Consider the following 115343-nt stretch of genomic DNA (forward strand, 5'->3'; position numbering starts at 1 on the left):
AATCAGGCATGGCAGATGAGGCGACATTGGCTAAAATAGAAGCGTTAGTTAACTCCCCTTTCAGAAATGGTGAGCGTCATGAAGAATCCATAGCATTAAAGGAACAGTTAACTATTTTAGGTTACACGGACTTTACCAATCCCAACTCGTTCTATGGCTCAGGCACTGAACGAGGCGTTCGAGAATTTCAAAACGATCATGACTTACCAGAGTCCGGTATCGCAGATGAAAGAACACGGGCGCTGATCCAAGAAAAAGCAGAAGGCCCGTTACAAAACCCAATGTATCGAGAAGATGCAGTGCTATTAAAGGAAAAACTAGAAACAGCAGGGTTTGGTTCATTTGCTAAAACGAATTATTTTGGTCCGCAAACGGAGGCAACAGTAAAGGCATTTCAATCTTACTATGGCCTAACGGAAGATGGGATTGCAGGTGAATCTACTCTTGCGAAATTAGATGAAGTGGTAGAGTCGCCGTTTCAAAATGGCGAGACTCATGATGAATCTGTAGTATTAAAAGAACACTTGACTCGTCTTGGTTTTTCATCTTTCTCAAACCCTAATGGTTTTTATGGTTCTCGTACGACGCAGGCTGTCGAAGAATTTCAAGGTCATTTTGGCTTAGTTGTTAATGGTATTGCAGATTCGCCAACATGGAACAAAATAGAAGAGATTCTAAGTAGTCCATATCAAGAAGGCGAATCGAGCTCTGCGATTGCTGATTATAAAGACATGTTAATTGATCTTGGTTTTGATGAAGGTATCAGTAAAGGGAATTCTAACTTCGGGAGTAATACGACAAAAAATGTTAGAAACTTCCAAGAAGAAATGGGCTTACCTGTTAGTGGTATTCTGGATGAAATTACAATTCATTTACTTGAGCAAGCTGACGATAGAAGACCTGTTTATAGAGAAACAGAATATAGCGTAAGCTTATCGGAACAATTGGATATTCAGGCGGCTTTGCGAATTGGTTCTGCAGGTTTGAGAAGAGGTCCACAGACAGATCAATACTCTAGAAATAATGCGTATGTGAATAACTCTGATATTAATGTGTTTGAAGGTGGATCGATTACGGGATCAGGGGTTAGGTTAAGAACTGAGCCTGATACATCGAGCGACAATATCAAAAGAAGTGTGAGTAATGGCACCGTTTTTGAATATATTAAAAGTGTAAATGGATCTTCAGTGAGTGGCAATACAACTTGGTATGAGATTAAACAAGAGGGTGACACATTGTATGTTCATAGTTCATTAGCAACGACTAATGGAAAAGTTGCAGAAATGAAAGGAACAACTGAAGTATATGAATCTCAAAGCCGTAATAGTCATGTGTATTATCGCTTATCAACTGGCACATTAGTAGGTGTTGAAAACGAAGGTTCTTCTTGGACACGTATTGCGGGGCGTAATTGGCGAGATGCTAAGCGTGAAGACTTCAAAGAATACGTGGATCCACAGAAACAGGATGAATTCCAACATCTTGTCTTATCAGCAAGTGTTAACGTTCCAGCTCAGCAATTAGATAATATTTTAGATGGACGTGGCGCTTTAGATGGTATGGGACAAGCCTTTATTGATGGTGCTAATCAACATAATGTTAATGAGGCGTATTTAATTTCTCATGCCATATTAGAATCAGGACATGGTAATTCGCAACTATCAAGAGGTATTGAGGTTGGTACGAATAGTAGTGGCAACCCTGTACTCGTAACGAGCAGTAATCGTAGTAGTTTATCAAACATAAAAGAAGTACACAATATGTTTGGTATAGGTGCTAACGATGGCGTTGCACATGAAGCAGGTGCAATTCGTGCTTACCGCGAAGGTTGGGATACACGAGAGAAAGCGATTATTGGTGGAGCTAAGTTTATTGGTGAACGATATATCCATAATCAGTATCAACAAAATACGCTTTATAAAATGCGTTGGAATCCTGCTAATCCAGGATATCCTCAATATGCAACGGATATGGGATGGGCAGCTAAACAAGTATCAAATATCAAATCGATTTATGATGATTTAGTTAACCCTGTAATGATCTTTGATATCCCTGTTTACCGTTAATCTTTGATTCTATTAATGATGATAAATAGAAAGAGTCTGGATAACATATCCAGACTCTTTCTTTGCTATTTTACTCTTCCTTCGCTTGTTCAACAACGGCTTTACCCATCCATTTTCGACTGATCCAGCGTGTCCACATAATGATTGCCCTGATCCATTCATCTGCAGCCATCCCCATCCATACACCGATGAGGCCCCATTCAAAGACGATGCCGAATAGGTAAGCGAGTGGAATGGCAACACCCCACATAATGGCCATACCGATTAAGACTGGGAACCTAGCATCACCAGAAGCTCTGAGTGAACTAATAATCACGAGGTTAGATGTACGGCCAGGCTCAAGAACGAAGCCAACGATTAAAACAGCTGCACCAAGTGATATAACATCTGGATCACTTGAGAAGAAACTAAAGACTTGTTCACCGAATAGTGCAAGGAGTCCACCGATTGATAGAGCAACGGTCATCGCATAACGCACGCCAATAAACATGTTGTGATATGCTTCTTCTTCTTTTCCGGCCCCGACAAGTTGACCAATAAAGATTTGCATCCCTTTAGAAATTGACATTGAGAAAACGGTCATAAACGCCATGAAGTTCTGTGCATAAACACGCGTCGCTAGCGCCGTTGCCCCAAGTGATGTGATGAAGATGGTAATGACAATTTGACTTATATTATAAGACAATTGTTCACCAGCAGCAGGCACCCCGATATTTAAGATTTTGGTCAAATACTCTTTTTCAAAGGTTAAAAAGGCCTTAAATGGGAGTTTGATCGGCATACGATAGACGAGTAAGCTAAATATACCAATCATCGCTAAAATACGCATCGTTGCCGTGGCAATTCCAACACCCATCACGCCAAGCTCAGGAAATCCTAAAGCACCAAAGATAAAGAGATAATTACCGAAAATGTTTAATAGATTCATAATTAAGACGACATACATGACATCTTTCGTATGTCCCATCGCTTGTAGAATCGCGGATACTGTTAGGACAATCGCTTGCGCAAATAACGCACCACCAACAATGATCATATAAATTTCGGCGAATTCATATAGTTCTGCTTCAAGTGAGAATAAATCTAAAAAGACACGCCTGAAGCCGACGACGGTTCCACTGACGAGGAGTCCAAATGTTAAATTAACCGTGATCGCGTGCGCGATGGTTTTCCTCACACCTTCTGGGTTATTCGCACCGACGTATTGGCTCACCACAACACCTGAGCCCATTGCGGTAAAGTTGAATAAAACAAAGGTGAACATCATAATTTGATTGACGACACCTATGGCGGCTACGGCATCATCTGAAATAAAACTAAGCATAAAGACGTCAGAAAAGCGCATTAATGTTTGTAAAAAGACTTCAATAAAAATCGGCCATGTAATTAAAAAGAGTTGTTTCTTTGCTGAAAGTGTTTCTGTGTTTGTCAAACGTTCCATAAAATTCGTCACCAGTTTCCTATTATGTATGTAACCGCTATTATATCACTTCTCGTAAAAAAATAAATAGCTATTGTTCGAGTTTCGAAAGATAAATTAAATGTCAAAAAATTGATCTCATAAAACACAAAAATTGTCTTAAAATCATGTTTAAATTTTAAAAAAGGTGGTAAAAAAATCTATGAAAGACATACATTAAAATCAGGAGGGATGTAAGATGAGTAACTTGTTTCCACGTAAGCGCGATGTGTTTGATTGGTTGCCAAGTTTCTTTGATCGTGAGCAGTCTCTGTTTGATTTTGATGCACCAAAAGTCGATGTAAAAGACAAAAATGATCACTACGAAATTGACGCAGAACTACCAGGTTTTGAAAAAGATGACGTCGTTGTAGAGTACAAGGATCAGTATTTGACGATTGAAGGTAGACGTGAAGAGAGCGTTGAAAAAGAAGATGATGATTTTGTTAGAAGAGAACGTTCTTTTGGCTCCTTCAAACGGTCATTCTATGTCGGTGATATTGATGAATCTGACATTAAAGGATCATTCAAAAATGGGCTTTTAACCTTAAAGGTACCCAAATCGAATGATAGGTTAGATGATTCGTCAGCTCATCGAATCAAACTCGATTAAACGAATCAGCCTTTTCGTCATTGTTGGCGAAAAGGCTTTGTTTTTAACCAATTAATCATATCAGATATCACTTCATCACGGTTCGTTTCAAATAATAGTTCGTGTCTGGCACCAGGATAAAGATGACTCGTCACATCTTTAAAATGTGCATCTTTGTAATGCTGAATGACTTTCTTAACGCCGTCACCATTTCCACCGACAGGATCTTCGTCCCCACTGATGATCAGTAAAGGTATAGCCACATTCATGGCATCGTTTTGATGCTGTTTGTGAACTTTCTCAATCCCACTTAATAAATCCACATAAAACTGAGCAGTCGATAAATAACCACAAAGTGGATCCTGCTTATAAGCGTCAGTTTCTGTTTCGTCACGGCTTAACCAACTGCCTCGATCTTTAAATGCCCGCTGATAGCTTCCAAATGTTAAAGCGTTCATCAGTTTTGATTTGTGTCGTTTTCCAAACAGTTTAGCTTCAGATTTAGCTAAGGCCTGTCCAACTTTTCCAATGGTACCTTGTCCAGCTCCCGTTCCGGATAACATCACCCCATCAACTGATTTTGGAAACTTCTGAATATAGCGTCGCACCAAAAAGGATCCCATACTATGACCGAATAAAACAATCGGTACACCAGGAAAGTCTTTATGAATCTGTTGATGAACGCGTGCGATATCGCCCACAGCTTTCTCAAATCCATCGTCGTCACTAAAGTGGCCGAGCAACCCTTCGGCCTCTCCAGACTTCCCGTGTCCTCTGTGATCATGCGCATAAACAAATATGCCTGCTTGGAGGAGCTGTTCTGCAAAGGTTTGATAGCGCCCGCTATGCTCACTCATACCATGATTTATGTGGACGATGAGTGTGGGTGTTTGATTCGGTTCAGTAAAACGATGAAGAAATAGATTATGCTCGTCAGTCGTTTTTAACCACTCTGTGTTTTTCAATCGTGTTCACTCCTTATTGCTTACCAATTAGGTGCATTTGTTGGTTCTTGCAAGTAGTTAGCCCAATCGGCCTCTATTAGTTTTAATAAAGATAGTGAAATACCAGCCATATTATAAGAACTCATATGCGTCCCTACTTTGAAAAAGTCAATTTTTAATCCTTCTATTTCCATCAAACGCTTCACATCATGACTGAAAATGTATTGTTCCATTAACGGTGTAGAACCGAGTCCGTTAATTAAGCAAGCAAAACGTTCACCAGGTTTCCACATATAAATACTTTTCAATTTATTGATTAACTCAACGGCCAGTTGTTCGCTTGATTCAAATGGCTCTTTGCGGTAGCCTTTCTCACCGTGAATCCCCACGCCATAATACACCTCAGACTCATCCAGCGTGAAAGTCGATTGATTTTCAACCGGTAAATGTGCAGGTGAAAGAGCAACGCCAAGTGTATGAAGCTGTTCGGTGATATGATCGCCCACCTTTTTCAACGTATCAAGTGAAGCGCCGTTTCGTGCATAGGCGCCTAACAGTTTATAAACGAAAATAGTCCCCGCAACGCCTCGTTTTCTTTTTTTATAATGTGTTTGGTCTTCGATCGATACATCATCATCGACAATGACAGTCTCAACTGAATGACCTTGTGTTACCGCTTGTTCTTTCGCTTTTTGGAACATTTCAACATCACTTGCGAAGTTTTTAACGATTAAAAGAACCCCATCACCGACATCACTCATTTGTATCGCCTTTAAAATTTGTTCAACAGATGGTGGGGTGAACAGTCGACCGGATACAGACGTAGTCAGCATCCCATCTGCTACATAGCCAAAATGAGCGGGTTCATGTCCACTCCCGCCTCCGCTAATTAAAGCGACTTGGTTTGTTTTTAAAGCTTCTGAGATAATTTGATGATCCTGATCATAAGTTAATCGATGTTGATGTTCAAAATAAAATCCGTTTAGCATATCTGAAACGACGTTGTCCGTCTGATTAATGATCGCTTTCATTTGATTTCACACCTTTCGTTTTAAACTGATCAATGACGTGTTGTTTAATTAAAAAAGCCATTCGATCAGGGTCTTCTTCGCAATCTTGTTCGATCCATTCTTTGATAAGGCCGACAAAGCCGTGCGCATAAAAAGAAGCGAGAATATCAATGTCTGTTTTCTTAGCTTCTGGATCTTCATGGATAAACGCATGTCGGTATAATTCTGAAATGTTTTGATACAAGTAATCAATAAAAGCATTTTGATCGTTAATTGATAAAGCATTTCTATAGAACGCTTTGTTTGAATAAAAATAATGAAATAAAAGATCAATAATCCGGTCCCAGCGTTCATAATGAATAAAGTCTGTAATGTTTTCTTTTGTTTCGGATTGATAGATCCATTCGAGCAACTCAAATTTATCTTGAAAATGATAATAAAACGTTTGGCGTCTTAAATCGGCCAATTTCATAATATCGCTAACTGAAATTTTATCAAATGATCGCTTGTCCATCAGTCGCTTAAAGGCATTTGCGATAATTTTCTTTGTAATAATAGACGTTGACATAGGCACCACCTCTAGCTTTAGTGTAGCTTGATTCAATCGCATTGAAAAGTTTTAACCGTTTGGATTTTGACAGATGGAATGAATTGTCCGTGTTCATTTAAGCGCTTTCATTTTATCATACATATATAACGATTTTTTGTTAATCAGACAAAAATATTTCAGGAGGTCATCAAATGGATCAAATATTCGTAAGTCCAAGTCGTTACATTCAAGGAAAAGGGTTAATGAATCATGCCGCGCAATATATGGAGCATTTAGGCAAAAGGGTTCTCGTTTTAGCTGATGAATTTGTTCAAGAACTGGCGGCGAATCAATTGATGGAGAACTTAGCAAACGATTTTGATGTGACAAAGGTGACGTTTAATGGTGAATGTTCACTGAAAGAGATCGAACGTGTTGGCCAGATTGCAAAGGAAAGTCAAGTTGATTTTGTTTTAGGTATGGGGGCAGGAAAAGCACTCGATACAACAAAAGCCGTTGCAAACGAGATCGGTGTCCCGGTTGTTATCTTCCCAACACTTGCTTCGACTGATGCACCGACTTCTGGTTTGTCTGTTGTTTACACTGAAGAAGGCGCGTTTAGCCAATATTTATTTTATAAGAAAAACCCGGATCTTGTATTAATGGATACAGAAATTATTGCAGGGGCGCCTGCTCGAATGATGGCATCTGGTATATCCGATGCGTTAGCGACACTCGTTGAAGCGCGTGCGGTTAAGCAAAAAAATGGGGATACGATGAGCGGCGGTAAAGCAACGATCGCAGGCTTTGCAATCGCTGAAAAATGTGAAGAAGTATTATTTGATTATGGCCTCTTGGCGTATGAAGCGAATAAACAAAAGGTTGTGACACCTGCACTTGAAGCGATTGTTGAGGCAAATACGTTATTATCTGGATTAGGGTTCGAAGATTCAGGACTTGCTGCTGCACATGCGATTCACAATGGTTTTACAGCTGTTGAAGGTGATATTCACCATTTATCACATGGTGAAAAAGTGGCTTACGGGACGATGGCACAGCTCGTCTTAGAAAATTATCCACTTCATGAGCTTGAACGTTACATTGATTTATATTTAAAACTCGATTTACCAATTACTTTAGAAGAAATTCACTTGGATCAAGTGTCAGAAGAAGAATTGTACCAAATTGGCAAGTCAGCTTCAGATCCAGAAGAGACGATGAAAAACATGCCATTTAATGTGACAGCAGATGATGTCGTTCAAGCGATTAAAGCGGTCGATGTTTATGTGAAGGATTATAAACGACGCCATCATATTGAATAAATTGTTAAAAATGAGGGTATAGGTCAAGTAAGGATCATCATACAAGGAGGCTAAGCAATGAAAAAAATCATCAATCAACCTTCTCAAGTGGTTGACGAGATGTTGAAAGGGTTCGTTTACGCCAACGATGAACGCGTTGAACGTGTACCAGAAACATCTGTTATTGTGAGAAAAGATAAGAAAAAAGGTGAAGTGGCACTTGTCAGCGGTGGCGGAAGTGGCCATGAGCCAGCGCATGCTGGATTTGTCGGTGATGGCATGTTGACGGCTGCTGTAAGTGGTGAAGTCTTCACATCCCCTTCACCAGATCAAGTGTTAGAAGGGATTAAAGCAGCAGACCAAGGCGCTGGTGTTCTTCTTATTATTAAGAACTACACAGGTGACGTGATGAATTTTGAAATGGCGAAAGAATTAGCCGAAGCAGAAGGCATCGAAGTGGAACAGTTAGTCGTTGATGATGATATCGCGGTTGAAGATAGTACCCACACAGCAGGACGTCGAGGGGTGGCTGGAACGGTCATCGTCCACAAAATGTTAGGCGCTGCTGCCAAACGTGGTTTAAGTTTAAAAGAAGTCAAAGAACTCGGTGACAAATTGGTTCCGAACATTAAATCGATCGGTGTAGCGATGACAGCTGCGACGGTACCAGAAGTCGGAAAACCAGGGTTTACGTTAGAAGAGAATGAAATGGAATATGGGGTTGGCATTCATAGTGAGCCAGGTTATCACCGGACATCGATCAAGTCATCTAGTGAGATTGCCACTGAACTTGTCGGCAAGCTAAAAGACGCATTTGAATTTGGTGACAACGAGCACTATGGTTTACTCGTAAACGGGCTAGGTGCAACTCCATTAATGGAACAATATATTTTCGCACATGACGTTGAAAAACAGCTTGAACATGAACCGATCAAGATTGAATTTAAAAAGGTCGGTAATCTTATGACATCACTTGATATGAACGGTGTGTCACTAACGCTCGTTAAACTACAAGATGATTGGGCTGATCTTTGGTATGACCCAGTCCACGTGACGGATTGGTAAAGGAGGACTTTAAATGTTGACGGTTGAGAATACAAAGGCTTGGCTTTTACGTTTTGCAGAAAAAGTCGAAGCGAACAAGGCTCATTTAAGTGATTTAGATAGTGTGATTGGCGATGGTGACCACGGCAATAATATGGCTCGAGGGATTAAAGCGATGCAAGAAGCACTCGAATCAAAAGAAGCAAGTGATCCTGCAGATGTATTGAAAAATGCTTCGATGGCACTGCTTTCTAAAATCGGTGGTGCATCAGGTCCGTTATACGGTAGTGCATTTTTAGATATGTCTAAACAAGCCAAAGAAGATGCAAGTGACGTGTCGGCCATTTTCCGAGCAGGCCTTAGCGGCATTCAAAAAAGAGGGAAAGCTGAACCAGGTGAAAAAACGATGGTTGATGTTTGGCACCCTGTTATTAAGGCACTTGAGTCAGGCGAGCTTACGACTGATACGATTACTGACGCCGTTGAAGCAACAAAACCTTTAAAAGCAACTAAAGGTCGTGCTTCTTATCTTGGTGAACGGTCAATCGGTGAATTGGACCCAGGTGCGGTATCGAGTAGCTATCTATTCGAAGCTTGGTTAGAAGGAGAGGATTAAATGAGTGAGATCGGCATTGTTTTATCATCTCACGTATCAGAGTTAGCTGAAGGTGTGTATAAGTTATTAAGCGAAACCGCACCTAAAGTTTCGATTACGTATGCAGGTGGAACAGATGATGGAGATATTGGCTCAAGCTTTGATGCGATTACACAAGCGATTGAAGAGAATGAAGCGGATCACATTTTAAGCTTTTATGATTTAGGGAGCGCCAAGATGACGATGGAAATGGCAATCGAATACTCAGATAAAACCGTAGAGTTATTCGATGTTTCATTTGTTGAAGGTGCGTATACAGCGGCTTCGTTACTCTCAGGCGGTGCCGACTATGATCGCGTGATAGAACAATTAAAACCATTAATAATTAAGTAGTGTATTCAAGAGAAGAGTCCGATCATTGTATCGGATTTTTCTTATGTTCAGGAAATTCTACGTCGTTTTTTGCTCATTAGCATGATATAGTATAGTCACAAACGAATACGAAAGGTATTATCTTGTTGTTTGGGGGGATGAATGAATGACAAACTTGATTAACGTGTTGGTCGTTGATGATGAACTATTAATCAGGCAAGGGATCATGCATTATTTGAATTGGGAAGAACATGGATTTCAAGTCGTTGGAGAAGCTTCAAACGGTGAAGAGGCACTACAGCTGATGGAAGAAACATCCGTTGATATCGTGATCACAGACATCGTGATGCCGGTTATGAGTGGTACGGATTTTATTCATGAAGTCCGATCACGTTACCCGGATATATTTGTCATTGTTCTAAGTAGTCATGGTGATTATGATTACGTCAGGGAGACCTTTCAAAGTGGCGTTACCGACTATATTTTAAAACCAAACTTAAATGAAACGAACCTTTTAACTGCATTAAATCGTGCGATTGGAAAACAAGATCAAACTAAAACGAGATCAAAACCTCAAAATAAAGATTATCAAGCACAACTTAAGAAAATAATAACCGGTTATGCACTGCCTATTGAAGAAAAAGAAGCTTTATCTAAGCAATTTATATATCCGGCATTTGCACTCGTGCATATTGATCACGATTCTACTATTGAAAAGACAATGGTCGAACAACTTGCTTATGAATATAATGATTTAACGTGGTTTCAAATCAATTTAACCGATCATTCACGTGAATTATTAATCAATACCACTGAAGAAGCATTTGTTGATTTTCTGGATCAGTTAAAGCAAGTAAATGAAAATAAAGACGAGACGAGATATTTGTTCAGTCGTTTATTTTATTCCATTGATGATTTGAAAGAGATCAATCAAACAGACATTCATAATTTAAAGAATCACGCTTTTTATTTAGCAAATCAAAATTATCTATATGCGGGAGATTTTGTAGAAAATGATGAGATGGAAGCTTTTGACCTAAATTATTTTACAGAAGCGCTTAAACATAAAAAATTCGAATCCGCCTTTTATGTGCTGGATAAATATATGAAACAAGTAGAGATGCATCATTCGATGGATCCGAATGAATTAAAAGGCTTTTTAGGCAATATTATTTTTAATGTAACGGTTATATTGGATATGTTAGACTATGAGGTCGAAGCGTTCGAGCAAGATAAATACCGATATTTTAACTTGATTAATCATGCAACAAACTTTCAAGAAGCAACCACTTACTTAAATCAATTTATCGATGCGATAAAAGAATTAATTGAAACGGAATTAAGTAGTCTTAAAAACAGTAACATTGATCAACTATTAGCTTATATTGACAATCACTACCACGAGTCATTAAGTTTAACAGCGCTCAGTGAGCATTTTCATTTCAACCCGTCGTATTTGTCGAGTTATTTTCGTCAGCATAAAGAAGTCGGGTTTAGTGATTATTTGACACAAGTACGGATTGCTAAAGCCAAGGAATTATTAAAAGATGATACATTTACGATCGCTGAAGTGGGAAGTATGGTTGGGTATAGTGATCATAGTTATTTTTGTAAAGTGTTTAAAAAACAAACCAATCAATCTCCAAGTCGGTATAGAAAGCATGTTAACTTATGAAACGATTTGAAAAAGTAAAACAATTATTCATTCGTAATGGCTTATTTATTAAGTTATTTAGTGTGACGTTATTCAGTATTTTACTCGTGTCGATCTTTATTACATTTAGTACGATTCGTGTATCAACGGATCTATTTATGGAAACGTTTAGTATCACGAATTCTAAAATCATTCAACAGATCACGACACAATTTAATAGTTATAGCGCGACAGTAGCCTCAACAATTAATGAAATTGAGAATAATGGTGTTATTAAACGGGTTTTAAGTGAAGAAGAGATGGATTCAGTCACGTTATCCCGTTCTTATTTTCAAATTAATCAAGAATTGGATCGAATTTATACGAGCCTTCAAGCATTTGATGCCAATTTAATTGTGACAGGACAAGAGGATCGTTTATATAATCTAAGCTATATTTATTGGCCCGTCACTAAATATTATCTCGATTCATTAGAAATGACAGAACGTACCTTTGAAGAACCACGTGCGATTAATTACCACGCGCTAGATACAGCCGTAATTGAAGATGAGGTGATCGTTGCAACTAAAGCATTAACTGAACGACTATCAGACGATATTTACGGTGCAGTTTACGTTTCGATTCGAGAATCACAATTAAGAGACTTTTATGAAGGGTATACGAGCGAGGGTAATGATGTTGTCTTGATCGATCAGGACGGTCAAATCATCTCAAGTAGTCAGAGCGATTTAATGGGGACAGTTGATACGAATTTACGATCTATTGCGGAATCAACGTATTTATCGAATCAAGAACATACATCAGTCGATATAGAAGGCCGAGAACACTTGTTAATCAGTGAGTATTTGCCTGGATTTGATATGTATTTAATCAACTTAATTGACCGGCAACAAATCGTCAGTAGTTTGATTAATACACGTGAGATTTTAATGATTAGTGGAGGGATTATTTTACTGGCACTTGTGATGGTGTGGTTTGTCACAAGACGTATAACGAAATCACTCACCCGTTTAGTTCGACAGATATCGAAGATCGCTCAGCATAACTTCAGTGAACGGATCAATGAAACAGGGGGGTATGAATCAAGGCAAATCGCACAAGCCTTTAATCATACGCTAGATGAACTCCAAACGTATGTCGGCATCGTTGTTGAATCGCAAAAGCGTCAGCAACGATCGGAGTTAAAATCACTCCAACATCAAATTAATCCACACTTTCTATATAATACGCTGACGACTGTTAAGTTTATGGTAAAACAAGGCGATCCAGAAGAAGCGATGTCAACCATTCATGCCTTGATTACATTATTACAAAGCACACTTGGTGAGTTTGGTGAAACAATTACTGTGTCAAAAGAGATCGAAAACACGAAAAACTACGTGACGATTAATCAAGCGCGTTATGGGGATCGTATTAAAGTGAATTATTTTATTGCTCCAGATTGTGAAAGTATTCAAGTACCTAAATTAATTTTACAACCGTTTATAGAAAATGCGTTTTTCCATGCCTTTAATCAAAAGAAAAGTGGCTTTATTCAGATTTTAATCAGAAAACAAGAAAGTCGCTTATTAGCTGAAGTCGTTGATGATGGGGATGGAATGACTCTAAAAACAGAAGAATTACCACATGATAATAAGAAAAAAAGACAGTTATTCAGTGGGATCGGGATGCGAAATGTTCATGAGCGTATCCAATTGATGTACGGTAAAGATTATGGTGTGAGTGTTTCAAGTGAGATTGGAAAAGGGACACGGATAACGATTGAGCTGCCTATTATTGACGAGGATCAGCATACAGATATCTAAAAAAAGTACAAATTCTAAAGATATTCCAAAAATATTATACTATTACCTAAATTATTTATAGAAAAATGACAAATGCTTTTCTAAAGATCGTTCTAACGGTCTTTTTTTTTTCGAGTTATACTGTGTATACAGCGTTAGAAAACGCTTACATTCAAGGAGGGGTAAGGATGAAAAAATTATGGATGATGTTATTTGCCGTACTGATGGTCGTAACACTTGCGGCATGTGGTAATGGAGAAGATGAAGGAGACGAGACAGGAGCAGACGATCCAACTGAAGGCGATATTGAAGAAGCGCCAGAGGGTGATGAAGACGATATCACAGCTTGGGCTTGGGATCCAAACTTCAATATTCGCGCACTAGAGCTTGCAGATGACGCTTATGATGGCGATGCTGATGTAGAATTAGAAATTATTGAAAATGCACAAGATGATATTGTTCAACGATTAAACACAAGTTTAAGCTCAGGTGCTATGCAAGGGATGCCTAACATTGTACTTATAGAAGATTACCGTGCACAAAGCTTTTTACAGGCTTATCCAGATGCATTTTATCCAATAACAGATTATATTAATGTCGATGATTTTGCTGATTACAAAATCGAACCGACAAGTTTAGATGGAGAGCAATATGGTTTGCCATTTGACTCAGGTGTAGCAGGTCTTTATATTCGAACAGATTATTTAGAAGAAGCAGGCTACAGCGTGGAAGACGTTCAAGATATTACGTGGTCAGAATATGTTGAAATCGGAAAAGATATTAAAGAAGCAACAGGCAATAACATGTTAACGCAAGACCCAGGTGATTTAGGGTTAATTCGTATAATGCTTCAATCAGCGGGATCATGGTACTTTGAAGACGATGGATCAACACCAAATTTAGATAACAACCCTGCTTTAGAAGCAACAGCAGAAGCGTATCGTGAAATTATGGAAGCAGATATTGTCAGCATGGTCTCAGACTGGAGTCAATTTGTAGGCGCATTTAATGATGGCGCTGTTGCAAGTGTTCCAACAGGTAACTGGATTACAGCGAGTGTAACAGCAGAAGAATCTCAATCAGGCGATTGGGCGGTTGTACCAATGCCAAAACTCGAAGTTGATGGTGCTACAAACTATTCAAACTTAGGTGGTAGTTCATGGTATGTATTAAATTCTGATGGAAAAGAAAAAGCGGCTGAATTTCTAGGTAATACATTCGGTTCAAATGAAGCGTTCTATCAAGATTTAATTGAAGAGATCGGTGCAATTGGAACGTATTTACCAGGCTTACAAGGTGACGCGTTTGAAATGGAGCACGAATTCTTCGGTGGACAGCAAATTATTGCTGACTTCTCTGAGTGGACAGACAATATTCCAGCTGTTAACTACGGCATGCACACGTACGCGATAGACGATATTATGGCTGTTGAATTACAAGAATATTTAAATGATAAACCGCTAGAAGATGTGCTGAATGATGCACAATCTCAAGCAGAAACACAGCTAAGATAAATCATTAAACCACAAGCACAATCTTAGATTTGGTTGTGACTTGTGGTTTTAAAAATTTTCAGGGGGCATGCAGTATGAGGCGTTTATTTAGAAAAAACAATATTGGTTGGCTTTTTGTCCTTATATCCGTCATTGGGGTTTCAATCTTTTACTTTTACCCGATGGTTGATGCGTTACTTTTATCGTTTCAATCCGGAATGGGTTCAAATCTAGACTACACGGGACTTGACAACTGGGCTCGACTTTTCAATGACCCAACGTTTATTAGTGCATTGACGAATACATTCACTTACTTAATTATTCAAGTACCGATGATGATTATATTTGCACTTATATTCTCTGTTTTATTAAATGATCCGACTTTAAAATTCCGTGGGTTATTCAGAACAGCGATCTTTTTACCAGCTGTAACCTCGCTCGTTGCTTACTCTGTTATTTTCAAATATATGTTTAGTGGCAACGGTATTGTGAATCAATTTTTAATGAATCTAGCAATTATTTCAGAACCGATTAACTTTTTAACCGATTCCTTTTGGGCGAAAATTGTTATTATACTTGCCATTACGTGGAGATGGACAGGTTATAATATGATTTTCTATCTATCGGCACTACAAAATATTGATAATTCAATTTATGAAGCAGCACGGATTGATGGGGCTTCAATATTCCAGCAATTTACGAAAATTACAATTCCAATGTTAAAACCCATTATTTTGTTTACTACGATTACATCAACGATTGGTACGCTTCAATTGTTTGATGAAGTCGTTAACATAACAGGTGGCGGACCTGGTAATGCAACGATCACAATTTCTCAGTATATTTATAATTTATCATTTGAATACACGCCGAACTTCGGTTATGCGGCGACAGTATCCTATGTAATTGTGATTCTAGTTGTGATCCTTTCAGCAATTCAATTTAAAGTGGCAGGTGATAAAGAATGAAAAAATTCAAACGTATTCTCACATATGTATTCTTGTCCGTTGCAGCGATTATTTCGATCTACCCATTCTTTTGGATGGTCGTTAGTAGCACGAACGCATCCGTTGATGTGACAAGAGGACGTCAGTTACCTGGAACGCACCTGATTGAAAACTTAACCAATTTATTTGACCAAGTTAATATCGTAACAGCACTATCCAACTCGTTCATTATCGCGATATTATCAACGTTTTTTACACTATTAACCGCGTCACTCGCAGGTTACGGGTTTGAAATGTTCCGAAGTAAATGGAAAGACAGAACGTTTAATCTATTATTACTATCGATGATGATTCCATTTGCGTCAATTATGGTTCCTTTATATCGTTTGTTTGGTCGTATTACGCCAACAGCGCCACTTATTGGAATTGATTCATTAACAGCGGCTTTTTTACCGACAGTGACAACCGCGTTCTTTATTTTCTTCTTCAGACAAAATACGAAAATGTTTGCTAAAGATTTAATTGAAGCGGGTCGAATTGATGGTTTATCTGAACTCGGTATATTCTTTAGAATTTACATGCCGACGATGAAAACAACATATGCTGCTGCAGCGATTATTGCGTTTATGAACAGCTGGAATAACTTCTTATGGCCGTTAGTCATTTTGCAATCACCATCGCAACAAACGATGCCACTTTTAATTTCCAATTTAGGCTCAAGTTATGCACCTGATTTCGGAATGATTATGTCAGCGATTACGATCTCGACCATTCCGACAGCCGTTGTATTCTTCGTCATGCAGAAACATTTCGTCGCTGGTATGATGGGATCGGTCAAAGGATAGATGTAAACGCGGGATATTTTTTATAAGTGGAGGAGATCGAGTTGCCGATTTATGTTAATGAGAACGAACAAGTATTTCACTTACAGTCGAGTAAAGTGAGTTATATCTTTACTGTTTTAGAAAACAATCAATTAGGTCATCTTTATTTCGGGAAGCGCCTTATCAATCGAGAGCATTTTGATGAGCTCTATTACATTGAGGAAACGCCCCACACATGCTTTGTGGAAGGGTGTGATCATACTTTTTCACTTGATTTAATTAAACAAGAATATCCGTCTTATGGAACGACAGATTTTCGTGATCCGGCTCATCAGATCACTCAAGCAAATGGTAGTCGCATCACTGATTTCAAATTTGTAGATTATAAGATATACAAAGGTAAGAAAGGATTAGAAGGTTTACCTGCAACATATGTAGAAAATGACAATGAAGCAACAACGACCGATGTTCGTTTGTTTGATCGTGTGATGAAGACAGAGCTTGTTCTTAGCTATACTGTTTTTGAAAACTTAGGTGTGATTACGAGATCGGCAAGGTTTGTTAATCAATCAGATCAGACGATTCAGTTAGACCGGGTGATGAGTGCGAGCTTTGATTTGCCTGATGCTGATTTTGATCTATTACATCTTAGTGGCTCGTGGGCTCGGGAACGTCATGTTAAAGAGCGTCCTCTAACTGAAGGGATTCAAAGCATTTCAAGCGCGAGAGGGATTAGTAGTACACAACACAACCCATTTATCGCACTTAAAAGGGAAAACACAACCGAAACCTCAGGGGATGTATATGGACTTAGCTTTGTCTACAGCGGTAATTTCCTCGCACAAGTTGAAGTTGATCATTATGAAAAACCTCGCGTCATGATGGGGATCAATCCGTTTGATTTCAGCTGGCAATTAAAACCGGACGCAAGCTTTCAAACACCTGAAGTGGTTATGGTGTTCTCTGAAAATGGTTTAAACGGCATGAGTCAAGATTATCATACGTTGTATCGAACGCGATTAGCAAAGGGTCAGTGGCGTGATCAATTACGCCCAGTCTTAATGAACAATTGGGAAGGAACGTATTTTGATTTTACCGAGGAAAAGATTTTAGATATGGCTAAAGAAGCGAAGTCAATGGGCGTTGAATTATTCGTTTTAGATGATGGTTGGTTTGGAAAACGAGATGACGATACCTCGTCACTCGGTGATTGGTTTGTTGATAAGCGCAAGCTACCGAATGGTATGAAACATTTAGCTCAATCGGTTAAAGATCTCGGGCTGTTATTTGGTCTCTGGTTTGAACCGGAAATGGTTTCACCCGTTAGCAAGTTATTCGAGACACATCCGGATTGGGTGATACGTGTTGATGATCGCCCCATGTCACATGGACGCAATCAGTATATTCTTGATTTTTCAAGACAAGAAGTTGTGGATTACCTTTATGAAAGAATGGCTGAGATGTTACAAGAAGCGCCGATTGATTATGTGAAGTGGGATATGAATCGTTATATGACGGAGATTGGATCATTGAATTTAACAGCCGCCTCACAACAAGAATTGCCTCACCGCTATCTATTAGGTGTTTATCAACTGTATGACCGTTTAACAACTGCATTTCCACATGTCTTATTTGAATCATGTGCGAGTGGAGGTGCACGATTTGATCCAGGTATGCTTTATTATGCACCTCAAGCTTGGACAAGTGATGATACAGACGCTGTTGAACGACTAAACATTCAATATGGAACGTCTTTTGTTTACCCATTATCGATAATGGGCGCACACGTTTCAGATGTGCCGAATCATCAAACAGGACGTGTCACATCCTTAGATATGCGAGCAACAGTTGCTTACTTTGGCATGCTAGGGTATGAATTAGATCCAACACGATTATCAAGTGAAGACAAAGAGACGATGGCAAAACAAATTGAGTTTTACAAAGCTAATCAAGCGCTGATTCAAAAAGGTGTATTTACACGTTTGTTGAGCCCATTTGAAAAAAATCAAAATCAAGTCGCGTGGCAGGTGACTTCACAAGATCATGATCAGCTGCTCGTTGGATTTTATCAAATTTTATCAAAGCCGAATCAAAAATTGAGACGTTTGAAACTGGTTGGGTTAGATCCTGATGCTGTTTATCGATTAAATGGTGCTAATCGCACGTTTTATGGTGATCAATTAATGCAAGTCGGTTTAGAAATAGACCGTTACACAATACACGATCACCCAGCTGATTTCCAGCATGAATTGTTTAAGTTTTATAAAGTAAAGGAGTGAAGGTGCTTGATGAAAAATCTGAAAAAATATACGTATACACCGCCTGAAAATGGCTATCCAGAATGGAACAATAATCCTGACTTATTTCAATTAAATCGAAGAGAAGCACATGCGACGTTAATGCCATATCCTACTATTGATATGGCGCTTAATCATCAACGTGAAGTCTCACCTTATTATTTTTCGTTAAATGGTGCTTGGGCATTTAATTGGGTCAGTGAGCCGACAAAACGAAATCGCTCATTTTATGAACAAAACTACTCGACTCAAAACTGGGACCAAATAGAGGTCCCGAGTCATTGGCAATTAAAAGGTTATGATTACCCGCAGTATACGAATACGGTGTACCCGTGGGTTGAAAAAGAATCGATTGAACCGCCATTTGCGCCGACGAATTATAACCCTGTCGGTCAGTACGTGAAGCACTTTAATGTATCGAACGAGTGGTTGAATCAACCGGTTTACTTGCACTTTGCCGGTGTTGAAGCCGCTTTTTATGTTTGGTTAAATGGTGAGTTTGTTGGCTATAGCGAGGATACATTTACACCAGCTGAATTCGATTTAACCCCATACTTAAATGAGGGTGACAATAAATTAGCCGTTGAAGTTTATCGGTGGTGCGATGCAAGTTGGTTAGAGGATCAAGACTTCTGGCGTTTAAGCGGTATTTTTAGAGATGTTTATTTATATAAGACGCCAGTGGTGCACGTTGATGATTTCTTCGTTAAGCCTGAGTTAGATGATGAGATGCGTCATGGTCAATTGAAAGTTGACGTTCGCTTGCGGGACTATGAACAAACAGGGTCTCAAGTTGTCGTAGGTGCGATGCTCTATGATAAAGAGCAAACGCCGGTATGGGCAACACCCGTTCAAGCGGTGATTGATACAGATGGTGAGTTAGATACAAAATTCACACTTCAAGCACCAGTTGAAGATCCACAAAAATGGAGTGCAGAAGACCCAAACCTCTACTCTCTTGTTTTAACTGTGGATACAAAAGAAGGGGAGTTAATTGAAGCTCAAAGTAGTAAAGTCGGATTTAGGCGCTTTGAATTGAAAGATGGTTTAATGAAGATTAATGGTGAGCGCATTGTATTTAAAGGTGTGAACCGTCATGAGTTCGCTGCTGATAAGGGACGTGCTGTCACTCGCGAGGATATGATTAAAGACATTGAGATTATGAAACAATTCAATATTAATTCAGTTCGTACATCGCATTATCCGAATGACCCTGTTTGGTATGAATTGTGTGATGAATATGGATTATATGTGATTGATGAAGTGAATTTAGAAACACATGGTACTTGGGAATATGGCCAAGTTGGACTCGGTGAAACCGTTCCAGGTAGTCGTCCTGAATGGACTGATAATGTATTAGACAGATGTCAATCTATGTTCGAACGTGATAAAAACCATCCATCAATTGTCATTTGGTCGCTCGGTAATGAATCATTTGGTGGTGACAACTTTTTGAAGATGCACGATTTCTTCAGTGAACGGGATCCTTCTCGACTTGTGCATTACGAAGGCATTTTCCATTATCGTGATTCAGAACGCGCATCTGATATTGAAAGTACGATGTATATTTCACCTTCAGGTATTGAAACGTATGCAAAAGAGGCCACTAAAGACTCAAAACCTTATATATTATGTGAGTTCAGTCATGCGATGGGTAACTCTTTAGGTAACTTCTATAAATATACGGATTTATTTGATCAATACCCGATTTTACAAGGTGGCTTCATTTGGGACTTTAAAGATCAGTCACTGTTAACAGAAACAGAAGATGGAAGACCTTTCTTAGCTTATGGTGGTGACTTTGGTGAGTCGCCACATACCGGAAATTTCTCAGGTAATGGGCTTGTCTTTGGAGATGGTGCATTATCACCAAAACTTTATGAAGTGAAGCGATGCTACCAAAACATTGAGTTCCGACTCGTGAGTCACAAACAAGCTCAAGTTGAAGTAAAAAACAAATTTTTATTCACGAATTTAGATCGCTATGAATTCGTATGGGAACTGCATCAAGAAGGTGAGAAGGTCGATGGAGGTAAGCAGAGTGTCTCTTTAGCACCAGGTGAATCAACCATCGTTCAATTAGACCGATCAAACAATGAATTAAATCCGGATAAAGAACATATTTTAACGGTTTCGTTTGTTGAATCAGAGAATCAATTATGGTGCGTGGCAGGTCATGAAGTCGCATTTGAACAATTTACATGGCCGATTAGTCAGCATGAGGTAACGAAAAAGCTAGATAAGAAGAATGCACCTGAAGTTGAAGAGACAGGTGATGAGTTAATCATTCAAGGCGCGTCTCACAAAGTGACATTTGATTTAGCGAGTGGTTTACTCACTTCTTACAAAGTATCAGACGTCGAATGGCTAAAAGAGGCGCTTCGTCCTAATTTCTGGCGAGCAATGACAGATAATGACCGTGGAAGTGAGCTTGATCAGAGAAGTCATGTTTGGAAATTAGCGAGTCATTCAAGACAATTAGCAGATTTTACGTATGAAGTGACAGATACACATGTCTCAGTTCAAACTGTGCTTTACTTTAAAGAAGCGAATGACACAAAATTAATTGTTGATTACACATGTGATGCGAGTGGTGAAGTGGTCGTGGATTATCACCTCAGCCCAGGTGAGGATTTACCTGAAATTCCTGAAGTTGGTATGTTTATGCAACTGAGTGAAGGGTTTGACCGGATTAAATGGTATGGTAAAGGGCCTCATGAGTCCTATTGGGATAAGCAAAAAGGGGCTAAAGTGGGTCTGTATGAAGGATTGATTAAAGATCAATTTGTACCATACTTAAAACCTCAGGAGTGTGGTAACAAAGTAGGCGTGAGATATGGTATTTTAACTAATGAAACGGGTAAAGGTCTTCGAATAGAAGGGTCGCCACAAATCGAGTTAAATGCTCTACCTTATACGACTGAACAGTTAGAGCAAGCAACACATGCTCACAAACTTCCAGAAGATTTGCAAACTGTTGTGCGAATCAATCACTTACAAATGGGTGTTGGTGGTGATGATAGCTGGGGTCAGAAGACACATCCTGATTTCACATTATATGCAAACCGTGATTATCATTACCAATTCACACTAAAAAGTATGACTGAATAAGATAGAAATCCCCCTAAACACGCTGTTTAGGGGGATTTTCTTTAGGCTTTTTTCTTATGTTGGATGATCCAAATAATACCTCCGCTAACTAATAGTACAAGTCCAGCTAGCAGACCATTAAATAGGTTTGTTGCTGTGTCTGGTAATATTTCGTCGGAATCTTCTTCATCTTCTGTTGTTTCTTCTCTCGTTTCATCTGTAGAGTCTTCATCTACATCGTCATCATCAGAATCAGGTGAAGTTGTGCTATCACTAGACTCATCATCTTCACTTTCATCATCTTGACTAACTTCCATAACCGTGTAATAACTGAAATGATCAATCGATGCAGTCACAAAACCGTTTTCTAAATCTGACTCCGTTAATTCAATGATTTCTAGAATCTCTCCGTCCTCATTTAAATAAACGACGCGTAAATCATCTTCATTTGATACATCACTTGCTTCAATCTCAAATGTGATATCAATCGTTTCATTCAATTCAGCTCCTGATAATTCAAAGCGATAAACAGGGCTTAATGTTGAAATATCCGATAAATATGCTTCTGTTACTGATAATTCAACATCCCCATCTCCTTTTAAGATAGAAGCGGGTAAATCTAAGGTGACATGTTCATATTTAATCGTTAACACATCATCATCCGATAGACTATCCAATAATTCTTTTGTAAACGTAAGTTTTTCATCTTGCATGTCGTATGAGAATCCATAATTCGTTGTCGTTAATTGATCTTTTGAAGAAATAACCCCATCATCTGATTCTTCCTCGTCTGGAAGGTCTTCTTCATCTAGATCCCCTGTCCGGTACAGATAAAAGTCATCCAGTGTTCCCCAAGATTCTGGATTTGAGGCGATTTCTGCACCAATAGTTAAGGTGCCGTCAGTGACTTGTATGTCGTTAATTTCTATTTGAATCCAGTTGCTCCAACCGCCTACAAACGTATCTTCTGTTAATCGTTCATGAGTTGTTTCGGCAAATAAATGCATATCAGAATCTTCTTCATTTGAGTCACCGCCTTGGTTATACATCTCTAATGTATAATAACCAGGCTCAAGATCTATTAATGTCTGTTCTAAGCGAAAATCAACAGGTTCTTCATGATAATAGTGGACGTGGTGTGATCCCGTTCGTGAATCACCTGAACCCTCACCAAATGTTGCATGTTCAGAAACGCTGTCTGGGAAGATAATTGACCACATCGAACGATCATCGTCTTCGAAACTTGGATTTTCAATAAAGTTTTCTGCTAAAATATTCAAAGTAGCAGTAATCGTGTCACCATTTTCTATTTCTCCATCAATGGAGTAGCTGCCTTGTCCTGATTCGATAGCATCCTCAATGACTTCTTGATTCCATTCAACTTCAAATTCTTCTTCCGTCCGATCATTCATAACAGCTGTTACTATCGTTGGAAGCTCAACAGGTGAACCAGGTATTGCCTCAATTTCAACATCTCGATAATAATCGACGGCCACTTCAGCTACAGCTCCTGTATCAACGTAGTTAAATAGATTAAGTGTTGGAAGGGGGTTTCCATCAAAATCAAATAACGCTTGGTTATCGACTGCACTTCCGCCATACCATTCACCTGCGTCATCTGGGTCATAGCTTGCTGAATAGCTGGATGCCCAACCTGATCCATGCTCTTCCCAAAGTTCCTGATTGGCTTCAAATTCTTCTGGTGGTCCTACTGGTAACCAAGCGGGTTCCCAGTAGAAGACACCAATCCCCGCTTCTCCTACATTCGTGACAGCTTCAAATACATCACGAAATGCATCAGCCTGTCCTTGAACCGTATAGGGATAAGGAGGATTGCTTTCGTTTCCTGTAATAGTGTTCTCGTGACCATCACCTTCTTCAGGTGTGTACGCATAAGAAGTTTCAGCAACCATCACTTTTTTATTATACGTATCGGCAATATGTGATAATTCATTTGTTAAGTTTTCAAGTGAACCGTGCCAGAAAGAGTAGTAGGAGCTTGCGAATACATCGTAATCAACGTCATGCTCATGCAAAATCTCACCTAATTCACGGTAACGTCCTTCTGTTTCTGGATTTGTAAAATGAAGCGCTACGAGTAAGTCATCATCAAAGTCTCTGACAGCTTCTGCTCCTGCGTTAAAGAGACGTGTAATGTTAGGCCACTCGGTTTCACCAGACATGGCACTATTCGTTTCATTTCCGACTTGGACCATGCCAATATTAGCACCACCGGCTTCAATTTCTTGTAATGATTTGATCGTAAAATCATATAGTGCTTCTTCTTTTTCTGATATACTCATGCCCTCCCAAGATTTGGGGACTTGTTGTTTCCCTGGGTCTGCCCAGAAGTCTGAGTAATGGAAGTTAACGAATAATTCAAGACCGGCATCAGCTGCTCGTTGTCCAATTTCGACAGCTGTTTCGACATCATTATTACCACCGCCGTATCCATTCCCATTTTCATCGTACGGATCATTCCATACTTTCACACGTACGTAGTTAGCTCCAGCATCAGCAAACAGTTGAAAGACATCAGCCTCTTCGCCATTGTTATCATAGAAAGTGACGCCACTTTCTTCTAAAGCAATGACACTTGATATGTCGACACCTTTCATGAAATCATCATCTATCCCATCGACTCGTTCAACAAAAATGTCCGATTCTACAGGGTGAGCCTCCTCATTATCACCAGTATCTTCATGGTAGGTGAGGGATAATGCATCGAGATAACCCCATCCTTCAGGCTGTGATTCAACTGTAACGGTAAACGTAACATCATTGATGTCTTCTTCCAATGTGAATGATTCAGTACTTTCTTCAAAGTCTTCTGATTCATACGTTATTTCAACACTCGTGTTCCAGCTATCTTCTATTGATAGATTTACAAGAGAATCTTCACCTTGCTGCTGCATTGAGAATGAATAATCACCTGCAGGCAGTGAGTCGATTGTTTGACTGATCGTAAAGGCTGCTGATTGATCAGTTTTCTCAGGATCTAACCAAAAATTCAGAGAGTAGTCTCCGCTGTATGAAGCATCACCGACATGGTTAATCCCTTCATCCCATGCATCCCAATTATCTGTTGTTACTTCCCATACATCATCATCCCAAAAATCTTCATCAAATTGACCGTTTGCAAGCAAGTTGGGTGCAGTTGCTTGAACGGGTTGATCCGGATTAGGTATCGCTAGGATACCAATAACTAATGTTGCCATCATAAATAATGCTAAATTTCTAACTCTTTTTTTCATTATCCCACTCCTTAATTAAGTTAATTTATTTATATTTTTATTATAAAACGCTTACAAACAATTTGATATATCATAATCGAACACTTTAGTTTCATATTTTTAAACGCTTTAAAAATAATTAGAAAATTAAGAAATTTTTTATAAATTTAAAAGGAAATGTTTCATGAGTATAAGGAAATCAAGGTGAAAACGTTCACTCTGTGGTACAATGTTTCATAACTATTGAGTTTCGTTGACACTTAGTTTTACGAGGCATAAAATTAACCTATAGCAAGAAGGAGTTTTGACAATGAAAATTGCGACGATTCGTTTAAGAGAGTACTACGATCAAGCAAGTACGACAGAGCAAGCGATTATTGATTTTGTGCTTCGGCATCCGGATGAGACGTCAAAAATGACGATCTATAAATTAGCCGAAGTGACTTATTCATCTCCATCATCGATTATTAGGCTTTGTAAAAACAATGGCTATTCTGGTTATAAGGAATTTGCAAAAGCACTCATTTATGAGCAAGCTGTTCGCAAAAATTATAAGAAAAAGGATATTGCTGATGTAACAAAAGCCAACTCGATTGGAGAAGTCGTTGAGAAAGTAACTAATAAGAATATTATATCGTTAGAAGAGACGATGAGCTTACTAGATTACGATGTACTTGAAACGTGTGTAGAGAAGATTGATCGCTGTAAGAAACTGGTTTTGTTTGGTATCGGTGCTTCATTAATAGTTGCTAAAGATGCACAACTAAAATTCACACGAATGAACAAGATGGCTTATGTTAGCGAAGATTGGCACACACAACTATTAATGGCTCGAAATATGGATGAGAATGATGTAGGGATCATTATCTCCTATTCTGGGCAAACGAAAGAAATGATTGAATGTGCCAAAACCGTTAAACAAAATCAAGCTGAATTGATTTCGATTACTAAATACGGTCAATCACCCGTAACGGATCTTTCACATCATCATTTATTTGTTGCAGCGAATGAATATGCCTTCAGAAGTGGTGCCATGTCGAGTCGTATTTCACAATTGAATCTTGTTGATATCCTTTATACTGCTTACGTCAATCGTCAATATGAGAAATCACTTGAAATATTAGAAAAAACACAAATACGAAAGGAGTCGGATGCGGATGATTAATTTAAGTAGCATGTCAACTGAGAAACAAAATCCGAATACGATGAACCTTGATCAAATGACATATTTGGAAGCATTGTCTGTTATGAATCAGGAGGATGGAAATGTTTCGCAAGCCATTGAGTTGGTTTTACCGAAGATAGAAGAAGCAGTCAAAGCGATTGTATCGGCTTTTGAACAAGGAGGCCGATTGATCTATATAGGAGCTGGAACAAGTGGTCGTTTAGGTGTATTAGATGCAGCTGAGTGTCCACCTACTTTTGGAACACCAAAAGAGATGGTAGTTGGTTTAATTGCAGGGGGTGAGAGAGCGTTTACGGAGGCAGTTGAAGGTGCAGAAGATTCTAAAGAGATGGGAGTCAGTGATTTAAAGTCGATTGATTTAAATCAAAAAGATGTTGTTGTCGGTTTAGCTGCAAGTGGAAGAACACCTTATGTGATTGGTGCACTTGAGTATGCTAATGAGAAAGGGGCAGTTACTGTAGCTGTTAGTTGCAACAAGAATTCTGCTATTGGTGCTGTTAGTCAAATAGCGATTGAAGTGGCAGCTGGTCCTGAGGTACTTACAGGTTCAACGCGATTAAAAGCAGGGACCGCTCAAAAAATGGTATTGAATATGCTATCAACGATGTCGATGGTCGGTATTGGTAAGGTTTATCAAAATTTAATGGTAGATGTCCAACCGACGAACCAAAAGCTATTGAAAAGAGCAGAGCACATCGTCATTAAAGCAACTGATGCTAGTTTAGAAGAAGCACAAGTTGCATTAGAAGAGAGTAATGGAAACGTCAAGTTAGCGATCACCATGATTTTATTAGGATGTGACATTGAAACAGCCGAGTCAAAACTTGAGAGTGCAAAAGGTCACATTAGACAAACATTAACTAACTAAAGAGAGGTGTTGTAAATGGCTAATCAAAATGAGCAATTACTCGACAAAATTGTAGAACTTGTAGGTGGAAAAGATAATATTCGTTCTGCAACGAATTGTATGACAAGACTTCGCATTCGTATTAAGGATCACGATTTAATTGAAATTGATAAATTAAAAAATACTGAAGGGGTTATGGGTGTTGTAGAAGAAGAAACCCTTCAAATTGTTGTCGGTCCTGGTAAAGCTAAAAAAGTAGCTGATTTATTGAAAGAAAAATATCAAGTGTCACAAGCTGCTAGTGTGACAGAAGACTGGCAAGAAAATAAAGATGCGATTAAACAAAATCAAAATAAAGGTAAAGTGAAGCAAACGTTAGAAACAATTTCTGGTATCTTCATCCCGATGATTCCTGCAATTATTGCGGCTGGTATTTTTAATGGCTTTAGTAGTTTAATTGGTACAATGCAAGGTGAAGGTATCATAGATGGCCAGTTTTGGGAAACGGTTCGCCTTCTATTTGCTTTAATTGGGACAGGTTTCCTTGGTTACTTTGCCATTTTTACGGGTATTAATGCTGCCAAGCGATTTGGCGCAACCGAGGCACTTGGTGGTATGATCGGTGCCATTTCAATTGCTGCTCCGATCGACGATATTTCCCAGTTATACGGTTTATTCGATGCTGATGAACCGTTAAATTCAATTTTAACAACAGGTAAAGGTGGTATCATCGGGGTCATCTTCGGTGTTTTCATCTTAGCAAAAATTGAAAAAGCTGTCCGTAAGCGAGTACCTGATGTGTTGGATTTAATTGTGACCCCGCTTGTCACACTTTTAGCTACAACACTATTATTCGTATTCGTTGTTATGCCGGTTTCAGGGTTCCTATCTGATTGGTTAGTCGATGCATTAAGTATTATTATCGGTTCAGAAAATGCGGTTGTAAGTGTGATATCTGGTTATATATTAGCAGCTGTCTTCTTACCAATGGTTCTACTAGGTCTTCATCACGGTTTAATACCGATCTATGCGATTCAATTAGAAGCACTTGGTGGCGTTACGTTGTTCCCAGTACTTGCAATGGCAGGTGGAGGTCAAGTCGGTGCAGCAATTGCGATTTACTTGATTTCTAAAAAAGTTGGTAACGATCGAATGAAACAAGTGATTGCAGGTGCTCTTCCAGCTGGTATTCTAGGTATCGGTGAACCACTTATTTACGGTGTTACACTTCCACTCGGTAAACCATTTATTACAGCTGGTTTAGGTGCTGGTTTTGGTGGTGCATACGTAATGATGATGAACGTAATGGCAAACGCTTGGGGACCTTCAGGTTTAGTGGCTGTTCCACTTATGCATGCAGATAAGATGGTTCACTTTGTGATTGGTATTTTCATCTCTTACATCGGTGGTTTTGTCATGACATATTTATTCATAAAACGAAATGATGTTCGAAATGGTTAAACGTTTAGGGCTATCTGTTTATATTTCCACCTTTTCTAAACAAAAGGAGATGTTAACTAATTTTATAGGAAGTGAAAGTTTCATTTTCACTTCCTTTCACATTGCAGAAGAAGTTGATGAACATTACATCGCAAAAGCTAAAGAAATGTGTGATTGGTTAAATCAACATGATTTTAAAATTTTAGCTGACGTGTCCCCTAAAACATTGGAACTTTTTGAGTATGAATCATTAGTTGCCTTTGCATCGGATTTTGGGCTGGATCAATTGCGACTTGATTATGGCTTTAATACTGAAACGATTAAAGACTTATCAAGCCGTTATCCGCTCATGGTCAATGCTTCGACCTTAGATTTCCCTGATGAATTGGTGAGTGATTCATCATGTAAGATCGATGCAATGCACAATTTTTATCCACGTCCAGAAACAGGGTTAGATCGTGAACTCTTTCGATCTATAAATCAACAGATTACGAACCAAAACATGGATGTATTAGCGTTTATTCCTGGTGATACAGTGATGAGAGGGCCGATTTATGAAGGACTTCCAACCCTCGAAGATCACAGGAATCAACCCCCATATGTTAGTTTTTTAGATCTTGTAAAAAACGAGGGGATTGAGACCGTTTGTGTTGGAGATGTCGCCTTATCTACTCGTCAGATTGATTTGATTTTGGCTTATCTGGATACAGGTATCATCCAAGTTCCTGTTGAATTGGATGAACCATATACGTATTTATACGGCAAATCGTTTACAATCAGAATGGATTCGCCGAGTGGACTAAAACGATTCCAAGAATCTAGACAAATTGCGAGTTTAGGTCAAGCGGTACCAAAACGACGTACTATTGACCGTAAACGCGGGGTGCTAACGATGGATAATGAGAAGTATTTACGCTATTCAGGAGAGATTCAATGGCTCAGTCAAGATTATCCTCAAGATGATAGGGTTAATGTTATTGGTGAAGTAGATGATGAGTATTTAGCTCTCCTTGATCTCGTGAAAAATGGTGATGTGATTCAGTTAGTAAAAGCTAAATAATGATAAAGTTTTGTTGGGAAAAAGATAATAATCAAGAAAAGACCGATCCAAACGATAGATGGATCGGTCTTTTTTTATAGTCTGAAAAGATGTATAAACACTGATATAAAGGCGTTTTTAAGTGTTGGGAAATTTCCCGCCTTTTAAGAAAAGTACCTAAACTTAAACCGCGTTCCCTAAAGGCTTTCATTATATTGCAACCGCTTACTTTCGATGTTTGAATGTAGGTATCAAAGAAACAATAAAACATTTTTCAGGAGGCTACGCTATGTTAAATTCACTGAAAGAAAAAGTTCAGCGTTTTGGTGGGGCGATGTTCTTCCCAGCATTACTCTTACCGTTCGCTGGTATTTTACTCGGTTTAAGTGTTATTTTGCAAAATGATCAATTATTTCCTTTTGCAACGGAAGGCTCAACGTACACACAAATTATTGGCATTTTAGAGCAAACATCTCTCGTTATATTTAATAATCTACCGATGATTTTCGTATTAGGTATTCCAATTACACTTGCAACAAAAGAATCGGGGCGAGCGACATTAACTGCGTTTATCACTTATCTAACGTACAACTACTTTATGGGTGCAACATTAAGTGCATTTGGTCCAACGTTCGGTGTTGATAATTTTGAACCAGGTGAACTTGGGCTAACTGAAATTGCGGGTGTTTTAACGCTCGATACGAACTTAATTGGCGCTATTTTGGCTGCGTCATTGGCTGTTTGGATCCATAACAAATATTATGATTTCGAAGTACCTAACATGTTACAAAGCTTTAAAGGTACACCACTTGTTGTGATTATCCTTTTCCCAATTACTATTTTGGCAGGTATTGTAACATTAATTGTTTGGCCAACCATCCAGTCAGGTATTTTCAATATGCAGAGCTTCATGGTTGAATCAGGCGTGTTTGGTGTTTGGACATTTACATTTTTAGAACGTATTTTGATTCCGACTGGTTTACACCACTTTATTTACGGCCCGGTTTTTTATGGTCCAATTGCGATCGATGGTGGAACAGTGAATTATTGGATTCAAAATTTATCTGATTTTGCGAATTCTACTGATAGTTTAACATCACTATTCCCACAAGGTGGCTTAATGCTTACAGGTATGGGTAAGACGTTTGGAACAACAGGTGCTGCGATTGCCATGTATTTAACAGCTAAACCTGAGAATAAGAAAAAAGTACTCGGTTTACTTATTCCAGCTGTTGTTACAGCAATCTTAACAGGTATTACAGAACCGATTGAATTTACGTTCTTATTTATTGCACCATTACTATTCGCTGTACACGCATTTCTTTCAGCAACGATGGCGAGTGTCCTTTATGTATTAGGGCTTTCAGGTAACTTCCAGACAGGCTTTATTGATTTCATTTTCCAGAACTGGTTACCGCTAGGTGGCAACCATTACATGATTTATATTATTCAGTTTCTAGTTGGTCTTGGTTTCATGGCACTTTATGTCGTGATTTTCAGTGCCTTGATCAAGAAGTTTGACTTCAAAACGCCTGGTCGATCGGATGATTTATCTTTGAAAACGAAGAAAGATTACAAAGCGAGCAAAAAAGATGGTGAATCAACGGGTAGCGTCGATCAAGATTTAGCATCAGCGTATCTTGAAGCACTTGGTTCTAAAGACAATATCGAAAGCGTGACAAATTGCGCAACACGACTCCGTGTAAAAGTAAAAGACCCTGAACAAGTTGAATCTGATGCAGTGTTTATGGATATCGGTGCAGCAGGTGTTGTTCGCTCAGGGCAAAACTTACAAGTTATTGTCGGTTTACGTGTTCCTCAAGTAAGAGGGTATATTGAAGAGTTAATAAAATAAAACATAAAATATAGAACAAAAAGGAGACGATCTAATTATGAAAAAACATTCAATTGTAATCGCAGGCGGAGGTAGTACATTTACACCGGGAATTATTATGATGCTTCTTGATAACCTAGATAAATTCCCAATTAAAGAGATTAAGTTTTATGATAATGATGAAGAGCGTCAAAATACGGTTGCGGATGCTTGCCGTGTCATCATTAAAGAAAAAGCACCTGAGATTAAATTTTTAGCAACTGTTGATCCTGAAGAAGCATTCTCAAATATTGATTTTGTGATGGCGCATATCCGTGTAGGGAAATATGCAATGCGTGAAAAAGATGAGAAGATTCCACTTGAACACGGTGTCGTTGGTCAGGAAACATGTGGACCAGGTGGTATTGCTTACGGGATGCGTTCAATTGGTGGGGTTCTTGAGTTGATTGAACATATGGAAACTTTCTCACCGAATGCATGGATGCTTAACTACTCAAATCCAGCAGCCATTGTAGCAGAAGCAACGCGTCGCCTGAAGCCGAATGCAAAGGTGCTGAATATTTGTGATATGCCAATTTCAATTGAGAATTTAATGGCATCAATTCTAGAACTTAACTCTAGAAAAGAAATGATTGTGAAATATTACGGCCTTAACCACTTTGGTTGGTGGACGGATATTCGCGACCGAGAAGGCAATGACTTAATGCCGAAGTTGAAAAATCATGTTAAAGATAAAGGGTATGCGATCGAATTTTCTGAATCAGGTCAACATGTTGATGACAGCTGGAAGTCAACTTTTACTAAGGTGAAAGATGTTTACGCACTTGACCCAGAAACAATGCCGAACACATACTTGAAATACTATTTCTACCCTCAAGATGAAGTAGAAAAAGCAAATGCTGAGTATACACGTGCGAATGAAGTGATGGACGGGCGTGAAAAACATGTCTTTGGTGAATGTAATCGAATTGCTCAGGCAAATACGAGCGAAGGGTCAACACTTGAGATCGATGAGCACGCATCTTACATTGTTGATTTAGCAAGAGCGATTGCTTATAACACACAAGAAAGAATGTTACTCATTGTGGAAAATAACGGTGCGATTGAAAACTTTGATCCAACAGCAATGGTTGAAGTGCCATGTATTGTTGGTTCACAAGGACCAGAACCGTTAACGCAAGGTCAGATCCCACGCTTCCAAAAGAGTTTAATGGAACAACAAGTGGGCGTTGAAAAACTCGTTGTTGAAGCTTGGGAAGAAGGGTCTTACCAAAAACTATGGCAAGCACTGACATTATCAAAAACGGTACCAAATGCAAGAGTTGCAAAAGAATTGTTAGATGATTTAATTGAAGCAAATCAAGAGTACTGGCCAACGTTAAAATAGGTTCCAAGTCAATTGTTGGGATGAGCTCATACACGCTTATTATCTCAAATAGCTTTTAGAGATGACGGTGTTCACGATGAAATTTGAGCAACACTTTTCTAGCGTTCGGGTATTATTAGTGGCTTGTGTGAAGACAACGAGACGCCTGCGGGAAGAGCACGAGCTGAAGATCCACTTAGGAAAGTGAACTTCTTTCCTAAGTTAGCTGAAGCCGTGCCCGCGGCAAGCGAGTGGTCGAACACACAGCGCACCCAATTGCGTCTTTATCCCAACATATAGTTTAGGGCCTTATAAGTTAATGTTCACGTAAAAAGGGAATCCAACCAGTTTTGGATTCCTTTTTTCTTGTCACAAAAGACGAAATGATGTATTCGCGTTATAATAGGTTTTGGAGGTGTTGAAAAATGCTTGAAGATCGAATTAATAATCACTATGATACGTTATCTGAAAATGATTTTTATGTGTTAGACTATGTTCAATCCAACATTAAAGCATGCCAAGACATGACGATTAATGAGTTGTCGAAAAAGAGTGCGACATCACGATCATCGATTTTGCGCTTAACACAAAAGTTAGGTTTTTCTGGATTTAGCGAATTTAAGTACAGTTTGAAACATGAGCGGACAGAATCAGAATCTGAGCTCTGCTACTTTGAACAGACGAAACAAGATCTAGACATGACGGATAAGTTGTTCCACTCAATTGAAAAAGAACCGATCTATAGAACGATTAAACAAGCACGGTTTATCTATGGATTTGCGACAGGATGGGGGCAACGTAATGCGTTAGAAGAATTAAAGCGCTACTTTCTTTCAATGAACGTGCCGATTTATTTGATTCCTGCGACCACAGAATTAAATATGGTATTAGACCATTTGACTGAAGATGATCTCGTTATATTCATCTCATTAAGTGGCGATGTTGATTACATAACAAAAGAACTAAAAACATTATCAGTGCGTCATATTCCCACATTATCGATCACAAGTTTAAAAAACAACCATCTTCAAGAACAGTCTGCTCATCATTTGTATTATCAGTCTACGGACTTAGGATATCGATTTGGTGCAGAACATAAATCATTTATTGGTTTGCAACTCTTGATCGATTTGTTATATAGAGGGTATCTGAATTATTTAGGACAAGATTAACGTGACGAAACAGTTCTATCGACATAAAAGGCTTTATTTCCTGGGAAATAAAACAATCATTCTAAATAGTTTTGGCGAATATTAATTTATCTTTGGCTCGAATGCCGTGTTCATAAATAGGCTTAGGATAATTTGTGAAAAAATCAAATTCTAATTCAACAAGTCTAAATCCACATTTTTGATAAAAGGCGATATTGTCTATACTAGAATTAGCGGTTGCGACAATCAGCTTCTGGTAGCCTTTGGAATGATAGTAGGTTTCAGCTTGATCAATGACTTTCTTTCCATAACCGTGATTGCGCAATCCAGGTTGCAAGGCAATGTTTTTTAATTCGACTGTTCCTGGTTCATTGAACGTAAATAGTGCGACACCGATTGACTTATGATCTCTTTGAATACTAAATAGTTCTCCGTCAAATAGATACGTTCTAACAATCGATTCATTTTCATCCGCCAGCAACAATTCATCTAAATAGTTTTCTCTTTTCTCATCAGGAATGGACGTAAGTTTAATTGAGCTCATCAAAACACCTCACTATTAGACTAGGGTCCTTTAATTGTATCATTATTTCGAGTCAAAATATGATAAAATGTGAAAAGCATCAAAAAATAGTGACATATTTGAGAGGTCGATTACATGAAAAAAGCAAGTCGCATTATTTTACAAGTCGCACTGATTCATGTGTTTTTATATGCAGCGATTGGCATTGAGCTTATTATTCCAGTCCCGCTTCCAACGACGATCATCGGTTTATTTTTACTGTTTTTCTCACTTTTATTTGGATGGATAAAGTTAGAGTGGGTAGAAGAGGGCGGTCGTTGGTTACTCGCTGAGTTATTATTGTTCTTCATTCCCTCGGCAGTTGGCATCATTGATTATGAGGAAGTGTTCGGACTTCAGGGGTTAGGTGCTATAGTAGTTATCTTACTTAGTACAGCTGTTGTACTCGCGACGATGGGGCTTATTGTTGAACGATTTGGGGTGAGTGAGTCATGATGATTGTATTTGTGACAGTATTAACCTATGTGCTGTATCGGTTGGCGAAGTGGTTAGGAAATAAATATCCAATTCTTTTGTTTCACCCGTTAATTTTCACACCAGGATTGATTATTTTGGTTGTCTATTTATCTGGAATGTCGTTTCAGGAATATCAAGAAGGATCTGTCTTTTTAACGCATTTGTTGGGGCCTGCGACTATTTCATTTGCAATACCAGTTTATAAACATCGAGCATTTTTGAAGAAATATTTTCTCTTAATTGTGACAAGTGTTTTAATTGGATCAGTTGTCGCGATTCTTTCGACTTTGGGGTTTGCCTTACTATTTGGATTAGAAGATATGATGGTTATTAGTTTATTACCACGATCGATCACAACACCGCTTGCGATTGAGGTAGCGAATGAAATTGGAGGCGTTCCTGCACTTGCGATCGTCTTTGTTATTATTACGGGGATTTTAGGTGCGCTAATGGCACCCAGTATATTTAAGTGGTTAAATATAAAATCTCAAATGGCTAAAGGGTTAGCTTTAGGAATGAGCGCGCACGCAGTAGGAACGAACCGTGCATTTGAATATGGTGAAGAAGCGGTCACCTTCTCCACACTTGCGATGATTTTTGCGGGTGTGATAACGATTTTATTAAGCTTAACTGTGTTACCATTTATTGTGGCGGTTATTTAACAAAAGGGGGAAGTCATATGTCTAAACTTACACATAAACTGTATTATGCTATTATTGTCGTATCATTTTTAATCCCAGCATTCTTTTTTATGTATTTATTTATGGTAGCACGCGTTTCAGGTGCTGAGTTATCAACTGTATTAGCTGAGGAGCCGTTACTTGTAATGATGATGCTTGTAACAGGGATTACAGTGCTTTGGGGTTATTTACTTTATTACGTCAAAGATGAAGAGCGTTTTAAAAATGGTCGAGCAGGTCATTTGTTGTTCTTTATGATTGTCTCGCAAATCTTTATGGGTAATATTTTTCTTGTTGTGCTGGCAATGATCACACGCATGAAATTACCGTACGCAAAAGAAACAACATACTTAAAAAAATCAGATATTTTTATATCGATGCTTCTGATTGTGTTGTCCGGTTTTTCTGGATACGTCTTACTTCGAACGGCTCTTTAAATACACATATTAAAATGAATGTGCTCAGTCAATTGATGAGCGCATTCATTTTATTCGTTATCGTTTTATAATCATATTAACGTGTTCTTCTCGCTCTTTTGGGTCGAGTGCTTGCGTATAGATATGCGCCTTTTTATTGCGTGCTTTTTTAGCTTGATTTAAAAAATATATGCCTTCTTGGATATGGTGTTTGTATTGTAAAGTGAGTGATTGAATCGATTCACGGTGTCGTTCATCGGTTCCTTCTTCAATTGTCATTTGGTATAGGTCGATGATTTGATCGTTATGCTTTTCAGGTTCATGTTCATGAGGTGCTGTACTATCAAAGATGGCTATGCTTAATTCAGGGATGATCACCATGTCAAAACTCGATGGGTCAAAGCCGCAGTGATACACTTGAGTCGAAAACCCACGTATGGTCGCCTCTTTTAATATCTTTTTCATTAAGGTCGATTTTCCTGATCCGGCACGCCCCTTTATAAGCAATCGTTTTTTGATATTCTGTGTTAGATTTGGGATGAAATCAATAACCCCATCCCCAGTCGATGCGCCTAAAAAACGATGCTTCGACGTAGTTGTATTCGTCTTGGTCGTTTCGTTGCTGAATAAAGTATGGATTAAATCCTCTGCTAATTGGTTCGCTTTTTCAAAGTCGAGTGCCTCTATATAAACTTCTTCCAATTGATCATGGATTTTTAAACCATCATTGAAGGATTGATGAGCTAAAGACAAGAAGTGATTGGTTTCTTTCTCGAGTTGTAAAATGGCTTCTTTTTGCTCAGATAAAAGTTCTTGATTAAACAGTGTCGATAGATCGATCGTTTGCTCAACGACACCAGGCGCGCTTATGTGTTGATTGGTGTGCACGACACCGTTAATGATTGCCATGTTGTCTGTTGTGTTAATGATGCCAGAAATGGACTCTGTAGAGAGGGGATCGATCCATACTTCAATTGAATCGCTAAAACAGATCCATTTATCACGAATCTCTTCTAAAATCGAAGCGATCACAAAAGACGTAGCCCCTGTTAAATAAATAATGCGACCCAAATCATCCAGTTGGTTATGACTAAAATCAGTGTACCCTTCTGCCGTATGAGCGCCAGCGAAATAATAGTAAGTCATACACGTGCTCCTTTCTTAAAGCTAACGTTTTAGTCTATTCTTTTTGGAATGAGTTTATGCAAGAAGTTGGTCGACAAATCATTGTAAACGCTTTATCATAGAAGAAAGGAGGAATGATTGTATGGCTTTTACATTAGAAATTGGCGAGAAGGCACCGGAATTTGAATTACCCGCAACAAATGGGAATACGTATCGTTTATCTGATTTCACAGAGGATGTTTTAGTTGTTTTTTTCACATGTAATCATTGTCCATTTGTTGTCGGTTCGGAGGAACTAACACGTCGTACAGCTGAACGGTTCCAAGAAAGAGGGGTTCGGTTTGTCGCGATCAATTCAAATAGCGCAAAGACACACCCTGATGATTCCTTTGAGCATATGGTCGAACGTATGGATGAGAAGCGATTCCCTTGGCTTTATTTACATGATGAAACGCAAGATGTGGCCATGAGATACGGCGCACTAAGAACGCCGCACTTCTTCGTTTTTGACCAAGAGCGTAAACTCGTCTACACTGGACGAGGCGTTGACTCACCTCGTGAGGCAGAAAAGGTGACAACATATGATTTAGATCAAGCTCTAGATGAGTTACTTGCTAATCAACCCATTACGACACCATTGACAAATCCAATTGGTTGTAACGTAAAATGGGAAGGTAAAGATGCGCATTGGATGCCAGAAGAGGCATGTGATCTTGTATAATACAGAGCTCCTGCTTAATATAAGGGCAGGAGTTTTTTTATAGTGATGGGGGATGAACGTTTATGAATGATCGGCAAAAAGAAATCGTTCAGTATTTGTTGCAACAAAAAGAGGATTATCACACGATTGATGACTTAACGAAGGTGTTTGATTGCTCGGAAAAGACGATTCGAACAGACTTTAAGAAAATCGATCAGATATTAAGTGAACAATTTAATGCGACATTAATAAGGCGACCAGGTGTTGGCGTGACTTTATCTGTATCTGAAAATGAGATCGATCAATTAAATCAATTTAGTCAAACAGATAAAAAAGTAAGCACCTTAACAGAAGAAGATTCTATAAAAATCTGTTATCAGCTACTAATGGCAACAAAACCATTAACCATTCAAGATTTAGCAAATGACTATTTTGTTTCAAAAGGTCAAATAAAAAAAGTATTAGATGAACTGGAAGACTTCTTGTCACACTATCAACTAAAGGTAGTATCTAAACAAAAAGTAGGAATCATTATCGAAGGAAAAGAAAGTCAAAAGCGTACGGCTCTTGTTATGATCGATCAGTTAAGACAAGATAAGTCTATAAATCAGCCATATTTACTGCACTTTTTTTATGCGTATGAACTGGATCTAGTCAGGAAAGCTTTGCAGCAATTCCAAGATAGCCAAATGTTAATCTTTACAGATGAAAGCTTTGAGGGCATTGTGTTACATATTCTTTTGATGGTTCGACGCATTAAATTAAATCAAATGATTCAAGTATCTAAAGATGATCAAGACTTTATTTCCACAAAGCATGAGTACGAGGGTACAAAAGCTTTAGTAAGCGATATTGAAACCTCTTTTAAAGTGAGGATTCCAGAACCGGAGATCGTATATTTAACGATGCACATATTGGGCGCAAAGCGAACCAATGAACCAGATAGTTTCTTTGATGTTGAAATGGAAAAACGAGCAGAAGCGATGACTCAAGAGTTGACGAGACGTTTATCAATTTTGACATTAATTCCATTTGAACAAGATCCTGTTTTGAAAGAAGGATTAGTGGTTCATTTATATTCAACACTAAATCGATTGACATTTGATTTACACGTTGAAAATCCGTTAGTCCAAGACATCAAAAAAATGTATCCTTATTTGTTTGATATGATTCTTTTGAGTATACAGGAGATGAATACAATCTTTCCTGAAGATGAAGTGGCGTATTTGACGCTTCATTATCAAGCCTCGTATGAACGTATCATGAAAACACGTCAAACGAAAACAACAATCGGTATTATTTGTCATATGGGGATTGGAACATCAGAGATCTTAAGGTCTAAATTGGAACGATACTTTACGAGTATTGAAGTGGTCTCAATCGGGAGTAAACGAGAAGTTAAGGCAATTATTAAAGACAATGACCCTGACTTGTTTGTTTCGACGGTACCGCTAGAAATTGAACAACCTCCACATATAGTCGTTAGCCCCTTGTTAAATGAGGATGAACGCAGGAGATTGTCTAGCTTTTTAACAAAAGCAAGCAGATCAGCTATTTCGCATTCTTCAGCTGAGCTCGCCTTTTATATTGACGAGGCTCATCTGTTTTTGAATATCACAATTGACCATCGATATAAATTAATTGAAAAAATGGCGGAACGACTGCATATGGATGGTTTCGTTGACAAAGAATATATTCATCAAGCATTACGACGTGAACGAACGGCGTCGACGGTCATCGGAGGGGGCATTGCGATTCCTCATGGTGATCCTAAATATGTGAAGCACTCAGCGATTGCGGTTGCGACATTAAATCAACCTCTGGATTGGGATGGTGAGAAAGTGTCGCTCGTCTTTTTACTCGCGATCAAGCATGAAAAAGATGTGAGTCGAAAAGAATTGTACCAACGTTTAACCGTCCTAGCTGAACAGCCATCCCATGTGCAAGCACTTATAAACTTAAATGATAAACAAGCCTTTATTGAAAAAATCTAAATTACCGGAAGTTCCGGAAGTAATTAAAGCCTTTTCATTACGAGAATGATTATATACTGTAGATAGATCAAATTGATGAGGAGGCTTTAAAATGAAATTAGTCGCAATTACGTCTTGTCCGAATGGAATTGCTCATACGTATATGGCAGCTGAAAATTTAGAGAAAGCTGCTGAAAAATTAGACGTCGATATTAGCGTTGAAACACAAGGCGGTGTCGGGGTAGAAAATGAGTTATCACAAGAAGCGATCGACCAAGCAGATGGTGTGATTATTGCTGCTGATAAGACGGTCAACAAAGAACGTTTCATTGGTAAAAAATTAATCTCAACAGGTGTTCAAGAGGGAATCAGAAATCCTGAGTCATTAATTAAACAATTTGAAACGGGAAATGTTAAGGAATATCGTGGAACGGATGATGGTGATCAAATGCCAACACGATCAAGTGGAGATAAGCAAAACCCAATTTACCGTCACTTGATGAATGGTGTTTCGTTCATGGTTCCATTTATCGTTGTTGGTGGTCTATTGATTGCGATCTCACTAACATTAGGTGGGGTACCTGGGGAAGAAGGAATTGCGATACCTGACGATTCGTTCTGGGCAACAATTGAAGCAATTGGTGGCGCAGCCTTTAGCTTTATGGTGCCGATTTTAGCAGGTTACATTGCTTACAGTATTGCGGATAAACCAGGACTTGCACCAGGTATGATTGGTGGTTATATTGCTGCAAACGGTGCATTATACGGTTCACCGGAAGCTGAAGCGGGCTTTTTAGGCGGTATTATTGCTGGTTTCTTAGCGGGTTATGTCGCACTTTTAATCAAACGAATTAAAGTGCATAAAATGATACAACCGATTATGCCGATTATTATTATTCCAGTTGCTACTACGTTAATTGTTAGTTTACTGTTTGTCTTATTTATCGGAAATCCAGTTGCTTCTATATTTGCTGGCTTAACGGATTGGTTAGAAGGCATGCAAGGAACAAGCTCAGTTGTACTTGCTTTAATATTAGGTGCAATGATTGCATTTGATATGGGTGGTCCTGTTAATAAGGTAGCCTTCATGTTCGGTTCTGCTATGATTGTAGAAGGTAATTACGGTATCATGGGACCGATTGGTGCTGCGATTGCGATTCCACCTATTGGTATGGGACTTGCGACATTTATGTTCAAGCAGAAATTCCTACCTGAACAACGTGAAACAGGTAAAGCATCGATCACAATGGGCTTTTTCGGTATTACAGAGGGTGCCATTCCATTTGCTGCTCAAGACCCATTGCGCGTCATTCCAAGTATCATCGTTGGTTCGATGGCAGGATCGGTTGTAGCTATGCTATCAGGTGTTGGTAACCAGGTGGCACACGGTGGACCGATTGTTGGCCTTCTAGGTGCTGTGGATAATGTCTTGATGTTCTTTGTTGCGATTGCGATTGGTTCAGTTGTTGTTGCATTCATGATTAAGGTGCTTAAAAAAGATGTGGATGTTGAACCTGTATCTGCAAATGAAACGCCAGTAAAAGCAACACCTGCATCAGCGGATCGTCATGAAACAGAAGAAACAGGATTTCAAAAATTAACGGATATTACAAATCTCGGACTCATTGAACCTCAATTAAAAGAGACAACTCGTGATGATGTCATTGATACGATGATTGATCGTTTAGTTGAAGATGGAGCTGTGACAGAAAAAGATGCATTTAAGTCTGTCATATTAGAACGCGAACAAGAAGGCACGACCGGTATTGGCATGAATGTTGCTATACCTCATGGTAAATCTGATGTCGTTAAAGAACCAAAAGTTGTGTTTGGTATTCAAAATGAGGGTGTCGATTGGCATTCAACAGATGGATCGTTGTCAAAATTGATCTTTATGATTGCTGTTCCAAAAGATAGAGAAGGTGATGATCACTTAAAAATCCTTCAAATGTTATCACGTAAATTAATGGATGATGACTTTCGTCAGCAATTACTGTCAGTGAAATCCAAAGAAGAAGCTTATCAATTGTTAGATGAAATTTAAAAGAAATCAGCGAGCGGACATGTGATCATACGTGTCCGCTCGTTCTTTTGTTTTAACTAGGTGAATTTGATGTCTAGTTGGTTCTTTTTTAGGGAATGGTATAATAGATTTCAGTATCGAGGGAGTTTTTTATATGGAGTTGCAGTTAATAGAAGTTTACATACCGAATGATAAAGTGGATAATTTTAATGACCGTTTAGATTCTTTTGATATTGTATCGGAATGGGCGAGTCGAGCAACGGATCAAATGCATTTATACAAGCTATTGATTGAAAAACAACATACGGAAGAGATTTTGGATTTTTTAGAAACAGAAGCGAACTATGATGATAAAATGCAAGCCATTCTTTATGATATTTCTACATACTTGCCACGTGAAAAAATAGAAGAAAAAGAAGAAGAAGCGAAGCTGACAGAAGAAGAAAAAAAAGCAGAGGTAACAAGAGCAAGCAGGCAAGAATTATATCATGTCGTGGATTCGGCAAGTCATTTCACGACCAATTTTAGGTGGATGCTTATTCTGTCGGCAATTGTTGCGACAGTTGGTATTGTGAAAGATAGTGCAGCGGTTGTGATTGGTGCGATGGTTATTGCTCCACTCATTGGTCCTTTTACATCACTGGCATTTTCAGCTGTACTCGGTGATCGTAAAGTGATGTTACGCTCATCAGCGACAGCGTCCGTTGGTATTTTATTACCCCTGTCCATTGCGATTGTATTTGGATTTTTATTTGATATTCCCGTCGATAGTGATGAATTCTCAGCACGGCTTAACGTTGAGTTTATGGATATTATTTTAGCCCTAGCAGCGGGTGCAGCGGGTGCGTTATCGTTTGTAAAACGTGTGTCTGAAGCGTTGGTTGGCGTGATGGTATCTGTTGCGCTTTTGCCACCAACTGTTGTTTTGGGTATGATGCTTGGGTCATTTGAGTGGGTTGAAGCCGTTACGCCATTGTTACTGCTCTTAGTTAATGTGAATTCAATTTTATTGTCTGCTATTGTTGTCTTTTGGGTGACAGGCATAAAACCGATCAACTGGCGAGAGATACAAGTGGCCAATACGTCTAGAATGATTGCATTAATCTTTGTCAGTGTTGTTATTTTAGTTCTGAGCATTTTTATATATATTATTGCAAGTTAAAAGATCTAGGATTGTCTGAGGTAATTCTGTATAATGGGAATGTAAGATTTAATTATAAAGGGAGGTGTCAGAGTATGCACATACATTTAAAACACCCTTCGGGACTCGTTAAAGAAACGAAAGTTGGTTTCAGCTGGACTGTTTTCTTTTTTGGTTTTTTCCCACCATTTTTTAGAGGTGATTGGAAATGGGGACTTATCATATTAATCTTAAGTTCATTTACGTTTGGTCTATCTAACATTGTATTTTGGTTTATTTACAACAAATTGTACATAAAAGACTTGTTAGAAGCGGGATACTCACCAGCTGATGAGCATAGCCGTAGTGTACTTGTGATGAAAGGGTACATTGCTGATGATCCGAGGTAAAACGACTGAAGCGATACATTTTGATATGTGTCGCTTTATTAATATTAAATAAATAGATTAACACGCGATTAAATAATATTAAATAAGGGAATGACAATACAGAAGGTGGTGTAAGTATGACAAAAATTGCTGTATTAACTTCAGGTGGCGATTCGCAAGGGATGAATAGTGCGATTCGTTCTGTCGTTAGAACCGGACTTTCAAATGGTTACGAGATGGTAGGTATTAAACGTGGATTTAAAGGATTAATTACAGGAGATGTCATTCCACTCGGAACAAAAGAAGTAAGTGATATTCTTTATCGGGGTGGAACATTTCTGCAGTCTGCTCGTTCAGAAGAATTTAAAACAAAAGAAGGGCAAGAAAAAGCACTCAAAACGATTAATGAACATGCGATTGATTATGTAGTCGTAATAGGCGGTGACGGAAGTTATAAAGGTGCCCAAGCGTTGAAAAAATTAGGCGTGAAGACGTATGGCCTTCCGGGTACGATTGATAATGATATTCCGCTTACCGATTATACGATTGGATTTGATACAACGCTTAATGTTGTGACAGATGCCATTGGCAACTTACGTGATACGATGAGTAGTCACGAACGTGTAAGTGTCATCGAAGCCATGGGTCGAAATTGTGGTGACATAGCACTTCAAGCTGGTATAGCGAGCGGTGTAGATGCGATTTTAATTCCTGAGATCGAACCTGATTTAGAAAAGATAGCTAAGGAATTAAAAGAAGGATTTGAGCGTGGGAAATCACATAGTATTGTTGTCGTTGCAGAAGGTGCAGGTAAGGCAAGTGACATATCAGAACAGCTGGCTTCACTTTCTGGTCTTGATACACGTCCAACCGTTTTAGGACATATTCAAAGAGGTGGAACACCAAGTGCTTTTGATCGAGTGTTTACAAGTCGATTAGGCCATCGGGTTATTGAGCTTGTTCAAGCTGATACTCACGGTGTGGCGATCGGGATGGAGCAAAATACCATTACCCATCATACGTTTGAAGAGATATTCAATAGTCAAAATACAATTGATGATAAACTGTACAAAATCTTTCATGATTTAGTCTAGTTCATATTAAGAGCTGGGCTTTTTTCATGGCTAATACATAATCATGAGCAAACTGTTATTGGTATTGGAATTAATGTTGTATAATTTTTGTATAGATAATGTTAAGGAGGACTAAAGATGGAGACAATTTATGATTATGAAGTGATGCAAACAAGTGGAGATCCACTATCTTTAAGTACATATGAAGGAGACGTATTGTTAATTGTGAATACAGCTAGTAAATGTGATTTCACTCCTCAATTTGATGATTTACAAAGGTTGTATGACAAATATAAAGATCAAGGATTTAAAATTCTAGGTTTTCCTTGCAATCAATTCCATGCACAAGAGCCTGGTACAGATGAAGAAGCAAAAGCATTTTGTCAAATGAATTATGGTGTTCAGTTTCCTATATTTAGTAAAATCTACGTAAACGGTAAACGTTCGCATCCTTTATTTCAGTATTTAAAAGAAGCTCAGCCATTTCAAGGTTTTGATGATTCCACAATGAATGCAAAATTAATTAAAAAAATCATTGAAGATCGTTATCCAGAGTGGTTAACCGGTGATGAAATTAAATGGAACTTCACGAAGTTTTTAGTGAATCGTGATGGTGAAGTGATTGAGCGCTTTGAGTCACATGAAGAGCCTCTTGATTTTGAAGCAAAAATTAAAGAATTATTATAATCAAAAAATCCTTATCCCATCTAAGTAATGGAATAAGGATTTTTTATTTTAGTATTATTGGTCTAGGTAAACATCATCTAGCATTAGGATGCCAGTTGGGTGTTGCCATAAACCTTGTACTTCATCACTTACAGCAAGTAAGAACTCTTGGTGGTGAATGTAAAGCATTGGTGCTTCTTCAACTAAGATTTCTTGTGCTTCACTGTAAATTTCTTGACGTTCTTCAGGATCAGGATTTTGACGTCCTTCTTCTAGAAGTGCATCTAATTCTTCGTTTTCTAAGAATGTACGGTTACCTGGCTCACCGAAGTTGTCAGAGTGGAACAATGGATACATACCATAGTCAGCATCACCTGTTACAGTAGACCAACCAAGAACGAACATATCGTGTTCTCCAGCTGCTGTGTTTTCTAGGTAAGCACCCCACTCAACAATTTCAATTTCAACATCGATGCCAAGATCAGCTAATTCATCTTGAACAACTGTTGCAGCATCAATACGCTCACGAGAGTCGTTCGTCCAAATTGTTGTTTCAAATCCGTCTTCATAACCAGCATCTGCTAGTAATTCACGAGCTTGATCAACATCATATTCTAGACCTGATACATTTTCATCATAACCGAATACTTCTGGTGCAAGTGGGCCAATTGCTGGTACACCAGCGCCACCGTATAGATCTTCGATGATGGCATCTTTATTAATTGCCATTGAGATTGCTTGACGAACTTGTGGATCATCAAATGGTTCTTTTTGTGCGTTAAAACCAATGTAAGAAAGACTTACAGATGGTGTTTCGTTTACATGGATACCTTCAGTGTTTTCAATACGAGAAACATCTGATGGGCTTAGTGGGTCACCAATGTGTGCTTGACCTGTTTCAATATCAGCAATACGTGTACCATCTTCTGGTACGACTCGGAAGACAATTGAATCTAAGTAAGCATTGTCGCCCCAATAGTCTTCATTACGAACTAAACGAATTTCATCGCCTGAGTTCCAGTAATCAAATTCAAATGGCCCAGTACCAACTGGTGATTCGTTAATGACTGAACCAGGTTCTTCGCCATCATCCATAGCTGCATAATCTTCTTCAATTAATTCTTGAGAGATCATACCGCCACCATTGTGTGCTAAGTGCGCAGGTAGTGGTGCGAACGAATACTCAGTTTCAAATTGTACTGTGTAATCATCTACAACAATAACATCAGTGATCATGTCGTAAAGGAAGGCTCTTGGTGAAGCAACAGCATCGTCTAGGATACGATTAATATTCGCTTCAACAACCTCAGCGTTAAATTCAGAACCGTCATGGAATGTGACGCCTTCTTCTAAATGAAACTCCCATAAAGTATCTTCAACCATTTCCCAATCATGTGCTAGGCCTGGTTGTACTTCCATGTCTTCATCTTGAACAACTAACGCCTCATAAATATTGTATGCAACGTTACTTGATGGTGTATCGTTTGAACCGTGTGGATTAAGAGCGACTGCGTCTGAAAGGTTTGCAATGACTAATTCGCCACCTTCTTGTGCTTCCTCAGTTGCTTCTTCTGTTGTTTCTTCCCCATTCTCATCGTCGACTGGGTCTTGGTCTTCTTCTGTATCTGTTCCACAAGCTGCAAACACAAGTAATGTCGCAACAAGCATAACTAGAAACAGAAATGATTTTTTCATTGATTTCACTTTTGTACACTCCCCTTTTAATTTTTCTGTTTTGTGAAAACTGACTATAATATACAACAGATTGAAAAATAAAACAAGTCAAAATTATCTAAAAACTTAATAAATTTTAAAACTTTAATCGATTTGGTCTATTGTTCGTGTTTCTTCATTAATGTAATCTATTTAATCGATTAAATAAGGTTTATTTATTTTAATTTTCTGATATTTTCGCATTTTATTGCAAATCTAGCTTAATTGTGGCAAAATTATTCATCGTAGCTATAAAAGTTTAATGATTGAACTTTTATAATAATTGTAGACGTAGTATCATAGAGAGAAGTCGATGATATTTGTTCTACAATTCAAAAAGTTTAGTTTATAAGCAGTCGTTGTTTTAACTATAGTAAGAATCCGTTTATAGATTAAATTTTTTGAAATTTCATATTTTCGACACTTTTAGATCTTAAAAAGAAAGGAAACTACATTATGAGGGAAGAAATTAATGAAAGTGCTGCACAAGCAAAAGCAGCTCCAAACCCAAGAATTGTTAAGATCAAGAATTTTTGGAAGAAATTAACATCCAGCAAATCCGCTGTCATCGGTGGTATTTTAATCATTCTCTTCGTTTTAATCGCATTTATCGGTCCTTATTTCACTCCTTATAGCCCCTTCGATACAGACACAAGTAATCGTCTTGTAGGTCCTTCAATGGAGCATTGGTTTGGCACTGATAATTATGGTCGTGATATTTTTAGTCGAATTATACACGGCATGAGCATTACATTGTATGTTGGCTTTTTCTCAGTATTCATAGGGATGACAGTCGGTGTACTATTTGGAATTGTCTCAGGTTATTATGGTGGTAAAGTTGATACAGTGATCATGCGTTTCATGGATATTTTACTCGCTTTTCCAGGTATTTTATTAGCGCTTGCAATTGTTGCTGTGTTAGGAAGTAGTTTGGAAAATGTTATTATCGCTGTAGGGATTTTCTCAGTTCCTGTGTTTGCTAGAATTGTGCGCGGTTCAACACTAGCAGTGAAAAAACTTGAATATATTGATGCTGTTAAGGCTTTAGGTGCGACAGATGGTCGTATTATTTTTAAACATATATTACCAAACGTTGCATCACCTATTATTGTTCAAGCAACGTTAAGTATTGCGACATCTATTTTATCTGCGAGTGGCCTATCATTTATTGGTATGGGGGCTCAACCTCCGATTCCAGAGTGGGGTGCGATGTTAAGTGATGGCCGAAACTATATGTATGATGCCACACACATTGCGACAATTCCTGGTTTAGCAATTGTTGTTGTTGTACTGGCCTTCAACTTATTTGGTGATGGTTTAAGAGATGCATTAGATCCAAAAATGAAAAACTAGAAAAGAGGTAACTATTGTGTTTACATTTATCGTACGACGTTTACTACAGACGATACCCGTTTTAATTGGTGTAACGATTTTAACGTTCGGTATGATGCGCCTCATTCCTGGTGATCCTGCACAGATCATGGCTGGAGAAAGTGCATCTCCTGAACAAATTGAATTGACGCGTGAGCGATTAGGATTAAATGATCCATTACCTGTACAATATATGGATTATGTTACTGGAATTGTAACAGGTGACTTAGGAACTTCTGTCCGAAATGGACGCCCTGTATCGGGTGAAATTGCGCCAAGATTAAGACCGACAATCGAGCTTGCTTTTTATAGTACGTTATTGTCAGTGTTGATCGGTGTTACAGCAGGTGTGATTGCTGCTGTAAGGCGAGGGAAACTTTCAGATTCATTAATTATGTTGTTTGCTTTATTTGGTTTATCGATGCCTAACTTTTGGTTAGGGTTAATGTTAATTCAATATTTTGCAATTGGTTTTGATGTTGGCGGTATTAATACAGGTTGGTTCTTAGCCTCAGGTTGGGGAACCTGGCAACAAATGGTTTTACCTGTTATTACTTTAGGTACAGCTGGCGCAGCGATCATTGCACGTATGACGCGTTCAAGTATGCTTGAAGTTATTGATCAAGATTATATTCGAACGGCTAGAGCAAAAGGTGTCAAAGAACGTGTTGTCGTTTACCGTCACGCACTTAAAAATGCATTAATTCCAGTTGTAACAGTTGTTGGTTTACAATTTGGTGCACTTTTAGGTGGAGCTGTTTTAACAGAAACAGTTTTTGCGATCAATGGACTTGGTCGACTGATGGTAGATTCCATTAATGCGCGTGATTTTCCAATCGTTCAAAGTGGTGTGTTAGTCTTTGCGTTTTTATTCGTTCTCGTTAATATTATTGTTGATATTTTATATGGATTCTTAAACAAACGAATTGATCTCAATTAATTATTTTTAAGGAAAAGGTGTGAAACCTATGGTTAAAGCAACAGATATTCTAGATGAACAACCGATTCTAGAAGTAAAAGATTTGCAAACCTCATTCTTCACCGAAAAGTTCGAGGTAAAAGCAGTCGATGGTGTGAACTTTGCTGTACCTAAAGGTAAAACCTTAGGTATTGTAGGAGAATCCGGTTCTGGTAAAAGTATTACCTCACTATCAGTTTTAAGATTAATTCAAGACCCTGGTAAAATCAAAGGAGGAGAAATCCTCTTTAAGGGTGAGAATTTATTAGATAAATCAGAGGCTCAGATGCGTAAAATTCGAGGAAATGAAATCTCAATGATTTTCCAAGAACCGATGACGTCACTGAACCCTGTTTATACAGTCGGACAACAAATTAGTGAAGCGTATATGATTCATCAAAATATGTCCAAAAAAGAGGCAATGTTACGATCAACCGAAATGTTAGAGTTAGTCGGTATTCCGTCTCCAAAACAGCGTGTTAAACAATACCCGCACGAATTATCTGGTGGTATGAGACAACGTGTTATGATTGCGATGGCTTTAGCTTGTGATCCAGAGCTCTTAATTGCAGACGAGCCGACAACAGCACTTGATGTGACTATTCAGGCACAGATTTTAGAATTAATGAAAGATTTACAAGATCGTTTAGGCATGTCGATCATTATGATCACACATGACTTAGGTGTTGTAGCAGAGACTTGTGATTATGTCGCTGTTATGTACATGGGTAAAGTGGTTGAATATGCGAGTGTGACGGATTTATTTAAAAATCCTAAACACCCATATACGGTTGGTTTATTAAACTCATTACCACGTCATGATGTCGATTTAGGCGATGTAGAGTTAAACGTAATTAAAGGGTCTGTTCCAAGTCCTGATAATATTCCAACGGGCTGTCGCTTTGCACCAAGATGTCCGTTTGCAAGCGATATTTGCCATGAGAAACTTCCTCACCTTGAACAAAGTGAAGAAGGAAATCAAATTCGTTGTTGGATTTATACTGATGAATGGGATGGCGATCCGGAGGTGAATGTCAATGACCAAAGATCTACTTAAAGTTACAGATCTTAAGCAATACTTCCCGATTAAAGGGGGGATGCTAGGACGTACAGTTAATCATGTTAAAGCCGTTGATGGTGTGAGCTTCACAGTTAAAGAAGGTGAAACGGTAAGTATCGTTGGTGAGTCTGGTTGTGGTAAATCAACAACAGGGCGTGCGATTTTACGCTTAGATGACCCGACAAGTGGTGAAGTGGAGTTTGATGGAGAAGATTTACTTGGCTTAAGTAAAAAAGAAATGCGTAAAAGACGTAAAGACTTACAGATTATATTCCAAGATCCATATGCTTCAATTAACCCTCGCCAAACGGTTCGCCAAATTTTAGAAGAAGCACTTGAAATTCAAAATACAGTGCCTAAAAAAGATCGTCCTGATAAAATTGCTGAATTAATGGAAACTGTTGGCTTAGGTGCACACCAAGCTGACCGATTCCCTCACGAATTCAGCGGTGGTCAACGTCAACGTATTGGTATTGCACGTGCATTATCTGTTGATCCTAAATTGATTGTTGCAGATGAAGCTGTGTCGGCACTTGACGTTTCGATTCAAGCGCAAGTTATCAATTTAATGAAAAGATTGCAAAGAGAATTTAGTTTAACATATCTATTTATAGCTCACGACTTAGGGGTTGTGCGACACATATCTGATCGTGTGATTGTGATGTATTTAGGTAAGATTGTGGAAATGGGGGATAAGAAATCGATCTTCGATAATCCACATCATCCTTATACAAAAGCACTTCTTTCAGCGATCCCAGTCCCAGATCCGGCTCCTGAGAAAAAGGAAGAACGTGTTTTCTTAAAAGGTGATGTGCCTTCACCAATTGATCCACCTCAGGGGTGCCGTTTCCATACACGTTGTCCATTTGCGACAGAGAAATGTAAAGTTGAAACACCTGAGTTAAGACCAGAAGATACAATGGAAGAAGGGCATGTGGCTGCGTGTCACTATATGAAAGAAATCATTGACGGTACGCACAAACCACAACAATAATTTCACACATTAATAAAGTACACATGAGTTATCGCTCATGTGTACTTTTTTTAAATGGTTTCCCGATTGCCACTTTGAACGGAACGTAAACAAGCATCGATTGTGCGCATATTATGATACGTATCGTCAAAGGTAATGATCGGTTCTTGGTTCGTTAAGATTGAGAGAGAAATGTGTTCAATTTCATCTCTATATAAATCATTAATAAATGTTTCAACTTGCGTTTGATTATCTTTTTCTAAAATGACTTTTCCTTCACCTCGAGTGTCAGGTCTAAAGGCACGTGGAACTGTTATTCTACCCTTTGTTCCAATGACTTCATACTGATCAAATCCAGCCATATCAAAACTACTCTCAACCACAGCTGTTACGTCTTGATTGAATTCAAAGTGAGAAACTGCTGTTGTGTCGACTTGATGTGAAGAATCGATGATCGCTTCTGTTCTAACGGTATTCGGCTCTTCTCCTAGTATGTTTCGCATTGCGTGAATAGTATAGCAGCCTAAATCATATAAACTACCGCCTCCGAGTGAGGCGTCCATTCGAATGTTTTGTTCCCTGTCTTCTAATAGAAATGAGAAATGTGATTTAAATTGCTTGACTTGTCCGATTTCACCAGATTGGATAAGTTCTTTAACACGTTGATGTTGTGGGTGTAAATAATACATAAATGCTTCCATAAAGATTACATTATGTCGATGACAGGCTTCCTTCATTTCATTCACATCATCTGCTGTTAAAGAAGCTGGTTTTTCACATAACACGTGTTTTCCGTGCTGTGCAGCTTTTATGACCCAATCCCTATGCAAATGATTTGGAAGTGGGATATAGACAGCATCGATTTCATCATCTTGTAAAATATCCATATAGCTATCGTATGCTTTTTTTATATTTAATTGTTCACTGACTTCATGTGCACGACCGCTTAAACTAGAAATAGCAACCACTTCTGCATTTTCAGCTCGTTTAAAAGCGGGTATTAGTTCAAATTGGGCAATACCTGCTGTGCTCAAAATCCCCCATTTTACTACGTCTTGCATAAAACCCCTCCTAATTCATCGTTAGATAACGCTTTCATTCTACATGATATTTTCATATTTGTCATGAGATAGATAGGTGGAGAATCTACTACAAAACAAAATGATTATCTTAAAACACAAACGATTCGATCCAAAGGTCTCAGCAATCTGAAACAGGCTTCTATTAAGCATTTTGTTTCCGCTTAGTACTTTGCAGTGAACCGACCACTCACTTGCCGCGGGCGTCTAGTTGTCATCACAAACACGCATTGAAATATAAGAACCACCCTTTTCTCGCAAGAGTCTCGTTAAATATAGATTGCTATCAGATAATCAAACAAATAGCCGGACAAAATAGATAACATACTATTTTTGTCCGGCTATTACATTGACTTATTTGCTTTTGTCTCAAACCCGTACGCTAAATTTTAAATTGACTAATTTGCTTTTCAAGTTTAGTCGCTAAATCGTTTAGATGATCGGCACTTGATGAAACTTCTTCCATTGAACTATTGGTTTCTTCTGCTGAAGCAGCTGTTTCTTGTACAGCAGCGGCTGACTCTTCTGAAACAGAAGCAATGTCTTCAACGGCACCATTCATCTTATCTGTTTCTTGATGTATGGACGATAAATCTTGGACAATGTCTTGAACATTTTCAACCATGCTCGTAATCGATTGATCTATTTGATTAAAGGCCTGACCGGTTTGTTTAATTTGGTTTGAGCCTTCATCCACTTCTTGATAGCCCGATTCCAGAGATTTCGCCACATCGGTTGACTCATTTTGAATATCTGTGACGATACCAGAAATGTCTGTGACCGATTGACTGACCTGCTCAGCAAGCTTTCTTACTTCATCTGCTACGACTGCAAAACCTTTTCCTTCTTCACCTGCACGTGCTGCTTCAATAGCTGCGTTTAGGGCTAGTAGATTTGTTTGTTCAGCGATTTCTTGAATAACGGTGACAATATTTCCAATTTCTTGTGATTTTTGATCGAGTCCTTTTACTTTTGTAAAGGCATCCTTCACGCGGTTGTGAATGCGTTCCATTTGCTCAACGGATTGATTAATTTCTGTTTGTCCGTTTTGACTATAAGACAAGACTTCATCTGATGATGATTGAACTTTTGATGACCGATTCGATGCGTTTTGAATCGTTGTATTGAAGTTTTCCATCATCATAGCTAAATCAGATGCTCGATTGGCTTGGGACTCACTACCAGAAGATAACTCTTCCATTGTTGCAGCAATTTGTTCGCTACCTTCTTTAACTTGATCGGAAGCAGTTGATAATACATCTGATTGTTGATTTACTTTATTAGAAGATGATTTCACTTGACGGATCATACCTTTCAAGTTGCCTTCCATTCGATTAATTGCTTCAGCTAATTGATTAAATTCATTGTTTCCTTTTGTTTTTATCTCATCACCTGTCAAATCCCCATGACTGATTCGATTCATCTCACTACGAACTGTATTTAAGTTAAATAGTAGACTTTTAACAAAATAGATGACAATTACGAGACCAATGACTAATGAAATGGCAGTCACAATTAATGTATCTCTAAGAATATTTCGGCGCACCATGCCAGCTAAATGGCCCATATCAAAGTCTAACCCGGCTACACCAATCACAGCACCTGAATCGTCTGTAATTTCTCTTGCAGCGGTAATAACAGGTTCACCTGTTGCCGTATCGATGTATGGATCAGTCCAATGTACGTCATTTTCAGCCTCTGTTGCTCCTATATACCAATCGGTCTCTCTCGGATCGTATCCTGATAAACTAACATCGGGTAAGTTATCAATATAAAGAGCTCCATCTCTTGCACCGATAAAAAGGTTTAAAATGTAAGGATCCTCTTCAGCAATTTCACCTAGTCTATTAATATAAAAACGGGTTAGTCTTGGATCATTTGCGGTCGGCATACTAGACATATCTAAATTACCCATCGCTTCTACTTCCACAGTTGTGAACTGGAAGTCTTCACTCGTACTTAATGACTCAATTAATTCTTCGTACTCATTGAAAGCATCTTGATAGTCAGTATCAAGCGCCTCTAATTCTTCTTTTGAAATCGTTGCCCGCTCAATGATTTCGGTGTTCTGATAAGTGATAAATCCTATAATCACGACTGGAACAACGAGTAGCACAATCATAAAGAACGGTAATAAAAATTTAATCTGTCTAAACTTTTTCATTTACACGTATCCTTTCTCTTTTTTTCTACATACCCTTCCTATTTATTTTCGACAAGAAAAGAGAAAAGTAAAGTATTTGTCGAAAATAGTCAACAAGCTATATGCGTGTGTCATTTCGTGATAGTATGATAGAAGAAGTGATCGGAGGGTAAGAGAATGGATGCGTGGTTAATTTATAATAGTAGTTTAAAGTCGAAGAAGTTTAGTGATATTCATAAATGGTATGTCAAAACTGCAAAAGAAATGGGGATAACCCTTCATTTAGTTGCCAATAGTACATTAAATATAGGCGTAGTAAATAATCAATTAAGCCTCAAACATTCGTATCCTGAACCAGCATTTGTATTATTTTTGGATAAAGATATTCACTTAGCTTATCAGCTAGAAGCACTTGGCTTTCGGTTGTACAATAATGCTCAAGCGATTGAATTATGTGATGATAAAGTATTGATGCATCAAGCAATAGCTAGAAAGGGACTGAAGCAGCCTGATACCAGGTTTGCACCTAAATTTTTTCACAATGACGTTGATGTTGATGATTATCGACTGATTGAATTAGAGAAGACCTTAGGGTATCCGATGATTGTAAAGAATAGCTTCGGTTCGTTTGGACAACAAGTCTATTTAGTGAAAAATCATGCTGAGCTAAAAACTCGAGTGAAGCAGTTGTTAGATAAACCGCATTTGTATCAACGTTATTTACCATCGTCTCGAGGCGTAGATATCCGTCTTCAAGTTGTAGGGGAAGAAGTCATTACATCTGTTAAGCGTTTTAATCCTCATGATTTTAGAGCAAATGTAACAAATGGTGGGAAAATGGAAGGGGTGGACGTGTCAGATGATTACAAAGCTTTAGCAATCCAAGCATCTTTAGCAGTAGGCGCTGATTTTTCTGGTGTGGATCTTTTAATTGGTGAAGGTGGTGAGCCACTCGTTTGTGAAGTAAACTCTAACGCTCATATAAAAAATATATACGAATGCACGGGTGTAGACGTTAGTATTGATATTTTTCGCTATATTTTAGAGAACAATAAGAAAGAGGCTACTAGTTAAGTAGCCTCTTTAAGTCTAGTTATTCAACAACTTCTTCCTCAGCTGCAGGGTCTTCAACTGGTTCATCCATATCATCGATCTCCCCATTACAAGCGGCAAGGATACCGATTGAAAGGAATGATGCTGCTAAGAACTTAAGTGAGCGTTTCACAATTTAGCCTCCTTTTGTACTTAGAATGTTAAACTATTCAACAACTTCTTCTTCAACAGCAGGGTCTTCAACTGGTTCGTCCATGTCGTCGATTTCACCATTACAAGCAGCGAGGATTCCTACTGACACAAACGATAAAGCTAAAATTTTTAACTTTTTCATACTTTGTAAAACCTCCTTTTGAAAGGGTTACAGTATTTAAATACCACGTGTTTTGATTCTTAATCATTATTTGAATCTATTTAACTGAATTGTAATGTTCATGTAAAACTTAGTAAACTATATAAATTAACTTTAAGTAATCGTTTACTCTTTGAACGTGTGGTAAAATAAACCTATATTCTGCTGTTTTGATGGGGGATTCTATGTCTGAACACTCACCTTTTTCACATACATACAAAGTAGCTGGTTTCATTATAATCAGTATTTTATTACGCTATTTAACCCTTTCAACAGGTTTTGGAATGGTTTTGTCACTTCTTCCAATCGGCTTAATGGCGATGGTTCGATTACTGTCTTATAAACAAGCTGTTATTTCAAGTATCGTGACACTTGGAATATTGTTTTTCTTAGGTGATTCATTACAATTTATTTTATTTCACATTATCTCTGTGATGGTTGTAAGTTGGTTTTACCATAAGAAGGATCAAGATCTATTTTCTGGTGCATTTATATATTCATTAATGTCACTTTTAATTATTTATCTATCACTATTCTTCACTGGTGGAGAAACGACTCTAACCATATTAATTTATGTGCAAATGTACATAGCTTTAATTATGAGTGCATTATTAATTGATATGATCACTTTATATGTTCCTTATTTACCTTATCTACGAAAATTCAATCAACATAAAAAACCGGTCTTTTTCGGCCAAATTATTTTCAATGCTGTTGTTGTGGTTGCTATCCTTCCTTTAATAACGCTTACTTTAGTTAATGGTTTATTAATGGAAAATCAAGTTATTAATTATTACCAAGAAGAAGTAGATGAATTAAAATATATGATCAATGATCGTGTCGAACAATTTGATGATGATGAATTAAGAGCGCTTCGCTTAGGATCAGGATTATCTCAAGGTTATTTAATTGAAGCAATGGATCAATTTATCGGCGAAAAAGAAGCACACATTTATTTTTTTGATCGGGATCATGTGTTATTTTCTAATACCCATTCATCACCTTATCATGAAATGAATCAAAGACTTTTAAGTGGTCACATTGTTGAGGTTGCGCCACATCAAATGATTTGGTTTGAAAAGAGAGTGGATTATGCGCCGTTATGGTTTAATGCGCATTTTATTGAACGGACTTCTTTTATTGATTATCAGGTTGAATTTATTTTTCCCATGCAGGATCAAATTCAAATTGCTATAAATCAACTGTTTATCTATTATAGCTTAATCATGATTATTTTCTTCATTACGTTTTTAACAGGTTTATTTGCGAGAAAGATGATGACTAAACAGTTAAAACAGCTTAATCATATGGCCAGTCAATTACCGATTGCGATGACTACTCAAACGGATATAAAGGTGCCTGATTCTAGAATTTATGAGTTTCAAGAACTCGGTGATCATCTAGCAAAAGTAGGACAAAGATTAAAACAAATGTTTGTCGAGTTAAATCAAAAAAATTGTGATTTGGAACAAGCAACAAAAGAATTAAAAGTATCACAAGAAAATTTATTTCAAGAAGCGTATTTTGATAATTTAACTCAACTACCTAATCGGCGTTCTTTTTATGAAAATGTTCCTCGATTAATTGATGAAGAAAACCAACCCTTTGCGATGTTCTTTATTGATTTAGATGATTTCAAACGCATTAATGATCAATATGGACATAGTGGTGGCGATCAATTGTTGAAAATTATGGCCGATCGTTTTAGTCGTTTTGTTTCTATGAATGATGGTATTCAACTTTACCGGTTGGCAGGAGATGAATTTGTCATGATAATGTTAAGTAAATCAAAAGATGAAGTTATGACATGTGGTGAAGAATTAATAGGTAATATTACCTCGCCGATTCAGATTGATCAATTTGAAGAAACCATTACAGCAAGTATTGGTGTGAGTTTTTATCCGGAACATGGTTCATCACTTGATCAACTTTTAAATGTTGCTGATCAAGCGATGTATAATCTGAAATATGAAGATAAAAATGGGTTGAGATTGGCACCATTATCAGGAGATGATGGTTTATGAAGGCTCTCATCAATGTCATGATCGTATTATTTGCCTTCCTATTAACGGCATGTGCAAGTCCAGAAGTTGAAAGCTATCAAAGTGAATGGACAGAAGCAATAGATGACTCAGAGATTCAATCTGAAACAGTGATCACGATTTGGACGCCTGATGATGTCGTTAACCAATCGATTGATCGCTTCAAAGAAAGATATCCGGCGCATGAGTTTGTTGTGACAGAAATTGAAGAACATGAGTTAGTTGAGCACTACCATGAAGCTATTTTGACTGATCAAGCACCAGATCTATTTATCATTCCAGAAGCAAAAGCAGGTGAATTTGCAGGTATTGATGGGTTGTTTGATTTAAATGAGGAACCTTTTTTCAATCAAGCATTTCTTGATCGCCGACCTGACGAGTTGATTGACCGATATATAAATGATGATGGAGAGATGTATGCCTCCCCTATTCATTTCTTTCCATATGTCAGTTACTATCGTGCAGATTTATTTGAGGAAGCGGGGCTACCGAGTGAACCTGAGGACGTTGCCAACTTAATTCAATCAGAAGAAGGTTGGATTAAATTGGTTGAAACAATGAGAGAAGAAGGTCGGTATGTGTTTGAATCAACACAGAGTCTATTAGATTCAGCCTTAAGCATAACAAATGCTTTTGATGAGACGTACCAATATGTATACAATACAGATCCATTTCAAAAGTTGCTCAATCGATTAATGTGGATCCAAGCTGAAGGTATGAACCCAAACGTGTCTGTTTGGAATGAGAACGGTCAACAAGCTTTAAGCGATGATAAACTCGTCATGTTTCAATTGCCTACTTATGGACATGATCATTTAGCTCGGTGGGTACCCGAACAAGAGGGGAAGTGGCGAATCACTGATTTTCCGTTAGGTATTCAAGGGTTTGATCGAGATACAGCACTTATTGGAGCTATACCAGAGGCAAGTCGAAATAAAACAATTGCTTCAGAGATGCTTCAGCTGATTGCTGATGATCTGTTTTCAATGCATACTCATCAGTATACACACCCATTTTTAGATCAGGATGGAATAAATCGGCTAAGTCAACGATTATTAGATAGTGACATGAATGGAAAGCCGACTATATTAGATTCTATAGCTAGGCTGCATTGGGAAAACACGATATACCGAATTACATCTGGTCATACGATGGATGAGACTATGGTGCAGGGTGTCCATAATCAATTGTTAGACACTGTTCGGAATCATCAACGAATCTTAATCAATCGTTAACAAAAAGGTTGTACATTTACCTAATTTTGCTATACTAATCAGTAGTGAACGTATAATAAATAGAGATTGGACGATCAAACATGAGTCGAATGGATCAACACAATAAACCGAAGAAAAAAAGAAATTGGTGGATATGGGGACCCATCATTGCGATATTAGTATTGATTTTGTCAGTTGGTGTTTACGCTGCTTATATTTTTTACGGTGTTCGTAATAACATTGATGGAAAAATGTACGAGTCGACTTCAGCAATTGATTCAAATTTAACCCAAAGAAAATTAGATGAACGAGAGAATTTAAATATTTTGTTATTAGGTATTGATGCGGAATCTGAAGAAGCAGGACGTTCAGATGCGATGATGGTTATGACGCTTAAGCCAGAAACAGATGAGATGAAGTTAATCAGTATCCCACGTGATACCAGAACAACGATTGCAGGCCGTGGTACAGAAGATAAGATTAACCATGCATTTGCTTTTGGTGGCGCTGATATGGCGATTGAAACGGTTGAGAACTTTTTAGATATCGGACTTGATTACTTTGTTCGTATCAATATGGATGGTTTGGAAGAATTGGTTGATGAGCTAGGAACGATTACAGTCGATAACCAGTTTAGTTTTGATCAAGGAGGTTATCATTTCCCTGAAGGTCCTGTTGAGATGGATGGGGATAAGACGATGAGTTATGTTCGGATGAGAAAACATGACCCAGATGGTGACTTTGGCCGTGCTGAGCGTCAACGAATGGTGATAGAAGCAATGATTAATGAAGGTGCAACGATGGCAAACGCTGCACGTATTGTTGAGCTAACAGACATTTTAGGTAACAATATGGGAACGAATATGGAGTTTAATGATATGATCACGTTAATGCAACATTACCGTAACACAAGACGAAATATGGAAAGTTATCAAGTCCAAGGATCTGGTACAACAATTAATGGCATCTATTATTATATCGTTGATGATGAAGAACGTGAGAACGTTAGAGAAATGATTGAGTCATAAATAAAGAGTCTGAGACAAAAGTAAATAAGTCAATGTAATAGCCGGACAAAAATAGTATTTTAACTATTTTTTGTCCGGCTATTTGTTTACATATTTCACAGCAATCTGGAATGGACGAGACTCTTGCGGGAAAAGCACGAGCTGAAGATCCACTTTAGAAGCGATTTTTGCTTCTAAAGTTAGCTGAGTCCGCGTGAGCAGAAAGGGAGTCCATTTCAGATTGCGGTGAACTTTTGATCGGATTGTTCGTGTTTTAAGATATTCATTTTTGTTTTGTCCCAGACTCTTTTTTGATTTAGTTCGGAATGATTAATTCAACTTCTACTCCATAATGGTCTGAGATGACGGGTTTATTTTGACCGTTGAAAATAGCAAATGATGAATCAACATTAATCGTTTGGTTAGTAAAAATATAATCAATTCGTTTGTCTTTTGCACTATCTTTCCAACCATCAATTGCACCTGGTACGGTTATACCATTATCTTTTTCTTTAGCCAGTGTGTATGTATCTAGCCAGTTATGATTTAGCATGAACCTATAACCTTCACTTTGATGGGTTGATTCTGTGTTGAAATCCCCCATTAAAAAGGTGAGTCTCTCAAGATTTGTTGCATCTAAAAGACGCTTGAATTGTTTTGCGGCAGGTTCATCTTTATCTTCCCAAAACCCTAAATGGACGCTAAATACATCGATTAATTTTTGATTAGATTCAATCGTTAATTTTAAAGCGACCCTCGTTTTCCAATCATTCACGTCTTGACTATCGCTAAGGAAAATCACGTCTTCATCTATAATGGGTAATCGTGTAATCAGAGCGACACCTTCCTCGTAAATATCATAGCCGATATGGGCTTGAGCCCAGCGCATATGATATGTGGATGCACTCTTTTTGTTTAATTGATCCACTAATAATTGTCCATAATGATCGTCATGAATTAAAGAATCATTTAAAGGAAGTGAGTCAATTAATTGACTCACTTCTTGTAATGCAATCACGTCGTACCCTTTTTGAACAATTTCATCAGCCAGTATTGTGATCTTATCGAGTTGATGTGTTTCTTGCCAACTGTGGGCATTTAAAGTTAAAAGTTTCATTTCCTTTTCACCTATCCTAAGTAATCTTGTACTTCTGATTTTAACACATCAGCTTTAGGGCCATAAATTGCTTGAACACCTTTATCTTTAAAGACAAGACCTAGAGCGCCGTTTTGTTTCCAATCTTTTTCTCCACTAACGAGATTACGATCTTTTACGGTCACACGTAAGCGTGTCATACACGCATCGACATCTTCAATGTTATCTGCACCACCTAATAGTTGAACAATTTGGTGTGCTTGTGTACCTGATTTACCTTCGGTGCTATCTGGTTTCTCATCAGATGATGCATCTTCATCTGTATAATTCCCCGCACGTCCTGGTGTTGGCATGTTGAAACGACGAATTAAGAAGTTAAATATGAAGTAAGTTGCAAATAAGAAAATAATATTGACGATAATAAAGTTAACTAAGTCCATAATGAGTCCAGCATTAATCGTCATAGGTAATCGTGTTAAAAATTCAATGTTACCGAAAGTATGAATACGTAGGTTGACAATATCAGCCATCGCAAACGCAACACCTGCTAAAATGGCATACACACCATATAGAAGTGGGGCAGCAAACATAAACATAAATTCAATTGGTTCTGTAACACCCGTTAAAAAGACAGCAAGTCCAGCAGATAAAAACATCGATTTATATTTTGTCTTTTTATCTGCATCGACATTTTTATACATTGCATAGGCAGCACCGATTAAAGTGGACGTACTTAAAATCATTTGCCCGACTTTAAAACGAGCAGGTGTGACATCACTTAAAAGGGCTTCATAAGCTGCGGTATCTCCTGCAGCACGTAAATTATTTAAATCTGAAACCCAAGCAAGCCATAATGGATCTTGACCTGCGACAACATTACCAGCGTTTGAGCCTGTTAAAATTGTGTACATACCACCGAGCTCAGTATAGTTCAACGGCACCGTTAACATATGATGAAGACCGAATGGAAGTAGGAGACGTTCCAACGTACCGAATACAAATGGTGCGACAATCGGTGCTGAATCACGTGATCCTGCAATCCATTCACCAAAATCATTTAATAATCCTTGGATAAATGGCCAAAAGAGAGAAAGTACAATCGCAACAATGACTGACCATAGTAAGACAACAAATGGAACGAAGCGTTTACCGTTAAAGAAGGCAAGTGCTTCTGGTAATTTTGAAAAGTTATAATATTTATTGAACACCATCGCGCCGATAAAACCAGAAATAATACCGACGAATACACCCATATTTAATGCAGGCGCTTCCAGAATCGTCGTAAAATAATCGCTTACAATTAATTCACTACCAAAAAGTGAAGTCGTAACGGCTTCTGGGTCGTTAACCATATCTGGACTGACATTGAAAATAGCGCCGGTAATACGGTTAATTAAGATGAAAGCGAGTAATGCGGCAAAAGCACCACCAGCACGTTCTTTCGCCCAAGAACCACCGATTGCAACAGCGAAGAGAATGTGAAGGTTTCCGATTATCGCCCAACCCATTTCTTCCATAACACGACCGATTGCGATAATGAATTCAAGATCACCACCAGCCATTTCGACGACTTTACCTAGCGAAATCATAATACCAGCGACTGGCATGACAGCCACGACAACAAGCAGAACTTTACCTAGTTTCTGCCAAAAATCAAACGAGCCAAACTTTTTCATTTTTAGTTCCCCCTCAGTGTTATTGTGCATACGGTTGCACAATTTCTATCTAAGAGCATTTTAATTTAAAAAATAGAAACATGCAAGGGTTTTCTTAAAACAAATTTTGGAATAAGAAAAAGTAATCTGTGATAATGGGTATTTTTCCACATATGTCGACTTTATTTATCTGAAAATTTAAATTACATTAGAATTTTATCTTGAAACAACATAGAAAGAAAACGATTGCACTAATATTGTGAATTGATCTCTGTATAGAATATATAAGTCCCGCCATCAAACGGTTGTTTTACTAACAATCAAGCGATTTTATTGATATAATGAAAAAAAAGACATAAAGGGGAAAGATTGTGGATACATTAAAAGAAACATTCTTCGAAGTACTCGGCTCGATGATGCCACTAACCGTGGCCATTATTGTACTGCAATTTACCATGATTTCAATGCCAACAGATTTATTTATCCAATTTATATTAGGTGCGGTTATGGCAACAGTAGGTATTTATCTCTTTTTACTCGGTGTACAAGTAGGGCTGTCGCCTGTAGGTGAGATGATTGGTTCTGCGCTATCCAAAACGCGTAATATTTATTTGATTGTCATTTTTGGATTTCTGCTCGGTTTTGTTGTGACAGTGGCAGAACCAGGTGTGCAAGTGTTGAGTCAACAAGTTGATATTGTATCAGATGGTGATGTGTCATCATTTATTTTAATTTTATTCGTATCGATCGGTGTGGGCTTTTCTGTCGCTTTTGCACTTTTACGAATTGTATTTAATATTTCATTGCTACTATTACTATCGATTGGCTACACGATCATTTTTATTTTAGCGTTATGGGCACCCGCGAATTTTGTGCCGATCTCTTTAGATGCGGGTGGTGCGACAACAGGTGCAATGGCTGTTCCTTTTATACTCGCACTTGGTGTCGGTTTAACGTCCGTTTTAAGAGGAAAAGCAAGTTCTGGTGATAGCTTTGGATTAATTGCATTAGCATCGATTGGCCCTGTTATTTCGGTTCTACTGTTAGGGGTGATGTATGGATGATAGTTGAATTGTTTACTGGTTTTGACCAAACGTTAATCGATGTTTTTTTCGCTCTTTTTCCATTACTCGTTTTGTTCTTTGTCTTTCAAATTTTCTTTCTGCGTTTAAAAATGCGTAAAGTGATCGATACATTAGTCGGGTTTTTGCTAGCATATGTAGGGCTGGCGTTATTTTTACAAGGCGTTAATCGCGGGTTTTTACCTGTCGGTGAAACAGTGGGAAAAATATTTGGTAATATGGAAGCGACTTGGCTCACGGTTGTTATTGGCTTTATTTTAGGTTTTATGGCAGCGTATGCCGAACCGGCTGTTAAAGTACATATTAAACAAGTCGAAAAAGTAACAGGTGGTTCGATACCCTCTCGTCTGTTGCTCTACACCATTTCAATTGGTGTCGGCTTGTCGATCGCAATGTCGATGATTAAGATTGTGTTTGGTTTTTCGATTTGGTATTACGTCTTACCGGGTTATATCATTGCGTTTTTATTAGCACGTCGAACATCTAAGTTGTTTACAGCGATTGCATTTGATTCAGGCGGCATTGTGACCGGACCGATGATCGCAACGTTTATGTTGGCATTATTTGTCGGGCTGGCCACTGCAACACCAGGTCGGGATGCTGTACTAGATGGTTTTGGTATGATTGCCTTAGTTGCGCTCTCACCTATTCTTTCTGTTTTAATATTAGGCCACTTATTTCAATCAAGTAAGGAGACACGGTCATGATTGAACGTATTCAAGATCATAAATTAATTATTTCTATCGTCAAAAAGAACCAAGCAAAAAAGGTTGTCCATGCAACGAGACTTCAAGGTGCTCAAGGTGGTACGACTGTCCAGGCATCTGGGTTTAGACTGAATGAAAAAAAACGTATTCTCGGTGTCCCTGTTACAAGAGAACGTGAAGTCGTATTTACGGTCGTATCAGAAAGTATCTATGTTGATGTATTAACAGCGATTGAGACATCGGCAAAGATTGATAAAAAAACACCAGGGATTGTCGCGGTTATCGATATAAAGAAAGTGATGGGCATTTCTCACTTAACAGGTCATGAGATTAAGGATTGCAGTAAGGAGGGCGAACTGATGGAAACAGAGAAAAAGCAGATTCAACACGATTTAATTGTGACGATCGTCAATAATGGTGATGCTGAAGAAGTGATTGATGCTGCAAGAAAAGCAGGAGCTGATGGTGGGACGATTATTCACGGACGAGGCACTGGGATTCACGAGAAAGCTAAATTATTTAATATTATGATTGAACCCGAGAAAGATATGGTGTTAACATTGGTCGATCGAAATAGTACGACTGAAGTACTAGATGTGATTAATCGTGATGTCGGACTGAGTGAACCGGGTAAGGGAATCGCTTTTGTGTTAGAAGTAGAGAAAACGATCGGGATCAATCATTTATTTAATGAAAAATTAGCGCAAGTTTACAACGAAGATTAACGAAAAGGAGTTTGACATGACATTAGAACGGGTTGCACCAACATTCACACAACAATGGACAGAACAAGGATTTACAGATTTAACGACGATTCAACAAAAAGTCATGCCACAATTATCACGTGGCGAAGATGTCTTATATACAGCACCAACAGGAAGTGGCAAGACACTTGCTTATTTACTACCGGCCTTAGAGAAAATTGATATAAGTCAAAAACAGATGCAAGTCTTAATCTTGGCCTCATCACATGAATTGGTCATGCAAATTCAGGAAGTGATCCGTGATTTCACGAACAATTCCGATATGGTGTCACAAGCATTAATTGGTGGTGCGAACATTAAACGCCAAATTGAAAAATTGAAGAAAAAGCCGCATATTGTGGTTGGAACACCAGGACGCATTTTGGAGTTAATCGACCGAAAAAAATTAAAAGTTCATCAAGTGAACACGATGATTTTAGATGAAGCGGATCAGCTTTTTGTCCCAGAACATGAGCCTACGATTGAAATGATTATTAAGCATACACCAAAACAAAAACAGTTTGTCATGACAACAGCAACTTATTCTGACGTTTTGTCTGAAAAAGCGAAAGAATTTATGACAGCGCCTCAAGAAATAACGGTTGATCGTCATGATGAAGTGCTGCCAGATTTAGCACATGGCTACATCGTTACCCCATCTAGAGAGAAAGTGGATCGCTTACGTCAAGTGATTAGACACGAAGCGAGTCAGCCACTTGTCTTTTTTAATGATATTGGGTCGTTAAACGTCGCTGAGGAAAAACTTTTATATCATAACTTAACTGTTAAATCATTGCATGGTGATGTGGATAAGCAAAAGCGTGAACAGGCCATTCGTGAATTTAGGCAAGGAAAGCTTGATGCTCTACTTGCGACTGATGTGGCTGCACGAGGACTTGATATTAAGGGGTTAACATTAGTTATTGCGATGGATGTACCTAAACAAGTTGATCAGTACTTAAACCGATCTGGACGTACCGGTCGATTAGGATCAGACGGTGGAGAGGTGTTATCCATCCTCAATCAATCTGAACGTGATGAATTGAAGAAGAAATTAAAATCGCAAGACTTTATATTGACAGAATATACTTTGGAACGTGGGAAACGAAAACAAGTATAAAGAAATGAAACGGGCGCGCTACTCTAATTTAGAGTAACACGCCCGTTTTTATTGTTAGTGCGGAAGTAAATAGATGATCACACAGAAGAAATGGGTGATCGTTGCTGCTAAAACGAAAAGGTGCCAAATCATATGGTGGAATTTAAAGCCACGCCAAACATAAAAGACAGCGCCAAACGTGTAAAGAATACCACCAACGACTAGCATAATAATGCCTTCTCTTGCTAAATTGGCAACGAGTGTTGGCCACGTGAAAATAATGAGCCAACCCATAATGATGTACAGGATTGTAGAGATAAAAACAAAGTCACGAACGAAAAATACTTTAAAGATCGTACCACCGATCGCTAATGCCCAAACGATGCCAAAAAGCGTCCAGCCAACTGGTCCTCTGACGACTGTTAATAGAAAAGGGGTGTATGAGCCTGCGATGAAGAAATAAATAGATGAATGATCTAATATTTCAAAGATCGATTTTCCTTTTCCTTCAGGCAAACTATGTAAAAGGGTCGATGAAGTATATAAAAAAAACATTGTAATGCCATAGATTGTAAAACTGACAATGTGCCAAGCATTCCCGTGTAGTGAAGAAAATACGATTAAAAACACTAAAGCAACAACACTAAACAACATCCCCACGCCATGCGTGATGGCATTGGCAATTTCTTCTCCTAATGTAAAACGGTGTGTCTTTCCCATGATTATTCCCTCACTTTAAACTCTATACTATCGTTTATTATGCAGTCAATCTAAAAACGATGCAAGTCATATAAAAGATTAAGAAATTGTAAACTTTGATATAAGTAATTGATTATATAAGTAAAATGTTATATGATTTTTTTAGACGATTGATTAAGGAGGATGAAGAGATGGAGAAAACGATCATTTCGATTGAAGAAACGACGGCACTTCTGAAGTTGTTAAGTGATAAAACACGGTTAACGATGTTAAAGCTTTTGGAATCCGATGAATGCTGCGTTTGTGAATTTGTTGAACTGTTTCAAATGTCACAACCGGCGATTAGTCAACATTTAAAAAAACTCCGTTCAGCTAGTGTCGTTAATGAAACAAGAAGAGGGCAATGGGTGTTTTACTCATTGAACGATCAACATCCGATGTATCCATTAATTCAATCGATTTTGTCTGAAGTCGAAAGTCAAGATGATAAGGTGCAACATTTAATCGAGTCCGGCACGCGTGTGACGTGTTGTGTGGATCCAAAATAAGGGGGAGCAAAAATGGAGAAAAAATTGATTTATTTTTTATGTACAGGTAATTCTTGTCGCAGTCAGATGGCAGAGGGATTTGCGAAAAAGCACTTGTCTGATGAATGGGAAGTAAAAAGTGCAGGAATTGAAGCACATGGCCTTAATCCAAAAGCTGTTGAGGCGATGAAAGAAGTCGATATTGATATTAGTAACCAAGAATCGTCAATGATCGATATGGATTTGTTAAATCAAGCAACACTTGCTGTGACATTATGTGGTGATGCAAAAGATAAATGTCCAATGACGCCTCCTGAGGTCAAGCGTGATCATTGGGGATTTGATGATCCAGCACGCGCTACAGGTACAGAGCAAGAGCAGTGGGCAGTGTTTAGACGTGTGCGTGATGAAATTGAAGCACGCATTTTAAGATTTAAAGAAACGGGCGAATAACCAAAAAGAAGGGGTGCAAGTATGAGCGAAACAAAAAATACAGGGATTAGCTTTTTTGAACGCTATTTAACCGTTTGGGTTTTATTATGTATGGTCGGTGGCGTTTTTATTTCTCAAGTATTTCCGGGTGTTGCTGAATTTTTATCTCAATTTGAATATGCAGAAATTTCAATCCCGATTGCGATCTTAATTTGGGTGATGATTTATCCAATGATGATGAAGGTTGATTTTCAAAGTGTGAAGCATGTGAGTCGTGATCGAAAAGGGTTATATGTGACATGGGTTGTTAACTGGCTCATTAAGCCATTTACAATGTATGGCATTGCTTATTTCTTTTTCTATGTTGTGTTTAGTCCATTTATTTCTGAATCTTTAGCACAAGATTATGTGGCTGGAGCGGTCATTTTAGGGGCTGCACCTTGTACAGCGATGGTCTTTGTTTGGAGTCATTTAACAAAAGGAAATCCAGCGTATACGGTTGTTCAAGTTGCGACAAACGACTTAATCGTTTTATTTGCGTATACACCTATTGTTGCTTTTTTATTAGGGGTCACAGGAATTACCGTGCCATGGGATACACTTATTTTATCGATCGTATTATTTGTGGTGGTTCCACTTGTTGCTGGTTTACTTACGCGTATGCACCTTGTTAATAAGAAGGGGACTGAGTATTTCGAAAAGCAATTTTTACCTAAATTTGATAATACGACAACATCTGGACTATTATTGACGTTACTCATTATCTTTATTTTCCAAGGCAATACGATTATGGATAATACGGCGCATATCGCGTTAATAGGTGTACCATTAATTATTCAAACGTTTTTCATTTTCTTTATTGCATATTTTGCCTCGAAAAAAATGCGTTTAAGTCACGATGTAGCAGCACCGGCTGCTATGATCGGTGCGTCCAACTTTTTCGAGTTGTCCGTTGCCGTTGCCATTGCGTTATTTGGAGTCGCATCTCCTGTTGCACTGGCAGTAACAGTCGGTATTATCGTCGAAGTACCGGTTATGCTCGGGCTTGTAAAAATCGCAAACGAGACCAAGAGTTGGTTTCCTAAAAAGTCTATGAACTGATACAGAAAAAGGGTCGCAAAGAGCGATCCTTTTTTGGTGCAAAAGTATGAAAATTTTTAATTATTCGTCTATTTGCATTTCCCTTTAAATTTGGATGAGTAGTACTTATAATGGTTGAGATTCTAACTTGATTTAGGTGGAATTATCAGAAAAATAAAATTTTTATATGTGAAGGGGAGTTTTTTTATGTCTGAAAAAAGAAAGGGTTTTTTTCAACGCTTTCTCGATATAGTTGAAAGAGGTGGAAACCGTCTACCTCATCCCGTGACGCTATTTGCGATTTTGTCATTGCTTGTCATTGTCGCCTCAGCCATTGTCGCAGCAACGGGTCTTGAGGTTGAGCATCCGGGTGAAGCGGGTGAAATGATCTCTGCAAATAGTTTGTTAACTCGTGATGGTGTTCAGTATTTATTCACATCAATGGTTGATAATTTTATTAACTTCGCACCACTTGGTGTTGTACTAGCTAGTATGTTAGGGATTGGACTAGCAGAGCGTACTGGCCTAATTAGTGCCTTGTTGCGTGGCTTTGTTATGTCTGTTCCAAAACCATTGATTACGGGTGGTCTTGTATTTGCAGGTATTATGTCCAGTTTGGCATCTGATGCTGGATATGTTGTTTTACCGCCACTTGGTGCTGTCATCTTTATTGCGATTGGACGACATCCCGTAGCAGGTATTGCGGCTGCTTTTGCGGGTGTGTCTGCAGGATTTAGTGCGAATTTGTTATTGTCATCACTTGATCCGATGCTTGGTAATATTACGATGGATGCAGCGAGCATTATTAATCCAGCATATGCTGATCAGATGAATATTGCGATGAACTATTACTTTGTTTTTGCATCTGTGTTCCTTTTAACACTTGTCGGTGCTTTTGTCACAGAAAGAATTGTTGAGCCTCGTTTAGGTGAGTATAAGGGAGGATCTACTGAAGATGTTACGGGTCTTACGACAATGGAGAAGAAAGGTTTATTGTATGCAGGACTCGCAACACTTGTAACGCTTGTTGCGATTGGTTTACTCGTTGTGCCATCTAATGGTCTCTTAAGAGCAGATGACGGTGGTGTTGTAGATTCACCATTTATGGCGTCACTTGTTCCGGTCATTATGATTGTCTTTTTCATCCCAGGTCTTGTTTACGGTAAAGTAATGGGTGTTATTAATAGTGACCGAGATATGGCGAATCAGTTGTCAGATACGATGGCATCAATGGGGATGTTTATCGTCTTAGCCTTCACAGCAGGTCAGTTTGTCGCTTATTTTGCTGAGTCAAATTTAGGTTTATTAATTGGCGTTTTAGGCGCTGAATTTTTAGATTCAATTAATATGGGTGGCATTCCGCTGATTGTAACATTTATTCTAGTATCGGGTGTGATCAATTTATTTATCGGTAGTGCATCAGCGAAGTGGGCCATGATGGCGCCAGTCTTTGTTCCGATTATGATGCAACAAGGATATTCACCGGAACTAACGCAAATGGCATATCGTATTGCGGACTCAACGACGAATATTATTTCACCTTTAATGCCTTATTTTGCGATGATTATTGTGTTTGTTCAGAAATATGATAAGAAAATGGGAATTGGAACGTTGATCTCAACGATGTTCCCGTACACCGTGTTCTTTACGATTACGTGGATTTTGATGTTGGTTGTCTGGATGTTAACGGGACTTGATCTTGGACCAGGTTCACCAATTGAATATATGATGTAATTCGTGTGAAAAGCACACAAATTCGAAATTTCGAACACAAATTCCGAAAAAAGCACACAAATTAAAATTTTCGAACACAAATCAAGAAAATAACACACAAATTTTAAAAATTTAACACAAATCCAATCAAAAGCAGACCCTAAAAGCAAAGAGGCGTCTGCTTTTTTGATCATTTCGTGGTATACTCGCGATAAGTCTAAACTAGAAACGGAGCTCAACTATGACATTATTTAAAGACTACGCACTCTCACCGAAGATTATCCGGGCTTTGGATGATTTAAATTTAATTATTCCAACTGATGTTCAGCACGAAACATTACCACATCTTTTAAACCATCAAGACGTACTGGTCAAATCTCAAACAGGAAGCGGGAAAACAGCTGCCTTTTTGATTCCAGTGATCGAGCACCTCGAATGGGAAGAAAAGAAACCTCAAAGTCTTATTTTAGCCCCAACCCGTGAATTAGCGCATCAAATTGCAGAAGAAGCGAGTCTCATCGGTCGTCATAAGCGGATTAAAGCGATTGAAATTGTCGGAAAGCAACCGTTTAAAAAACAAAAGGTTGCCCTATCTCAAAAACAACACATCATCGTCGCGACACCCGGTCGACTTTTGGATCATATTCAAAAAGAAACGATAGATTTAAGTGCGATCAATTGCTTGATCATTGATGAAGCAGATCGTCTGTTTGATATGGGCTTTTTTGATCAAGTGTATGATATTTTAGAACACATTCCGAAAACGAGAGTGACGGGTCTATTTTCAGCGACGTTATCACACGAGATTAATGAGTTAGCAAGTGCACATATGAAAGAGCCAACTCAGATTGAGATGACACCTGATACGCTCGTGGCTGACCGAGTTGATCATTTCTTAGTGTCTGTTGATGAGAAGGATCGAACTGAGCAATTAATCAATACGTTAATTGTTGAAAATCCGACATCAGCACTCGTTTTCTGTCAGACAAAACGACGAGTCGATCAAGTGTATACTGAGCTAAAACGTGAAGGGTATCCGGTGGGAAAGATTCACGGTGATTTAACACAAGAAGAGCGTTTTTCCATTATGGATCAATTTAAAAACCATCAAGTTCGCTATCTAATTGCAACAGACGTGGCAGCTAGAGGCATTGATGTCGATGAATTGTCGTTAATTGTGAATCTAGATATACCGGAAGAGGTGGCAAGTTATGTCCACCGAATAGGTAGAACGGGACGAAAAGATCAAAAGGGACGTGCCATCACATTTGTCAGTGAGAAAGACCGCGGTCAAATTGCACAGATTGAAGTGTATATTTCACAATCCATTGAACAAAGACGTTTACCTTCAGAAAAAGAGGTTAACAAGCACCGAGCTGCACATATGGAAAAATTAAATCAGTCTGTCGATACACAACCCGATCGAACTGAAAAAATGGATGCCTCGATTACCAAATTATATTTTAATGGCGGCAAACAGAAAAAACTGAGAGCAGGCGATTTCGTTGGTGCCATTACATCCATTCCATCAGTGTCAGCGGATGATATTGGTGTCATTTCAATCATGGATCGTCACACGTTTGTTGATATTTTAAACGATAAAGGTGATCACGTGATGGAAGCAATGAAATCAATACCAGTTAAGGGCAAGCAATTGAAAGTATATGTTGCAAATGATTAAGCTAAAAGGTTGAAAATATATACCCCCAGTGGTACAATAATTGTTGTGAAATCAATCACGTAGATAAAGACAATTATTCAGGGGGCAATCAATATGAGTAAACGTATTTTAGTTGTTGGTGGTGTCGCAGGTGGTGCATCTGTTGCCGCTCGTGTTCGCCGATTAGATGAAGATGCAGAAGTGGTGATGTTTGAGCGTGGTCCGCACGTTTCATTTTCCAACTGTGCATTACCTTATCATTTAAGTGGCCAAATTGAACAAAGTGACGATTTAGTTTTGATGAATCCAACGATTTTTCAGACGCAATATAATATCGATGCACGTGTTCATTCAGAAGTCGTTAAGATCGATCCTGAAAAGAAACAGATTGATGTTAAACACGTCCAAACAGGAGAAATCACGCAAGAAGCTTATGATAAATTAGTGTTATCACCGGGTGCAAGTCCAATCGTGCCACCACTTCCAGGTGTTGATCACAATCATGTCTTCACCGTTCGAAATGTGGTTGATATTGATCGGTTAAACAAGTTTGTTCAAAACGATACGGTTGAAGAAGTTACCGTTGTTGGTGGTGGATTCATCGGGCTTGAAGTAGCTGAAAATCTAGTCCATGCGGGTAAGAAAGTCACCTTAGTCGAAGCACAAAATCAAGTGATGGCACCATTTGATTATGATATGGTTCAAATTTTACACAAAGAAATGTCGGATAAAGGGATTCGTCTTATTTTAGATGACGGTCTTGCTTCAATTGAAGAAGATAAACTCACCTTACAATCTGGAACAGAAATTCCATCGCAAGCTGTCGTGATGTCAATTGGTGTTCGTCCTGAGACAAATTTAGCAAAAGATGCCGGTCTTGAAATTGGAAAAACAGGCAGTATTAAAGTCGATCATCATTACTTGACGAGTGACCCGCACATTTATGCTGTTGGGGATGCGATTGAAGTCCACCATAAATTGACGCACCAAAAGACACGCCTCGCACTAGCAGGCCCAGCACAACGTCAGGCTCGTGCAGCGGCTGGTCATATTTATGGTCTGCCATCACGAAACACAGGTGTCATTGGTTCATCTGTCGTGAAAATATTTGATATGAATGCGGCCTCGACGGGTTTGAATGAACGTATGCTCAAATCGCTCGACTATGATTACGATGTGGCGTACGTGATTCCATCTGATAAAGTCGGGATTATGCCAGGTGCGAATCAACTTCATTTTAAATTGTTGTTTGAAGTGCCAAGTGGCCGAATTTTAGGTGCTCAAGCGATTGGTAAAGGAAATGTTGATAAAAGGATTGATGTGATCGCAACGATGATCACGATGAATGGTACGCTAGAAGATTTACAAGAAACAGAGTTAACTTACTCGCCAGTATTTGGGACAGCGAAAGATGTTGTTAACTTCGCAGCATTAGTTGGATTAAATTTATTAAATGGTCGATACAAACAGGTTAAAGTTGATCAAGTTCGAGAATTGGTCGAAAATGATGCGTTTATTATTGATGCGAGGGAAAAAGGTGCATACCGAATGGGGCACTTGAAAAACGCACATCACATTCCGTTAAGCGAGTTCCGTGAGCGTCTTGATGAAATTCCAGAAGATCGACCTGTTTATATTTATTGCCGAAGCGGGCAAACAAGTTATAATATGACACAAGCGCTAACCAATATGGGTTATGAAAATGTCTTTAACATATCAGGTTCATTCTTAGGTGTTAGCTACTATGAGTACTTTAATGACCAAGAACAAAACCGTGAACCGATTGTGACGCGTTATAACTTTAATTAAATCAAATGAAATTACAAAAATAAGCGAATGAAGCCTCCATTTGGGGCATCATTCGCTTATTTACTTATTATTTAATTAAAATCACGAGGGATCTCTTTTTTCCATGTTTTACTTGTTACTTCTTTATCATTTAAAAAAGCTGTGATTTGGCTTGTTAGATAAAATGTGTCGTGATCTGAAGTCATCTCACTAAACGTCTCAACGCGGGTTTGCCAATCACCGCGTCCGACTGTTAGGGCCCACTCACATTGAGCTTTGGCACTTAATGGGTCATTCTCTTTAATGGTATACGTATTTTTATTAATACTACCGTGTTCAATGCCGTTCGACGGGAGGCGACGATTTCCTTCATCGGAATAATCGACAACTTTCCATGTCGAATCAATTGGTTGATGGATAATATCGTACGTTCTTGTTTCGCCTCTTAGGATTTCACGATCCATAATCGGAGCCGTTTCAGGTGCATCAAACGTTCTCACCTGTTGATCAAGACCATTTTCAGTCCGAACAGGCATATCTAAGTGTGTCTGTTCACCTGTTATTAAAGTTAAGGTCACTGGCTTTGGTGATGGCCATGCCTTTGTCCAATACGTCGGTGAAATAGCGACTTCAAGCTGGTGGCCTTTTGGTATTTGCTGACCAAGTGCATCTAATTTCACCTTAACATCATACGTTTTCCCTGTACTTAACGCCTCTGGATGCTCGTGTGAACGATAATGATTTAAGTTTAACATCCCCCAGCTAATTAGCGTTGATTCGCCTGTTGGTGCTTTGTCCATTAACCGAACAGCAATCATAGCATTCTCCTCGTCACTTTGCAGTTGACAAGAAAAGACAGGTTCGCCTAGAAAATCGGTCGTTTCTTCAAGTGGTTCAGAAAGGAACGTGATCGCTTTACCATTTTCCAATCGTTGATCAGCAGGCAAGTCACCCGGTTGACCAAATGGACAAAATGTTCCGGCATAAAAACCATGTTCTTGAACACTAGGAATCGTAATTGCCTCTGAGACTTGATGGTCTTCGGTTAAACGATCTGTTTTAAAATAATACGACTTGTTTTCAACGGTTTCGCTTGGCCAGCTTGCTTCACCAACCCAACGGCCGGGGCGCTTATCGTAACTAACAGCAGGTTTTTCACTATCTTGAATCCATGCGGTTAATTTCGGTTCAGACATAATGCCTGTATCAATATCTTTTAACCAATAATCCCACCATCTTAGCGCTTCTTGAAGAAAACCAATCGCAGGATCAGGCGTTGCCACTTCAGGGTATTCATGTGCCCAAGGCCCGATTAATCCTTTACTATTTGGCAAGTGCTCAAGCATTCTAAAAATAGGATCGGTGTAAGCATCCTGCCAGCCTCCAACAGCAAAAACAGGAATATCAACTTTCTGATAATCTTCATTGATTGATCCGTGTTTCCAATACGCATCACGTCTTTGATGCGATAACCATTCTTCAACAAATGGTGGTGTATTCTCCACACGATCAATCCAATTTTCATACCAACTCTCACCAACTACTGCGGGATCTTGTGGTCTAGCGTTATACGTAAACATGGTCGATGCCCACCATAGCATATCTGAAGCGAGGATATTCCCGCCACGGTAGTGAACGTCATCGTGATAACGATCATCCGTTGAGCAAAGTGTGATCACCGTTTTAAGTGCAGGGTGTTGTCTACTTGCAACTTGCAGGCTATTAAAGCCTCCCCAAGACTTTCCGAACATGCCCACTTTACCAGTTGAGAATGGTTGTTTAATAATCCAATCGATCACTTCAAGGGCATCATCTTGTTCTTCTTTTAAATATTCATCAAATAAAATGCCGTCCGAGTCACCAGTCCCTCTAATATCAACGCGAATACTGGCATAACCATGTCCTGCAAAATATGGGTGGCGAGCTGAATCGCGGATCGCCGTAAAATCATTTTTACGGTAAGGCAAGTATTCTAAAAGGGCTGGAACGGGGTGTTCTTCAGCATCTTTTGGTAACCAAATCGTTGCCGCTAATTTTAAACCGTTTGAGAGCGGGATCATCACATGCTCTCTTTTTTCTACCTCACGTGGGAAATCGGTTTTCACACGTCGTTGCTCTGAATCTTGAATGTTAAATACCATAGATGGTACCTCCTCTTAAGCTAAATTAGGTGAACGGTACTGAATGTGTTCACGCATATGTGCATGGGTAAATTGCAGTACGAGTTCACGGACGCTTTTTAATGTATGGTTTGTTGCGTCATATTTGGTCCAGTTGCGTCTGTTGTTAATAAAGGTCATCATCGTACCTGTCCAGACCATAAAGGTAAGATCAGCTAATTTTTGAATGTCACGTGCTTCGACAAATCCTTCATCAACTGCAGGTTCAATGAATTGTTCACTTCGTTTTGCGAAACTTTCCTCTGTTAATAATGACCTAATTTCATCTGGTACATTGCTGAGGTCATTTGGGAAAATCGTGTAGTATTGATCGAGCAGTGTTTGAGCAGAACCGCCAATGTTATCGATAAATAGTGTTGCGTAAATATGAGGGGATTGAAAACTATGTTTACAAAAACATTCCCATGCATAAAGCCACTTTTCGAGTGTGTTTTGCCCTTTTTTTAAATAGATCGGGAGTTCATCACTATAGGGCTTGGTAAATCGAAGAGCCGCGTAGAATTTCAATTGAGACAAGTCATTGAAATAGTTATAGGCTGTTGAACTCGTATATCCCGCTAAATCAGCTACTTTTCGAATCGTCATCTGTTCAATTCCTTGTTCTAATACAACATCTGTTGCTGCATCGATAAAATATTCCCACATGCGCGTTCGTTGTCGTTCTTTGTTCGACTGAGCCATGTTTGAACCTCCTTATATTATGAACAAATTCATTTTATGAACATGTTCATCAACATGAGATTAGTCTAATTGATTGGTTTACACTTGTCAAATTGACGTTAAAAAACCCCTGATGATTTAAGTCATCAGGGGTTGAGTAGCCTAATAATTAAACAATGTACTAACAGGCTCTTCACGGTGTACGCGTGTAATCGCATCACCAAATAATGGTGCTGTAGATAAAATCGTCATTTTATCTAATTTATCTTCTTCTGGTACGACAATTGTATTGGTGACAACCATTTCTTTAATCGGTGATTCATCAATATACTTGGTTGAGATCCCCGATAGGACAGGGTGTGTACACGTTGCATACACTTCTTTCGCGCCGTTTTTAATTAAAGCTTCTGCACCAGTGGATACGCGTCTTCCAGTATCGACAATGTCATCAATTAAAATCGCCGTTTTACCTTCGATATCCCCTACGACAGAAAGTTGAGGGTTATCATGTTCTCTTGGCCCACGACGATCTAAAATAGCAATCGGTGCATGAATTTCATCAGCAAAGCGACGCGCGCGCTTAACACTCCCATGGTCAGGTGCAACAACAACCACATCTTCTAAATGCTTTTCTTTAAAATAATCAGCTAGAATGGAAATACCATTTAAATGATCAACTGGAATATCGAAAAATCCTTGTGTTTGACTCGCGTGAATATCCATTGACATGACACGATCAGCACCCGCACGTTCAATAATATCAGCCGTTAATTTGGCTGTGATGGGCTCTCTTGATTTCGTTTTACGATCCTGACGAGCATAACCATAGTAAGGGATGACAACATTAATGGATTTTGCTGATGCGCGTTTAAATGCATCAATCATGATTAGAAGCTCCATGATATGTTGATCGGAAGGGTCATTCGTTGATTGGATAATATATGTATCATATCCCCTGACCGTTTCTTCTATATTGATTTGAACTTCACCATCGCTAAATGTTTTAACGGTACATTGACCTAACTCGATCCCTAAATGATCGACAATTTCTTTTGCTAATGGTTTGTTTGAACTAAGGGTGAAAACTTTCATTTCATCACGTAATTTATTGGTAGACACCTATTATCGCTCCTTTTAATTCGACAAGATATGATCTGAATCCATTGTAAAACAAATCACGTGATTTTGCTAGTTTTTATGAAATGATTTGTGCTTTACAATCAGATCACTTTATAATTAAAGAAATAACTACAAAAAAGAAAGTTGGGATCGCGTTGGATGATAAAATACGTTACACATTTTCACCACCAGAGAAGACACTCCCGATTTATTTAGATAGCGTTGGTTATAACCCACAAGAATTAGATTTTGACCGGCCTGAAGGGTATCCTTATTATCATTGGTTGCAGACGATTGAAGGTCAAGGAGTGATTGAATTTAATGATCGCAAGCTAGTTTTAGATCGGCAGAAGGCGGTTCTTTTAGCACCTTACACGCCGCACCGGTATCATCCGAATTATGAACAAACGAGTGATTGGTCGACCGTTTATTTAACGTTTAGTGGAGAAGCCATTGATCAGATTTTAAATGCACTTGATATGAGTCATTCAGCTGTTTATCACGAAGAAGATCAGATTGATTTATTTTATCAGTCATTCCAAACGTTTTTTAATACAATCGAATCCTCAAAAGAGGCGAGCCCGTTAATCGATTATGAATTATCAGGGAAATTGTATCAATTTCTCATGACTGTTAAAAAATACGGAACGATTGACGAACAATTTTCAGCCAATCAATCATATGAAAAAATTAGACCGATCGTTGAATGGTTAGAGCAAGTGTATTCAGAAAATATCGGTTTAATGGAAATATCTGAACAAGCCCACATGAGCTCACAACACTTAAATAAACTGTTCCACGATACATTCGGATTAAGCCCGTATGCGTTTTTAGTCCAACTAAGAATAAGAGAAGCGAAGCGGTTATTGTTAACAGATGTCAATTTAACTTTGAGAGAAATCGCTGAACAAGTTGGGTTTAACGCTGTTAGTCATTTTGTGACAACCTTTAAAAACAAAGAAGGGATGACCCCAAAAAAGTACCGTGATCTTCATGCCTCTAAATGAAGTTTAACTTTATGAAAGTAAGCAAGTAGATTTTACTATTTCAATTTATGTGAAACCGTTTTATACTGTAATAAGTAAGTTAAATTAATTTATAATTTAACATAATAACCGACGTTAGGATGATTAAAAATGTTTAAACCATTTAATGAAAAAGTACCGAAAATGCTACATGGTGCTGACTATAATCCGGAACAATGGCTCGACTATCCTGAAATATTTGAAGAAGATTTAAGGTTGATGAAACTTGCAAATGTCAATGTTATGTCAGTGGGGATCTTTTCATGGGCAAAACTAGAACCAGAAGAAGGCGTTTATGATTTTGAATGGATGGATCACGTTATTGACAGACTCTATGAGAATGGAATCAGTGTTTTCTTAGCAACGCCGAGTGGGGCGCGTCCGACTTGGATGTCAGAGAAGTATCCAGAAGTATTAAGAGTGGAATCCAATCGTGTTCGCAATTTACATGGTATGCGTCATAACCATTGCTACACATCACCTGTTTACCGAGAAAAAATTGAACAGATGAATACGAAATTAGCTGAACGTTACAGCAAGCATCCTGGTGTGATTGCATGGCACATTTCAAACGAGTATGGTGGCGAGTGCCATTGTGATTATTGCCAAGCTGCATTTCGCGAATGGGTAAAAGATAAATACAAAACGTTAGATGCCTTAAACCATGCGTGGTGGACAACATTTTGGAGTCATACGTATACGAGCTTTTCTCAAGTTGAATCACCAGCTCCTCACGGTGAGACGATGGTACATGGTCAAAATCTAGACTGGAAACGATTCGTGACGGATCAGACGCTTGATTTTTATCGTCATGAAATCAAACCATTACGTGCTAAAGATCCTAATATTCCAGTAACGGCTAACTTCATGGAATTATTTGAAGGATTAAATTATGATAAATTTGCAGATGATTTAGATGTGGTATCTTGGGATTCTTATCCAACTTGGCATGATTTTGAGGATGAACGAGGTGTTGCAAGCTATACAGCGATGAATCATGATTGGTTCCGCGCATTAAAAGGTGGAAAACCATTCTTGTTAATGGAATCGACACCGAGCTTAACGAACTGGCAAGACATCAGTAAGCTTAAAAAACCGGGCATGCATCTGCTTTCTTCACTACAAGCTGTCGCACACGGATCCGATTCTGTCCAATATTTCCAGTGGCGTAAGAGCCGTGGCTCAAGTGAAAAATTCCACGGGGCTGTCGTTGATCACGTAGGCCACGAACATACACGTGTGTTTAAGGAAGTATCGGTTGTCGGTGAGACGTTAAGTCAGCTTGATGATCTGCCTGGTGCATCTGTTAAGCCTGAAGTCGCGATTATTTTTGATAATGAAAATAGATGGGCCATTAAAGATGCCCAAGGGCCGCGTAATATTGGTGTTCACTATGAAAAAACAGTTCATGAGCACTATCAAGCTTTCTGGGAACAAGGTATTCCTGTTGATGTGATTGGGATGGATCGTGATTTATCCGATTATAAACTGGTTATTGCACCGATGCTTTATATGGTGAGAGAAGGTGTTGGCGAGAAGATTGAACAATTCACAAAGGCAGGCGGGACGTTTGTTTCGACTTACTGGTCCGGTATTGTAAATGAACATGATCTTTGCTTTTTAGGCGGATTTCCAGGCCCACTTCGTCAAACCCTCGGCATTTGGTCGGAAGAAATTGATGCCTTATATGACCATGAACAAAATGGTCTTTTATTTGAAGGTAAAAATAATTTGAGTTTATCAGGTCAGTATCAAATTAAAGAATTGTGTGACTTAATCCATCTTGAATCGGCAGAAGCTCTTGCCTATTATACCGATGACTTTTATCAAGGACGTCCAGCCGTTACGGTTAATTCTTTTGGCAAGGGTCAAGCGTATTATTTAGCGGGTCGAACAACACTCGATTTCAACCGTGATTTTTACCGTCAATTAGCAAAAACAACTGGATTAAAACGAGTTGTGGAAACCCACTTACCTAAAGATGTGACGGCTACCATTCGTTCAAATGATACACATGATTTTATCTTTATCCAAAACTTCTCAAATGAAGAAAAGCAAATGGATCTAGATCACTATTCATATGTTGATGTGGTAACGAATGAGCCAACTAATCAGAGTCTTTTATTAACGCCATATAGCATTCAAGTCTTAAAACGTAAACGATCATAATTATAAAACAAGTTGGAAAGCTTTAGTAAATGCTAAAGCTTTTTCAATTTATAAAACGAACGGGTTCATTTTTTGTTATAATGGATAGGAATTTAATAACGATTGATAAGTGGAGGCGATAATAGTGAGTTGGCAAACAACCTATGAAAAATGGAAACAATTCAAACAGTTAGATCCTGAACTTAAACAACAGTTAGAAGAAATGAAAGATGATGAAGTGAAATTAGAAGATAGCTTTTATAAAGAATTAGAGTTTGGCACAGGTGGACTTAGAGGTGAGATCGGTCCTGGATCCAATCGATTAAATATTTATACCATTCGAAAGGCAGCAAAAGGGCTTGCTGATTATATTGAATCACAAGGTGAAATTGCTAAACAAAAGGGCGTTGCGATTAGTTATGATTGTCGATTTAAATCACCCCTATTTGCAATGGAAACAGCCAAAACATTAGCCTCACAAGGTATTAAAGCGTATGTATTTGAATCCCTTCGCTCAACTCCAGAGTTGTCTTATGCGGTTCGTCATTTAAATACATACAGTGGTGTCATGGTGACGGCAAGCCATAATCCACCTGAATATAATGGATTTAAAGCATATAATCAATTTGGCGGTCAGTTGCCACCAGAAGAAGCTGAAGCAGTAATTGATTATGTGAATCAAATTGATAATGAACTTGAAATCCAAGTTGAAGATGAAGCAACTTTAAAAGAAAAAGGACTCATTGAGATGATTGGTGAGACGGTCGATCGTGCCTATCAATCTAAACTCACTTCAGTTGTCCAAAATAAAGAGCTCATTCAAGAAATGGGTGACGACTTGTCGATTGTTTTCACACCTCTTCATGGGACAGGGAATGTTCCGATTAGACAAGCTTTAAAGCAGATGGGCTTTAACAATGTCAGTGTGGTTGCTTCACAAGAAGAACCCGATCCGAGATTTTCTACAGTGAAATCACCGAATCCTGAAGAAAATGAGGCATTTGAACTTGCGATTGAACAAGGGATTAAGCAGGATGCAGATGTATTAATCGGTACCGACCCCGACGCAGATCGTGTAGGTGTTGCCGCATTAAATAATCAAGGTGAGTACGAAGTGTTAACGGGTAATCAAGTCGGTGCTCTCATGCTTGAATATTTAATTAAAGCAAAAAAAGCGAATCAAACGCTAGATAAAGGCGCAACTTTGATTAAAACGATTGTAACAAGCGAAATGGGCCGAGATATAGCAAAAGCAAACGGTATTGATACAATCGATACATTAACAGGCTTTAAATTTATCGGGGAAAAAATTAAAGAATTTGAAGATCAACAAAACCGTTCATTTTTATTTGGCTACGAAGAAAGCTATGGTTATTTAGTCGAAGATTTTGTGCGTGATAAAGATGCCGTTCAAGCAGCGATGTTGATCGCAGAAGTTGCTGCCTTTTATAAAAATAAAGGAATGACACTTTATCAAGGTTTGCAAGCTATTTATGAAGAATATGGCTATTATTATGAAAGCTTGCAGGCTTTAACGTTAAAAGGAAAAGAAGGGGCAGAGAAGATCAATGAACTGCTCGTTAGCTTTAGAGAAGAGCCTCCTAAAGAAGTGGCTGAACAAGCTGTTGTTAAGATTGAAGATTACAAAACAAGTTGCCGTTTAGATGTTAAGAAAAACGTTGAGGAATCAATTGATTTACCAAAATCGAATGTTTTGAAATATTTCTTAGCTGATGGCTCTTGGTTCTGCGTTCGCCCATCTGGTACAGAACCGAAAGTGAAGTTTTACTTTGCTGTAAACGGTGAAGCAGAATTTGAAACAAAATCAAAATTAAATAAATTAGAATTTGATGTGATGAAACGCGTACGTGAATTTGTCAACGCCTAATCGTAAAGAGAGACCGCTTGTCTATTACTAGATAAGCGGTCTCTTTTTTAGTTTAGTTCAATAAATGTTTGTTTAAGCGGTTCAGGGCTTGGCTTACCAAACAAATACCCTTGAAACAAATCGTAGCCGAGTGTTTTTAACCAATTGAAGTCTTCTATAGTCTCAACGCCTTCAGCTAGAGCAGTCGCATTAAAGGATAAGGCGGTTTCTAGAAAGGCCTTAGCGACTTTTTGTTTATCTTGTGATGTGGAAACGCCTTGTACATACTCCATATCAAGTTTAATATATGGAGGTGCTATATCTTTTAAGAAGTCTAACGTATTATAACCTTGCCCAACGTCGTCTAGCGCATAACTAAACCCATTTTTGTGATAGTAATTCAGAATGGATTTAAGGTGATCAGTATCTTCCACTTGTTCTGTTTCAACAACTTCAAAGACGAAACGATCATTATTAAGATGAAGTTGATTAGCTAATTGTGTCGTTGTTTGTAAACAAAATTCAGGTGTATAAATAGATGTTGGAATAAAATTAATAAATGCCTTTTGATCTTCATAAAGTGATTGGGAGTTTTTGACTGCATTGATTCGACACATTCGATCTAGGGCAAATGTTCTGCCACGATCTTTTGCTGCGGGGAACATGATGTTTGGGTAAATTGTATTGCCATCATGGTCAACAAAACGTGAGAGCATTTCATAACCGTAGATTGAAAGATTCGCATCAACAATCGGTTGGAAATAATTAATAATGTTCTCTTCTTTAATGTAGTTATCGACCCAAGCCGCTTCGATAAAGTCAGTCAGTTCTTTAATCGGGCGAAAGCCTTGTCTGTGGATTTGAAAATAGATGGGTTCATCTGGATAAATCGCCATTAAAAAGTCATGTAGATCGGTTGCAGCTATGTCATTTGTTTCAATTATATTTTCTTTTACTTGAAAAGGGTGACTGTGTCGTTTTAAATGTTCAATAATAGGGTCAGTCGTTAATGTATTTGGAAATTTAAATTGAATGTGTTGGGTTGTAATGGAGCAGTTTGGACATACCATAATTAACCTCCGAAAATAGTATTATAAATAAATTCTACCATACTATGAACGGGATTAAAAAAAGAAAAACCTACTCAAATTAATGAAGTAGGGATCATGAGAAATTTTAAAGAGGAATAAAGAAGTGTTTACGCATCAGTTTAGAAGGTTACGTCAGTTCGATTAAACGGTTGAGCATTTGATCTAGTTCCTGTGACTTAGCCAAAATCTGTTGAGTGTCGTTTGATTTCTGATAGTCACGGTATAAATCTTGCCGAAGACGTTCAATTTGTTCGATTAATTCCTGTGTTGTGATTGATTGTTTCAAATGATAAGAGATAAGTCGTCGCCTCCCTATGTTCAACGTCTCTACTCTAGTTTAAATAGAATACGAGCGTAAGTAAACCGGGTAATATTGCACTATTTTGTCTATTTTTGTCACGCACATGAAAAACGCTAATAAGACAACTCGTCTTACTAGCGTTTTTTTGCTTCTTTACATCAACCTGTGTTACGTAAACCTGCAGCAATACCATTGATCGTAAGCAATACTTCTTCTAAGATTGCTTTTGATTCATCTTCATCATCTAATTGACGTAACTGATTAATCAACTGAACTTGAATTAAGTTGAGTGGATCAACAATTGGATTACGTAGTTTGACAGATTCTTTAATATTTGGTTGGTGATCCATTAATTCCTCTTGTTGAGCAATTTTTAGAACCATTTCACTTGTTAGTGCATGTTCTTCTTTTATTTGGTTGAAAATACGAACAGCCATTTTTTGGTCTTCAATCATGTCTGTGTACGCATCTGCAATTTCTAAGTCAGCTTTTGTTAGTGCCATTTGCAAGTTATTAATCGTCGCTTGGAAGAAAGGCCAGTTTTGATACATGTCTTGTAATAAGGCGAGACCTTCTTCTTTTTCGGCAATGGCTTTAAGGCCAGTTCCTGCCGCATACCATGCAGGTAAGAGCTGACGTGATTGCGTCCATGCGAACACCCAAGGAATCGCACGTAAGTCTTCAAATCGATCACTACCTTTACGTTTCATTGGACGAGAACCAATGTTAAGAGCACCTAACTCATTTAAAGGCGTACCTTGATTGAAGTACTTCAAGAAGTCTTGATCACCAAAAACAAGTTCCTGATATTTACTTAATGCTGATTCAGAGATCGTCGTCATCGCATCACGTGCATCTTCTGTCGGCATTTCTGTATGTTTTTCAGTCTCTTCGATCCCTGCGATCGATGTTAACAACACACTTGTTGCTTGTTCGAGACTACGATACGCAATATCAGGTAGTAAATAACGAGATGATAGAACTTCACCTTGCTCTGTGATCTTAACGCCATCACTGAATGTAACAGGTGGTTGCGATAGTAGACTAGAGTAAAGTGGTCCACCACCACGACCGAGTGATCCACCGCGTCCGTGGAAGTACTTCAATTTGACGCCATAAGAAGCAGCAATTGAGTGAATCTCATCTTGTGCTTTATAGAGCTCCCAGTTAGCGGTTAAGTTACCACCATCTTTACTACTGTCAGAATACCCAAGCATAATTTCTTGTAAGTCACCACGTGCTTCTAAGTGCTTGCGGTAAAGTGGAATGTCAAACAGACGTTTGATCATTGTTGGCCCGAATTTCAAGTCATCAATTGTTTCAAGAAGCGGTGCCACATGCAAGCGACTTTTCACTTTTCCATCTGGATAGACGCGATATAAGCCGACTTCTTTGGCTAGGACGAGCACTTCAAGTAAGTCACTGCAAGATGTCGTCATACTGATTAAGTACACTTCAATTGCACGTTCACCGAAAGTATCTTTTGCTTCTTTAATCGTTCTAAACGTTTCGATCATTTCTTGAGATGATTCAGAGAATTCATCATAAATTGAAATGAGTGGACGCGGGTCTTCTAGTACTTTGATTAATGTCTCCATCTTTGCATCTTCATCTAATGCTTTGTAGTCGTCTGCTATACCGACTTGACGAAGAATTTCTGCAATTGTACTTTCGTGTTCACCACTGTGATTACGCACGTCTAACGTCGCTAAGTGGAAACCGAAGATTTGGACTTGACGAATAATGTGTCGTAATACTTTGATTGGGTGGCCCTGTGGATGATGCAATTCTAAGCTTTCTTGGATTAAGATTAAGTCATCTAATAAAGCGTGGGCATCTATGTAACCACCATCTTGATCTTTTGATGTCAATCTTAACCGGCGTAATATCAGGCCTAATTTAACACGATACACTTCATCTTGTTTATGCCATCCGTTGTATTCAAGTTCTTTTTGATCGTTTGCAATTGACTCAACTAACGCCTCGCTCACATCGACTTTTTTAGCAGATTGAGAGAGTTTTTCTTTTAGTTTATCAATCGACTCTTCATATTTTGTTAAAACAAGTTTACGTTGTTCTTTTAATGTTTTATATGTTGTCTTCGCTTTTACGTTTGGATTACCATCACGGTCGCCACCGATCCAAGAACCAAATCGTAGGAAAGCAGGGACGTGGAAACGATGATTATATTTGTCTTCTAAAAGATCTTCTAAATCTTGATGCAATTCTGGTAAAACGTTGAAAAGCACTTTATCAAAGAAGTATAAACCATTTGAAACTTCCTTCATGACTGATGGCTTCTTTTCACGAATTTCAGCTGTTTGCCAAAGAATCGTAATCTCATTTTCAATCATTTCTTGAATGACTTTTTTGTCATAGCGTGTATAAGAGAACTCCCAATCTTTAAGCAAGTCAGCGATACGTTGGTGAATTCTTAACATAGTACGTCTCGTTGCCTCAGTTGGGTGTGCAGTGATGACTAACTCGAGTGAGATATCTTCCAACACTTTCTCAACTTGATCAATCGATATATTGTTATCAAATAATTGGTTTACACCGTCTTCAAGTGAGCGTGTTTGAATAATTGAATCATCTTGCATTTGATATTGTCTACGTCTGCGTGTACGGTAGTTTTGCTCAGCAATGTTATAAAGTTGTAGATTAACTGAGAATGCGCGGATGACTTTTTCTCGCAATGGCGAGTTCAATTTGTTGATTTCATCATTCAATTGTGTAAAGTTGCTCGGACGATCATCATCTCGTAGAGCTTTTGATAAAGCGCGGAAATGTCTAACTGTTTCGAGGAGTTCCTCACCACCTTCATGGCGTAACACTTCATCTAGAATCTCGTTTAAATATTCGACATCTTGATTTAAGGTAATGTTGCTAATTTGTGCTTGTTGTTGCATGGATTCACTTCCTTTCAAGAATTTTTAACATTGATCTGCGGTGTTTATTATGTTGAGGGTACTTTATTCTCTTATTAGCCATCACGCAAAATGGTTTAATTGTATAATAACATGAATTTTTCTGAAAAATCACGTATAAATTAGAAATTAAAGTAAAAATTAAACGCTTTCATATAAAATAGAGAACGAAAAGTCTTTATATATTAACTTATTATCTCTAAAACAGAATAAAACAATCGAAATTGTGCCAAAAGATAAGAAATTTTATAAAAAGTATTGATAACGCTTACAATATTATGTATGATGAATGTGTAGCAAGCGAGCTGCATCCCTTCGCAAGTATTGGCCTGTACTGTTGATTGTAGACAAGATTAGATTGTCGCAATAAAATAAGTGCAGGTATTTTTTTGTCTAAAATGAGGAGGAAATAAGTTGAAATCAAACTATATATTAACGATTGACCAGGGGACGACTACATCACGTGCTTTTTTAGTCGATCACAAAGGTAAAGTTGTGGCTAAAGCACAACACGAATTTGAGCAATTTTTTTCGTATCCAGGATGGGTTGAACATGATGCTAATGAAATTTGGACATCGGTGTTAGCTTGTATAGCAGATGTTTTAAGAAAGGCAGATTGTCATGCACGTGATATCGAATCGATTGGCATAGCCAATCAAAGAGAGACGACAGTCGTTTGGGATTTTGAAACGCATAAACCAGTTTATCGGGCGATTGTTTGGCAGTCTAGACAAACAGAAGGTATTTGCCAAGAACTACGAGATTCTGGCTATCACGATCAAATTCATGAAAAAACAGGCTTGTTAATTGATCCTTACTTCTCAGGGACAAAAGTCAAATGGATTTTAGATCATGTAGAAGGCGCTAGAGAAAAAGCGAAACAAGGTAAACTAAAATTTGGCACGATTGACAGTTGGTTGCTTTATAAATTAACAGGTGGAAAAGAGCATGTGACAGATTACTCAAATGCTTCACGTACGATGCTTTATAATATACATACTCTCGACTGGGATGATGAACTGTTAGAGTTACTCGACGTTCCAAGGGCTATGTTACCAACTGTGAAATCATCATCAGAAATTGTTGGAAAGACGATTGAACATCACTTCTTTGGAGAGAGTGTCCCGATTTCAGGTATGGCTGGCGATCAACAAGCGGCCTTATTTGGACAAGCTTGTTTTGATATCGGAATGGTCAAAAATACGTATGGAACTGGCTGTTTTATGTTAATGCCAACGGGAATTGAAGCCATTCAGTCTGAACATGGCTTATTAACGACGATTGCTTGGGGGCTTGATGGTGAAGTAACTTATGCCCTTGAAGGGAGTATATTTGTTGCAGGTTCATTGATTCAATGGTTGAGAGATGGTTTACGCATGATCAAAACAACCCAGTCAAGTGAGACATATGCCAATCGAGTCGCCTCGACAGATGGTGTTTATGTGGTACCGGCTTTTGTTGGATTAGGCACCCCTTACTGGGATAGTGAAGCACGAGGGAGTGTGTTTGGGATGACGCGAGGTACTGAAAAAGAACATATCGTGAGAGCATCTCTAGAGGCGATTGCTTATCAAACAAAAGACGTACTTGATACGATGGTGAAAGATGCAGGTGTTGAATTGAAAACTTTGCGTGTTGACGGCGGTGCTGTGAAAAATAACTTCTTAATGCAATTTCAAAGTGATTTATTACGTGTTCCGGTTGAGCGTCCCATGAATACGGAAACAACAGCATTAGGCGCCGCTTATTTAGCAGGACTTGCTGTTGGTTTTTGGAAGAGTAAAGAAGAAATAAGAAACCATTGGCAAACGGATGAAACGTTTAGCATGAGGATGGATGAAGAAGAACGTGATCAACTCTATCGAGGCTGGCAAAAAGCGGTTGAAGCAACACGTGTGTTCAAACCATAAGAAGTAAAAAAACGACTGACACTTTATTACATGAGAGTCAGTCGTTTTAATATCTACAATACTTTTAGAGAAAATCAACATGTTGCGGGTGTTTGGTTGAAGCAAGATCGAGCCTAGCTGCGGCTGCATTTTTGGCCACTTGTTCTTTCGATTTGCAACCTGGAATGACGGTTGTGACAGCATCGTGTTTTAATGTCCAAGCTAAAGCCCACGAGCTGAGATCGACACCCTCTGGTACTTCTTCTTGCTTAATTTTTTCGACTTGTTCTAACTTACGATTGACGTCCTCTTGGTCATGGCGTGAGCGAACATCAGACTTATCAAATGTCGTACCCGCTTTATATTTACCACTTAAGTAACCACTTGCTAAAGGGACACGTGCTAGAACACCTAGGTCATGTTCACGTGCAATCGGGAAAATCTCCTCTTCTGGCGTTCTTGTTAGGCGGTTATATACAACTTGAAGAGCATCAGCACCGATACTTTTAGCATGTTTAGTTTGATGAATGCTCGGTTCATTTTGAAGTGATAAGCCAATATGGCCGATTTTACCTGCTTGTTTTTGCTTATCTAACATTGTCCAAAGGTCATCATTATTAAATTCTTCATCTGTTAACGAATGGGATTGATACAAGTCAATTCTGTCTGTTTGTAGAGATTTTAAAGAACTATCTAGTTGTTTTAACACATCATCTGCATTCACGTGACGTGTCCGTTCAAATGGATTGTGGAATTTATGACCGAATTTTGTAGCGATCACCCAATCATCTCGATTATGACGTTTCAAGTAATCACCAATGAAGCGTTCAGATAAATGATCCCCATAACATTCAGCTGTATCGAGTAAGTTAATCCCTTCTTCTCTTGCTTGATTTAATATCTCATCAACTTGTGATTGGGTAAAATCAATGCCCCATTCACCTCCGAATTGCCATGTTCCAACACCTATTACAGAAAGTTTTAAGTCTGTTTGTCCAATTTGTCTATACTTCATGTTATCACCTCTTATATAATCATTATCCTCATGATAGCATATGATTAATCATTATGTGTGTCTCTTGTTTTATAACAAAAAAATACACCCAATCGATCATTGATTGGGTGCCAATAAGGGGGACAATCTAATTTGAAAATTAGGTGATCTCTGTACGTTACGTTCTTATGTAAGAAAAACGATAGAGATCGTTTCCAAAATTGTAACCGTTTTCATTATAAAACATATTGTACGCTTGTTACTATCCTACAAAAGTCCTAAATTGATACATAGCTAAATAATGTCCCTTTGTTTTATTGACGAAGAAAGCGTATAATGAATCTATACCCATGAAAGGGGTGATGATGTGGCGTATTATAATAATAAGCGTGAACCAGTAGAAGAGGTTGAAACAAAAATATGGTCATGTACCAGTGAGACGTGTGCAGGTTGGATGCGTGTCGATTATTCGTTTGAAAAAGAACCGACGTGTCCATTGTGTCACGAACCGATGATCGAAGAAACAAAAACGTTGCCAAAACTCTCTTAATGACATCGTAAGAAAGCATACTTAAAAGAGCCTCACTTGAATCAAGTAAAGTGACGTGTTTAAATAGGGATAGAGGTATATAGAATGGATGGGAATGAGGAATCAACATGATGAAACGATCGATGGCAACGGTTGTTTTTTTAGTATTACTAATTGTTGGTTTAACAGCATGTATAGGTGATACTGAACAAGATCAACAGCTAGAGCAAAACAATGAAACAGGAGAATTACCTGAAGAAGTTGATGAAGAGATGATTTCATCTGATGAGCTATTAGATGAGGATGAACGTGTGGCGACCGTTAATGGTGAAACGATTGATGGCGCTGATTATAATGCTGTCTATTACGAGTTAAAAAGCACTCGTTCAAGTGAGACTTTTGATGGTCAAGCACTTGAAGCTTTTCAAAGAGAAGTAGTAGATGAGGTGATCAGAAGGCGTTTACTCATTCAGGACGCAGAAGAGAGAGGCATTCGTGTAACAGAAGGTGAAATTGAAAATGCGTATCTTGACACGCGTGCACAATTTGAAACTGAAGATGAATTTTATCAAATTTTAGATAGTCTTCCGTATTCTAGTGAACATTTCCGTGAGATTCTTGCCTATTCCTTAATACGTCAATATTATATTGAACAAGAATTTAGTGATATCGAAATTACTGAACAAGATGTTGAACTTTTTTATGAACTATTAGAAGAACAAATGGATGAAGCGCCTCCTTTTAATGAGATAGAAGGTCAATTAGAGCGTGAACTATTAGAAAATGAAATTGACCGTGTCATAAATGAGCGCCTTGATCGATTAGAAGAAGAAGCAGATATAACAATATATATAGACTAAATATAGGAGTGAGTACAAACTCACTCCTTAATTTTATGTAATTAAGATTCAATAAACCATTTAAACTGAACGAATCAGAACAAAAGGAGTTTGCGCAAGTTTAGTTAATCGTGTGATGACGACGAGCCGCCTGCGGGAAAAGTACGAGCCGAAGATCTACTGTAGAAGTGTTCTTTGATTATAAAGTTAGCTTAAGCCGGGGCCCTTGGCAAGCGAGTGGTCAATCACACATCACCTAATTGTAAGGTCAGCATACCCTTATTGTATACGTATCCTAAAAGATATTTTTAACCCATATTTTAGAGCCTTATTTCATGTGGCAATACAACGTGACATAAAGAAAGTCGCACAACAATAGTAATCTATTGTTGTGCGGCTTTTGCATTAACTTATTAACTTTTCAATCTTTTAATTATTTTGCTATTCAACTGTGCAGAGTACTTTGTTAACAAGAATAGGGCCTACGAATTCAAAGAAGACCACGGCTGCAAGTATAACTGGCATGATCGTGTCAGGAGGGAAAATATCCTTTTGTTCAGCTAACACACTTAACCCAATGGCAACTCCACCATGTGGAGTGAGTGCACGTCCTAGATTGACTTTCCAGCTGACTGGGAAAGTCGTAAATGTACTGCCTATTCGAGTACCAATAACTTTTGATAAAAATCTTGCAACAATATAGACGACACCAATAAGTCCTACAACTGGAAGAACAGCTACATCAAGTTTAGTACCAGCCAACGTAAAGAAGGCTAATAGAACTGTATCTTCAATTGGAAATAGTGAACGACTAATCCGTTGAGGGCGTCTGGTAAAGTTAGTATAAATAATGCCTGCAATAATAGCTGCTAAAAGAGCGGGAATATCTAACATATTTGCGACACCAACTGTTACAAGGATACCTCCTAATACGGATACAAGAATATGGCCGTCTTTTTTCGCCCATTTAGCTGTAATAACTAAGAAAGCGCCTGCTATTAAACCGATGATTAAAGAAAACGTGATATCTCTTGAGACCATAATCCATAATGGTGTGCCGTTTGCTTCTAAGTTTCCTATTGTTGCTTGAAGTAAACTAACAGCAATCCCGAATAAGCTGATCGCGAACAAGTTATCAACTGCAACTACAGATAATAAGACTTTATTAAATCCTTCCTTAGATGGATTCTCTTTAATACAAGCCATGATCGCACCAGGTGCTGTAGCCACACTAATAATACCTAATATAAGTGCTTGTGAAAATGGTAGTCCAACTAAGTAAAGTGAACCAAAGACGACAAAAAGTGTGATTAACCCTTCTGTTAAGAAGATCTTTGAAACATCGCCTACGAGTCTTTTTACGCGTTTCCATTGTAATTCTGCTCCGATCGATAGAGCAATAATCCCTAGAGCTAGATCATTAATGGGTGTTAAATCATATAAGACATCTTGAGGCAGGATACCAAGTACAGAAGGACCTACAACAATACCCCCAATCAAGTTACCTGTAACTGAAGGGAGTTTTGTTAAACGAGCGAGTTTTCCCCCGGCCGCTCCTGCAAGAAAAATGATACCAACTGCGACTGCAATATTCAATTTGTTACACCTCTCATTGTTTAATCAATCCTTTGCAATAGTCGATTGGAAGTGTCATGACAATTCCAGTTTCCGATTTTGATAAGTCTCCAACGATAGACTCAATACAATTTACGACCAAGTCTCTTTCCTCATCTTCATTGACAACAACAAAGATGGTGCTATTGCGGTCGTTCTTGTCGCCAAATTCTGCAAATCTTGCAAAAAAAGGTGTGTAATGTGCCATAATGTGAGCCATCCCTTTACTTTCTAAAACAGTTGCGCCTTTAATGTCATTTTGATAAAATTCATCAAGCACATCTGCTGTTAGATCCGGGTCATTAATAATGGCAATTAATAACTTCAAGCGATCTCCTCCTAAAAAATAAAAAATAAAAAATAAATAATTCTGCAATATCTACTATAGCACTCTTATAAGGGCTGTACAAACGCAATTAATGGAATTCCAAAATGAAAGCGTTATCTTTTCCTGTGTTTAATCATTAGACAAAAAAGCCCGCCTTTCAATGTTAACAGAGAAAAGCGGGCTTTATTATAAAATATAAGTTATTAATCGATCTCAATCCATTCAAACACTTCAGCTAATACTTCAGCTGTATAGCCACTACCACCTTTATCGTGAACATCTTCGATCATCATGGCGATTAAGTGATCCTCACTATCTGAGTAGGCGACAAACCAACCATTTTCAGGCGCATCTTCATCCGTTAAAGATTGTTTAAGTTCAGCTGTTCCTGTCTTACCAGATAGCGAAAAACCATCACGATCGGCAACACTTGCCGTTCCACGTTCACCAGCAACCACATCACGCAGGGCTGTTTTTAAATAATCAGCGTCATCAGTGGTGATAATGTCGGATTGTAATACTTCTTCAGACTCATCGGCTGTTAATAGAGGATTTAAAAGATCACCTTCGTTTAAAATAGGTGTGTAACTAATCGCTAAATGCAAGGCGCTCATTAATACTTCACCTTGACCAAAGCCTGAATCACTTAATAACGGTTCTCTGTCGATGTCGTTATTTGCAATTTGACTATTTTGAATCGGGTATGTGTAAGATAAGCCGTCTTCATCAAATCCAAATGATTGCAAACCATCTGTGAAAAGATCCGTGCCCATTTCAACCGTTTTTTGAGCAAAGAAGATATTATCCGAGCGCACGAGTGCATCGTGCAAATCAACAGGTTCAGTCGACTCTGATACACGTCTCACTTCGTAATTGCCCCAACCATCTTGACTCCAAGTTAAGCCATCAATATCAACCGCGTCCTCTTGTGTGATCGTGCCATTTTGCATACCGACCATGGCGGTAATGGGTTTGAAAGCAGATCCCGGTGAATAAGTGGAGGCAAATCGATTCAATAGTGGCGCGCCTTCATCTTCATTTAAATCATCGTATTCAGATTGACTAATGCCATATGTGAATAGATGGGGATCAAATGAAGGGGAGGAGACGAGCGCTAACGTTTCGCCAGTGTGTGGATCGATTGCTGCTGCGGTTCCTTTATCATCATCCTCTTGTAGTGATTCAAAAATCGACTCTTGAAGTGAAGCATCAATGGTCAGTTGAATATCCTCACCTGGAACAGGTTCACTTGAGATGATTTCATCGGTGCTATTATCATGCACGGCTAAAATTTCTACACCTTTTTCACCGCGCAATCGATTTTCAAAAAGTTGTTCCAAACCACGTTTACCAATGATATCTTGTTCGGAGTAGAAGCCCTCTTCATCTTGCTCGAGTTCTTCAGCTGTTATGGTGCCAATATGGCCAATCAAATGTGCGTGTGAATCGCTGTAAGGATACACTCTACCGCTTGTTTCTTGAATTAATACAGCTGGTAAGTCACTTAGTGCGTCAATTAAATCCTCATTTGATGGGGATACAGTTGTGATCGGTACAAACATACCATCATCAACCCACTCTTGATTTAACGCATTTTCAATGGCACTTGAGTCAATTGATAAAGCGGAAGCGATCTCTTCGATTTCTTCTGTTTGGTTGTCCGAGAATAAACCTGGGTCAACTCCAACATCATAGGCAGTTCCGTTAATCGCAAGGCCATTCCCATATCGGTCATGGATCTCACCTCGGGTTGTATCAAGTGTGCGAAGTCTAACAGTCGTATCATCTTCGAGCTCGGGAAAGATAAGACTTGGTTCCCAATGAACGGTCCAGTCATTTTGTTCTTCTTCATCGATCACTTCGATTAATGTTAATTCTGCATCAAATATCACATCACCAGCAACTGTTTCCTTTAAAACAGTGATTGGAAACGTTGGGTCTTCTTCATTGTCATCCTCCTCAGCCTCTTCTTCAGGATCAGGTATTGTATACTCAATTGAAATTCTATCGATTGAGAGATCATTTGTAAGATTTTCTTGACGTTCTATAAATGCTTCTTCATCGTAGTTTTCTGTTGTTTCTTCGGATAAATAACGGTACATCGCATCATAATCTTGTGATTCCCAAAGCTCTACGTACTCTTCTAACCGGTCTTCTGGTTGAATGGTGTCTTCCTCAGAACAACCTGTTAAAAGAAGCGTTAAGGCTATAGCTAGGATGATCCATGTTAAGTATGCTTTTTTCATAAAGGTTTCCTCCTCTTACTCTTCATATGGAACAGCATATAAAACATAACGATCAGGTGCGTTCCCTAGATAGCCAAACGGATAGCAAGTAGAAATTATGAGTTCTTCATCGGGAGCGGTTGATCCTATAACTGTGGTGTCATCAGCATCGACAATTTTAGAATCTACCATTTCATATTCAAATGTTCCATAAGGTAATTCGACTGATATGATATCGCCGACTTCAACCTCACCTAAGCGCGTAAATACGGTATCCCGGTGGCCTGACAATAATATTTGATCATTCTGTCCAGGATATGCTGTTGAGCTATGGTGACCGACCCCTTTATCAAGTTCGTCTGGATTTGTGCCCGCTACAATAGGGAGTGTTGCATCAATAGTATCAATTGATAGTAATCCAATTGAATCACCAATTGAAGCTTCAAATTCATCAACATCTAAAGCATCACCATCACTAAAACGCTCTGTACTTAGCGCTTGTTCTGCTTGTTCAAGTGATTGTTGTCCGGCTGCTTGTATTTGGTAGTACTGATAACCGAAAATCGCAAGAAAGACAATACCGACAATAATGAATAGACTGGCTAATTTTTTCATACGTTGAAACCTCCTATGTAATATGAACGTTTACATCTTGACTTAATCCTTATCTAGATTCCCTCTTCAATGTAACGCGTTTCTTCTACTGCCATATTGGCTTGGTCACTCGTTAAGTCGACTAACCATGTTTCGAATGCGTCTTGATCATCGACTTTGACGAAAACCTTGAATTTAACTGTATCTAAGTAGTCTATGTGATCAATGATGTATTCACTTTGCCTTAATGCGTTTTCTACTTTTCCAAGTAATGTATAATCAATGGTTATTGTGTAGACAGCGACTAAATGTCTATTTACTAGACCTGCCTTTTTTAACGTTTCTGTTGTTGTGTTTGAATAGGCGCGAATTAATCCACCTGCACCCAATTTAATACCACCAAAATACCGGGTGATCACGATACAGGTATCTTTTAGCGCTTGTTGTTTTAACACATTTAACATAGGTGCACCCGCTGTTTGAGAAGGTTCACCATCATCATTCGCTTTTTGAATCGAATCGTGTTCGCCAATTAAGTAAGCTGAACAATTGTGATTCGCTTGGTTATGTTCTTTTTTTATTTGTTCGATGAATGCCTGTGCTTCTTCTTCTGTTTCGGTTCGTTTGACGTGTCCAATGAATCGTGACTTTTGAATGATGACCTCTTCTGTTTCTTCTTTACGAACCGTTTTGTAATGTTTTAACATCGGATTCACTCCTTATGCATTCATTATATAAAGAATAGGGGATAAGGTAAAGAAAGTTCGATTATTATTTGTTGAGCGGATAGACAAAGACTATAACTCTTGCTATCATGAAAGGTACATTTAGCACGCTTACTATGCTTATTAAGGGGTCGCCATTATGCTTGATTTTTTTAAAAAACATAATACATTGCGTAATCAAATATTAGCAGTCTATTTCATTATTTTGTTGATTATTCTATTAATTGTAAGTACGATTATATTTAGACAAGTCTCAGATCTATTAGAAGAGAATGCAGAAGAGCAAATTCAACAAACAGCGATCGAAGTCGTGGGTCGATATGACTCGTTGTTTGAACAATTAAATGTCACAACGACTCAAATGGTCACAAACGATCAAGTTCAAAGCACCTTAGCGAGCGAATGGCGGGGCGAACCCGCAAGTTTTGGTGAGCGTCAAACTATTATGAATGTGACAAGCCGACTTCAAACGAATTCTGACGGTATTTACATGACTGAGTTATTTAATTCAGAATTAGATAAGATCTATCCACTCGATGGTCCAGAGTTACTTGAACAAATTGAACCGAAATGGATTGATAAAGCGGATGAAGCGAGAGGTCGAATGGTCTGGATTGGTGAAGACCGTTTAGACAGAAACTACTTTTTGTTGATTAGAAGAGCCAATTTAATAGATGAAAGATTTACAAACGGAGGCTATTTACTCACGCGCGTCAATCGCGACTATTTTCAAACGAACCCTCAGAACAAACACCCAGATCAATTAACAATTGTTAGAGATCAAAACCGTAATATTGTGTCCACCAATTATTCTGAATTTGTTGAAACGGTATCTGAAGATGAACCTATTTATCCTTTAATTGATGATGAGAATTATATTAGAACCCAAGAAACCTCAACAGAAACAGGTTTTGAGATCACTATGCTAACGCCTACCGATCAATTAACGGAAGGACTCCCTGTGTTACGCTCAGCGATTATTTTTTCAGGGATGATCGGGCTCGTTATTTTCTTCGTTGTATCATACTTCTTAGCAACATTTATCACAAAACCGATTTCGAGATTAACGAATACGATGCGTCAAGCGGGTGATGGAGTGCTAACATTCACACCGCAAAGTGTTTCATCAAATGAGATCAATGAGTTAAATGATACGTATAACCAATTAGCTGAACAGACAAATTACTTAATTCAAATGGTTTATGAAAAAGAATTAAGAAAGACACATTCAGAACTCAAAGCATTACAAGCTCAAATCAACCCTCACTTTTTATTTAATACACTTGATTCGTTGTATTGGTCATTAGAAGAGGAAGACCAAGAAGATTTAGCGGAAATGGTACTTGCTATGTCTAATCTATTTCGTTATACGATTACGCGTTCTGAAGCGGACGAATGGATTGATTTAAGAAGTGAAGTGGAGCATATTCACCATTATATGACGATTATGAAGATGCGATTTGGTGAGCGACTCTATTTTGATTTAAATGTAGACGAGGACTTGCTTAATGTCAGATTGCCAAAATTAATGATTCAACCACTTATTGAAAATGCCGTATTACATGGTATCGGTGAAGATATTGAAAAGGGACATGTTTGGTTAAATGTTAGAAAAGATCCAACAAAACATACATTAACTGTCACGGTGAAAGATGATGGTCAAGGGATGACGAAAGAAACGATTCAATCCATTTATGAATCAATTGACCAGGAACAATCCGTGAAAAAACAAGATAGTATGGCCTTAAGAAATGTTGAAATGAGAATTAAACTCTATTTTGATCCAGCTCAAACAAAAGGGCTTCACATATCAAGTGAAATTGATCAAGGAACGACCGTTAGCTTCACCATTCCCATTATAAAGGATGAGACGACATGAAAGAGAAAAAAATTCTAATTGTTGACGATGAACCACGAACACGTGAAGGACTGAAACGAACGCTCGATAAGTATTCAGAAGGTCAATTCAATATTATGACACTCGGTAACGCCCATGATGCGATTGATTTTTTACAACAGCAAACTGTCCACTTATTGATTACGGATATTAGAATGCCGAAAATGACAGGTCTATCATTATTAAATGTATTAAAAGAACAAGAAATTGAACCGATGGTAATCGTTATTTCAGCATATTCAGAATTCAGTTATGCTCAAGAAGCACTCCAATTAGGGGTGACGGACTACTTACTTAAACCGATTGGAAAGCAAAAGCTAGTCGAATCTGTAGAAGCCGCACTTGAAAAACAAGAAGAACAAAATAAATCGAAATTCATGGCTAAAATGGTCGATGATGATCTGATTAATATTAATGCTGAATCGAGTTATTCAAGATCGATCAAAGAAGCGGTCCATTATATAGATGAATATTACGATGAAGAATTGACATTAAAAGAAGTTGCTCATCACGTCCATTTAAACCCTAGTTATTTGAGCACATTGTTTAAAGAAGAGATTCAATTATCATTCACTGAATACTTGACCCGTGTCAGGTTACAACATGCTAAGCAACTTCTCTTAACGACGGATAAAAATGTTACAGAAATTGCTGAAACGGTCGGTTATAATACGCCAAAATATTTCAATAAAGTCTTTAAAGAGCAAGAGAATATGACACCAAGTGCCTATCGTAAGGCGAATGAAAACGCTCTCTAAAAATAGTGGAATGTTAACTAAACATCATGACCTTACCCCAACTTCGTTCACGTGATAAACTATGGTTGTAGTTGATTAAAGGTCAACTTCAAAATTAATTTCCAGGGGGTAAGACTATGACAAAGAAACATGGTTTTTTACTATTTGTAATGGCGATCTTGATGGCTACATTAGTTGCTTGTGGCGGTAATGGCGATGAAGACGCAAACGGTGATGACACAGCTGATACAAATGGTGATGATGAAGAAGTAGAAGAACGCGTTCTTGAACTAAGCCACTTATGGCCAGAAGGTTCTTCACCACAACACCACGAAATTGTAAGCGGAATCATCGAAGAGTTCGAAGCAGATAATCCAGGTATTACAATTGAAACGGATATTTATGGTAACGAACAGTACCGTGAAAACTTAAGTGTTATTTCTGCAGCAAATGAATTACCAGACGTTGGTATGACATGGGGTGGCGGTTTCATCGAACCGTATGCTGAAGGTGAGATGTTCACGCCATTAGATGATTTAGTAACGGATGACTTCGTACCAGGTACAGTAGATGCGTTCGCTGTGGATGGTCAAACTTATGCACTTCCATTAGAGTTAAACATTGCACCTGTATACTACAATACAGAAATGTTTGAAGATCATGGTTTAGAAGCACCAGAAACATTAGATGACTTAAAGCATATTGTTGAAACACTAGTAGACAATGATATTACACCGGCAACATTAGGTAACAGAGAGCCTTGGACAGGTTCAATGTGGTATATGTATCTTGCTGACCGTATTGGTGGGCCAGATGTATTAACTGAAGCAATTAACCGTGAAGGATCATTTGAGCACGATGCATTAATTGAAGCAGCAGCAGAATTACAAGAATTAACAGACATGGATGCGTTTATCAATGGCTTCAATGGCCTAGGTAACGATGAAGCGAAAGGTTACTTCATTAACGAACAAGCAGCTATGTACATGATGGGTACTTGGGATCTACCAGAGTGGACAACAAGTGAAGATAACCCACAAGAGTTCAAAGATAAAATTGATTACTTCAAGTTCCCAACTGTAGATGGCGGCGATGGAGACATCGATAGCTTTGTTGGTGGACCTGGTGTTGGTCTATATGTAAGCGAAGACTCAGACATGCAAGAAGAAGCGAAAGCATTTGTTTCTCACTTCGTACAGCGTTGGGGAGAGCTTTCTGTAGAAGAAGCTGGTGTTATTCCAGCAACAGCAGTAGATACAGATGGTATGGATCTACCTGATATGTATATCGACGTATTAAATGACTTGAACGAAGCAACGAACTTAACACTTTATGCTGACGTTCAAATGGGTCAAGATACTGAAGATGTTCACTTAGATATGATTCAAGCATTGATGGCAGGCGAAGTAACACCTGAAGAATTTGCTGAAAATCACGAAGAAGCATTAGCTCAAGAAGAAGACTAATCGCTTGAATTTTAAAACGGGCATATTAGAGATAATATGCCCGATTCTTTTCTAAAACAATACTTGTGCGCGAAGGGGGAAACAATCATGGACAAGGTTATGTCGAATAAATGGGTCATCTTCTTATACTTACTCCCCGCTACATTAATGATCGGTGTGTTAGTATATATCCCAATCGCTGTCAGTGGCTATTTTGGCTTATTTGACTGGGACGGCGTTGGTGCCATGAACTTTATTGGTTTACAGAATTACACAGAATTATTAACAGATTCAACGTTTTGGTTTAGTGCACGAAATTCATTTTATTTAGCACTATTTTCAACGTTAGCATTAGTTGTATATTTAGGCGTTGCGCTTGTTTTATCAAGTAAAGTTAAAGGGCGCGAACTATTCAGAAAAATTTATTTAATCCCGATGTTACTATCATCGGTTGCGATTGCACAATTATGGATCCGTGTATACGATCCAAACAATGGTTTCTTAAACACATTCTTAAGAAACATCGGCTTTGATAATCCACCAGCATGGCTTGCAGAACGCGATACTGTACTTTTTGCAATCTTTGTTGCGATTGTGTGGCAATTTGCTGGTTTCTATATAATTATCTACACCGCCGCACTTAAGGGTATTTCAGAAGAATTAGTAGAAGCTGCCGAAATTGATGGGGCATCACCTCTTCAAATCGCTACTCGAATTAAAGTACCTTTAATTTCAGGTGTTATTAAAACAACAGTTGTATTAGCAATTGTCGGTTCACTAAAATACTTCGATTTAATTTGGGTTATGACCGGCGGTGGACCAAACGGTGCGAGTGAAGTACTTGCCTCCTACATGTATAAAGAGGCATTTAACCGAAATAACTTCGGTTATGGTAGTGCGATCGGTTTTGCACTCTTAATCCTAGCATTATTAACAACAGTTGTTATTCAAAAAATTACTAAATCAAAAGAGAGTCAGTAAGGGGGGAGGTTTAATATGACTTTATTATCAACAGTAAAAACAAAACAAAATGATTCATCGGGTCTTAAGCGCCTAGGTATGGGCATTATGTATCTTATCTTAGTTGGTGTTGCTGTCTTTCAACTTTATCCATTGCTATGGTTATTCTTCTTCTCGTTGAAAGGAAACAGAGAAATATTTGGTCAGTCTCCTTTCGCCTTACCAGAAGATTGGTTGTGGGAGAACTACCAACGTGTTTGGACAGTCGGGAATATGGATACTTACTTCTTCAATAGTGTGTTCATCACCGTAACAGCGGTTGTTCTAACATTACTCTTTGCAAGTTTAGCAACATTTGCGATTATGCGTATGAAGTGGAAATTTAGCGGTATCGCACTACTCTTTATTATGGTTGGTTATATGATTCCAATCCATACAGCATTAGTGCCACTATTTAGTATGTTTTTACGTGTCGGGTTATTAGATAATCACTTATCAATCATTCTCGTTTATATAGCTTATCACTTGCCGTTAACGGTTATGATTTTATCTGGCTTCTATTCTCAGCTATCACGTGAAATTGAAGAAGCTGCTATTGTGGATGGTGCGTCTATTCACCGCATTTTCTTCCAGATTACATTACCAATGACAACACCAGTGTTGTCTACAACAATGATCATTAATATGATTTATAACTGGAATGAATTCGTATTTGCAAACACATTCTTAAGCTCGGATAGCCTACGTACATTAACTGTCGGTATCCAAAGTTTCGTTGGTCAGTATTTAACAGACTGGGGCGCAATTGGTGCGACTCTAGTGATCAGTATTGTCCCTGTTCTAGTTGCTTACTTATTCTTAAGTAACCGTATTGTAGAAGGGGTAGCTGCTGGTTCTGTTAAAGGCTAACATTTAATTCACAAATACACCTCAATCAAAAACACACCAACTGGTCCCACCTATTACCAGTTGGTGTGTTTTGTGTATCTGAAGTGCCCACACGTTTCACTCAGAATATAAAAAAACACAATCCTGAATAGTCTCGCAGGATTGTGTTTTAGCGATCATTGATTTATGACTGTTCACGAGCTTTTTCATCAATGGTTAAAAATGTTGAATAAGTCATCCCCATAATTAAGAGTACTGTAAATGAACCACCAAAGAAGAAAAGCAATCCAGGAAGGTAATACATAACCCAGAATGTCAGACCAATACTAATCAAAATACCGATCGTTGTCAGTGGATGGATCAACATAATGAGAAAAGCTTGTTTAAATACATTGAAAAAAGATAAATCATAATGAACATAGACTGGAAAAAGATAAATAAGTGTTAATGACGTAAATAACACAAATAAATAAAAAGAAATTTGGAAAACAAGTGTCTGTGCATCGGGATTAACATCGATAAATAATAATTGTGCATAACCGACTAAACCGATTAAAACAATCATAACACCATAACTATTTGCTTTTATAAACTCTTGTTTGAACGTTTTAGCGAATGTCTTAAACACTGGTAAATCGGTCTCACCACGAAACCATCGTCTAGAAATAACAAACATAGTGACAGTGGCTGGGAAAAAACCGAAAATGACGAGGCCTAAAAAGCTAAAAAGTACCCATAAAAGGTTCAAATAAGCGATTCGTGATATCCATTCTGCTACTTTAAATAACGCATTGGCCATAATAGAACTCTCTCCTATCTTCAATAAGCATACACCATTCATTATAGCGGTTTCAACAATTTATAAGTAGCTTTTTTAGTTTGTGATATGTCATTTATTTTTAGATAAGGAAACCGATATCTTTTAACGTAATCGTGGGAAATATGCTATGATAAGGGTAGTCTATCAACACTAGGAGTTTTAACTATGAGTGATAATCAATCAAAGAACTTAGACCAAATTATAAATGAAATGGTCGATGTTGTAGAACATAGTAAAGATGAGATTTATGAAATAACAGAACAATCAAGAAACGAATACGATGTATTATCCAAACAGATCGAAGAAATTCGTGTTGAAGTGAAACAATTAATCGAATCAGGCGACCAATTAGCATATAAAGAAAAATTGGCACGTAATCGTTTAGCGAAAGTTAGTGAAAATTTCTCAGTTTATTCTGAAGATGAAATTCGAGATGCTTATGAACAAACCCATGCGATTCAATCGGATTTAAAAATGACACGTGAACGCGAAAAAAGTTTAAGACAGCGTCGTGATTACATTGAAAGACGATTGAAATCGCTGGAACAAATGATCGAAAAAGGTAATACGCTTGTCAGTAAAGTATCGGTGATCTCCAATTATTTAAACGACGATTTTAAAAATATTAGCGATTTAATAGAAGATGCCAATCAAAAACAATCGTTTGGCTTACAAATTATCGAAGCTCAAGAAGAAGAGCGAAGACGAATCTCTCGTGAGATCCATGACGGACCTGCGCAAATGCTAGCTAATATTTTATTAAGAGCTGACTTAGTTGACCGAACATTTAGAGAGCGAAGTCGCAAAGAAGCCATGGAAGAGATGAAGAGCATGCGTCAGATGGTTCGCTCATCTTTATATGAAGTGAGACGGATTATTTATGATTTACGCCCGATGGCGCTCGATGACTTAGGATTACTCCCAACGATTCGGAAATATTTATCAAATGTTGAGGATTATCATAAAATTTCAATTGAACTTTCTGAAAGAGGTGAGTTTACAAGTTTACAGTCGAAATATGAAGTGGCATTGTTTCGACTGATCCAAGAATCTGTTCAAAATGCGATGAAGCATGCAAAACCTTCGCTCGTCCAAGTCAAAATTGAGATTAAAAGTAATCAAGTCACTGTTGTTATTTGTGATAATGGGATTGGTTTTGATCTTGAACAGAAAAAGGACAAGTCATTTGGATTGATTGGGATGCGAGAACGTGTCGAGATGTTAGATGGTGAATTGAAGATTGATTCAAAATTAGGTAAGGGTACGACTATTTACATTAAAATTCCATTAACAGATTAGGTCAAAATGATTAAAATTTGATTAACTCACTTGTTTTAACGTGAATTTGTAGGTGATTCATGTATAATGAAGTTACCGACTTTTTCTAACAACAAAACTTGATAATTGTCAAACTGTTCACAGTTCGGACACAAAATAAAACTGTTATTAACTGTTCAAAAATTTGGAGGTATTAAGATGACAAAAAAAATCGTACTAATCGATGACCACGTTTTATTTCGTGAAGGCGTAAAGCGTATATTGGATTTTGAAAAAGACTTTGAAGTCGTTGCAGAAGGTGACGATGGAGATGAAGTGATTGAAATTGTAGACAAGCACCAACCAGATGTCGTCTTAATGGATATTAATATGCCAAACATTAACGGCGTACAAGCGACTAAACGTTTATTCTCAAAGTACCCAGATGTAAGAGTTATTATTTTATCCATTCATGATGATGAGAACTATGTTACCCATGCTTTAAAGTCTGGTGCACAAGGGTATTTATTAAAAGAGATGGATTCACAAGCGTTAATTGATGCGATTAAAATTGTGAGTGATGGTGGGTCATACCTACACCCGAAAGTGACGCATAATTTAGTGAAAGAATTCCAGCGTTTATCAACAGAAGAATCAGGTGGACTTCAAAATATTGAAATCCGCAAGCCACTCCATCTATTGACGAAACGTGAGTGTGAAGTGTTGCAATTGCTCGCAGATGGTAAGAGTAATCGCGGCGTTTCAGAAGCGTTATTCATAAGTGAGAAAACGGTTAAAAACCACGTCAGTAACATTCTGCAAAAAATGAATGTCAATGACAGAACGCAAGCCGTTGTCATGGCGATCCGTAACGGATGGGTTGAAGTATTGTAAACAAAGGGAGTAATCTAGTGATCTAGGCTAGGTTGCTCTTTTTTGACGTTTAAAATCTATTTTTAGAAATACTTTTGTGAAAGACTATGCTTTTTAAAGTAAATTCGTTAAAATGAAAGAGATGTAAGTTGCTTTATTATTCTGATTATAAAAATATAGAAAGATAGAAAGGTTCGATTAAATACGATGAAAGTAGCAGTATTAACAGACAGCACAGCCTATTTACCCGAAGATATTAGAGAAGATTACGGAATTGAAATGGTGCCATTGACCGTCTCTTTTGGCGATACCTCATACCAAGAAGAAATCGAATTAAAATCAGATCAATTTTATCCCCTCGTAAAAGAAGCGAAAGCATTTCCAAAAACCTCTCAACCCTCAATCGGTTACATGACCGAGAAGTTACAAGAGATCGCCAAAGATTATGATGCATTGATTGCTGTTCACTTATCGAGTGGCATTAGTGGAACGTTCCAATCGATGCAAACAGCTGGTGAGATGGTTGATGATTTAGATGTTTACGTTTTTGATTCTGAAATAAGTTGCATGCCACAAGGGTTTTATGTCGTTGAAGCAGCAAAACTTGCAGAAAAACAATTAGAACCAGAGGAGATTATCGCACGTCTTGAAGAAATGAAACAATCCATGCGAGCGTACTTCCTAGTTGATGACTTAACTCACTTACATAGAGGTGGCCGTCTCAATGGGGCTCAAGCACTTGTTGGGAGTATGCTTCAAGTGAAGCCGATTCTTCATTTTGTTGATGGGAAAATCGTTCCATTTGAAAAAATTCGCACACAGAAAAAAGCCATTAAACGCTTACTCGATTTATTGGATGAAGATGCGAAATCAAATGAACCGATTCGTGCTGTGATTATTCATGCGAATTGTCCAGAACAAGCACGTGAGATTAAGCAGACGATTGAAAAACGGTATTCAAATGTTGAGATTACGATGAGTTACTTCGGAGCGGTGATCGGTACGCACTTAGGTGAAGGCTCACTCGGTCTTGGCTGGTATAAAAAATAGCGAAAAGCTTCTTTTAGGTAAATATGACCTTTAAGAAGCTTTTTTTCGTGTGAAGCGACTCGCTTTCGGTGTATGCTTGCCACGTGATCGGCTTCAGCTAACTGAGGCAAGAAAGGCACTTCCCTCAGTGGATCTTCAGTTCGTGCTTATCCTACAGGCGTCGTCACGTTTGTCTGTATAAAACAAACAACATGTATTAAATAAAGGATTATATCGTTATTAACTTATAATAATTTTATTGAAAATCCACTACACCAAACGGAATCAAAATGCGCAGACTTCTGCGGGAATAGCATGAGTCGAAGATCCACGTTAGAAGCGGTTTGTAGCTTCTAACGTTAGCTGAGGCCATGCCCGCGAAAAGCGAAGGAATTTGATGGAGTGATGTTCCTCGATGGAACACTTATGAAACAAGAGATCTGTGTCCATGCTTCATGAAAAAAATAGAGACTGTTGTCAAGTTTATAATCATAATGAGCAGTATTTGTTAAATACACAGCTATTCGATTAGATCACGTACTTGTTATACTTAAGGAAAAATGAAAGATGTGAGTCGAATGGATAAGTACCGAAAACGTTTTGCTGGTCGTCTCCTTTTAAGAAGTGAACTGAATTTAGGACGTTGCGTCTTTAATTGGTTGATTCAAAAACACTATTTAACGCCAGTTGCATCGTTTAAAATAAATCGTTTTTCAAATGAATGCATGAGGTGTGGAAACAAAAATTCAGTCTATTTTGGAAATATACCGTGTTCAAGTTGTCAAAGTGATCATTTCTACTGCCGTTATTGTGTACAAATGGGGCGTGTGACGCGTTGTGAACCGCTGTATATTTGGACAGAACTTGAGCCGAATTGGCAAGGCGAGAACGTCACCTTTAATTGGCAAGGTGAATTAACAAGCAGGCAACAAGTTGCATCGGATGCGCTACTAAATGCCTTAGAAAAAAGAACACCAGAATTTTTAATCCATGCAGTCTGTGGAGCTGGTAAAACAGAGATGTTATTTCACACGATTTATGATGGTTTGAAAAAGAACTTAAGAATCGCACTTGCCACCCCAAGACGAGATGTGGTAAAAGAGTTACTGCCCAGGTTTGAGCACGTTTTCTGCGGGATACAGATCGTTGCCCAATACGGCGGAAGTCCGGGTAATAAGCGAACCGCTCAACTGACACTTGCCACAACCCATCAGCTGATTCGCTACCGAGAAGCGTTTGATCTTTTGATCATTGATGAAGTTGATGCCTTCCCATTTCATCATGACAAAATGCTTCAGTTTGTTGCTAAGCGCAGCGTTAAATTAACTGGAGTCGTCGCTTATTTAACCGCGACTCCCCGCAAAGACTTAGTTAAACGTAAACTACCGACTGTGTTTGTACCTGTTCGATATCACGGTCATCCTCTACCTGTCCCTCAAGTGAAGCCTGTATTCAAATTTCACTCAACACATTTGCCGAACGCTTTTTGGTCATGGTTTAATCATCGTCTTTACCCTGATCGTCAATTACTATTCTTCACCGCAACGATTGAACAAGCCGATCTATGGCAACAAAACCTACAACAAATGCTTCCAGAGATTAGTATCGCCTCCGTTCATGCTAATGACTCGAACCGTCAAGAAAATGTCGATCAATTTAGACAGAAAACAATTGACATTTTGTTCACGACGACTATTTTAGAACGCGGTGTGACGTTTAAAGCGATTGATGTCGTTATTTTAGATGCCTCCCACCGTGTTTTTGACCAAGCGGCTCTCATTCAAATTGCAGGACGAGTAGGTAGAAGTGGGGAAGCGCCAACAGGAGAAGTGATCTTTTTTCATGACGGTTTAACGACAGCAATCAACGGAGCGATTCGTGATATTAAACGGATGAACCGAATGAGTAGACAGTTAGGAGCGATTATACATTGAGATGCTTATACTGTTTTCAAATCATCGAAGAAACGCCGACCTTTAGTACGATGATCACCCTTTGGGAGCAATCGAATATATGCGCAACGTGTCATGCTCAGTTAGACCGTTTAACAGATAAAGTTTGTGATTATTGTAGTTCGCCGGATCATAAATTGAATACCGATTGTACGATGTGGAAAAGAAAAGAGGTGCTGGCACATAATCGATCGCTTTATCGTTACGGGCCGTTTTTAAAGACGGTGATGGCTCAGTTTAAATACCGGGGTGATTATGAATTGATTCATCTTTTTCAGTCAGATGTGAAGTACTTTTTTAAAAAGATATATGCGGATCTACCAGGTGAGACCGTCGCTGTTCCGATTCCACTCAGTCAAGAAAGGTTACGTGAGAGAGGTTTTAATCAAGCAGAAGCGATTGCTCAGCTAACACCATTTCCGGTGAAGCGTATGCTCGGCAGAACAACGTCTGAAAAGCAAGCGAAAAAAAGTCGTAAACAACGCTTGCAAATGAAAAATCCATTCAAACAGATTGAAACGACGAATACGACCTCTCTTTTGTTAATTGACGATATTTACACAACCGGTGCAACAATCCATCAAGCAGCGCTTACACTAAAGCAAGAACAGATGACCATAAGAAGTTTTACATTAGCGCGTTAAATCACTTTAAATTAATCGCAACCTGCCGATATATGTATTATAATAAGAGTAGATTAAACGGTAGAAGGTGGGATCTTTGATGGGAGAATTAGAAAACTGCCCTCGATGTGGTCAATTGTTCGTCAAAACGATGAGAAATGTCTGTCAAGACTGTTATAAAGAAGAAGAAGAAAAGTTCCAAATTGTGTATGAATTCATGAAAAAACGTGTGAATCGTCAAGCAACCATTCCAGAAATTGTTGAGGGAACAGGTGTTGAAAAAGACATCATTATAAAATTCGTTAAAGAAAAACGATTAAGGTCAACACAATTCCCGAATTTAACGTATCCATGTGAGCGATGTGGTACAGAAATCGCTGACGGGAAACTGTGTGACGCGTGCTCAAAGGATTTAACACATGACTTAAAACAGCAAGAAGAATTATCAGCGATCGAAAAACGAAAACAAGAAGAAGAACGTGCCAAACAGCGAACGTATTTTGCTGTCGATCGAGATAAAGGTCGCAACTAAACATTGGTAAAGATTAGCCGATAATATAGATAAGAAATAAGTAACGGATAACAGAAAGAAGGTGAAGGTCTTGAGAATACATGGTATGAATCAACCTCGAATCAACCCGTACCAGAAGCAAATGAATCAGCAATTTAAGGCAAAAACGGATAAAGGTCCTAAAGCTGATCAACTGCAAATTTCAGACCAAGCAAAAGAAATGCAAGAAACACAAGGTGTTCATCCAGCAAGAAGTGAACATGTTGAAGCGATTAAAGAACAAGTTGATACAGGAAATTATACGATTAACCCAGAGCAAGTAGCCGAAAAGATGCTCAACTTTGGAAAACAGTAGAAGGTTATACGTTGTATAGCCTTCTCATATTGCAATAAATGAAGGAGGCCAACCTGGATGTCGATCGAATCGATGTTAGGATCGCTAGACCGGTTAAGACAACTGCATCAAAGTTTATTAGAGTTGTCGATTAAAAAGACAGAATTACTTAAATCAGGTGATATCGCCGGCCTGCAAAAAGTGTTAAAAACAGAACAAAAACATATTCAAGCGATCAATACAGTTGAAAAACAACGCTTGGCGCTTGTTCAGGAATGGGCTGAGAATAATCAATTAGACCCGGAAACGGTAAACGTCTCAAGTATACTTGATCATTTAGATGAAAAAGCAGCAGCTGGACTAGAACAACATACAACGACGCTTGCTGAAGTGATTGTCGATTTAAAAGCACAAGAAAATTTGAATCAAGACCTGCTGCAGCAATCGCTCCAATTCGTTCAGATGAATCTCGATATGATTGCCCCATCGATTGAACAAATGAATTACGGAAATAAACAAAACGCAAATGATCCAAAGGCAAAACGGTCTGTCTTTGATTCGAAAGCTTAGGAGGATACGAAATGACATCAACATTTCACGGCTTAGAAATGGCAAAGCGTGCGCTCAGCACACAACAAGCAGCGCTTTATACAACATCACATAACATATCAAATGCGAATACAGATGGTTACTCACGCCAAAGAGTCAATATGTCACAAATTAATTCGATGACTTCATCAAGAGAACCTGGTGGTATGAGAAGTAATGTCGGAAGCGGGGTCGAAACAGGCTCAATAGAACGTATTCGCGATCGTTTTATTGATCTGCAGTACCGTAAAGAACACGGTAAAGTCGGCTATTACGAAGAACGCGCAGAAGCGATGAATCAAATGGAATCGATTATGAATGAACCCTCTGATGAAGGATTATCACACATCATGGATCAATTTTGGGATTCGATTCAAGATTTATCGGTTAATCCGGAAGATTCAGGTGCGCGTGCTGTAGTTGCCCAACGTGCTGAAGCAGTTACTGATACGTTTAATTATGTATCAAACTCTTTAGAAGATATTCGTGGTGATTTAAAAGGACAAATGGAAGTTACAGAATCAGACTTTAACTCGATGGTTAATCAAATCAATGCTGTTAACAGAGAAATTGCTGAAATCGAACCACATGGTAATGTACCGAATGATTTATATGATGAACGTGATCGTCTGCTTGATAATTTATCTAAAATGGCAGATATAAATGTCACGTACGAGAAAAGTAGTGGCCAACCGAGTGATGTTGCTGAAGGTGTGGCTACAGTTACATTAAATGGGGTTGATGAACCAGTAACATTAGTCGATGGTTCCGAATTTGAAGTGAATCATATGCATGTTAACTTTGACGATAACAATGACGCACAAAGTTTTCAATTTTATAATCCAGAAGAAGCTGAAGTGATAGACGGTAATTTGGTGGGGGATTCAACAGATGTTGCTGCAATAGATTACGCTTCAACGGGCTCAATGTTGGGTCTAATGGAAATGAACGGTTTTGGTGATGGTGAGGGTTATTACAATGAAATGCTAACAGATCTCGATCAAATGGCAACGTCGTTTGCCGCTGAGTTTAATGAGATTCATAGTGAAGGATTTGATTTAAACGGTCAAGAAGGAATTAATGACTTCTTTGTTTTTGATGGTGAAGCAGGTGCTGAGTCGATTGGTGTTAATGGATCCATCATGGATGATCCGGATTTAATTGCAGCGAGCGCCAGTGGTGATAGTGGCGACGGTGAGCACGCAATTGAACTTGCTGCTGCTTATACTAATCATGTCGATGAGTTAGGTAACAGAACATCGGTTAAGACACACTATGAATCGATGATTGGGCAAATGGGTGTTGTGACACAAGAGGCTTATCGAATGCGTGATAACTCAGGTGTCTTACGCCAACAAGTTGAAGAAAATCGCGATTCAGTCAGTGCTGTATCATTAGATGAAGAAATGACTAATATGATCAAATTCCAGCATGCATACAACGCAGCAGCTAGAAGCATGACAGCAGTTGATGAAACAATTGATCGTATTATAAATAATATGGGCTTAGTCGGAAGGTAAGGTGAACTAAATGCGTGTGACACAAAATATGTTAACCAAAAACATGTTAAATAACGTCAGTAAAAGTAACCAATCGATGGGTAAATACATGGATCAATTATCGACTGGTAAAAAAATTAACCGCCCATCAGATGACCCCGTTGTCGCGATGAAAGGGATGGGATATCGAACTGAAGTATCGAATGTTGAGCAATATGAACGAAACATTACAGAAATGTATACGTGGATGGACTCATCAGATGATTCGTTAAATGAAACAACACAAATCTTGAATCGTGTTCGAGAATTAGCCGTTCAGACATCGAATGGCACTTATGATAATGAACAACTTGCGAATGTAGCAAAAGAGGTTGATCAGTTAAAAGAACAATTAGCTGAAGTAGCTAATACTCGGGTGAATAACAAATATATTTTTAATGGTACAAAAACCACAGGAACAGAAGATGGAAATGGTGATCTTCAACCTCCCGTTGTTGTAGATAATAACGGGAATGTCACGGTAAACGAACCACAAGATGGTTATAATGACGTAATGATGGAACTTACACCGGGTACGAAAATGCGTGCCAATGTTCAGCCTGACAATGTCTTCAGTCAAGAAATGTTTGATGATATAACAGCATTTTCAAATCGACTAAAAGGCATTGACGAAGATGGAAATGAAATACCAGAAGGTGACCTGGAAAATATTGATCAATTCATTACTAGTGTCGAAGGACACATTGATAACAGTGTAAGTGAACGCGCTGATTTAGGGGCACGAATGAATCGAGTTGAATTGATTGAAGACCGAATAGGTAACCAATCGATTTCAGCAAAACGCCTCATGTCTAACAATGAAGATGCAGATATGGCTGAAGTGATTATGAACTTAACATCTCAAGAAGTCGTTCACCGTTCAGCACTATCGGCTGGTGCTCGTATTATTCAACCGACATTAATGGATTTTCTTAGATAGTTTATTTTAGACCTTGCCTATAAAAGGGAAGGTCTTTTCCTTATACTAAGTAAAAGAGGTGAGAATGATGTTATCGATTCCTCAGTTAAGAATTGATTCACAACAAGCACGAATTGGTTTAAATATTGATAATGCTGTGACAGAATTAAATCAAGGGCCAGCAGAACTATCCATTCAACAACCTGAAGCAGATGTCTCTATTCAAACACGACCGAGTCGATTAACCATTGACCAGTCCCGTGCATTTGCTGATTTGAATCAATATCCTGCTAGCGAAGCAATTGAACGAGAAGCAGCAAAAGGTATGCAAGAAGCAGAGGAAGGCTCAAAACGAAGACGACTTGAAGGTGACCAAATGATGCGTATTGAAAATCAAACGGATGTGATCCCTCAAATCGCTAAGCAAAACGAAGTGCGTCCTTATCGACCGTTTAATATTGGTTTTATCCCCTCACACTTTTCAGTTGATATTGATTATGAACCGGCAGAGGTTGATGTACACATACAAAAGAATGAACCGATTATTCACGCACAACCAACGCCGACAACGACCGATTATTACCCAGGAGGAGTCGATGTTTACCTAAGTCAAGAACCTTACCTTGATATTTCTTTCGAACCAAGTTCACAATTTGAAACCAGTATATAGGAGGAACGTAACGTGCAAATTAAGACTCAATATTTCGGTATGATCGATATTAACTCAGAACACATTATTGAATTTCCGCAAGGTATTCCAGGTTTTCAAGAAGAGAAATCATTTGTCATTTTAAATTTAGAAGATGCAAGTGCTTTTCAAATTTTACAATCGACTCAAACGGAAAACTTAGCCTTTATTATTATCAATCCGTTTTCATTTGTTCCCGACTATCAAATAGAACTTGATCAAGCAACACTTGAACAACTAAACATTGAAAAGCAAGAAGATGTGAAATTAGTTAATATCGTCACTTTACATGACACACTTGAATCAAGTACTGTTAACTTAAAAGCACCGCTTGTTATAAATCAAACATTAAAATTAGCGAAGCAATACGTCATCAAAAATGATCTTTATTCAACAAAAGATTTCGTGTTTCAGTCCACTCCCGAAAAGGAGGACAACTAAATGCTAGTGCTCACACGTAAATTAAACGAAAAGATTCAAATAAGTGATGACATTGAAATTCAAGTCTTATCAGTAGATGGTGATCAAGTGAAACTTGGTATATCAGCACCTAAGGATGTTGATATACATAGGCATGAAGTGTATCAATCGATCCTTGAAGCGAACAATCAGGCAGCTAAAACAATAAACTTAAAAAATTTTTTCAAAAAAGATTAAACATTTTATAATCCTTACCGATAT

General features: G+C 38.3%; 100 protein-coding genes. 72 read left to right on the plus strand and 28 right to left on the minus strand.

The window, feature by feature from the left end; all coding sequences use genetic code 11:
- The coding region (locus BLR62_RS09155) for a peptidoglycan-binding protein (protein ID WP_176759266.1) at positions 1 to 2066 on the plus strand (2066 nt) is incomplete at its 5' end.
- Positions 2067 to 2136: 70 nt separating this feature from the next.
- Here BLR62_RS09155 and BLR62_RS09160 read toward each other — a convergent pair.
- Positions 2137 to 3507 carry an MATE family efflux transporter gene (locus BLR62_RS09160; protein WP_090796107.1) on the minus strand — a complete coding sequence of 457 codons (1371 nt, stop codon included), beginning with the start codon at positions 3505 to 3507 and terminating at the stop codon, positions 2137 to 2139.
- A 217-nt stretch (positions 3508 to 3724) separates the two neighbouring features.
- Here BLR62_RS09160 and BLR62_RS09165 point away from each other — a divergent pair, with 217 nt between their 5' ends.
- Complete coding sequence (locus BLR62_RS09165; RefSeq protein WP_090796109.1) at positions 3725 to 4138, plus strand: Hsp20/alpha crystallin family protein; 414 nt, start codon at positions 3725 to 3727, stop codon at positions 4136 to 4138.
- A 17-nt stretch (positions 4139 to 4155) separates the two neighbouring features.
- Here the strand turns inward: BLR62_RS09165 and BLR62_RS09170 are convergent, their stop codons facing one another.
- From BLR62_RS09170 to dhaS, 3 genes are read right to left on the minus strand one after another with little or no spacing between them, the layout of a single operon-like run.
- A complete protein-coding gene (locus BLR62_RS09170) occupies positions 4156 to 5082 on the minus strand; it encodes an alpha/beta hydrolase (protein WP_090796112.1) in 927 nt (308 codons plus the stop codon).
- A 20-nt stretch (positions 5083 to 5102) separates the two neighbouring features.
- Entirely contained in the window at positions 5103 to 6092 is a 990-nt protein-coding gene (gene dhaQ, locus BLR62_RS09175; protein ID WP_090796115.1) for a DhaKLM operon coactivator DhaQ, read from the minus strand.
- Positions 6076 to 6639: a dihydroxyacetone kinase transcriptional activator DhaS gene (dhaS, locus tag BLR62_RS09180; RefSeq protein WP_090796116.1), complete on the minus strand. Its 564-nt coding sequence runs from the start codon at positions 6637 to 6639 to the stop codon at positions 6076 to 6078. Before dhaS ends, dhaQ begins: the two co-directional genes overlap by 17 nt.
- A gap of 173 nt (positions 6640 to 6812) precedes the next feature.
- Here dhaS and BLR62_RS09185 point away from each other — a divergent pair, with 173 nt between their 5' ends.
- The 11 genes from BLR62_RS09185 (at position 6813) to lacZ (ending at position 22022) form a co-directional block, all read left to right on the plus strand.
- A complete protein-coding gene (locus tag BLR62_RS09185) occupies positions 6813 to 7922 on the plus strand; it encodes a glycerol dehydrogenase (RefSeq protein WP_090796119.1) in 1110 nt (369 codons plus the stop codon).
- 57 nt (positions 7923 to 7979) lie between these two features.
- Positions 7980 to 8966, plus strand: coding sequence for a dihydroxyacetone kinase subunit DhaK (gene dhaK / locus BLR62_RS09190; RefSeq protein ID WP_090796122.1), 987 nt, complete (start codon positions 7980 to 7982; stop codon positions 8964 to 8966).
- 13 nt (positions 8967 to 8979) lie between these two features.
- The gene (gene dhaL, locus BLR62_RS09195) at positions 8980 to 9561 is read left to right on the plus strand and encodes a dihydroxyacetone kinase subunit DhaL (RefSeq protein WP_090796124.1); all 582 of its coding nucleotides are present in this window, start codon (positions 8980 to 8982) and stop codon (positions 9559 to 9561) included.
- Entirely contained in the window at positions 9562 to 9933 is a 372-nt protein-coding gene (dhaM, locus tag BLR62_RS09200; protein WP_090796127.1) for a dihydroxyacetone kinase phosphoryl donor subunit DhaM, read from the plus strand.
- A gap of 145 nt (positions 9934 to 10078) precedes the next feature.
- Positions 10079 to 11587: a response regulator transcription factor gene (locus tag BLR62_RS09205; protein WP_090796129.1), complete on the plus strand. Its 1509-nt coding sequence runs from the start codon at positions 10079 to 10081 to the stop codon at positions 11585 to 11587.
- On the plus strand, positions 11584 to 13371 hold the full coding sequence (locus tag BLR62_RS09210) for a cache domain-containing sensor histidine kinase (protein WP_090796131.1): 1788 nt from the start codon (positions 11584 to 11586) through the stop codon (positions 13369 to 13371). The genes BLR62_RS09205 and BLR62_RS09210 overlap by 4 nt, the downstream gene beginning before the upstream one ends.
- A 167-nt stretch (positions 13372 to 13538) precedes the next feature.
- Positions 13539 to 14864 (plus strand): ABC transporter substrate-binding protein, encoded by a 1326-nt coding sequence (locus BLR62_RS09215; protein ID WP_090796134.1) that lies wholly within the window; start codon positions 13539 to 13541, stop codon positions 14862 to 14864.
- A gap of 74 nt (positions 14865 to 14938) precedes the next feature.
- Positions 14939 to 15811, plus strand: coding sequence for a carbohydrate ABC transporter permease (locus BLR62_RS09220; RefSeq protein ID WP_090796135.1), 873 nt, complete (start codon positions 14939 to 14941; stop codon positions 15809 to 15811).
- Complete coding sequence (locus tag BLR62_RS09225; RefSeq protein WP_090796138.1) at positions 15808 to 16635, plus strand: carbohydrate ABC transporter permease; 828 nt, start codon at positions 15808 to 15810, stop codon at positions 16633 to 16635. Before BLR62_RS09220 ends, BLR62_RS09225 begins: the two co-directional genes overlap by 4 nt.
- Positions 16636 to 16676: 41 nt before the next feature.
- Positions 16677 to 18893, plus strand: coding sequence for an alpha-galactosidase (locus BLR62_RS09230; protein WP_090796140.1), 2217 nt, complete (start codon positions 16677 to 16679; stop codon positions 18891 to 18893).
- 9 nt (positions 18894 to 18902) lie between these two features.
- Positions 18903 to 22022, plus strand: a complete 3120-nt coding sequence (gene lacZ, locus BLR62_RS09235) for a beta-galactosidase, LacZ type (RefSeq protein ID WP_090796142.1) — start codon at positions 18903 to 18905, stop codon at positions 22020 to 22022.
- Positions 22023 to 22063: 41 nt separating this feature from the next.
- On the opposite strand, the gene BLR62_RS12660 is transcribed toward lacZ, so the two are convergent.
- Positions 22064 to 25255, minus strand: a complete 3192-nt coding sequence (locus tag BLR62_RS12660; RefSeq protein WP_090796145.1) for a glycosyl hydrolase 53 family protein — start codon at positions 25253 to 25255, stop codon at positions 22064 to 22066.
- A gap of 289 nt (positions 25256 to 25544) precedes the next feature.
- Here BLR62_RS12660 and BLR62_RS09245 point away from each other — a divergent pair, with 289 nt between their 5' ends.
- The 7 genes from BLR62_RS09245 to BLR62_RS09275 all read left to right on the plus strand — a co-directional run bounded on the left by BLR62_RS09245 (position 25545) and on the right by BLR62_RS09275 (position 34118).
- The gene (locus BLR62_RS09245) at positions 25545 to 26399 is read left to right on the plus strand and encodes a MurR/RpiR family transcriptional regulator (RefSeq protein WP_090796146.1); all 855 of its coding nucleotides are present in this window, start codon (positions 25545 to 25547) and stop codon (positions 26397 to 26399) included.
- Positions 26392 to 27288: an N-acetylmuramic acid 6-phosphate etherase gene (murQ, locus tag BLR62_RS09250; protein WP_090796148.1), complete on the plus strand. Its 897-nt coding sequence runs from the start codon at positions 26392 to 26394 to the stop codon at positions 27286 to 27288. Before BLR62_RS09245 ends, murQ begins: the two co-directional genes overlap by 8 nt.
- Positions 27289 to 27303: 15 nt before the next feature.
- Positions 27304 to 28728: a PTS transporter subunit EIIC gene (locus BLR62_RS09255; RefSeq protein ID WP_090796150.1), complete on the plus strand. Its 1425-nt coding sequence runs from the start codon at positions 27304 to 27306 to the stop codon at positions 28726 to 28728.
- Positions 28709 to 29767 (plus strand): MupG family TIM beta-alpha barrel fold protein, encoded by a 1059-nt coding sequence (locus BLR62_RS09260; protein WP_090796152.1) that lies wholly within the window; start codon positions 28709 to 28711, stop codon positions 29765 to 29767. Before BLR62_RS09255 ends, BLR62_RS09260 begins: the two co-directional genes overlap by 20 nt.
- Before the next feature lie 268 nt (positions 29768 to 30035).
- Entirely contained in the window at positions 30036 to 31601 is a 1566-nt protein-coding gene (locus tag BLR62_RS09265; RefSeq protein ID WP_281241151.1) for an alpha-glucoside-specific PTS transporter subunit IIBC, read from the plus strand.
- A gap of 37 nt (positions 31602 to 31638) precedes the next feature.
- On the plus strand, positions 31639 to 32967 hold the full coding sequence (locus BLR62_RS09270; protein WP_090796154.1) for a 6-phospho-alpha-glucosidase: 1329 nt from the start codon (positions 31639 to 31641) through the stop codon (positions 32965 to 32967).
- A gap of 404 nt (positions 32968 to 33371) precedes the next feature.
- Positions 33372 to 34118 (plus strand): MurR/RpiR family transcriptional regulator, encoded by a 747-nt coding sequence (locus BLR62_RS09275; RefSeq protein WP_090796156.1) that lies wholly within the window; start codon positions 33372 to 33374, stop codon positions 34116 to 34118.
- Between the two features lie 61 nt (positions 34119 to 34179).
- Here the strand turns inward: BLR62_RS09275 and BLR62_RS09280 are convergent, their stop codons facing one another.
- A complete protein-coding gene (locus tag BLR62_RS09280; RefSeq protein WP_218119770.1) occupies positions 34180 to 34641 on the minus strand; it encodes a GNAT family N-acetyltransferase in 462 nt (153 codons plus the stop codon).
- 114 nt (positions 34642 to 34755) lie between these two features.
- On the opposite strand from BLR62_RS09280, the gene BLR62_RS09285 reads away from it, so the two are divergent.
- The 3 genes from BLR62_RS09285 to BLR62_RS09295 are packed head-to-tail and all read left to right on the plus strand — an operon-like array spanning position 34756 to position 36253.
- Positions 34756 to 35115, plus strand: coding sequence for a CidA/LrgA family protein (locus BLR62_RS09285; RefSeq protein ID WP_090796158.1), 360 nt, complete (start codon positions 34756 to 34758; stop codon positions 35113 to 35115).
- Positions 35112 to 35798, plus strand: a complete 687-nt coding sequence (locus BLR62_RS09290) for an LrgB family protein (RefSeq protein ID WP_090796159.1) — start codon at positions 35112 to 35114, stop codon at positions 35796 to 35798. The genes BLR62_RS09285 and BLR62_RS09290 overlap by 4 nt, the downstream gene beginning before the upstream one ends.
- A gap of 17 nt (positions 35799 to 35815) precedes the next feature.
- Entirely contained in the window at positions 35816 to 36253 is a 438-nt protein-coding gene (locus BLR62_RS09295) for a hypothetical protein (protein WP_090796162.1), read from the plus strand.
- A gap of 57 nt (positions 36254 to 36310) precedes the next feature.
- Here the strand turns inward: BLR62_RS09295 and BLR62_RS09300 are convergent, their stop codons facing one another.
- On the minus strand, positions 36311 to 37378 hold the full coding sequence (locus BLR62_RS09300; RefSeq protein WP_090796163.1) for a hypothetical protein: 1068 nt from the start codon (positions 37376 to 37378) through the stop codon (positions 36311 to 36313).
- A 121-nt stretch (positions 37379 to 37499) separates the two neighbouring features.
- Between BLR62_RS09300 and BLR62_RS09305 the strand changes: the two genes are divergently transcribed.
- The 7 genes from BLR62_RS09305 to BLR62_RS09335 all read left to right on the plus strand — a co-directional run bounded on the left by BLR62_RS09305 (position 37500) and on the right by BLR62_RS09335 (position 45322).
- A complete protein-coding gene (locus BLR62_RS09305; protein ID WP_090796166.1) occupies positions 37500 to 38078 on the plus strand; it encodes a thioredoxin family protein in 579 nt (192 codons plus the stop codon).
- A 62-nt stretch (positions 38079 to 38140) separates the two neighbouring features.
- Positions 38141 to 40051 (plus strand): BglG family transcription antiterminator, encoded by a 1911-nt coding sequence (locus tag BLR62_RS09310; RefSeq protein ID WP_090796168.1) that lies wholly within the window; start codon positions 38141 to 38143, stop codon positions 40049 to 40051.
- Positions 40052 to 40142: 91 nt separating this feature from the next.
- Complete coding sequence (locus BLR62_RS09315) at positions 40143 to 42074, plus strand: PTS fructose transporter subunit IIABC (RefSeq protein WP_090796170.1); 1932 nt, start codon at positions 40143 to 40145, stop codon at positions 42072 to 42074.
- A 133-nt stretch (positions 42075 to 42207) separates the two neighbouring features.
- Positions 42208 to 43215 carry a TIGR00341 family protein gene (locus BLR62_RS09320; protein WP_090796172.1) on the plus strand — a complete coding sequence of 336 codons (1008 nt, stop codon included), beginning with the start codon at positions 42208 to 42210 and terminating at the stop codon, positions 43213 to 43215.
- Positions 43216 to 43289: 74 nt separating this feature from the next.
- The gene (locus BLR62_RS09325) at positions 43290 to 43583 is read left to right on the plus strand and encodes a hypothetical protein (protein ID WP_090796174.1); all 294 of its coding nucleotides are present in this window, start codon (positions 43290 to 43292) and stop codon (positions 43581 to 43583) included.
- A 116-nt stretch (positions 43584 to 43699) separates the two neighbouring features.
- Positions 43700 to 44656, plus strand: a complete 957-nt coding sequence (gene pfkA, locus BLR62_RS09330) for a 6-phosphofructokinase (protein ID WP_090796176.1) — start codon at positions 43700 to 43702, stop codon at positions 44654 to 44656.
- A 117-nt stretch (positions 44657 to 44773) separates the two neighbouring features.
- The gene (locus tag BLR62_RS09335; protein ID WP_090796178.1) at positions 44774 to 45322 is read left to right on the plus strand and encodes a glutathione peroxidase; all 549 of its coding nucleotides are present in this window, start codon (positions 44774 to 44776) and stop codon (positions 45320 to 45322) included.
- 54 nt (positions 45323 to 45376) lie between these two features.
- Here BLR62_RS09335 and BLR62_RS09340 read toward each other — a convergent pair whose 3' ends face one another.
- Positions 45377 to 47005: a glutathione ABC transporter substrate-binding protein gene (locus tag BLR62_RS09340; protein WP_090796180.1), complete on the minus strand. Its 1629-nt coding sequence runs from the start codon at positions 47003 to 47005 to the stop codon at positions 45377 to 45379.
- A gap of 465 nt (positions 47006 to 47470) precedes the next feature.
- On the opposite strand from BLR62_RS09340, the gene BLR62_RS09345 reads away from it, so the two are divergent.
- From BLR62_RS09345 to BLR62_RS09360, 4 genes are read left to right on the plus strand one after another with little or no spacing between them, the layout of a single operon-like run.
- Entirely contained in the window at positions 47471 to 48367 is an 897-nt protein-coding gene (locus BLR62_RS09345) for an ABC transporter permease (RefSeq protein ID WP_090796182.1), read from the plus strand.
- A 16-nt stretch (positions 48368 to 48383) separates the two neighbouring features.
- On the plus strand, positions 48384 to 49325 hold the full coding sequence (locus BLR62_RS09350) for an ABC transporter permease (protein WP_090796185.1): 942 nt from the start codon (positions 48384 to 48386) through the stop codon (positions 49323 to 49325).
- A 28-nt stretch (positions 49326 to 49353) separates the two neighbouring features.
- Positions 49354 to 50400 (plus strand): ABC transporter ATP-binding protein, encoded by a 1047-nt coding sequence (locus tag BLR62_RS09355; protein WP_090796187.1) that lies wholly within the window; start codon positions 49354 to 49356, stop codon positions 50398 to 50400.
- On the plus strand, positions 50381 to 51397 hold the full coding sequence (locus tag BLR62_RS09360; protein WP_176759268.1) for an ABC transporter ATP-binding protein: 1017 nt from the start codon (positions 50381 to 50383) through the stop codon (positions 51395 to 51397). The genes BLR62_RS09355 and BLR62_RS09360 overlap by 20 nt, the downstream gene beginning before the upstream one ends.
- Positions 51398 to 51447: 50 nt before the next feature.
- Here the strand turns inward: BLR62_RS09360 and BLR62_RS09365 are convergent, their stop codons facing one another.
- The gene (locus BLR62_RS09365; RefSeq protein ID WP_090796191.1) at positions 51448 to 52437 is read right to left on the minus strand and encodes a Gfo/Idh/MocA family protein; all 990 of its coding nucleotides are present in this window, start codon (positions 52435 to 52437) and stop codon (positions 51448 to 51450) included.
- Positions 52438 to 52837: 400 nt separating this feature from the next.
- The gene (locus BLR62_RS09370) at positions 52838 to 54619 is read right to left on the minus strand and encodes a methyl-accepting chemotaxis protein (protein ID WP_090796194.1); all 1782 of its coding nucleotides are present in this window, start codon (positions 54617 to 54619) and stop codon (positions 52838 to 52840) included.
- A 156-nt stretch (positions 54620 to 54775) separates the two neighbouring features.
- Here BLR62_RS09370 and BLR62_RS09375 point away from each other — a divergent pair, with 156 nt between their 5' ends.
- Positions 54776 to 55672: an ATP-grasp domain-containing protein gene (locus BLR62_RS09375; protein ID WP_090796196.1), complete on the plus strand. Its 897-nt coding sequence runs from the start codon at positions 54776 to 54778 to the stop codon at positions 55670 to 55672.
- A gap of 19 nt (positions 55673 to 55691) precedes the next feature.
- On the opposite strand, the gene BLR62_RS12665 is transcribed toward BLR62_RS09375, so the two are convergent.
- On the minus strand, positions 55692 to 55823 hold the full coding sequence (locus BLR62_RS12665; protein ID WP_281241152.1) for a hypothetical protein: 132 nt from the start codon (positions 55821 to 55823) through the stop codon (positions 55692 to 55694).
- Positions 55824 to 55856: 33 nt separating this feature from the next.
- Positions 55857 to 55985 (minus strand): hypothetical protein, encoded by a 129-nt coding sequence (locus BLR62_RS12670; protein ID WP_281241153.1) that lies wholly within the window; start codon positions 55983 to 55985, stop codon positions 55857 to 55859.
- A 203-nt stretch (positions 55986 to 56188) separates the two neighbouring features.
- On the opposite strand from BLR62_RS12670, the gene BLR62_RS09380 reads away from it, so the two are divergent.
- The 3 genes from BLR62_RS09380 to BLR62_RS09390 all read left to right on the plus strand — a co-directional run bounded on the left by BLR62_RS09380 (position 56189) and on the right by BLR62_RS09390 (position 60287).
- Positions 56189 to 58027 carry a GGDEF domain-containing protein gene (locus tag BLR62_RS09380; RefSeq protein ID WP_176759269.1) on the plus strand — a complete coding sequence of 613 codons (1839 nt, stop codon included), beginning with the start codon at positions 56189 to 56191 and terminating at the stop codon, positions 58025 to 58027.
- Complete coding sequence (locus BLR62_RS09385) at positions 58024 to 59280, plus strand: ABC transporter substrate-binding protein (protein WP_090796201.1); 1257 nt, start codon at positions 58024 to 58026, stop codon at positions 59278 to 59280. Before BLR62_RS09380 ends, BLR62_RS09385 begins: the two co-directional genes overlap by 4 nt.
- 80 nt (positions 59281 to 59360) lie before the next feature.
- A complete protein-coding gene (locus tag BLR62_RS09390) occupies positions 59361 to 60287 on the plus strand; it encodes an LCP family glycopolymer transferase (RefSeq protein ID WP_342706544.1) in 927 nt (308 codons plus the stop codon).
- Positions 60288 to 60582: 295 nt separating this feature from the next.
- Here BLR62_RS09390 and BLR62_RS09395 read toward each other — a convergent pair whose 3' ends face one another.
- Both BLR62_RS09395 and BLR62_RS09400 read right to left on the minus strand, forming a co-directional pair.
- Entirely contained in the window at positions 60583 to 61383 is an 801-nt protein-coding gene (locus tag BLR62_RS09395; RefSeq protein WP_090796202.1) for an endonuclease/exonuclease/phosphatase family protein, read from the minus strand.
- Between the two features lie 11 nt (positions 61384 to 61394).
- On the minus strand, positions 61395 to 63038 hold the full coding sequence (locus BLR62_RS09400; RefSeq protein WP_090796205.1) for a PTS transporter subunit IIBC: 1644 nt from the start codon (positions 63036 to 63038) through the stop codon (positions 61395 to 61397).
- Between the two features lie 350 nt (positions 63039 to 63388).
- Between BLR62_RS09400 and BLR62_RS09405 the strand changes: the two genes are divergently transcribed.
- From BLR62_RS09405 to BLR62_RS09420, 4 genes are read left to right on the plus strand one after another with little or no spacing between them, the layout of a single operon-like run.
- Complete coding sequence (locus BLR62_RS09405; protein ID WP_090796208.1) at positions 63389 to 64081, plus strand: DUF1538 domain-containing protein; 693 nt, start codon at positions 63389 to 63391, stop codon at positions 64079 to 64081.
- Positions 64078 to 64806, plus strand: a complete 729-nt coding sequence (locus BLR62_RS09410; protein WP_090796210.1) for a DUF1538 domain-containing protein — start codon at positions 64078 to 64080, stop codon at positions 64804 to 64806. The genes BLR62_RS09405 and BLR62_RS09410 overlap by 4 nt, the downstream gene beginning before the upstream one ends.
- Positions 64803 to 65531, plus strand: coding sequence for a P-II family nitrogen regulator (locus tag BLR62_RS09415; RefSeq protein WP_090796213.1), 729 nt, complete (start codon positions 64803 to 64805; stop codon positions 65529 to 65531). The genes BLR62_RS09410 and BLR62_RS09415 overlap by 4 nt, the downstream gene beginning before the upstream one ends.
- Positions 65532 to 65547: 16 nt before the next feature.
- Positions 65548 to 66669 carry a DEAD/DEAH box helicase gene (locus tag BLR62_RS09420; protein WP_090796215.1) on the plus strand — a complete coding sequence of 374 codons (1122 nt, stop codon included), beginning with the start codon at positions 65548 to 65550 and terminating at the stop codon, positions 66667 to 66669.
- A 54-nt stretch (positions 66670 to 66723) separates the two neighbouring features.
- Here BLR62_RS09420 and trhA read toward each other — a convergent pair whose 3' ends face one another.
- Positions 66724 to 67368, minus strand: coding sequence for a PAQR family membrane homeostasis protein TrhA (trhA, locus tag BLR62_RS09425; protein WP_090796217.1), 645 nt, complete (start codon positions 67366 to 67368; stop codon positions 66724 to 66726).
- A gap of 170 nt (positions 67369 to 67538) precedes the next feature.
- Here trhA and BLR62_RS09430 point away from each other — a divergent pair, with 170 nt between their 5' ends.
- The 6 genes from BLR62_RS09430 (at position 67539) to BLR62_RS09455 (ending at position 74568) form a co-directional block, all read left to right on the plus strand.
- A complete protein-coding gene (locus tag BLR62_RS09430; RefSeq protein ID WP_090796219.1) occupies positions 67539 to 67895 on the plus strand; it encodes an ArsR/SmtB family transcription factor in 357 nt (118 codons plus the stop codon).
- A gap of 12 nt (positions 67896 to 67907) precedes the next feature.
- Positions 67908 to 68327 (plus strand): arsenate reductase (thioredoxin), encoded by a 420-nt coding sequence (arsC, locus tag BLR62_RS09435; RefSeq protein WP_090796221.1) that lies wholly within the window; start codon positions 67908 to 67910, stop codon positions 68325 to 68327.
- Positions 68328 to 68348: 21 nt separating this feature from the next.
- The gene (gene arsB, locus BLR62_RS09440; protein WP_090796223.1) at positions 68349 to 69407 is read left to right on the plus strand and encodes an ACR3 family arsenite efflux transporter; all 1059 of its coding nucleotides are present in this window, start codon (positions 68349 to 68351) and stop codon (positions 69405 to 69407) included.
- Positions 69408 to 69593: 186 nt separating this feature from the next.
- The gene (locus tag BLR62_RS09445; protein WP_090796225.1) at positions 69594 to 71120 is read left to right on the plus strand and encodes an AbgT family transporter; all 1527 of its coding nucleotides are present in this window, start codon (positions 69594 to 69596) and stop codon (positions 71118 to 71120) included.
- 220 nt (positions 71121 to 71340) lie between these two features.
- Positions 71341 to 72780 (plus strand): DEAD/DEAH box helicase, encoded by a 1440-nt coding sequence (locus tag BLR62_RS09450; protein WP_090796227.1) that lies wholly within the window; start codon positions 71341 to 71343, stop codon positions 72778 to 72780.
- A 93-nt stretch (positions 72781 to 72873) separates the two neighbouring features.
- Entirely contained in the window at positions 72874 to 74568 is a 1695-nt protein-coding gene (locus BLR62_RS09455; protein ID WP_090796229.1) for an FAD-dependent oxidoreductase, read from the plus strand.
- 71 nt (positions 74569 to 74639) lie between these two features.
- Here BLR62_RS09455 and BLR62_RS09460 read toward each other — a convergent pair whose 3' ends face one another.
- From BLR62_RS09460 to BLR62_RS09470, 3 genes are all read right to left on the minus strand, one after another.
- The gene (locus BLR62_RS09460; protein WP_090796231.1) at positions 74640 to 76688 is read right to left on the minus strand and encodes a CocE/NonD family hydrolase; all 2049 of its coding nucleotides are present in this window, start codon (positions 76686 to 76688) and stop codon (positions 74640 to 74642) included.
- 15 nt (positions 76689 to 76703) lie between these two features.
- Complete coding sequence (locus BLR62_RS09465; RefSeq protein WP_090796234.1) at positions 76704 to 77408, minus strand: TetR family transcriptional regulator; 705 nt, start codon at positions 77406 to 77408, stop codon at positions 76704 to 76706.
- 141 nt (positions 77409 to 77549) lie between these two features.
- The gene (locus BLR62_RS09470; RefSeq protein ID WP_425438873.1) at positions 77550 to 78506 is read right to left on the minus strand and encodes a ribose-phosphate diphosphokinase; all 957 of its coding nucleotides are present in this window, start codon (positions 78504 to 78506) and stop codon (positions 77550 to 77552) included.
- 83 nt (positions 78507 to 78589) lie between these two features.
- Here BLR62_RS09470 and BLR62_RS09475 point away from each other — a divergent pair, with 83 nt between their 5' ends.
- The 3 genes from BLR62_RS09475 to BLR62_RS09485 all read left to right on the plus strand — a co-directional run bounded on the left by BLR62_RS09475 (position 78590) and on the right by BLR62_RS09485 (position 83567).
- A complete protein-coding gene (locus tag BLR62_RS09475) occupies positions 78590 to 79513 on the plus strand; it encodes an AraC family transcriptional regulator (RefSeq protein ID WP_245719445.1) in 924 nt (307 codons plus the stop codon).
- 129 nt (positions 79514 to 79642) lie between these two features.
- Complete coding sequence (locus tag BLR62_RS09480; protein ID WP_090796236.1) at positions 79643 to 81700, plus strand: beta-galactosidase; 2058 nt, start codon at positions 79643 to 79645, stop codon at positions 81698 to 81700.
- 124 nt (positions 81701 to 81824) lie between these two features.
- Complete coding sequence (locus tag BLR62_RS09485) at positions 81825 to 83567, plus strand: phospho-sugar mutase (protein ID WP_090796238.1); 1743 nt, start codon at positions 81825 to 81827, stop codon at positions 83565 to 83567.
- 47 nt (positions 83568 to 83614) lie between these two features.
- Here the strand turns inward: BLR62_RS09485 and BLR62_RS09490 are convergent, their stop codons facing one another.
- From BLR62_RS09490 to ppc, 3 genes are all read right to left on the minus strand, one after another.
- Complete coding sequence (locus tag BLR62_RS09490) at positions 83615 to 84616, minus strand: EAL domain-containing protein (RefSeq protein ID WP_090796240.1); 1002 nt, start codon at positions 84614 to 84616, stop codon at positions 83615 to 83617.
- A gap of 148 nt (positions 84617 to 84764) precedes the next feature.
- Positions 84765 to 84923: a Spo0E family sporulation regulatory protein-aspartic acid phosphatase gene (locus tag BLR62_RS09495; RefSeq protein WP_176759270.1), complete on the minus strand. Its 159-nt coding sequence runs from the start codon at positions 84921 to 84923 to the stop codon at positions 84765 to 84767.
- Positions 84924 to 85096: 173 nt separating this feature from the next.
- Positions 85097 to 87847: a phosphoenolpyruvate carboxylase gene (ppc, locus tag BLR62_RS09500; protein WP_090796245.1), complete on the minus strand. Its 2751-nt coding sequence runs from the start codon at positions 87845 to 87847 to the stop codon at positions 85097 to 85099.
- A gap of 432 nt (positions 87848 to 88279) precedes the next feature.
- Between ppc and glpK the strand changes: the two genes are divergently transcribed.
- A complete protein-coding gene (glpK, locus tag BLR62_RS09505; RefSeq protein ID WP_090796247.1) occupies positions 88280 to 89776 on the plus strand; it encodes a glycerol kinase GlpK in 1497 nt (498 codons plus the stop codon).
- Positions 89777 to 89840: 64 nt separating this feature from the next.
- Here the strand turns inward: glpK and BLR62_RS09510 are convergent, their stop codons facing one another.
- The gene (locus BLR62_RS09510) at positions 89841 to 90770 is read right to left on the minus strand and encodes an aldo/keto reductase (protein ID WP_090796249.1); all 930 of its coding nucleotides are present in this window, start codon (positions 90768 to 90770) and stop codon (positions 89841 to 89843) included.
- A gap of 346 nt (positions 90771 to 91116) precedes the next feature.
- Between BLR62_RS09510 and BLR62_RS09515 the strand changes: the two genes are divergently transcribed.
- The gene (locus tag BLR62_RS09515) at positions 91117 to 91299 is read left to right on the plus strand and encodes a cold-shock protein (protein WP_090796251.1); all 183 of its coding nucleotides are present in this window, start codon (positions 91117 to 91119) and stop codon (positions 91297 to 91299) included.
- A 107-nt stretch (positions 91300 to 91406) separates the two neighbouring features.
- Positions 91407 to 92138: a SurA N-terminal domain-containing protein gene (locus BLR62_RS09520; protein ID WP_090796253.1), complete on the plus strand. Its 732-nt coding sequence runs from the start codon at positions 91407 to 91409 to the stop codon at positions 92136 to 92138.
- Between the two features lie 420 nt (positions 92139 to 92558).
- Here BLR62_RS09520 and BLR62_RS09525 read toward each other — a convergent pair whose 3' ends face one another.
- The 5 genes from BLR62_RS09525 to BLR62_RS09545 form a co-directional block, all read right to left on the minus strand.
- A complete protein-coding gene (locus tag BLR62_RS09525) occupies positions 92559 to 93713 on the minus strand; it encodes a cation:proton antiporter (RefSeq protein ID WP_090796255.1) in 1155 nt (384 codons plus the stop codon).
- A gap of 13 nt (positions 93714 to 93726) precedes the next feature.
- On the minus strand, positions 93727 to 94059 hold the full coding sequence (locus tag BLR62_RS09530) for a hypothetical protein (RefSeq protein WP_090796257.1): 333 nt from the start codon (positions 94057 to 94059) through the stop codon (positions 93727 to 93729).
- Between the two features lie 203 nt (positions 94060 to 94262).
- A complete protein-coding gene (locus BLR62_RS09535) occupies positions 94263 to 96305 on the minus strand; it encodes a penicillin-binding transpeptidase domain-containing protein (RefSeq protein ID WP_090796259.1) in 2043 nt (680 codons plus the stop codon).
- Between the two features lie 15 nt (positions 96306 to 96320).
- Positions 96321 to 96899, minus strand: coding sequence for a class D sortase (locus BLR62_RS09540; RefSeq protein ID WP_090796261.1), 579 nt, complete (start codon positions 96897 to 96899; stop codon positions 96321 to 96323).
- 53 nt (positions 96900 to 96952) lie between these two features.
- On the minus strand, positions 96953 to 97585 hold the full coding sequence (locus BLR62_RS09545) for a YigZ family protein (protein WP_090796263.1): 633 nt from the start codon (positions 97583 to 97585) through the stop codon (positions 96953 to 96955).
- Between the two features lie 157 nt (positions 97586 to 97742).
- On the opposite strand from BLR62_RS09545, the gene BLR62_RS09550 reads away from it, so the two are divergent.
- From BLR62_RS09550 to BLR62_RS09570, 5 genes are all read left to right on the plus strand, one after another.
- Positions 97743 to 99482: a sensor histidine kinase gene (locus tag BLR62_RS09550; RefSeq protein ID WP_090796265.1), complete on the plus strand. Its 1740-nt coding sequence runs from the start codon at positions 97743 to 97745 to the stop codon at positions 99480 to 99482.
- Positions 99479 to 100258, plus strand: coding sequence for a response regulator transcription factor (locus BLR62_RS09555; protein WP_090796267.1), 780 nt, complete (start codon positions 99479 to 99481; stop codon positions 100256 to 100258). The genes BLR62_RS09550 and BLR62_RS09555 overlap by 4 nt, the downstream gene beginning before the upstream one ends.
- 116 nt (positions 100259 to 100374) lie before the next feature.
- Complete coding sequence (locus BLR62_RS09560) at positions 100375 to 101703, plus strand: extracellular solute-binding protein (RefSeq protein WP_090796269.1); 1329 nt, start codon at positions 100375 to 100377, stop codon at positions 101701 to 101703.
- Positions 101704 to 101790: 87 nt separating this feature from the next.
- Positions 101791 to 102663, plus strand: a complete 873-nt coding sequence (locus BLR62_RS09565) for a carbohydrate ABC transporter permease (protein ID WP_090796271.1) — start codon at positions 101791 to 101793, stop codon at positions 102661 to 102663.
- A gap of 15 nt (positions 102664 to 102678) precedes the next feature.
- Positions 102679 to 103551 carry a carbohydrate ABC transporter permease gene (locus BLR62_RS09570; RefSeq protein ID WP_090796273.1) on the plus strand — a complete coding sequence of 291 codons (873 nt, stop codon included), beginning with the start codon at positions 102679 to 102681 and terminating at the stop codon, positions 103549 to 103551.
- A 163-nt stretch (positions 103552 to 103714) separates the two neighbouring features.
- Here the strand turns inward: BLR62_RS09570 and BLR62_RS09575 are convergent, their stop codons facing one another.
- The gene (locus BLR62_RS09575; protein ID WP_090796275.1) at positions 103715 to 104329 is read right to left on the minus strand and encodes a YesL family protein; all 615 of its coding nucleotides are present in this window, start codon (positions 104327 to 104329) and stop codon (positions 103715 to 103717) included.
- 186 nt (positions 104330 to 104515) lie between these two features.
- On the opposite strand from BLR62_RS09575, the gene BLR62_RS09580 reads away from it, so the two are divergent.
- The 13 genes from BLR62_RS09580 (at position 104516) to csrA (ending at position 115319) form a co-directional block, all read left to right on the plus strand.
- Positions 104516 to 105649: a sensor histidine kinase gene (locus BLR62_RS09580; protein WP_090796278.1), complete on the plus strand. Its 1134-nt coding sequence runs from the start codon at positions 104516 to 104518 to the stop codon at positions 105647 to 105649.
- A gap of 177 nt (positions 105650 to 105826) precedes the next feature.
- Positions 105827 to 106501: a response regulator gene (locus tag BLR62_RS09585; protein WP_090796280.1), complete on the plus strand. Its 675-nt coding sequence runs from the start codon at positions 105827 to 105829 to the stop codon at positions 106499 to 106501.
- 186 nt (positions 106502 to 106687) lie between these two features.
- Entirely contained in the window at positions 106688 to 107530 is an 843-nt protein-coding gene (locus tag BLR62_RS09590; protein ID WP_090796283.1) for a DegV family protein, read from the plus strand.
- A 557-nt stretch (positions 107531 to 108087) separates the two neighbouring features.
- Positions 108088 to 109443 carry an ATP-dependent helicase ComFA gene (locus tag BLR62_RS09595; RefSeq protein ID WP_090796285.1) on the plus strand — a complete coding sequence of 452 codons (1356 nt, stop codon included), beginning with the start codon at positions 108088 to 108090 and terminating at the stop codon, positions 109441 to 109443.
- The gene (locus BLR62_RS09600) at positions 109440 to 110105 is read left to right on the plus strand and encodes a ComF family protein (protein WP_245719446.1); all 666 of its coding nucleotides are present in this window, start codon (positions 109440 to 109442) and stop codon (positions 110103 to 110105) included. Before BLR62_RS09595 ends, BLR62_RS09600 begins: the two co-directional genes overlap by 4 nt.
- A gap of 79 nt (positions 110106 to 110184) precedes the next feature.
- On the plus strand, positions 110185 to 110616 hold the full coding sequence (locus BLR62_RS09605) for a TIGR03826 family flagellar region protein (protein WP_090796287.1): 432 nt from the start codon (positions 110185 to 110187) through the stop codon (positions 110614 to 110616).
- An 85-nt stretch (positions 110617 to 110701) separates the two neighbouring features.
- The gene (flgM, locus tag BLR62_RS09610; RefSeq protein ID WP_245719447.1) at positions 110702 to 110950 is read left to right on the plus strand and encodes a flagellar biosynthesis anti-sigma factor FlgM; all 249 of its coding nucleotides are present in this window, start codon (positions 110702 to 110704) and stop codon (positions 110948 to 110950) included.
- Positions 110951 to 111007: 57 nt separating this feature from the next.
- Positions 111008 to 111499, plus strand: coding sequence for a flagellar protein FlgN (locus tag BLR62_RS09615; protein WP_090796292.1), 492 nt, complete (start codon positions 111008 to 111010; stop codon positions 111497 to 111499).
- An 11-nt stretch (positions 111500 to 111510) separates the two neighbouring features.
- The gene (gene flgK, locus BLR62_RS09620; protein WP_090796294.1) at positions 111511 to 113037 is read left to right on the plus strand and encodes a flagellar hook-associated protein FlgK; all 1527 of its coding nucleotides are present in this window, start codon (positions 111511 to 111513) and stop codon (positions 113035 to 113037) included.
- 10 nt (positions 113038 to 113047) lie between these two features.
- Entirely contained in the window at positions 113048 to 113995 is a 948-nt protein-coding gene (gene flgL, locus BLR62_RS09625; protein WP_090796296.1) for a flagellar hook-associated protein FlgL, read from the plus strand.
- 67 nt (positions 113996 to 114062) lie between these two features.
- Positions 114063 to 114644, plus strand: a complete 582-nt coding sequence (locus tag BLR62_RS09630) for a DUF6470 family protein (protein WP_090796299.1) — start codon at positions 114063 to 114065, stop codon at positions 114642 to 114644.
- Between the two features lie 39 nt (positions 114645 to 114683).
- Positions 114684 to 115103, plus strand: a complete 420-nt coding sequence (fliW, locus tag BLR62_RS09635; RefSeq protein WP_425438877.1) for a flagellar assembly protein FliW — start codon at positions 114684 to 114686, stop codon at positions 115101 to 115103.
- Positions 115104 to 115319 (plus strand): carbon storage regulator CsrA, encoded by a 216-nt coding sequence (csrA, locus tag BLR62_RS09640; RefSeq protein ID WP_090796303.1) that lies wholly within the window; start codon positions 115104 to 115106, stop codon positions 115317 to 115319.
- The last annotated feature ends 24 nt before the right edge of the window (positions 115320 to 115343 follow it).

Source organism: Pelagirhabdus alkalitolerans (genome assembly GCF_900096905.1).
GTDB lineage: Bacteria > Bacillota > Bacilli > Bacillales > Amphibacillaceae > Pelagirhabdus > Pelagirhabdus alkalitolerans.

Excerpts from the sequence above, each read along its gene's own strand:
- BLR62_RS09160 (WP_090796107.1), bottom strand. The coding sequence starts at position 3,507 with ATGGAACGTTTGACAAACACAGAAACACTTTCAGCAAAGAAACAACTC.
- BLR62_RS09165 (WP_090796109.1), top strand. The coding sequence starts at position 3,725 with ATGAGTAACTTGTTTCCACGTAAGCGCGATGTGTTTGATTGGTTGCCA.
- dhaQ (WP_090796115.1), bottom strand. The coding sequence starts at position 6,092 with ATGAAAGCGATCATTAATCAGACGGACAACGTCGTTTCAGATATGCTA.
- dhaS (WP_090796116.1), bottom strand. The coding sequence starts at position 6,639 with ATGTCAACGTCTATTATTACAAAGAAAATTATCGCAAATGCCTTTAAG.
- BLR62_RS09185 (WP_090796119.1), top strand. The coding sequence starts at position 6,813 with ATGGATCAAATATTCGTAAGTCCAAGTCGTTACATTCAAGGAAAAGGG.
- dhaK (WP_090796122.1), top strand. The coding sequence starts at position 7,980 with ATGAAAAAAATCATCAATCAACCTTCTCAAGTGGTTGACGAGATGTTG.
- dhaL (WP_090796124.1), top strand. The coding sequence starts at position 8,980 with ATGTTGACGGTTGAGAATACAAAGGCTTGGCTTTTACGTTTTGCAGAA.
- dhaM (WP_090796127.1), top strand. The coding sequence starts at position 9,562 with ATGAGTGAGATCGGCATTGTTTTATCATCTCACGTATCAGAGTTAGCT.
- BLR62_RS09205 (WP_090796129.1), top strand. The coding sequence starts at position 10,079 with ATGACAAACTTGATTAACGTGTTGGTCGTTGATGATGAACTATTAATC.
- BLR62_RS09210 (WP_090796131.1), top strand. The coding sequence starts at position 11,584 with ATGAAACGATTTGAAAAAGTAAAACAATTATTCATTCGTAATGGCTTA.
- BLR62_RS09215 (WP_090796134.1), top strand. The coding sequence starts at position 13,539 with ATGAAAAAATTATGGATGATGTTATTTGCCGTACTGATGGTCGTAACA.
- BLR62_RS09220 (WP_090796135.1), top strand. The coding sequence starts at position 14,939 with ATGAGGCGTTTATTTAGAAAAAACAATATTGGTTGGCTTTTTGTCCTT.
- BLR62_RS09225 (WP_090796138.1), top strand. The coding sequence starts at position 15,808 with ATGAAAAAATTCAAACGTATTCTCACATATGTATTCTTGTCCGTTGCA.
- lacZ (WP_090796142.1), top strand. The coding sequence starts at position 18,903 with ATGAAAAATCTGAAAAAATATACGTATACACCGCCTGAAAATGGCTAT.
- BLR62_RS12660 (WP_090796145.1), bottom strand. The coding sequence starts at position 25,255 with ATGAAAAAAAGAGTTAGAAATTTAGCATTATTTATGATGGCAACATTA.
- BLR62_RS09245 (WP_090796146.1), top strand. The coding sequence starts at position 25,545 with ATGAAAATTGCGACGATTCGTTTAAGAGAGTACTACGATCAAGCAAGT.
- murQ (WP_090796148.1), top strand. The coding sequence starts at position 26,392 with ATGATTAATTTAAGTAGCATGTCAACTGAGAAACAAAATCCGAATACG.
- BLR62_RS09255 (WP_090796150.1), top strand. The coding sequence starts at position 27,304 with ATGGCTAATCAAAATGAGCAATTACTCGACAAAATTGTAGAACTTGTA.
- BLR62_RS09260 (WP_090796152.1), top strand. The coding sequence starts at position 28,709 with ATGATGTTCGAAATGGTTAAACGTTTAGGGCTATCTGTTTATATTTCC.
- BLR62_RS09265 (WP_281241151.1), top strand. The coding sequence starts at position 30,036 with ATGTTAAATTCACTGAAAGAAAAAGTTCAGCGTTTTGGTGGGGCGATG.
- BLR62_RS09270 (WP_090796154.1), top strand. The coding sequence starts at position 31,639 with ATGAAAAAACATTCAATTGTAATCGCAGGCGGAGGTAGTACATTTACA.
- BLR62_RS09275 (WP_090796156.1), top strand. The coding sequence starts at position 33,372 with ATGCTTGAAGATCGAATTAATAATCACTATGATACGTTATCTGAAAAT.
- BLR62_RS09280 (WP_218119770.1), bottom strand. The coding sequence starts at position 34,641 with ATGAGCTCAATTAAACTTACGTCCATTCCTGATGAGAAAAGAGAAAAC.
- BLR62_RS09285 (WP_090796158.1), top strand. The coding sequence starts at position 34,756 with ATGAAAAAAGCAAGTCGCATTATTTTACAAGTCGCACTGATTCATGTG.
- BLR62_RS09290 (WP_090796159.1), top strand. The coding sequence starts at position 35,112 with ATGATGATTGTATTTGTGACAGTATTAACCTATGTGCTGTATCGGTTG.
- BLR62_RS09295 (WP_090796162.1), top strand. The coding sequence starts at position 35,816 with ATGTCTAAACTTACACATAAACTGTATTATGCTATTATTGTCGTATCA.
- BLR62_RS09300 (WP_090796163.1), bottom strand. The coding sequence starts at position 37,378 with ATGACTTACTATTATTTCGCTGGCGCTCATACGGCAGAAGGGTACACT.
- BLR62_RS09305 (WP_090796166.1), top strand. The coding sequence starts at position 37,500 with ATGGCTTTTACATTAGAAATTGGCGAGAAGGCACCGGAATTTGAATTA.
- BLR62_RS09310 (WP_090796168.1), top strand. The coding sequence starts at position 38,141 with ATGAATGATCGGCAAAAAGAAATCGTTCAGTATTTGTTGCAACAAAAA.
- BLR62_RS09315 (WP_090796170.1), top strand. The coding sequence starts at position 40,143 with ATGAAATTAGTCGCAATTACGTCTTGTCCGAATGGAATTGCTCATACG.
- BLR62_RS09320 (WP_090796172.1), top strand. The coding sequence starts at position 42,208 with ATGGAGTTGCAGTTAATAGAAGTTTACATACCGAATGATAAAGTGGAT.
- BLR62_RS09325 (WP_090796174.1), top strand. The coding sequence starts at position 43,290 with ATGCACATACATTTAAAACACCCTTCGGGACTCGTTAAAGAAACGAAA.
- pfkA (WP_090796176.1), top strand. The coding sequence starts at position 43,700 with ATGACAAAAATTGCTGTATTAACTTCAGGTGGCGATTCGCAAGGGATG.
- BLR62_RS09335 (WP_090796178.1), top strand. The coding sequence starts at position 44,774 with ATGGAGACAATTTATGATTATGAAGTGATGCAAACAAGTGGAGATCCA.
- BLR62_RS09345 (WP_090796182.1), top strand. The coding sequence starts at position 47,471 with ATGAGGGAAGAAATTAATGAAAGTGCTGCACAAGCAAAAGCAGCTCCA.
- BLR62_RS09355 (WP_090796187.1), top strand. The coding sequence starts at position 49,354 with ATGGTTAAAGCAACAGATATTCTAGATGAACAACCGATTCTAGAAGTA.
- BLR62_RS09360 (WP_176759268.1), top strand. The coding sequence starts at position 50,381 with ATGACCAAAGATCTACTTAAAGTTACAGATCTTAAGCAATACTTCCCG.
- BLR62_RS09365 (WP_090796191.1), bottom strand. The coding sequence starts at position 52,437 with ATGCAAGACGTAGTAAAATGGGGGATTTTGAGCACAGCAGGTATTGCC.
- BLR62_RS09370 (WP_090796194.1), bottom strand. The coding sequence starts at position 54,619 with ATGAAAAAGTTTAGACAGATTAAATTTTTATTACCGTTCTTTATGATT.
- BLR62_RS09375 (WP_090796196.1), top strand. The coding sequence starts at position 54,776 with ATGGATGCGTGGTTAATTTATAATAGTAGTTTAAAGTCGAAGAAGTTT.
- BLR62_RS12670 (WP_281241153.1), bottom strand. The coding sequence starts at position 55,985 with ATGAAAAAGTTAAAAATTTTAGCTTTATCGTTTGTGTCAGTAGGAATC.
- BLR62_RS09380 (WP_176759269.1), top strand. The coding sequence starts at position 56,189 with ATGTCTGAACACTCACCTTTTTCACATACATACAAAGTAGCTGGTTTC.
- BLR62_RS09385 (WP_090796201.1), top strand. The coding sequence starts at position 58,024 with ATGAAGGCTCTCATCAATGTCATGATCGTATTATTTGCCTTCCTATTA.
- BLR62_RS09390 (WP_342706544.1), top strand. The coding sequence starts at position 59,361 with ATGAGTCGAATGGATCAACACAATAAACCGAAGAAAAAAAGAAATTGG.
- BLR62_RS09395 (WP_090796202.1), bottom strand. The coding sequence starts at position 61,383 with ATGAAACTTTTAACTTTAAATGCCCACAGTTGGCAAGAAACACATCAA.
- BLR62_RS09400 (WP_090796205.1), bottom strand. The coding sequence starts at position 63,038 with ATGAAAAAGTTTGGCTCGTTTGATTTTTGGCAGAAACTAGGTAAAGTT.
- BLR62_RS09410 (WP_090796210.1), top strand. The coding sequence starts at position 64,078 with ATGATAGTTGAATTGTTTACTGGTTTTGACCAAACGTTAATCGATGTT.
- BLR62_RS09415 (WP_090796213.1), top strand. The coding sequence starts at position 64,803 with ATGATTGAACGTATTCAAGATCATAAATTAATTATTTCTATCGTCAAA.
- BLR62_RS09420 (WP_090796215.1), top strand. The coding sequence starts at position 65,548 with ATGACATTAGAACGGGTTGCACCAACATTCACACAACAATGGACAGAA.
- trhA (WP_090796217.1), bottom strand. The coding sequence starts at position 67,368 with ATGGGAAAGACACACCGTTTTACATTAGGAGAAGAAATTGCCAATGCC.
- BLR62_RS09430 (WP_090796219.1), top strand. The coding sequence starts at position 67,539 with ATGGAGAAAACGATCATTTCGATTGAAGAAACGACGGCACTTCTGAAG.
- arsC (WP_090796221.1), top strand. The coding sequence starts at position 67,908 with ATGGAGAAAAAATTGATTTATTTTTTATGTACAGGTAATTCTTGTCGC.
- arsB (WP_090796223.1), top strand. The coding sequence starts at position 68,349 with ATGAGCGAAACAAAAAATACAGGGATTAGCTTTTTTGAACGCTATTTA.
- BLR62_RS09445 (WP_090796225.1), top strand. The coding sequence starts at position 69,594 with ATGTCTGAAAAAAGAAAGGGTTTTTTTCAACGCTTTCTCGATATAGTT.
- BLR62_RS09450 (WP_090796227.1), top strand. The coding sequence starts at position 71,341 with ATGACATTATTTAAAGACTACGCACTCTCACCGAAGATTATCCGGGCT.
- BLR62_RS09455 (WP_090796229.1), top strand. The coding sequence starts at position 72,874 with ATGAGTAAACGTATTTTAGTTGTTGGTGGTGTCGCAGGTGGTGCATCT.
- BLR62_RS09460 (WP_090796231.1), bottom strand. The coding sequence starts at position 76,688 with ATGGTATTTAACATTCAAGATTCAGAGCAACGACGTGTGAAAACCGAT.
- BLR62_RS09465 (WP_090796234.1), bottom strand. The coding sequence starts at position 77,408 with ATGGCTCAGTCGAACAAAGAACGACAACGAACGCGCATGTGGGAATAT.
- BLR62_RS09475 (WP_245719445.1), top strand. The coding sequence starts at position 78,590 with ATGATTTGTGCTTTACAATCAGATCACTTTATAATTAAAGAAATAACT.
- BLR62_RS09480 (WP_090796236.1), top strand. The coding sequence starts at position 79,643 with ATGTTTAAACCATTTAATGAAAAAGTACCGAAAATGCTACATGGTGCT.
- BLR62_RS09490 (WP_090796240.1), bottom strand. The coding sequence starts at position 84,616 with ATGGTATGTCCAAACTGCTCCATTACAACCCAACACATTCAATTTAAA.
- ppc (WP_090796245.1), bottom strand. The coding sequence starts at position 87,847 with ATGCAACAACAAGCACAAATTAGCAACATTACCTTAAATCAAGATGTC.
- BLR62_RS09510 (WP_090796249.1), bottom strand. The coding sequence starts at position 90,770 with ATGAAGTATAGACAAATTGGACAAACAGACTTAAAACTTTCTGTAATA.
- BLR62_RS09520 (WP_090796253.1), top strand. The coding sequence starts at position 91,407 with ATGATGAAACGATCGATGGCAACGGTTGTTTTTTTAGTATTACTAATT.
- BLR62_RS09535 (WP_090796259.1), bottom strand. The coding sequence starts at position 96,305 with ATGAAAAAAGCATACTTAACATGGATCATCCTAGCTATAGCCTTAACG.
- BLR62_RS09540 (WP_090796261.1), bottom strand. The coding sequence starts at position 96,899 with ATGAAAAAATTAGCCAGTCTATTCATTATTGTCGGTATTGTCTTTCTT.
- BLR62_RS09545 (WP_090796263.1), bottom strand. The coding sequence starts at position 97,585 with ATGTTAAAACATTACAAAACGGTTCGTAAAGAAGAAACAGAAGAGGTC.
- BLR62_RS09550 (WP_090796265.1), top strand. The coding sequence starts at position 97,743 with ATGCTTGATTTTTTTAAAAAACATAATACATTGCGTAATCAAATATTA.
- BLR62_RS09555 (WP_090796267.1), top strand. The coding sequence starts at position 99,479 with ATGAAAGAGAAAAAAATTCTAATTGTTGACGATGAACCACGAACACGT.
- BLR62_RS09560 (WP_090796269.1), top strand. The coding sequence starts at position 100,375 with ATGACAAAGAAACATGGTTTTTTACTATTTGTAATGGCGATCTTGATG.
- BLR62_RS09565 (WP_090796271.1), top strand. The coding sequence starts at position 101,791 with ATGGACAAGGTTATGTCGAATAAATGGGTCATCTTCTTATACTTACTC.
- BLR62_RS09570 (WP_090796273.1), top strand. The coding sequence starts at position 102,679 with ATGACTTTATTATCAACAGTAAAAACAAAACAAAATGATTCATCGGGT.
- BLR62_RS09575 (WP_090796275.1), bottom strand. The coding sequence starts at position 104,329 with ATGGCCAATGCGTTATTTAAAGTAGCAGAATGGATATCACGAATCGCT.
- BLR62_RS09580 (WP_090796278.1), top strand. The coding sequence starts at position 104,516 with ATGAGTGATAATCAATCAAAGAACTTAGACCAAATTATAAATGAAATG.
- BLR62_RS09585 (WP_090796280.1), top strand. The coding sequence starts at position 105,827 with ATGACAAAAAAAATCGTACTAATCGATGACCACGTTTTATTTCGTGAA.
- BLR62_RS09590 (WP_090796283.1), top strand. The coding sequence starts at position 106,688 with ATGAAAGTAGCAGTATTAACAGACAGCACAGCCTATTTACCCGAAGAT.
- BLR62_RS09595 (WP_090796285.1), top strand. The coding sequence starts at position 108,088 with ATGGATAAGTACCGAAAACGTTTTGCTGGTCGTCTCCTTTTAAGAAGT.
- BLR62_RS09605 (WP_090796287.1), top strand. The coding sequence starts at position 110,185 with ATGGGAGAATTAGAAAACTGCCCTCGATGTGGTCAATTGTTCGTCAAA.
- flgM (WP_245719447.1), top strand. The coding sequence starts at position 110,702 with ATGAATCAACCTCGAATCAACCCGTACCAGAAGCAAATGAATCAGCAA.
- BLR62_RS09615 (WP_090796292.1), top strand. The coding sequence starts at position 111,008 with ATGTCGATCGAATCGATGTTAGGATCGCTAGACCGGTTAAGACAACTG.
- flgK (WP_090796294.1), top strand. The coding sequence starts at position 111,511 with ATGACATCAACATTTCACGGCTTAGAAATGGCAAAGCGTGCGCTCAGC.
- flgL (WP_090796296.1), top strand. The coding sequence starts at position 113,048 with ATGCGTGTGACACAAAATATGTTAACCAAAAACATGTTAAATAACGTC.
- BLR62_RS09630 (WP_090796299.1), top strand. The coding sequence starts at position 114,063 with ATGTTATCGATTCCTCAGTTAAGAATTGATTCACAACAAGCACGAATT.
- fliW (WP_425438877.1), top strand. The coding sequence starts at position 114,684 with ATGATCGATATTAACTCAGAACACATTATTGAATTTCCGCAAGGTATT.
- csrA (WP_090796303.1), top strand. The coding sequence starts at position 115,104 with ATGCTAGTGCTCACACGTAAATTAAACGAAAAGATTCAAATAAGTGAT.